At 49.5% G+C, this 115,343-nt stretch carries 100 protein-coding genes, 1 tRNA gene, 1 other RNA gene, 2 pseudogenes and 2 other annotated features (2 of these 106 only partly in view); of the genes and pseudogenes, 28 read left to right on the top strand and 76 right to left on the bottom strand.

Annotated features, from left to right (window positions below; translation table 11 throughout):
• The 17 genes from ABID13_RS05835 to ABID13_RS05755 form a co-directional block, all read right to left on the bottom strand.
• Positions 1–175, bottom strand: partial view of a hypothetical protein gene (locus tag ABID13_RS05835; RefSeq protein ID WP_048930145.1) — the beginning only. It extends 257 nt beyond the left edge of the window; the window shows 175 of its 432 coding nt (coding positions 1–175); it begins with the start codon at positions 173–175; its stop codon lies off the left edge, out of view.
• Positions 176–382: 207 nt separating this feature from the next.
• Positions 383–586 (bottom strand): DUF6783 domain-containing protein, encoded by a 204-nt coding sequence (locus tag ABID13_RS05830; RefSeq protein ID WP_082173916.1) that lies wholly within the window; start codon positions 584–586, stop codon positions 383–385.
• 26 nt (positions 587–612) lie between these two features.
• Entirely contained in the window at positions 613–2,562 is a 1,950-nt protein-coding gene (gene lysS, locus ABID13_RS05825) for a lysine--tRNA ligase (RefSeq protein WP_048930146.1), read from the bottom strand.
• 43 nt (positions 2,563–2,605) lie between these two features.
• On the bottom strand, positions 2,606–3,088 hold the full coding sequence (gene greA / locus ABID13_RS05820) for a transcription elongation factor GreA (protein WP_002574940.1): 483 nt from the start codon (positions 3,086–3,088) through the stop codon (positions 2,606–2,608).
• Positions 3,089–3,196: 108 nt separating this feature from the next.
• Entirely contained in the window at positions 3,197–4,192 is a 996-nt protein-coding gene (dusB, locus tag ABID13_RS05815) for a tRNA dihydrouridine synthase DusB (RefSeq protein WP_007858470.1), read from the bottom strand.
• The gene (locus ABID13_RS05810; RefSeq protein WP_007858471.1) at positions 4,193–4,543 is read right to left on the bottom strand and encodes a DUF6145 family protein; all 351 of its coding nucleotides are present in this window, start codon (positions 4,541–4,543) and stop codon (positions 4,193–4,195) included.
• A gap of 95 nt (positions 4,544–4,638) precedes the next feature.
• Positions 4,639–5,613, bottom strand: coding sequence for a 6-phosphofructokinase (gene pfkA, locus ABID13_RS05805; RefSeq protein ID WP_007858472.1), 975 nt, complete (start codon positions 5,611–5,613; stop codon positions 4,639–4,641).
• A 91-nt stretch (positions 5,614–5,704) separates the two neighbouring features.
• Entirely contained in the window at positions 5,705–9,190 is a 3,486-nt protein-coding gene (locus ABID13_RS05800) for a DNA polymerase III subunit alpha (protein ID WP_045092514.1), read from the bottom strand.
• 139 nt (positions 9,191–9,329) lie between these two features.
• Positions 9,330–9,587: an HPr family phosphocarrier protein gene (locus tag ABID13_RS05795; RefSeq protein ID WP_048930147.1), complete on the bottom strand. Its 258-nt coding sequence runs from the start codon at positions 9,585–9,587 to the stop codon at positions 9,330–9,332.
• 125 nt (positions 9,588–9,712) lie between these two features.
• A complete protein-coding gene (whiA, locus tag ABID13_RS05790) occupies positions 9,713–10,672 on the bottom strand; it encodes a DNA-binding protein WhiA (protein ID WP_007858476.1) in 960 nt (319 codons plus the stop codon).
• Between the two features lie 4 nt (positions 10,673–10,676).
• Positions 10,677–11,549 carry an RNase adapter RapZ gene (rapZ, locus tag ABID13_RS05785; RefSeq protein WP_007858477.1) on the bottom strand — a complete coding sequence of 291 codons (873 nt, stop codon included), beginning with the start codon at positions 11,547–11,549 and terminating at the stop codon, positions 10,677–10,679.
• 36 nt (positions 11,550–11,585) lie between these two features.
• Entirely contained in the window at positions 11,586–12,494 is a 909-nt protein-coding gene (murB, locus tag ABID13_RS05780) for a UDP-N-acetylmuramate dehydrogenase (RefSeq protein ID WP_007858481.1), read from the bottom strand.
• A 30-nt stretch (positions 12,495–12,524) separates the two neighbouring features.
• A complete protein-coding gene (gene hprK / locus ABID13_RS05775) occupies positions 12,525–13,457 on the bottom strand; it encodes an HPr(Ser) kinase/phosphatase (RefSeq protein ID WP_007858482.1) in 933 nt (310 codons plus the stop codon).
• A 102-nt stretch (positions 13,458–13,559) separates the two neighbouring features.
• On the bottom strand, positions 13,560–15,434 hold the full coding sequence (gene uvrC / locus ABID13_RS05770) for an excinuclease ABC subunit UvrC (protein ID WP_007858484.1): 1,875 nt from the start codon (positions 15,432–15,434) through the stop codon (positions 13,560–13,562).
• 59 nt (positions 15,435–15,493) lie between these two features.
• Positions 15,494–16,822: a putative glycoside hydrolase gene (locus ABID13_RS05765; protein WP_045092513.1), complete on the bottom strand. Its 1,329-nt coding sequence runs from the start codon at positions 16,820–16,822 to the stop codon at positions 15,494–15,496.
• 338 nt (positions 16,823–17,160) lie between these two features.
• Complete coding sequence (locus ABID13_RS05760; protein ID WP_045092512.1) at positions 17,161–18,783, bottom strand: mannitol dehydrogenase family protein; 1,623 nt, start codon at positions 18,781–18,783, stop codon at positions 17,161–17,163.
• Positions 18,784–19,124: 341 nt separating this feature from the next.
• Positions 19,125–19,265 (bottom strand): hypothetical protein, encoded by a 141-nt coding sequence (locus tag ABID13_RS05755; protein WP_007858493.1) that lies wholly within the window; start codon positions 19,263–19,265, stop codon positions 19,125–19,127.
• Between the two features lie 370 nt (positions 19,266–19,635).
• Here ABID13_RS05755 and ABID13_RS05750 point away from each other — a divergent pair, with 370 nt between their 5' ends.
• Entirely contained in the window at positions 19,636–19,854 is a 219-nt protein-coding gene (locus tag ABID13_RS05750; RefSeq protein WP_007858500.1) for a helix-turn-helix domain-containing protein, read from the top strand.
• On the opposite strand, the gene ABID13_RS05745 is transcribed toward ABID13_RS05750, so the two are convergent.
• The 12 genes from ABID13_RS05745 to ABID13_RS05690 form a co-directional block, all read right to left on the bottom strand.
• Positions 19,851–20,570 carry a hypothetical protein gene (locus tag ABID13_RS05745; RefSeq protein WP_052665715.1) on the bottom strand — a complete coding sequence of 240 codons (720 nt, stop codon included), beginning with the start codon at positions 20,568–20,570 and terminating at the stop codon, positions 19,851–19,853. The two genes, ABID13_RS05750 and ABID13_RS05745, sit on opposite strands and share 4 nt — an antisense overlap.
• A 175-nt stretch (positions 20,571–20,745) precedes the next feature.
• A complete protein-coding gene (locus ABID13_RS05740) occupies positions 20,746–22,209 on the bottom strand; it encodes a glycoside hydrolase family 32 protein (protein ID WP_045092510.1) in 1,464 nt (487 codons plus the stop codon).
• Between the two features lie 46 nt (positions 22,210–22,255).
• Entirely contained in the window at positions 22,256–24,163 is a 1,908-nt protein-coding gene (locus ABID13_RS05735; RefSeq protein ID WP_242849269.1) for a sucrose-specific PTS transporter subunit IIBC, read from the bottom strand.
• A 259-nt stretch (positions 24,164–24,422) separates the two neighbouring features.
• Positions 24,423–25,412: a LacI family DNA-binding transcriptional regulator gene (locus ABID13_RS05730; protein WP_048930148.1), complete on the bottom strand. Its 990-nt coding sequence runs from the start codon at positions 25,410–25,412 to the stop codon at positions 24,423–24,425.
• A 164-nt stretch (positions 25,413–25,576) separates the two neighbouring features.
• Positions 25,577–25,936 (bottom strand): YccF domain-containing protein, encoded by a 360-nt coding sequence (locus ABID13_RS05725; RefSeq protein ID WP_045092508.1) that lies wholly within the window; start codon positions 25,934–25,936, stop codon positions 25,577–25,579.
• Positions 25,936–26,394 (bottom strand): hypothetical protein, encoded by a 459-nt coding sequence (locus ABID13_RS05720; protein WP_048930149.1) that lies wholly within the window; start codon positions 26,392–26,394, stop codon positions 25,936–25,938. The genes ABID13_RS05725 and ABID13_RS05720 overlap by 1 nt, the downstream gene beginning before the upstream one ends.
• 371 nt (positions 26,395–26,765) lie before the next feature.
• Positions 26,766–27,761 (bottom strand): SPL family radical SAM protein, encoded by a 996-nt coding sequence (locus ABID13_RS05715; RefSeq protein WP_007858515.1) that lies wholly within the window; start codon positions 27,759–27,761, stop codon positions 26,766–26,768.
• 145 nt (positions 27,762–27,906) lie between these two features.
• The gene (locus ABID13_RS05710; RefSeq protein ID WP_045092507.1) at positions 27,907–28,302 is read right to left on the bottom strand and encodes an SRPBCC family protein; all 396 of its coding nucleotides are present in this window, start codon (positions 28,300–28,302) and stop codon (positions 27,907–27,909) included.
• A complete protein-coding gene (locus tag ABID13_RS05705; protein WP_048930150.1) occupies positions 28,299–29,156 on the bottom strand; it encodes an AraC family transcriptional regulator in 858 nt (285 codons plus the stop codon). Before ABID13_RS05705 ends, ABID13_RS05710 begins: the two co-directional genes overlap by 4 nt.
• A gap of 180 nt (positions 29,157–29,336) precedes the next feature.
• The gene (locus tag ABID13_RS05700) at positions 29,337–31,127 is read right to left on the bottom strand and encodes an ABC transporter ATP-binding protein (RefSeq protein WP_045092505.1); all 1,791 of its coding nucleotides are present in this window, start codon (positions 31,125–31,127) and stop codon (positions 29,337–29,339) included.
• A complete protein-coding gene (locus tag ABID13_RS05695; RefSeq protein ID WP_048930151.1) occupies positions 31,108–32,862 on the bottom strand; it encodes an ABC transporter ATP-binding protein in 1,755 nt (584 codons plus the stop codon). The genes ABID13_RS05700 and ABID13_RS05695 overlap by 20 nt, the downstream gene beginning before the upstream one ends.
• 101 nt (positions 32,863–32,963) lie before the next feature.
• Positions 32,964–34,106, bottom strand: a complete 1,143-nt coding sequence (locus tag ABID13_RS05690; protein WP_007858526.1) for an HD domain-containing protein — start codon at positions 34,104–34,106, stop codon at positions 32,964–32,966.
• A gap of 581 nt (positions 34,107–34,687) precedes the next feature.
• Here ABID13_RS05690 and ABID13_RS05685 point away from each other — a divergent pair.
• The 3 genes from ABID13_RS05685 to ABID13_RS05675 all read left to right on the top strand — a co-directional run bounded on the left by ABID13_RS05685 (position 34,688) and on the right by ABID13_RS05675 (position 37,577).
• Positions 34,688–35,020 carry a PadR family transcriptional regulator gene (locus ABID13_RS05685; RefSeq protein ID WP_007858530.1) on the top strand — a complete coding sequence of 111 codons (333 nt, stop codon included), beginning with the start codon at positions 34,688–34,690 and terminating at the stop codon, positions 35,018–35,020.
• Entirely contained in the window at positions 35,013–36,539 is a 1,527-nt protein-coding gene (locus ABID13_RS05680) for a permease prefix domain 1-containing protein (protein WP_048930152.1), read from the top strand. Before ABID13_RS05685 ends, ABID13_RS05680 begins: the two co-directional genes overlap by 8 nt.
• Before the next feature lie 213 nt (positions 36,540–36,752).
• Positions 36,753–37,577: a DUF4397 domain-containing protein gene (locus ABID13_RS05675; RefSeq protein WP_048930311.1), complete on the top strand. Its 825-nt coding sequence runs from the start codon at positions 36,753–36,755 to the stop codon at positions 37,575–37,577.
• A gap of 143 nt (positions 37,578–37,720) precedes the next feature.
• On the opposite strand, the gene ABID13_RS05670 is transcribed toward ABID13_RS05675, so the two are convergent.
• The 5 genes from ABID13_RS05670 to ABID13_RS05650 form a co-directional block, all read right to left on the bottom strand.
• The gene (locus ABID13_RS05670) at positions 37,721–38,134 is read right to left on the bottom strand and encodes a DUF3788 domain-containing protein (RefSeq protein WP_040414865.1); all 414 of its coding nucleotides are present in this window, start codon (positions 38,132–38,134) and stop codon (positions 37,721–37,723) included.
• Between the two features lie 5 nt (positions 38,135–38,139).
• Entirely contained in the window at positions 38,140–39,003 is an 864-nt protein-coding gene (locus ABID13_RS05665) for a DUF1266 domain-containing protein (protein WP_045092502.1), read from the bottom strand.
• A gap of 309 nt (positions 39,004–39,312) precedes the next feature.
• Positions 39,313–40,065, bottom strand: coding sequence for a GNAT family N-acetyltransferase (locus tag ABID13_RS05660; protein ID WP_007858547.1), 753 nt, complete (start codon positions 40,063–40,065; stop codon positions 39,313–39,315).
• Positions 40,066–40,228: 163 nt separating this feature from the next.
• Positions 40,229–40,453, bottom strand: a complete 225-nt coding sequence (locus tag ABID13_RS05655; RefSeq protein ID WP_045092500.1) for a hypothetical protein — start codon at positions 40,451–40,453, stop codon at positions 40,229–40,231.
• An 80-nt stretch (positions 40,454–40,533) separates the two neighbouring features.
• Positions 40,534–40,755 (bottom strand): hypothetical protein, encoded by a 222-nt coding sequence (locus ABID13_RS05650; RefSeq protein WP_007858557.1) that lies wholly within the window; start codon positions 40,753–40,755, stop codon positions 40,534–40,536.
• Between the two features lie 381 nt (positions 40,756–41,136).
• On the opposite strand from ABID13_RS05650, the gene ABID13_RS05645 reads away from it, so the two are divergent.
• The 5 genes and pseudogenes from ABID13_RS05645 to ABID13_RS28640 form a co-directional block, all read left to right on the top strand.
• Positions 41,137–41,496, top strand: a complete 360-nt coding sequence (locus tag ABID13_RS05645) for a Fur family transcriptional regulator (protein WP_007858561.1) — start codon at positions 41,137–41,139, stop codon at positions 41,494–41,496.
• 103 nt (positions 41,497–41,599) lie between these two features.
• Positions 41,600–42,166, top strand: a complete 567-nt coding sequence (locus ABID13_RS05640) for a 6-pyruvoyl trahydropterin synthase family protein (protein WP_048930153.1) — start codon at positions 41,600–41,602, stop codon at positions 42,164–42,166.
• Between the two features lie 329 nt (positions 42,167–42,495).
• On the top strand, positions 42,496–43,122 hold the full coding sequence (locus tag ABID13_RS05635) for a hypothetical protein (protein ID WP_048930154.1): 627 nt from the start codon (positions 42,496–42,498) through the stop codon (positions 43,120–43,122).
• 172 nt (positions 43,123–43,294) lie between these two features.
• Positions 43,295–43,741, top strand: a complete 447-nt coding sequence (locus ABID13_RS05630) for a hypothetical protein (protein WP_007858565.1) — start codon at positions 43,295–43,297, stop codon at positions 43,739–43,741.
• Positions 43,742–43,860: 119 nt separating this feature from the next.
• Positions 43,861–43,953, top strand: a pseudogene (locus ABID13_RS28640) (transposase); the annotation flags it as partial.
• Between the two features lie 166 nt (positions 43,954–44,119).
• On the opposite strand, the gene ABID13_RS05620 reads toward ABID13_RS28640, so the two are convergent.
• The 5 genes from ABID13_RS05620 to ABID13_RS05600 form a co-directional block, all read right to left on the bottom strand.
• Positions 44,120–44,192 (bottom strand) — tRNA-Ala (locus tag ABID13_RS05620).
• Positions 44,193–44,278: 86 nt separating this feature from the next.
• Entirely contained in the window at positions 44,279–44,605 is a 327-nt protein-coding gene (locus ABID13_RS05615; RefSeq protein ID WP_007858567.1) for an MmcQ/YjbR family DNA-binding protein, read from the bottom strand.
• A 129-nt stretch (positions 44,606–44,734) separates the two neighbouring features.
• The gene (locus tag ABID13_RS05610) at positions 44,735–45,898 is read right to left on the bottom strand and encodes an SAM-dependent methyltransferase (protein WP_330376713.1); all 1,164 of its coding nucleotides are present in this window, start codon (positions 45,896–45,898) and stop codon (positions 44,735–44,737) included.
• Between the two features lie 138 nt (positions 45,899–46,036).
• Positions 46,037–49,573 carry a pyruvate:ferredoxin (flavodoxin) oxidoreductase gene (nifJ, locus tag ABID13_RS05605; RefSeq protein ID WP_007858569.1) on the bottom strand — a complete coding sequence of 1,179 codons (3,537 nt, stop codon included), beginning with the start codon at positions 49,571–49,573 and terminating at the stop codon, positions 46,037–46,039.
• A gap of 552 nt (positions 49,574–50,125) precedes the next feature.
• Complete coding sequence (locus tag ABID13_RS05600; protein ID WP_048930156.1) at positions 50,126–51,961, bottom strand: VanW family protein; 1,836 nt, start codon at positions 51,959–51,961, stop codon at positions 50,126–50,128.
• A 186-nt stretch (positions 51,962–52,147) separates the two neighbouring features.
• Between ABID13_RS05600 and ABID13_RS05595 the strand changes: the two genes are divergently transcribed.
• A complete protein-coding gene (locus tag ABID13_RS05595) occupies positions 52,148–52,993 on the top strand; it encodes a PHP domain-containing protein (RefSeq protein WP_048930157.1) in 846 nt (281 codons plus the stop codon).
• Between the two features lie 118 nt (positions 52,994–53,111).
• Entirely contained in the window at positions 53,112–53,348 is a 237-nt protein-coding gene (locus ABID13_RS05590) for a hypothetical protein (protein WP_007858574.1), read from the top strand.
• Positions 53,349–53,411: 63 nt separating this feature from the next.
• Here ABID13_RS05590 and ABID13_RS05585 read toward each other — a convergent pair whose 3' ends face one another.
• The 3 genes and pseudogenes from ABID13_RS05585 to ABID13_RS05575 all read right to left on the bottom strand — a co-directional run bounded on the left by ABID13_RS05585 (position 53,412) and on the right by ABID13_RS05575 (position 56,510).
• The gene (locus ABID13_RS05585) at positions 53,412–53,894 is read right to left on the bottom strand and encodes a GNAT family N-acetyltransferase (protein WP_242849259.1); all 483 of its coding nucleotides are present in this window, start codon (positions 53,892–53,894) and stop codon (positions 53,412–53,414) included.
• A 286-nt stretch (positions 53,895–54,180) separates the two neighbouring features.
• Positions 54,181–55,299: pseudogene (locus ABID13_RS05580) on the bottom strand (AI-2E family transporter); the annotation flags it as partial.
• A gap of 17 nt (positions 55,300–55,316) precedes the next feature.
• The gene (locus ABID13_RS05575; RefSeq protein WP_045092494.1) at positions 55,317–56,510 is read right to left on the bottom strand and encodes an alanyl-tRNA editing protein; all 1,194 of its coding nucleotides are present in this window, start codon (positions 56,508–56,510) and stop codon (positions 55,317–55,319) included.
• A gap of 157 nt (positions 56,511–56,667) precedes the next feature.
• On the opposite strand from ABID13_RS05575, the gene ABID13_RS05570 reads away from it, so the two are divergent.
• On the top strand, positions 56,668–56,922 hold the full coding sequence (locus tag ABID13_RS05570; protein ID WP_007858582.1) for a hypothetical protein: 255 nt from the start codon (positions 56,668–56,670) through the stop codon (positions 56,920–56,922).
• Positions 56,923–56,992: 70 nt separating this feature from the next.
• Here the strand turns inward: ABID13_RS05570 and ABID13_RS05565 are convergent, their stop codons facing one another.
• Complete coding sequence (locus ABID13_RS05565; protein WP_007858585.1) at positions 56,993–57,145, bottom strand: hypothetical protein; 153 nt, start codon at positions 57,143–57,145, stop codon at positions 56,993–56,995.
• A 144-nt stretch (positions 57,146–57,289) separates the two neighbouring features.
• Here ABID13_RS05565 and ABID13_RS05560 point away from each other — a divergent pair, with 144 nt between their 5' ends.
• Together ABID13_RS05560 and ABID13_RS05555 are read left to right on the top strand one after the other, a co-directional pair.
• Entirely contained in the window at positions 57,290–57,706 is a 417-nt protein-coding gene (locus ABID13_RS05560; RefSeq protein WP_007858586.1) for a hypothetical protein, read from the top strand.
• Between the two features lie 33 nt (positions 57,707–57,739).
• Positions 57,740–58,021, top strand: coding sequence for a hypothetical protein (locus tag ABID13_RS05555; RefSeq protein WP_007858587.1), 282 nt, complete (start codon positions 57,740–57,742; stop codon positions 58,019–58,021).
• Positions 58,022–58,098: 77 nt separating this feature from the next.
• Here ABID13_RS05555 and ABID13_RS05550 read toward each other — a convergent pair whose 3' ends face one another.
• Positions 58,099–58,899: a L,D-transpeptidase family protein gene (locus ABID13_RS05550; RefSeq protein ID WP_082173900.1), complete on the bottom strand. Its 801-nt coding sequence runs from the start codon at positions 58,897–58,899 to the stop codon at positions 58,099–58,101.
• 242 nt (positions 58,900–59,141) lie between these two features.
• Here ABID13_RS05550 and ABID13_RS05545 point away from each other — a divergent pair, with 242 nt between their 5' ends.
• On the top strand, positions 59,142–59,462 hold the full coding sequence (locus ABID13_RS05545; protein WP_007858589.1) for a cyclic-di-AMP receptor: 321 nt from the start codon (positions 59,142–59,144) through the stop codon (positions 59,460–59,462).
• 123 nt (positions 59,463–59,585) lie between these two features.
• Here ABID13_RS05545 and leuS read toward each other — a convergent pair whose 3' ends face one another.
• Both leuS and ABID13_RS05535 read right to left on the bottom strand, forming a co-directional pair.
• Positions 59,586–62,000 carry a leucine--tRNA ligase gene (gene leuS, locus ABID13_RS05540; protein ID WP_048930160.1) on the bottom strand — a complete coding sequence of 805 codons (2,415 nt, stop codon included), beginning with the start codon at positions 61,998–62,000 and terminating at the stop codon, positions 59,586–59,588.
• A gap of 153 nt (positions 62,001–62,153) precedes the next feature.
• Positions 62,154–62,400 (bottom strand) — a binding site (T-box leader).
• A gap of 42 nt (positions 62,401–62,442) precedes the next feature.
• Positions 62,443–62,802: a 4-fold beta flower protein gene (locus ABID13_RS05535; protein WP_045092491.1), complete on the bottom strand. Its 360-nt coding sequence runs from the start codon at positions 62,800–62,802 to the stop codon at positions 62,443–62,445.
• 187 nt (positions 62,803–62,989) lie between these two features.
• Between ABID13_RS05535 and ABID13_RS05530 the strand changes: the two genes are divergently transcribed.
• Together ABID13_RS05530 and ABID13_RS05525 are read left to right on the top strand one after the other, a co-directional pair.
• Complete coding sequence (locus tag ABID13_RS05530; protein WP_048930161.1) at positions 62,990–64,528, top strand: DUF1538 domain-containing protein; 1,539 nt, start codon at positions 62,990–62,992, stop codon at positions 64,526–64,528.
• Positions 64,515–65,207, top strand: coding sequence for a P-II family nitrogen regulator (locus ABID13_RS05525; RefSeq protein ID WP_007858593.1), 693 nt, complete (start codon positions 64,515–64,517; stop codon positions 65,205–65,207). Before ABID13_RS05530 ends, ABID13_RS05525 begins: the two co-directional genes overlap by 14 nt.
• A gap of 67 nt (positions 65,208–65,274) precedes the next feature.
• On the opposite strand, the gene ABID13_RS05520 is transcribed toward ABID13_RS05525, so the two are convergent.
• Complete coding sequence (locus tag ABID13_RS05520) at positions 65,275–66,834, bottom strand: GGDEF domain-containing protein (protein ID WP_048930162.1); 1,560 nt, start codon at positions 66,832–66,834, stop codon at positions 65,275–65,277.
• A gap of 208 nt (positions 66,835–67,042) precedes the next feature.
• Here ABID13_RS05520 and ABID13_RS05515 point away from each other — a divergent pair, with 208 nt between their 5' ends.
• Complete coding sequence (locus ABID13_RS05515) at positions 67,043–70,255, top strand: UvrD-helicase domain-containing protein (protein WP_048930163.1); 3,213 nt, start codon at positions 67,043–67,045, stop codon at positions 70,253–70,255.
• 246 nt (positions 70,256–70,501) lie between these two features.
• Here ABID13_RS05515 and ABID13_RS05510 read toward each other — a convergent pair whose 3' ends face one another.
• The 3 genes from ABID13_RS05510 to ABID13_RS05500 all read right to left on the bottom strand — a co-directional run bounded on the left by ABID13_RS05510 (position 70,502) and on the right by ABID13_RS05500 (position 75,508).
• Positions 70,502–71,842 carry a citrate synthase gene (locus ABID13_RS05510; protein WP_007858602.1) on the bottom strand — a complete coding sequence of 447 codons (1,341 nt, stop codon included), beginning with the start codon at positions 71,840–71,842 and terminating at the stop codon, positions 70,502–70,504.
• Positions 71,843–71,890: 48 nt separating this feature from the next.
• Positions 71,891–74,200, bottom strand: coding sequence for a hydratase (locus ABID13_RS05505; RefSeq protein ID WP_007858604.1), 2,310 nt, complete (start codon positions 74,198–74,200; stop codon positions 71,891–71,893).
• Positions 74,201–74,488: 288 nt separating this feature from the next.
• The gene (locus ABID13_RS05500; RefSeq protein WP_007858606.1) at positions 74,489–75,508 is read right to left on the bottom strand and encodes a CPBP family intramembrane glutamic endopeptidase; all 1,020 of its coding nucleotides are present in this window, start codon (positions 75,506–75,508) and stop codon (positions 74,489–74,491) included.
• 113 nt (positions 75,509–75,621) lie between these two features.
• On the opposite strand from ABID13_RS05500, the gene ABID13_RS05495 reads away from it, so the two are divergent.
• Entirely contained in the window at positions 75,622–76,272 is a 651-nt protein-coding gene (locus tag ABID13_RS05495) for a Crp/Fnr family transcriptional regulator (protein ID WP_007858609.1), read from the top strand.
• Here ABID13_RS05495 and ABID13_RS05490 read toward each other — a convergent pair.
• The 9 genes from ABID13_RS05490 to ABID13_RS05450 form a co-directional block, all read right to left on the bottom strand.
• On the bottom strand, positions 76,261–78,825 hold the full coding sequence (locus ABID13_RS05490) for a bifunctional diguanylate cyclase/phosphodiesterase (protein ID WP_048930164.1): 2,565 nt from the start codon (positions 78,823–78,825) through the stop codon (positions 76,261–76,263). The two genes, ABID13_RS05495 and ABID13_RS05490, sit on opposite strands and share 12 nt — an antisense overlap.
• Positions 78,826–79,006: 181 nt before the next feature.
• A complete protein-coding gene (rd, locus tag ABID13_RS05485; RefSeq protein ID WP_007858625.1) occupies positions 79,007–79,171 on the bottom strand; it encodes a rubredoxin in 165 nt (54 codons plus the stop codon).
• 278 nt (positions 79,172–79,449) lie between these two features.
• Positions 79,450–81,546, bottom strand: coding sequence for an elongation factor G (locus ABID13_RS05480; RefSeq protein ID WP_007858626.1), 2,097 nt, complete (start codon positions 81,544–81,546; stop codon positions 79,450–79,452).
• Positions 81,547–81,707: 161 nt separating this feature from the next.
• Positions 81,708–81,977, bottom strand: a complete 270-nt coding sequence (locus ABID13_RS05475; RefSeq protein WP_048930165.1) for a DUF1266 domain-containing protein — start codon at positions 81,975–81,977, stop codon at positions 81,708–81,710.
• Positions 81,978–82,189: 212 nt separating this feature from the next.
• On the bottom strand, positions 82,190–84,178 hold the full coding sequence (locus tag ABID13_RS05470) for a TRAP transporter permease (protein WP_007858628.1): 1,989 nt from the start codon (positions 84,176–84,178) through the stop codon (positions 82,190–82,192).
• Positions 84,179–84,199: 21 nt separating this feature from the next.
• Positions 84,200–85,297 carry a TAXI family TRAP transporter solute-binding subunit gene (locus ABID13_RS05465; protein WP_048930166.1) on the bottom strand — a complete coding sequence of 366 codons (1,098 nt, stop codon included), beginning with the start codon at positions 85,295–85,297 and terminating at the stop codon, positions 84,200–84,202.
• A 41-nt stretch (positions 85,298–85,338) separates the two neighbouring features.
• Positions 85,339–86,157, bottom strand: coding sequence for an MTAP family purine nucleoside phosphorylase (locus ABID13_RS05460; RefSeq protein WP_007858630.1), 819 nt, complete (start codon positions 86,155–86,157; stop codon positions 85,339–85,341).
• A complete protein-coding gene (locus ABID13_RS05455) occupies positions 86,154–87,479 on the bottom strand; it encodes an amidohydrolase family protein (protein ID WP_045092485.1) in 1,326 nt (441 codons plus the stop codon). Before ABID13_RS05455 ends, ABID13_RS05460 begins: the two co-directional genes overlap by 4 nt.
• Positions 87,451–88,146: an MBL fold metallo-hydrolase gene (locus ABID13_RS05450; RefSeq protein ID WP_045092484.1), complete on the bottom strand. Its 696-nt coding sequence runs from the start codon at positions 88,144–88,146 to the stop codon at positions 87,451–87,453. The genes ABID13_RS05455 and ABID13_RS05450 overlap by 29 nt, the downstream gene beginning before the upstream one ends.
• Before the next feature lie 200 nt (positions 88,147–88,346).
• Here ABID13_RS05450 and ABID13_RS05445 point away from each other — a divergent pair, with 200 nt between their 5' ends.
• The 4 genes from ABID13_RS05445 (at position 88,347) to aroA (ending at position 92,742) form a co-directional block, all read left to right on the top strand.
• Positions 88,347–89,042 (top strand): Crp/Fnr family transcriptional regulator, encoded by a 696-nt coding sequence (locus ABID13_RS05445; protein WP_007858636.1) that lies wholly within the window; start codon positions 88,347–88,349, stop codon positions 89,040–89,042.
• Between the two features lie 160 nt (positions 89,043–89,202).
• On the top strand, positions 89,203–90,225 hold the full coding sequence (gene aroF, locus ABID13_RS05440) for a 3-deoxy-7-phosphoheptulonate synthase (RefSeq protein WP_007858638.1): 1,023 nt from the start codon (positions 89,203–89,205) through the stop codon (positions 90,223–90,225).
• A gap of 78 nt (positions 90,226–90,303) precedes the next feature.
• Positions 90,304–91,437, top strand: coding sequence for a prephenate dehydrogenase (locus ABID13_RS05435; RefSeq protein ID WP_045092483.1), 1,134 nt, complete (start codon positions 90,304–90,306; stop codon positions 91,435–91,437).
• A gap of 27 nt (positions 91,438–91,464) precedes the next feature.
• A complete protein-coding gene (gene aroA, locus ABID13_RS05430) occupies positions 91,465–92,742 on the top strand; it encodes a 3-phosphoshikimate 1-carboxyvinyltransferase (RefSeq protein WP_007858642.1) in 1,278 nt (425 codons plus the stop codon).
• A 103-nt stretch (positions 92,743–92,845) separates the two neighbouring features.
• Here aroA and ABID13_RS05425 read toward each other — a convergent pair whose 3' ends face one another.
• From ABID13_RS05425 to ABID13_RS05415, 3 genes are all read right to left on the bottom strand, one after another.
• Positions 92,846–93,619 carry a ZIP family metal transporter gene (locus tag ABID13_RS05425; protein ID WP_007858643.1) on the bottom strand — a complete coding sequence of 258 codons (774 nt, stop codon included), beginning with the start codon at positions 93,617–93,619 and terminating at the stop codon, positions 92,846–92,848.
• Between the two features lie 65 nt (positions 93,620–93,684).
• On the bottom strand, positions 93,685–94,320 hold the full coding sequence (locus tag ABID13_RS05420; protein WP_007858644.1) for a cytidylate kinase-like family protein: 636 nt from the start codon (positions 94,318–94,320) through the stop codon (positions 93,685–93,687).
• A 22-nt stretch (positions 94,321–94,342) separates the two neighbouring features.
• A complete protein-coding gene (locus tag ABID13_RS05415; protein ID WP_007858645.1) occupies positions 94,343–94,882 on the bottom strand; it encodes a cysteine hydrolase family protein in 540 nt (179 codons plus the stop codon).
• 174 nt (positions 94,883–95,056) lie between these two features.
• Positions 95,057–95,294 (top strand) — a binding site (T-box leader).
• A 217-nt stretch (positions 95,295–95,511) separates the two neighbouring features.
• Here ABID13_RS05415 and ABID13_RS05410 point away from each other — a divergent pair.
• From ABID13_RS05410 to ABID13_RS05400, 3 genes are all read left to right on the top strand, one after another.
• Positions 95,512–96,636 (top strand): ABC transporter substrate-binding protein, encoded by a 1,125-nt coding sequence (locus ABID13_RS05410; RefSeq protein WP_048930167.1) that lies wholly within the window; start codon positions 95,512–95,514, stop codon positions 96,634–96,636.
• Positions 96,637–96,711: 75 nt separating this feature from the next.
• Positions 96,712–97,638, top strand: coding sequence for an ABC transporter permease (locus ABID13_RS05405; RefSeq protein WP_007858647.1), 927 nt, complete (start codon positions 96,712–96,714; stop codon positions 97,636–97,638).
• Complete coding sequence (locus ABID13_RS05400; protein ID WP_007858648.1) at positions 97,631–98,404, top strand: ABC transporter ATP-binding protein; 774 nt, start codon at positions 97,631–97,633, stop codon at positions 98,402–98,404. The genes ABID13_RS05405 and ABID13_RS05400 overlap by 8 nt, the downstream gene beginning before the upstream one ends.
• Positions 98,405–99,138: 734 nt before the next feature.
• On the opposite strand, the gene ABID13_RS05395 is transcribed toward ABID13_RS05400, so the two are convergent.
• From ABID13_RS05395 to ABID13_RS05370, 6 genes are all read right to left on the bottom strand, one after another.
• Positions 99,139–99,864, bottom strand: coding sequence for a hypothetical protein (locus ABID13_RS05395; protein ID WP_197092190.1), 726 nt, complete (start codon positions 99,862–99,864; stop codon positions 99,139–99,141).
• Positions 99,865–100,050: 186 nt separating this feature from the next.
• Positions 100,051–101,085, bottom strand: a complete 1,035-nt coding sequence (locus ABID13_RS05390; protein WP_007858665.1) for a sugar kinase — start codon at positions 101,083–101,085, stop codon at positions 100,051–100,053.
• 178 nt (positions 101,086–101,263) lie between these two features.
• Entirely contained in the window at positions 101,264–102,295 is a 1,032-nt protein-coding gene (locus ABID13_RS05385) for a sugar kinase (protein WP_007858666.1), read from the bottom strand.
• 31 nt (positions 102,296–102,326) lie between these two features.
• Complete coding sequence (locus ABID13_RS05380; RefSeq protein ID WP_007858667.1) at positions 102,327–102,977, bottom strand: bifunctional 2-keto-4-hydroxyglutarate aldolase/2-keto-3-deoxy-6-phosphogluconate aldolase; 651 nt, start codon at positions 102,975–102,977, stop codon at positions 102,327–102,329.
• A gap of 139 nt (positions 102,978–103,116) precedes the next feature.
• Positions 103,117–103,878: an IclR family transcriptional regulator gene (locus tag ABID13_RS05375; protein ID WP_007858668.1), complete on the bottom strand. Its 762-nt coding sequence runs from the start codon at positions 103,876–103,878 to the stop codon at positions 103,117–103,119.
• 219 nt (positions 103,879–104,097) lie between these two features.
• Positions 104,098–105,579, bottom strand: coding sequence for a UxaA family hydrolase (locus tag ABID13_RS05370; protein ID WP_007858670.1), 1,482 nt, complete (start codon positions 105,577–105,579; stop codon positions 104,098–104,100).
• Between the two features lie 183 nt (positions 105,580–105,762).
• Here ABID13_RS05370 and ABID13_RS05365 point away from each other — a divergent pair, with 183 nt between their 5' ends.
• Positions 105,763–106,764 carry a LacI family DNA-binding transcriptional regulator gene (locus tag ABID13_RS05365; protein WP_007858672.1) on the top strand — a complete coding sequence of 334 codons (1,002 nt, stop codon included), beginning with the start codon at positions 105,763–105,765 and terminating at the stop codon, positions 106,762–106,764.
• Between the two features lie 22 nt (positions 106,765–106,786).
• Positions 106,787–108,202 carry a glucuronate isomerase gene (gene uxaC, locus ABID13_RS05360; RefSeq protein WP_007858674.1) on the top strand — a complete coding sequence of 472 codons (1,416 nt, stop codon included), beginning with the start codon at positions 106,787–106,789 and terminating at the stop codon, positions 108,200–108,202.
• A 90-nt stretch (positions 108,203–108,292) separates the two neighbouring features.
• Here the strand turns inward: uxaC and ABID13_RS05355 are convergent, their stop codons facing one another.
• The 8 genes from ABID13_RS05355 to ABID13_RS05320 form a co-directional block, all read right to left on the bottom strand.
• On the bottom strand, positions 108,293–108,667 hold the full coding sequence (locus ABID13_RS05355) for a hypothetical protein (protein ID WP_007858675.1): 375 nt from the start codon (positions 108,665–108,667) through the stop codon (positions 108,293–108,295).
• Positions 108,668–108,899: 232 nt separating this feature from the next.
• On the bottom strand, positions 108,900–110,303 hold the full coding sequence (locus tag ABID13_RS05350) for an FtsW/RodA/SpoVE family cell cycle protein (RefSeq protein WP_045092477.1): 1,404 nt from the start codon (positions 110,301–110,303) through the stop codon (positions 108,900–108,902).
• A complete protein-coding gene (locus ABID13_RS05345) occupies positions 110,290–110,631 on the bottom strand; it encodes a PadR family transcriptional regulator (RefSeq protein WP_007858677.1) in 342 nt (113 codons plus the stop codon). Before ABID13_RS05345 ends, ABID13_RS05350 begins: the two co-directional genes overlap by 14 nt.
• 181 nt (positions 110,632–110,812) lie before the next feature.
• On the bottom strand, positions 110,813–111,889 hold the full coding sequence (locus ABID13_RS05340) for a lysylphosphatidylglycerol synthase transmembrane domain-containing protein (protein ID WP_048930169.1): 1,077 nt from the start codon (positions 111,887–111,889) through the stop codon (positions 110,813–110,815).
• Between the two features lie 167 nt (positions 111,890–112,056).
• Positions 112,057–112,416: RNase P RNA component class A (gene rnpB / locus ABID13_RS05335), an RNA gene on the bottom strand.
• A 45-nt stretch (positions 112,417–112,461) separates the two neighbouring features.
• Positions 112,462–114,114 carry a nucleoside kinase gene (locus tag ABID13_RS05330; RefSeq protein WP_007858681.1) on the bottom strand — a complete coding sequence of 551 codons (1,653 nt, stop codon included), beginning with the start codon at positions 114,112–114,114 and terminating at the stop codon, positions 112,462–112,464.
• Between the two features lie 85 nt (positions 114,115–114,199).
• Complete coding sequence (locus ABID13_RS05325; RefSeq protein WP_007858683.1) at positions 114,200–115,009, bottom strand: Nif3-like dinuclear metal center hexameric protein; 810 nt, start codon at positions 115,007–115,009, stop codon at positions 114,200–114,202.
• Positions 114,996–115,343, bottom strand: the 3' end of a protein-coding gene (locus ABID13_RS05320; protein WP_045092658.1) for a tRNA (adenine(22)-N(1))-methyltransferase. Its footprint extends 414 nt past the window's final position; 348 of the gene's 762 nt are visible here — the last part of the coding sequence; the start codon falls outside the window, past its right edge; it ends in the stop codon at positions 114,996–114,998. Before ABID13_RS05320 ends, ABID13_RS05325 begins: the two co-directional genes overlap by 14 nt.

The following is a 115,343-nucleotide window of genomic DNA, read 5'->3' as shown; positions in this document are numbered from 1 at the left end:
CCCACATCAGAAGAAACAAAAGATAACAGAAGGTATACCCAAAAAATGAGCGGAACATCTGTCCGCCTACATAATCCTTTTTAAAATAGCGGTTAATGGGAAATATCTTTTTGCCCACCCTTTTTTCAAATATGGCCAGCTGCGTCATATATCTGACCTTCTCTTCATTCAGCATACAGGCACTCCTTATGAATCTCATAACATATCAATTTAGTATACCACAAGTTCTTCTGTTTTGCGACACCTTAAATGAATTTTTATGATTTTGTAAATAATAAGATGATTTTTTTTATTTTAGCATACGCAAAAACAGGCATCTGATGGACCGTCCGTCCTCCTTCATCAGATACCTGTTTTCTATATTCTTACGTCTAGTGCTTCATCAGACCGGAAACCATGGAGCACTAGAGTGTGTTTGAAAATTGCTTTCTGACAGCTGTACGTTATACTTTGTGGGAGATTTGGCCCCGATGAAGGAGGCGTAGTGGGCTACGCTGACTGAATTGGGGCCAAGTATGCCGCGAAGCGGGGCGTGCTTTGTCCTAAGGGGTACCGGGCAGAGCCTGGGGGATTCCTTAGGGCAGATGGCGGGAATGAATTTTCAAACACGCTCTAGTACAGCTTTGCGCCTGCGGGTATCCGGTCATCCACCATCAGCAGATTCAGACCCTCATGTCCGTCTTCCTCATGCACTGCGGAAATGAGCATACCGCAGGAATCAATTCCCATCATCTTCCTGGGAGGAAGATTTACAATGGCGATGGCTGTCTTTCCGATCAGCTGTTCCGGCTCATAGTACTCACGGATGCCGCTTAAGATCGTGCGGTCTGTTCCGCTTCCGTCATCCAATGTAAACTGAAGAAGCTTTTTGCTCTTAGGCACTGCAACACAGTCTTTGATCTTTACAGCGCGGTAATCGGACTTTGCAAAGGTTTCAAAATCCACCATCTCCTCAAACAGAGGCTCAATTTTAACCTTGGAAAAATCAATGGGCGCAGCTGTTTCCCCTGTCTTTGCAGACAGTTCTGCAATGGCATCGGTTTTTTCAGCCTTCTTGGAAGGCTCCCCGTTGCCGATGGTCTTCATGGTTGGGAACAGCAGCACATCCCTGATCGCCGGTGAATCGGTGAGCAGCATGACCATACGGTCAATACCGAATCCGATTCCTCCCGTAGGCGGCATACCCACTTCCAGGGCGTTCAGGAAGTCCTCGTCCGTATGGTTTGCCTCCTCGTCTCCCTGTGCCAGAAGCTCCTCCTGGGCTTTAAAGCGCTCCCTCTGGTCAATGGGATCATTAATCTCTGAGTAGGCGTTAGCCATCTCCCAGCCGTTCATAAAGAACTCAAAACGCTCCACATAATCGGGATTGCCCGGTTTTTTCTTGGTCAGAGGGGATATCTCCACCGGATGATCCAGCACAAAAGTAGGCTGTACCAGATGTTCCTCCGCAAACTCCTCAAAGAACAGGTTTAAGATATCGCCCTTCTTATGGCGGGCTTCAAACTCAACGCCCTTTTCCTTGGCAATGGCCCTTGCTTCTTCCAGGGTGTGGATCTCATCAAAGTCCACGCCCGCATACTTCTTAACAGCTTCCACCATAGTGATACGCGCAAAGGGCCGGCCCAGATCCATCTCCACACCCTTATAGGTAATGGTTGTGGTGCCCAGGACTGCCTGGGCCACATGGCGGTACAGGTTCTCCGTCAGCTCCATCATACCGTTATAGTCCGTATATGCCTGGTACAGCTCCATCAGGGTAAACTCAGGATTATGGCGGGTATCCAGCCCTTCGTTGCGGAATACGCGGCCGATCTCGTACACTCTCTCAAGTCCGCCCACGATCAGTCTCTTTAGGTAAAGCTCCAGGGAAATGCGCATCTTCAGATCCTCATCCAGCGCATTAAAGTGGGTTTCAAAGGGCCTGGCCGCAGCGCCGCCTGCATTGGCAACCAGCATGGGGGTCTCCACCTCCATAAAGCCCTGGCCGCTTAAATAGGTGCGGATCGCAGAAATGATCCTGGAACGCTTGATAAAGGTATCCTTTACCTCCGCATTCATGATCAGATCCACGTATCTCTGGCGGTAACGGGTATCCGTGTCGGTCAGTCCGTGGAACTTTTCCGGAAGCACCTGAAGGCTTTTGGTGAGAAGGGTCACCTCGGCGGCATGAATGGAGATCTCACCTGTCTTGGTTGTGAACACAGTTCCTTTAACGCCCACGATATCACCGATATCCATCTTCTTAAAATCTTTATAAGGTTCCTCGCCTATGCTGTCCCTGGCAACATAGACCTGGATGGTTCCCTGCAAGTCCTGTACATTGCAGAAAGAAGCTTTGCCCATCACACGCTTGAACATCATACGTCCTGCGATGACTGCTTCCTTTCCTTCCCACTGCTGGTAATTATCTTTCACATCCATACTGTGGACAGTCACATCATATTTTGTAATCTGGAAAGGATCCTTTCCAGCTGCCTGAAGTTCGGCCAGTTTCTCCCGGCGCGCTTTCAGCACATGATTCAAATCCTGTTCCGTCTGGTTAACCTTCTGCTGCTCTCCCACGTTTCGCACTCCTTTGTGTTCGTCTATTCTTAAACCGTGTCCTCTATGACACTCTCTGGATCTCCAGTACCTTGTACTGGATATCTCCTGCCTGTGTCTCCACGTCAACGCAGTCTCCCACTACCTTGCCTATAAGGGCACGGCCCACCGGAGACTCATTGCTGATCTTATTCTGCAGGCTGTTGGCTTCTGTGGAACCTACAATATAGAATTCCATCTCCTCGTCATACTCCACGTCCAGAAGCTTTACCTTGCAGCCAATGTTGATCTTATCAAGGTCGATCTCGTCCTCAACCACAACCTCCGCATTCTTAAGCAGCTTTTCCAGCTCCTCGATACGAAGCTCGATATCCCTCTGCTCATCCTTAGCCGCATCATACTCAGCATTCTCGGACAGGTCGCCCTGTTCCCTTGCTTCCTTGATCTTCTGCGCAACTTCTTTTCTCTTTACAACTTTCAGATTCTGCAGCTCATCCTCATACTGTTTGAGTCCGGCATAGGTTAATATGTGTTTCTTATCCGCCATCTTACCTGCTTCCTTCCTTTACTTCATATAATTTATGTTTGATTTCACTTAAGTATCTCTCTCAATGTCCACACATTCTGTGTATTATATAAGAAAATATGATGATTGTCAAGAATGGTTTCCATCTTTTCCCCCTGTATTTACCGGGATCCTCTGATTCAGCAGTTCGGCAAGCCCTTCCAGGGTTTCCACCTGGTTGATCTCATTTCTCAGGGCCGCGGAGTGAGGCATCCCTTTGGTGTACCATGCCATGTGTCCCCGCATCTCACGCATGGCGGTGGACTCCCCCTTATACTCCACCAGCATACGGCCATGGCGCAGGACCATTTCGCGTATCTCTTCTATAGAAGGTTCAGGCAGAAGTTCCCCTGTATCCAGGTAGTGGTTGATCCGTCTGAATATCCATGGGTTGCCCTTGGCTCCCCTGGCCACCATCAGGCCATCGCAGCCTGTTTCCTCCATCATGCGCTTGGCGTCCTGGGGAGTGAAAATGTCCCCGTTTCCGATTACAGGGATCTTCACCGCCTCCTTCACCCGGCGGATGATATCCCAGTCGGCCCTGCCTGAATAGTACTGCTCCCTGGTCCGCCCGTGGACAGCCACTGCAGCCACCCCGCAGCTCTCAGCCATCCTGGCAAACTCCACCCCGTTGACGCAGCTGTCGTTAAACCCTTTCCGGAATTTCACCGTCACCGGCTTTTTCACTGCCCTGACCATGGCTGTAAGGATCTCACCCGCCTTCTTGGGGTCCTTCATCAAGGCGGAGCCCTCCCCATTATTTACGATCTTCGGCACAGGGCATCCCATGTTCACGTCAATAAAATCATAGGGCCCGTCCTCGATCCTGGCAGCGATCTCCCCCATGATCTCCGGGTCGGAGCCAAACAGCTGTACGGCTGCCGGACGTTCCTGGGGATGGATCTGCAGCAGTTCCTTTGTATTCCTGTTATTGTAAAGGATAGCTTTGGCGCTGACCATCTCAGTCACAACACAGCCGGCTCCCTGCTCACGGCAGAGCAAACGAAATGGCAGGTCCGTCACTCCTGCCATGGGCGCCAGTATTACATTATTCTCAAGAAGGGTGTTTCCAATTCTTAATTTCATCTATTCTTCCCCATCTTCATCCGGCGTGATCTCTTCTCCCAGGAAAAATGTCCTGTAATACAGTTCCAGAGCCTTAAGCAGCTCCCTTTTTTCTTCCTGATACTGCTTGATCTTAAGGACACTTCCGATCTCGTCAAAGAGGTAGTCCTCCTCAGGAGCCGTCACCTTGAATTCCAGGCTGCCGCTGTCGTCAAACTCCATGGTCAGGATCCCGCCCACATCCTCTGTGTACAGGACGCACATGATGTGCAGCTCGTCCTGTATGGACTGTGGAAGGGAGGAGAAATCCTGGTTGAAATAATATTTCTGCTCATAGGAATTGGCTCCGCAGAGCACCTTTGTATCCATCATCTTATCTCTCCACAAAAGTCCGCTGCCCCCATAATCATTTCAGAGGCGCGGACCTTCCATTCTCAATTATTCGGTTTTTCTCATCATCATACAGACTATCTAACAAGCATCTTGGCGATCTCATACTGCTCTTCCGGGATATCCTTTGACATGTTCAGGGCTTCCTGAATGTCGTAGTCCACAAACTCACCGTGCTTATATGCCACCAGACGGTTGCTCTTGCCCTCTGCCAGAAGTTCTGCCGCCTTGGCGCCCATGATGGACGCATAGACTCTGTCCTTACAGGTGGGTGTGCCGCCGCGCTGCATGTGTCCCAGGATCGTTGCCCTGGTCTCAATGCCGGTAGCTGCCTCAATGCGCTTTGCCATGGAACCGGAATGGCCGATCCCCTCCGCATTGATAATGATATTATGTTTCTTGCCCCGCCTGCGGTTGTCAATGATCCTGTTGATCAGGGCCTGCTCATCCCCGTCATAGCGTTCCGGAAGCAGAATGTCCTCAGCTCCGTTGGCAATACCGCACCACAGGGCGATATAGCCCGCGTTCCTTCCCATAACCTCCACGATACTGCACCGCTCATGGGATGTGGAAGTATCACGGATCTTATCAATGGCCTCCATGGCAGTGTTCACAGCCGTGTCAAAGCCAATGGTGTAATCTGTACACGCAATGTCCAGGTCGATGGTTCCCGGAAGCCCGATGGTATTGATCCCAAGGGAGGAAAGCTTTCCCGCGCCCCGGAAGGAACCGTCTCCGCCGATCACAACCATACCGTCAATCCCATGCTTGCGGCAGATCTCAGCACCCTTTTGCTGACCTTCCGGTGTGGTAAATTCCTTGCATCTGGCTGTGTAAAGGATGGTACCGCCGCGGTTGATGGTATCAGATACACTTGTGGATTCCATGTCCACGATCTCTTCTTCCAGGAGTCCTGCATAACCGCGCATGATCCCCTTTACTTTAAGTCCCTTGTTGATTGCCACACGAACCACTGCGCGGATCGCCGCGTTCATACCCGGCGCATCTCCGCCGCTTGTGAGTACTCCAATGGTTTTCACTGCCTTTGCCATAGCAATTTACCTCCTTGTATTAAGCACATGCTCTCATCTGCCTGTGCAATGTCACTCTTATTCATTCTCTCATGTTATGCCCAACGCTATTCTAATGCATTTTTCCCAGCTTTTCAAGACCTTTTTCTACCACTTTGACATTTTTTTCACCAAGTTCGGTTTTAAGTTCAGCTACGAGCCGGTCCGTGACCTGGACGCTCCAGGCGGCCGGAAGCATCTTTTTCGCCCTCTCTTTTTGAAGGTAAATGATGACCCGGTCCTTTCCCTCGCTGGTCTTAAGCACATTCAAAAGCCTGGGTTCACTGGCCTGATATCCTTCCTTGTCCTCATACTGAAGCCAAAGCTCCTTGGGCGTATGTTCAAAGGGCACAACCTGTTCACACACCAGCTTTCCCACCGGGTCATCCCCGATGGATACACGGCCCCGGATAAAGAGCTTGGCATCCTCTGTGAACAGCTCCCGGTTGGCTTCGTAATCCTTGGGGAACACAATGACCTCCACCGAGCCCATGAGATCCTCCAGGGTAATGAAGGCCATCAGCTGGTTGGTCCTGGTGGTCTTCACCGTCTTTCCGGCCACCAGTCCTCCTATGACAGCCCGGGTGCCGTCCTCCACCCCGGCTTTCTCCGTCTCCTCGTCCACGATAAAATCAGCCGAGGTTGCCGATATGTTCTTACGCCACGCCTCCTCATAATCGTCCAGGGGATGACCGCTGATGTACACGCCCAGGATCTCCTTTTCAAATGCAAGAAGTTCTTCCTTTGAGTATTCCCCCACATCGGGAAAGGTAATCTGGTATTCGCTCCTGTCCTCCTCGCCCGCTATGTCAAACAGGCTCAGCTGGCCCTCAAACATGGACTTGCGCTCCCTGGCCTTTTCATCCAGCATGGTGGGCGCCACCGCCATCTTCTGGCGCCTTGTTCCCGGCAGGGTGTCCAGCGCTCCCGACTTGATAAAGTTCTCCAGTGTCCGCTTGTTCACCTCTTTCATGGTCATCCGGCCCACAAAATCCTCCATAGAGCGGAAGGGACCATCCTTCTCCCGCTCCGCCAGGATGGCATCCACCACCGGCTTTCCCACGCTCTTGATGGCGGACAGGCCGTATCGTATGGCGTCCCCGGACACGGAAAAACCGCTCTCTCCCTCATTGATATCCGGCGGAAGCACCGGGATATTCATCATCCTGCGGCAGGTGAGGATATATTCGGAGAATTTCCCCACATTGTCCATGACCGATGTCATCAATGCCGCCATGAACTCCCGCGGATAATAATACTTAAGGTAGGCCGTCTGGTAGGAAACCACCGCATAGGCCGCTGCGTGGGACTTGTTAAATGCGTACTTGGCAAAGTCGATCATCTCGTCATAGATGTGATTGGCCGTCTTCTCGTCAATGCCGTTGTTCACGCATCCCTTTACGCCCTCCTCCTCATTGCCGTACACAAAGTTGTGGCGTTCCTTTTCCATGACCGATGTTTTCTTTTTACTCATGGCGCGGCGGACCAGGTCGCTCCGCCCCATGGTATATCCCGCCAGGTCACGCACGATCTGCATTACCTGCTCCTGGTACACGATACAGCCGTAGGTGGGGCTCAGTATATGTTCCAGCTGGGGGCACTCATAGGTGATGCTGGCCTTATCGTTCTTGCCCTTTAAGTATCTTGGGATAAAGTCCATGGGACCCGGACGGTACAGGGAGATGCCTGCAATAATATCCTCCAGGTTCTCGGCCTTAAGCTCCTTCATGAAGCTCTTCATCCCCCCGCTTTCCAGCTGGAACACGCCCTCCGTCCTGCCTGTGCCGATGGATTCCAATACCTGCCTGTCATTAAAATCAATTTGGTCAATATCTATGGAAATTCCGTAATCCTTTTCCGCCAGCCTGACCGCGTTCTGGATCACGGTCAGGGTGCGCAGGCCCAGGAAATCCATTTTAAGAAGCCCCAGCTCCTCTATGGTGGTCATGGTAAACTGGGTGGTGATGGTACCGTCCGCCGCCCTGGAAAGGGGTACGAACTCATCAATGGACCTGCTGCCGATCACCACGCCGGCCGCATGCATGGAGGTATGCCTTGGCAGCCCCTCCAGACGCTTGGACATATCGATCAGATAGCGGACCTGCTGGTCCTCATTGTACGCCTTTTTAAGGTCCGGATTCATGGTCAGGGCTTTTTCCAGTGTCATACCCAGATCATTGGGGATCATCTTGGCGATGGTGTCGCACAGGGCATACGGAAGGCCCAGGACCCTTCCCACGTCCCTGACCACACCCTTGGCAGCCAGGGTACCAAAGGTGACGATCTGCACCACCTGGTCCTTGCCGTACTTGCGCACAACATAGTCAATGACTTCCTGGCGTCTCTCGTAACAGAAGTCAATATCAATATCAGGCATGGATACCCTCTCCGGGTTAAGGAAACGCTCAAACAGAAGGCTGTAGCGCATGGGGTCGATGTTTGTAATGCCCAGTGTATATGACACCACGCTGCCGGCAGCTGAACCGCGGCCGGGCCCCACCATGATATCCTGCGAACGGGCGTAGTTGATAAAATCCCAGACGATCAGGAAATAATCCACATACCCCATGGTACGGATCACATCCAGCTCATAATCCAGGCGCTGGCTCAGGGTCCCGTCATCATCCGGGTACCTGGTCTTAAACCCCTCCCGGCACAGATGATTTAGGTATCCCCAGGAATCAAAGCCCTCAGGGACCTCATACTTGGGGAGCTTTGTTACCCCGAACTCAATGTCCACATTACAGCGCCGGGCAATCTTATGGGTATTGTCCAGGGCCTCGGGAGCGTAGGGGAACAGGGCCCGCATCTCTTCCTCGGATTTGCAGTAGAACTGCCCGCCCTCATAGCGCATCCGATCCTCATCCTCCACCTTTTTGCCGGTCTGGATGCACAGCAAAATATCATGGGCCTTCTCATCCTCGGCAAAGGTGTAATGGATATCATTGGTAGCCACCAGTTCCAGGCCTGTCTCCTTGCTCATACGCATCAAGCCCTGGTTGACCAGCCTTTGGTCCGGCAGGCCGTGGTCCTGGAGTTCCAGGAAAAAGTTATCCTTTCCAAATATCTCCACATAACGGCCGGCGGCCCGCACCGCTTCCTCATACATCCCTCTTGCAAGGTTGCGCTGCACCTCCCCTGCAAGGCAGGCGCTGAGAGCGATCACGCCTTCATGGTAGGTTGTCAGCACCTCATAGTCCACCCTGGGCTTATAGTAGAATCCATCCACAAACCCCTTGGACACGATCTTCATCAGGTTTTCATATCCTTTGTTGTTCTCAGCCAGAAGCACCAGGTGGTAATAGCGGTCCTCGCCGCTGACCGTCTCCCTGTCAAACCGGGAGCTGGGAGCCACATAGACCTCGCACCCCAAAATGGGTTTGATCCCCGCTTCCTTTGCTGCTTTATAAAAATCAATCACACCATACATCACGCCGTGGTCCGTGACAGCCATGCTGTCCATGCCCAGCTCCTTTGCCCTGGCGGTCAGCTCCTTGATCTTACAGGAGCCATCCAACAGGCTGTATTCCGTATGGACGTGTAAGTGGGTAAATGCCATCTGCCATCTTCTCCTTATCCGTAATACATGTCATATGTGTTATAGTTTAGCATAGAATCCGCCAAATGAAAAGAACCAGGCAAAAGTGATGCGCCTGGTCCTGCTGTTATCTATGATTATACTCTGTACAAAGGGATGGTCATTCCTGGTTTTTTAAATACTTCTCAATCTCAGAAACCGCCAGCTCCTCATCCGCACCCTCAGCCTCTACCATAATGGCCTTGCCTGCAGTCAGGCACAGCGTCATCATACCCATGATGCTCTTGGCGTTCACACGCTTAGCCTCGGCTTCCAGATAAATCTTGCTCTCATACTGGCTTGCCACCTGCACCAGCATTGCTGCCGGCCTTGCTTCCAGTCCTGATGACAATTCAACTGTGATCAATTTCTTTACCATAATTATCCTCCTCATTCCTTTGAATGGTACACAGCCGGCCGGAACCATGCTACGGTTCCCACAGCTGCCATTCCGGTGCCCATACTGAATTGTACTTAATGATACATTAATGAATACACGCCGTACTACTTCCCCGGCAACTGCTGCCGCATATCATCTGCGATCTGGCTCAGTTTCCTCAGCCGGTGATTGACCCCCGACTTGCCCACGGGCGGCTCCAAAGCCTCCCCCAGCTCCTTCAGGGTCGCTTCCGGACGTTCCAGCCTTATACGGGCCATATCCTGAAGTCCTTCGGGAAGCCCCTCAAGACCTATGGTGTCCTGGATATAGCGGATATCCTCCATCTGCTTTACCGCGGCAGACACCGTCTTATTGATATTGGCAGTCTCACAGTTCACCTGACGGTTCACGTTCCCCCGCATCTCCCTGAGAATACGGATATTCTCAAACTCCATCAGTGACACAGGTGCTTCCATCACATTAAGGATGTCCACAATCTGGTTCCCCTCTTTGATATAAACCACATAGTACTTTTTCCTCAGCACGATCTTTGGTTCCATATCAAAAGCGGCTATGATGCCTTTAAGCTGCTCAGCCTTTGCCATGGAAGAGCATGTGATCTCAAAATGGTAAAATTTCTCCGGGTCGCTGATGGACCCTGACGCGAGAAATGCTCCTCTGATAAACGCCCTTCTGCAACAGGCATTCTGAACCACCACATTGCGCACCAGTGAAAGGTTCTCCCGAATCTCCCCCTGGTCATCAATGAGCTTGGCCGCCTGAAGTACCTTAAGTGCATCATCATGTTCCCTGACTGCTACAATATATGTCCGGTTTCGCGAAAGATTCCCACCTCTGCGAATTGAAACATCAGTACTTATATTAAATGTTTTTTTCAATAATGTAAAGTACTTTCTTGCAACTGCCACATTTTCCGTATGGATTTCAATGGTAAAATGGTCGGATGCCGATATTTTCACACGCCCGCAAAGGCTTAAAATTGCGGCTGTCTCAGCGATCTGGCAGTGTCTCGCTGCCGGAACCTGTCTGGAAAGCTCATCTTTTACTCTGGAAGAAAACGACATTCTATCACTGCTTCCTTTTATTGTCTTTGTCAATGTCTCTGTGTTCTATTTTGATCCCATACTCCCCAAACGCAGCAAGGTGCCCGTAAAGGGCATTGGCCATGGCAACGGAACGGTGTTTGCCCCCGGTACACCCCACCGCGATCACCAGCTGGTTCTTCCCCTCGCCAATATAATTGGGCAGCAGAAAATCCACCATATCGTACAGCTTGTCCAGAAACGCCTGTCCGGTCCCGCCCTGCATCACATAATCACGGATGACCTGGTCCTCCCCGGTAAGGGGGCGCAGTTCCTCCACATAGTAGGGATTTGGAAGGAAACGCACATCAAACACCAGATCCGCATCCTCGGGTATCCCGTACTTGAAGCCAAAGGACAGGACCGTGACAAACATGTTGCTGTACTCCCTGTCCTGAAGAAAAATCTTCTCCAGCTCCTGCCTCAGTTCCCTGGTAAGGAGTTTGCTGGTGTCAATGATAAAGTCCGCGTCCTTTTTCAGGAAAGCCAGCTTGACCCGTTCCTTCTCAATCCCCTTATCCAGCCGTCCCGTGCCTGCCAGCGGATGGCTGCGGCGGGTCTCCTTATAGCGTTTGATCAGCGTTGCGTCATTGGCGTCCAGAAACAGGACCTGGAAGTCCAGGCCCGTGTTTTTCCATCCCCGCAGGATCTCGTCCAGATGGTTCAGCTCCTCGCCGCTTCTGATATCGATCCCAAGGGCGGCCTGGGCGATATCTCCGCCCCCTGACACAAGCTGGGCAAATTTATCCACCAGGGATATGGGAAGGTTATCCACGCAGTAAAATCCCATATCCTCCAGCATCTTTAAAGCAATTGTCTTGCCTGCCCCGGACATTCCCGTTACAATCACAAGCTTCATCTTTCTACCTCAGTCATCTCATTACACTCCGGATCGTCAAAATTCACCCCAGCGCTTTACTTCCATTTCCAGCTCCACACCGGATATCTCCTTCACGGTCTTCCTGATATGGCTGCAAAGTTCCATCACATGGCCGGCTGTGGCATGATCCTTGTTGATCACAAACCCGCAGTGCTTTTCAGACACCTGGGCTCCCCCCACCTGATATCCCCTGAGTCCTGCATCCTCTATGAGCTTTCCGGCAAAATACCCCTGGGGCCGTTTAAAGGTGCTGCCAGCGCTGGGGTATTCCAGGGGCTGCTTTTCTCTTCGCCTGGCTGCCAGTTCCCTCATCCGTTCTTCAATGGCGCCCCTGTCCCCGGGCCTTAGTTCATAGACAGCTTCCAGCACAATATATCCGCGGGAAGGAATGCAGCTGGTACGGTATCCCAGTTCCAGATCCCCGGCGGGCAGGTCAAGTATACGGCCCTCACCGGTCATCACTCTGGCCGACTTCAGTATATCCTTCATCTCTGAACCATATGCCCCCGCGTTCATCACCAATGCGCCGCCTGCGCTTCCCGGTATCCCTGCGGCAAACTCCATTCCGGTCAGGGAATGCTCCAGGGCCAGATGGGCCGCCCGTCCCAGGAGCTGCCCCGCTCCTGCCCGCAGCAGATTCCCATTTACCCCAAGTCCGCTCAATTGCTCCGTGGAGATGACCACACCTTCACAGCCCTTGTCACTGACCAGAAGATTACTGCCATTTCCCAGGATCCTCCATAAGACCCGGCTCTCCCTGCATATACGCAGGACTTCAGCCAGATCCTCCTCCACGGCAGGGCACACAAACAACTCGGCCGGTCCCCCAATCCGAAAAGAGGTGTGCCTGCTCATGGGTTCCATGGGCATGCACACGGATTGTTTTGACACAAATGCGTCTTTTATTATTTGTTCCAAATTCAAATTCCAGTCCTCGCTAAACATTCATATTAATTAGTCTTCGCTGGCCTTGCCAAGATTGGCCTGCACTCTCTTGTACAGTTCCTGGGCAGCATTATAGCCCATCTTCTTCTGACGGTAGTTGACAGCCGCAGACTCCACGATAATAGCCAGGTTGCGTCCCGGACGGATCGGTATGGTATGGCACACCACCTGGTTGCCCAGGAATTCCGTATAGTTGTCTTCCAGACCCAGCCGGTCATACTCTTTATCCTTGCTCCAGTCCTCCAGCTTAATGACCATATCAATGTTCTGGGTATCCTTAACGCTCTCCACACCAAACAATGTCTTCACATCAATGATGCCGATACCGCGCAGTTCAATAAAATGCTTTGTGATATCAGGCGCGCTTCCCACCAGAGTGTCATCGCTGACCTTGCGGATCTCCACCACGTCATCTGTCACAAGGCGATGGCCTCTTTTGATCAGCTCCAGGGCAGCCTCACTCTTGCCAATGCCGCTCTCGCCCATGATCAGCACGCCTTCACCAAATACATCGATCAGCACGCCGTGAATGCTGATGCAGGGAGCCAGCTTAACATTCAGCCAGCGGATGATCTCCGCCATCAGGGCCGAAGTCGTCTTATCGGACACAAGACAGGGCACGCCGTAGTAGTTGCAGTATTCCAGCAGGTCCTCATCCGGCTCCTGGCTGCGGCTGAACACCAGACAAGGGATCTGGCTGGATGTCAGCTTATCATACATCCTGCGCTTCTGCTCCCGGTCCATAGTATTAATATATGCTTCCTCCACATATCCAATGATCTGAACCCGTTCTCTGTCAAAATGATCAAAGAATCCTGTCAGCTGCAGGGCCGGACGGTTAACATCCGGATGGGTCAGTACGATCTTGTCCGTATCAATATCCGGAGTGGTGTTGCGCAGCTTCATCTTTTCAATTAATTCCGTTATGGTTACTCCATGCATGGTAATACCCCCTTAGGCTGGTTCTATTTCTATCATACTATCACAAATTGACCTGGTTGTCATGTGTTTTCTCTCCTGCACATTTCCATATTCTGGATATTTCTATTCATCAGCAGGTTTGTGAAAAAAGTCATACACGGCCTGGGCAGAGCGCCGGTTCATCTGGGGAGCCTGCTCCAGCTCCTCCACCCCTGCCCCGCGGACAGACTCAATATCCTTAAAATGGCGCATCAATGCTTTTCTTCTGGCCGGGCCGATTCCGGGAATGTCGTCCAGGATGGATCTCACCTGCCCCTTTCCTCTCAGGCTTCTGTGGTATTCAATGGCAAACCGGTGAGCCTCATCCTGTATTCTTGTGATCAGGCGGAACCCCTCGCTGTGCCTGTCAATGGGAACTTCTATATTATTGAAATAAAGCCCTCTGGTCCTGTGGTTATCGTCCTTGACCATACCGCACACGGGAATGGAAAGACCCAGCTTGTCAAGGACCTCCAGGGCAATGTTTACCTGTCCTCTTCCGCCGTCCATCATGATCAGGTCCGGGAACCGGGTAAAGCTTCCCATACTGAGGTCGCCGCCTTTGTCCTCCAGCTCCCTGACCTCCCGCATCCCGTGGGAAAAGCGCCTGGTGAGCACCTCCTCCATGGAAGCATAATCATTGGGTCCCTGAACGGTCTTGATCTTAAATTTCCTGTAATCGCTGCGCTTTGGCTTTCCATCCTCATACACCACCATGGAACCCACGGACTCCACTCCGCTGGTGTTGGAGATATCAAACGCCTCCATACGCCGGATTCCCCCAATGCCGATCAGCTCGCCGATCTGGTTCATGGCGCCGATGGTGCGCAGCTCCTCCTTCTTGATCCGCTCCTTATCCTGGGACAATACAAGCTCCGCATTCCTTGCAGCCAGTTCCACCAGGCGCTCCTTCTCCCCCTTTTTCGGCACCACAATACGCACCTTCTGGCCCCGTCTGGCAGTTAGCCACTGGCTGATCACCTCCTCATCAGCCAAAGGATGCTGAAGCCACAGCTCCCTGGGAATAAAAGGCGTCCCTGCGTAAAACTGCTTGACAAAGCTGTCCAGGATCTCCCCCTCGTTCTCCGCCATGGTGGCTGATACATGGAAATGGTCCCTGCCGATGAGTTTGCCTTCCCTGATAAAGAACACCTGTACCACCGCATCCTTTTCGTCCTTTGCCATTGCCACAATATCCCGGTCTTCCATACTGCTGCTGGTGATCTTCTGCTTCTGGGCCACCTGCTTCACGCTGCTAAGGAGCTCCCTGTACTCAATGGCCCTCTCAAAATCCAGGTTTTCCGATGCATTCTGCATCTTTTCCTCCAGGGTTTTGATCAGGGGATCATATTTTCCGTTAAGGAAATCCAGGGCCAGGCTGAAGTTGGCCTGGTAATCTTCCCTGGAAATATAGCCCTGGCATGGGGCATCGCACTGCTTGATATGGTAGTTGAGGCAGGGCCTGTCCTTTCCGATATCTTTGGGCAGGCTTCTGCTGCAGGTGCGGATGCGGTACAGCTTGTGGATCAGGTCCAGGGTGTCCTTCACTGCGCCGGCACTTGTATAAGGCCCAAAGTATTTGCTTCTGGAATCCTTTTTCATATCCCTGGCAAATAAAAGGCGCGGATAGTCCTCCCCTGTGGTGGCCTTGATATAAGGATAACTCTTGTCATCCTTTAGCATGGTGTTGTACCTGGGCCGGTGCTCCTTGATCAGGTTGCACTCCAGCACCAGGGCCTCCAGCTCCGAGTCCGTGAGTATATATTCAAACCATGCGATATGGGAAACCATCTGTTCGATCTTGGCTGTTTTGTTGCGGCTGCTCTGGAAATACTGGCGCACCCTGTTCTTCAGGCTGATCGCCTTTCCAATATAGATGATCTCATCCCTGTCATTATGCATAAGATAAACTCCCGGGCTGGCCGGGAGTTTCTTCAGTTCTTCTTCTAAATCAAACAATGCTGTCCTTCCTCCATCTGAATCTTTTCAAAACGGTACCGCTGCCCTGTCTTCTGTTTTTACCGGGCCGCGGGATCCTGTGACGGTCCGCTTTCCGGCCCCTGTGTCTCCGTATCCGGCAAACCGGCGTTCTCCGGCGCCTTAGATGCCCTGGACTCCTCTATGGCCTGCTCCTCTGCCGCTGCCTCCTCCGGGGTCAAAAGGCCTCCGTAGTGATAGGAAACGCCTGCATCCCACAGGATCCACTCATCATATCCGGAATCATAGACTGCCTGTATCTGCTGACGCACCTCTTGATCCCCATAGTTCATATAATCCTTAAGATAGGATGCGGTAAAATCCTGGAGCCACGGGCGTACAACCGCCTGTTTCTTATGTTCCTGTCTGGATTCTGCCAGAAGCTCGATGGAATCCTTAAGCGCATGCCTGATCGTATCATACGGCTGTTTGTCCGGATTTTCAATACCAAAATTTCCCGGCCCGTAATGGGAGGGATAGATCATAGGACAGATATAATCCAAATGTTCCGCCATATCCCCATACTCCTGCCCCACAGCCGCGGCATCCTCCTCGCTTCTCATGATGGTTCCAAACACATCCGCAGACACAAAAAGTCCCTCTTTGGCCAGCTCGTCATATGCGTAGCTGACAAATTCCGTGATCGCCTGCGTCTTGTCCCGTCCCCTGGTATCCGCCTCGTCAAACACCACATCCTTCATAGTCCTGTCCACGGCAAAACGGATATAGTCAAACTGGATTTCCTTAAATCCCATTTCCCCGGCTTTTTTGCCTACCTCTACCAGGTAATCCCACACTTCCTGTTTATATGGGTTTACCCACGCAAGGCCCTTGTTATCCCGGTAAATGCTTCCATCCTCCACATGCAGGCTCCACTCAGGCTTCTGTTCAGCCAAATACGGATCCCGGAATGCAACCACCCTTGCAATGGGATAGATGTCATGTTCGTTCAGCTTCCGGACCAGCCCCGGCAGATCACCGATAAAGGGCTGACAGGCATTGATCTCATTGACCGTGGGCGAATCCATGGCAAAGGTGATCCTTCCCTGATCGTCCTTCACATCAATGACCACTGCGTTGAGCTCCGTTTTGTCGATCTCCTCAATGATCCGGTCCATCATATCGCCAGTCCCAGCCACATAAGCCGACACGTAGATGCCTTTTACCTTAACCGGATTCCTGGGAGGATAGGATGATATGGAAATCACCTCCGCCTCCGCGGGAGCCGCTTCTTCTGTGGCCTCTGTCCGTACTTCGGCTCCTGATTCCGAAGTGCTCTCCTCCACCCTTGTCATCTCTTCCGATGGTTCATATCTGGTGCACCCGGTGAGAACCAGTGCGATCATTCCTGCTGCTATCCACCTTTTCATACGTAACCTCTGTCTTTCTCTTTCCTATCTCTTTACCCCAGCTGACAAGGTGGGCTTGTGTGACCTTGTCCCCTTAGGTATCTATATGTAAAAGGCAAACGCCTGTCAATCCGGTGAAGCCGGCAAAACTTCAAGTTCGTTCCCACTATAATAGCATATCCTTTAAGTTTTGTACATAAAATATGACATTTTTGTTACGTTTTGATTAATTTCTCCCACTTTCTGTAAAAATATGAGACTAAAAATCCCGGCGGGAAGTGATCATCACTCCGGTCTGCCGGGATTTCTTTCTGGACCCTTCTATGAGCCGTTCTATGGGACATTCTCTGTCTTATTATCTATCGAACCTCTGCCAAATGCTTTTTAAGGGCTGCCCTTACGGCTCCTTTTCCTGCGATCAGTTCAGTGAATATGCTCTCCACATATTCTCCCAGGCCGGCCTCATACAGATCCACGCCGAATATTTTGGCATCGCTTAAAATGGGCTGCAGGACCATGTGCACATCGCACGCTTCTCCGATCCTGACACTGCTAAGCTTTGACGCCAGACCTTCATACATAGGATCCGGGCTTACGGTAAAGGCATTTCCTTCATCATCCACGCCCAAAAGATAGCGGCACCATCCGGCCTGCACCATGGGGATGAATTTGAGGGATCTGACATCCAGCTCAGGTCTTGCCATATATTCCTTAATGGTTTCCCCAAATCGGATGGAAAGCTTCTGTGAGGTGTCGCAGGCAATCCTCTGTGGCGTGTCAGGCATGAATGGGTTCGGCACACGGATCATCAGAACCTCATCAATAAACTTCTCAGGTGAAAGGATGCCCGGGTCTGTGACCACGGGAAGGCCCTCCTTGTATCCGATGATCTTCACCAGCTTTACCAGATCCTCGTCTTTCATTTCCTCGCTGATTTTGGTGTAGCCAAGAAGGCATCCGTACACAGCCAGGGTGGTATGCAGCGGGTTCAGGCAGGTACATACCTTCATACGCTCCACCTTTTCAACCGTATCCCTTGTGGTGAACATGACTCCGGCCTGCTCCAGAACAGGGCGTCCGTTTGGAAAAGCATCCTCGATCACCAGATATTCTGCCTCCTCCGCATTGACAAAAGGAGCCACGTATGTATTTTTGCTTGTGATAATGCTCTCCGTATCTGTAAATCCAGCTTCCTCCAGCATTTTCTTAACGCTGTCATCAGGACGAGGAGTGATCTTATCAATCATGCTCCATGGGAACGATACCTTTGCAGGATTCTCAATATATGCCAGAAATCCTTCTGCCGCCAGTCCCTTCTCATCCCATGCCTTGGCATAGGCATCCACTGCTGCCAGCAGTTTGTCGCCGTTATGGGAGCAGTTGTCCATGCTAACCAGGGCCAGGGGTGCCCCGCCGTGGGTGTATCTCCAGTGGCACAGGGATACCAGCTTGCCGATATAGCTGTCCGCCTTGTCAGGACCTGCTTCAAAATCAGACAATACATCCTGGCGGAAGGATCCATCGGCGGCAGTGATGCTGTAACCCTTTTCCGTAATAGTAAAGCTGACCATCTGGAGTGTGGGACTGGCAAAAATGTCCTTTAAACGGCTCCAGTCCGCCTCGTCCTGGCGGTCCACTGTCAGGGATTCGGCCAGACTGCCGATCACGGTCTTTTCAATGGTTCCGTTAGCCTTCAGGGTCACCAGCAGGCTTAAGTCATCCTGGGGCCTGTATGCCTTTTTAATGATCTCATAATCATATCCTTCAGCCACAATGATACCTGTCTTTTCAACGCCCTTATTCAATAGCTTCTGCTGCAGAGCTGCCGGAAATGCGCGGAAAATATTCCCCGCTCCAAAATGGATCCACTGAGGGCACTCCCTGGTTGCTGCTTTCATGGCTTCCCTGTCAAACTCCGGCAGTTGAATGCCGGCAGCTTCCCACTGTGCCCCGTTCTTCAGTTCACTGTCTAATAAATGCATGATCTTTCCCTCCTGAATGAATGATATTGCCCACTGTTGTATTGCCCACTGTTGACTTTTTAAACCTTTTTGTATTTCATGACCCTATCTTATCACCCAAAAAGCCAATAATCCATGTCCCTTTTTGCCGACTACATTGCAAAACTTGCTGTCACCGGGATAATGTCCGCTGCCCCATCCCGTGAATACCCACGATCACCTTATCAAGTATAAAAGAGACACCGCCCTCTTGACTTTCCTGAACATAAAAGGAGACCGTGGCGTTATGACCGGTCTCCTTTTACTATGTTGCCTTTATTATGTTGTTTTTCTTGTGTTACTTTTCCTTTTGTTGCTTTCCTTCACTTAATCACTGATGAAACACTGGAATGTTCCTTCTGGTCAAACATACCCTCAGAACTGGCCGCTGCCGCATTCACCATGATCAATAGTGCCGCCAGCAATACCCATGCAAAACTGCCCAGAACCTTTCTGATCTTCATCTTACTCCGCCTCCTGGATTCGATTCATAAGCTGCATCTTCCACGCTGCTTAGTCTCAGTCCGTTATCTTATTATACAAACTTTTCGGAAAAATGCAAGTCCTATTCCTCTTACTCTGTCTTACATTTTCCTTAAAAGAGAAGATGTTTTTTTATCCATACTCAAGGGGAATCCCCATTATTTCTCCGTTCTCTATATAGAAGCTTATGAAATAAGGCTTTTTTCACCTTTTTTTGCGGTAAATTCCGCACCCTTTGAGCCAGAGGACTATTTTATACGTTAAACTTGATTATAGTTTTTTAAGCGACTATGGTCATATTTTTAGCCGTATTTTATTCTATAAATATATCACAAGAAGAGAGGATACACCGTGATTACATATGAACCTTTTTGGAACACTTTAAAACATTCTGAGGAATCTACCTACACTCTGATTTATAATCATAATCTATCAAGCTCCACCATTGACCGGCTGCGCAAGAACAAACCTCTGAGCACAACCACCATCAATGACCTGTGCCGGATTCTGGACTGTGATATCAATGACATTATTTCCTATCAGCGGTCGGAAAACGATCAGGTGCTTTAGACAGCACTTCTTTCTGCTATCTCAACCGCCATCTTTGCCGCTGAATCCACCGCATCTTTGGCATCATCCTCCCAAAGTGCATATCGGATCCCGCCATGCTCCCATGTGGCCAGAACGCCATGTATATCAGAATTTTCTATGGTAACCTCCAGGGTGATCTCAATCCTTGCCCCATCTTTTGCCGTAGCCATCCAAGTCTGCTTCTTTTGCTCATCAAACATATAATAAAAGACCGATGGATCTCCATCCTCTGTCCTGCATGCCCGGACAATGACATCTGATCTTGAAAACTCATCATAGAACATGACCTGGCGGACGCCGCCCTCCTCCGTGCTGTACACCGGATCACTGTACCAGTTTTCATTCATCGGCAGCCCAATCTTTATCTCCTGCATTTCATGAGAGGAAAGAGCCCCACTGTCATCCGCACCTGGCGCTTCGCCGGACTGTCCTGACGCTTCTTTTGGCAGATCCCATAAATCGCCGGCGGATTCCGGCTGTTTTGAGCCTGACTGGTTGGCAGACGTCTCCTCTGATGGCAAAGCAGTCTCCTCCGTTGGCAAAGCAGTCTCCTCCATTGGCATATTCCTCTCCTCCGTTGTCACCGCTGCCGGCTGCGCAGACTCGGTCTTTCCCGTCCCTGACTGGCAGGCAGTGAGCATTAAACCTGTACACAGTGCAGCGGACAGGATCCTCGTTTTTATCCGAATTTTCATTAATACCTCCTCTTTTTCCGTTTCCCGGGACCACATTATGATTCATATTTTAGCATATAGCCCGGTTAATTGCAAAAGAAAGGATATGGCCCAAAGCCATATCCCCGGAATACCTCTGCTTATAATACCTCTGCTTATAATTCTTCTGCTTGTAATACCTCAGCCCATCGCGTCTCTACTCATATATAAATCCGGATAGATCATACAGATCAACGCATCCTGAACATGCTCCATCTGCCCGGATGCTTCCCTCCATCCCATATACTCTGGTGGTAAAGACTTCCTCCCCTCCGTTGACAAACACTTCCAGGGATGAAGTGTCGGAAAACACCTGAAGTTCCCTCAGATCATCAACCATTACGCTCCTGTTTGTCCTCCCGCTGCCCTTCCCCCCCATATCCAGGGTCAGCAGACGGTTTTCATAGTTCAGGGTAACTCCGGCGCGGAGGGTCAGGGTCACCCGGTCACATGCGCCAAACTGAAAGCATGCCTCGTAGACGATCTCTTTTTCCCCGGCCTCATTCAATTGTCCCAGATCATATGTCCTCCCATGGCAGCGCATGTGTTTCAACTCCTCCACCGGGGTCTGGATCAGGCGTCCCCCGGCCCAGTGAAGGACACGGGGAATGGTCAGGGCATGCTGCCAGCCGGCCTGTGTGGTGGGGTTGGTATAATCCGCATCCGGTATCCCCATCCATCCAATGAGGATGCGTCTCCCCGTTTCATCCTCAAAGGTTTGGGGAGCATAGAAATCAAAGCCCCTGTCCACCATGGATATTTTTTCTTGGTTGTCCTCCAAGCGATTCATACGATAAGTATTTGCCCCAAAATCATAATCCAGCCCCATAACCGTACACTGGTGCACATTCCAGAAGTCCACGCCTCTAGGAGCTACTCCCTGGGGGCAGCAGATCAGGCACAGCTGGCCGTCCAGCCAAAAGAGGTCCGGGCATTCCCACATATAACCAAAGGGCGCCTCTGTGGTGATCCTGTTATAATATTCCCAGTCCTTCAGGTTCTCCGACCGGTAAAGGAGGACCATCCCTTTGCTTTCCTTATCCCTGGCTCCAAGAGCCATATAGTAAGCGGATCCGTGATAAAAAACCTTAGGGTCGCGTATATGACAGCTCATATCCGCAGGATAGTCACGGTTGGTCATCAGGACCATTTTTTCCGAAAATTCGTATCCGTCCCTGCTGCTAAAATAGATGGTATTGCTCTCCCGTCCGCTCATAATATAATCATGATCATCCCTGTCAAAGCATTTCACATTACCTGTGTAAAAATAGTGGATAGTGCCGTCCTCCACAAAGGCAGAGCCGGAATAAACTCCATGGGCATCAAAATCATGGTCAGGAAATAGTACCGGTTCCTCGCTGGTATAACGGACAAAATCCTTTGTGGTATAATGCCCCCACAGCTTGATCTCGCCGGTGGGTTCAAAGGGGGTATATTGATAATAAATATGGTACAGGCCATGGAGCTGGCACAGCCCGTTGGGATCATTGAGCCAGCCGGTCTCCGGCATCAGATGGTATGCCAGACGGTTCGGGTCAGACTTTACCCGGTCCCTGTATGCCTGATGTTCCCCATACCATTTTTCATAATCTTCTTTGTTAACCTTATGATACTTTTTCAAAGCAAACTCCTCCTGGCGCCTGTGCTCCGACTGTCTGCAGTCATTTTTATTTATATACGGCGACCGCCCTGGTATCTTTGTCTACCTGTGAATCAGCGGATCGCCGGATCCTCAGACCTGCTCCCTCAGGTAATATCATCATGGTCTGTGGATTCAGCCCTTTTTCCCGGATGAGATCCAGGTCTGCCAATATCAGCGGATCCCCCTGCTTTACAGTGTCTCCCTGAGCCACATAGGCTTCAAAGCCCTGGCCGTCCAGCTGTACGGTGTTGATCCCTATGTGAATGAGGACCTCCACACCTGATTCTGTCCTGATACCCACGGCATGCCTGGTGGGGAACAAAAGTGTGACCGTTCCGTCACAGGGAGCATACACCATGCCGTCCTCCGGGTTGATCGCCACTCCATCTCCCAGTGCCTTTGAGGCAAACACCTCATCTTCGGACCGTTCAACGGGAATCATCTCCCCTTTCATGGGCGCATAGAGTACGGCTGTCTGGGTATCCGGTGTCTCAGGTGCCGGTAGCCCTGATACAGGCGCAGCCTTTGTGCTGTCCTGTTTCTCAAGCCCAACCTTTTTCCAGAATACAATGGTCAATGCAAAGGATACTCCCATGGAGAGAATGATCCCGATGGCAAAGTTCATATAATGATCCGGTTTCATGGAAATGAATCCGGGAAGGCCGGCTGCTCCCAGTGCCTGTGCCAAGGTCTTGGTCGCCGCCAGATAGGCGCTTCCCACTGCGGAACCTGCCATGGCCGCATAGAATGGATATTTTAACTTAAGGGTCACACCAAACATGGCCGGCTCCGTGATCCCCAGAAGTGCGGATATGCCGGAGGCGGAACAGATGGATTTGATCTTGTCATTCTTTGTCATCAGAAGTACGGCCAGCACAGCCGCGCCCTGAGCCACATTGTTCATGCTGGCCGTGGAGAAGATGAAACTGCCCCCGGTATGAACGCTGTCGGCAAGAAGCTGTGTCTCGATGGCAATAAAACTGTGGTGCATTCCCGTCATGGTAATGGGTGCATAGGCAAAACCGAATAAGGCTCCGCCCACAGGCCCCAAGGTATTATAAAGCCATGTGATCCCGGCCGCCAGCAGATTGCCCGCCTCCCTCAGGACCGGTCCCACGAAAATGAACGTAAGAAAGGAGGTAACAAGGATGGATAGCAGCGGCGTGGTCAGGTTATCCAGCCAGGACGGCGTCACCCTGCGCAGTCTCTTTTCAATATTTGCCAGGATCCATGAAACTGCAAGTACGGGAAGCACGGTTCCCTGGTATCCGATGGCCGCTATCTGAAATCCGAATATATTCCACATGGGAGGATCCGCGATTCCGATCTGGTAAGCGTTCAGCAGATCCGGATGGACCATGATCATTCCCATGGCGGCTCCCAGAAACGGGTTTCCCCCAAATTTCTTTGTGGCGCTGAAGCCTATGAGTACGGGCAGGAATACAAAGGGTGCATTGGCAAACGTATTAATGGCAGTGGCCAGTCCCTGCCACTGGGGAAACAGGGCAATGACCGCCTGGCCGTGGATCAGAGGTGATGTCAAAAGGTTGTTAAGGCCCATCAGCAGACCGCCTGCAACAATGGCCGGAATAATGGGTACAAAGATATCACTGAGCATTTTAATAAATCTTTGAACCGGATTTCCCTTTTCCTCATTCTTATCCTCCGGCTTTTCCTCCATGACACCCAGCTGCTTCTGTACTTCTGCGCAGACCAGGTTTACGGTGCCTGAACCGAAAATGATCTGAAACTGTGACTGTGTGAGGAATACTCCCTTCACCCCTTCAATATCACTGATGGCCTCCTCGTTGCGCAGTCCGTTATCTCTCAGCTGAAATCGCAGCCTTGTAGCGCAGTGGGCAACTGATCTGATGTTCTCTTTACCGCCTACATACTGAATTACCAGACCTGCTATTTTTGCGTAATCCATAATCTTTCCCCTTCCTTTACATTCAATCGTCCTTGGCGGATCTGCGCGGGCGTCCGCCATGCGTCCATGACAGGATTCCCCTGAGGCGTTCTGCCCATCCTCCGAAGGTTTTTGGTATCGGTTCCATACTTAAATATTAATACCTTTTGCCCTATATGTCAATTAAAATTTGGCACCGGTTCCATTTTTATGTGTAAAAAAACGCAGGGCTTTTTTGTGCACATTGTACAGTCATCAATGATACGCAAAAAAGTCCCTGCACTCATTTCCTTTTTTTTACACTCCCCCCCTCGATCATATGGTAATCTACGATCTGTTTTTTCGGCACCGGTTCCTCCTTTATAATCTTAAGAAGGGTCTCCGCACCCAGGTATCCCAGACCGTAAGAGTCAAATTTCAGGGTTGTAAGTTCCGGCTTTAAAAGGGTACTTTCATCATAACCGCCAAAGCCCACCACGGATACATCCTCCGGCACCCTGAGCCCGCGCTGGGCCAGCACCCTGTACGCGCCAAAAGCCAGACGGTCCGTGGCGCATATCAAGGCGTCAAGGGGACCCTGATCCAAAAGCTCCTCAGTCATCCTGATTCCGCTCTCATAGCTGTAATCCCCCGACACTGCCGATACATTGTCCACGTTCCACTCTCTCAGGCCGTCCAGCACTCCTCTCTTCCTGGTAATGCCCACGGCCTCATCAGACTCATACACCCCCAGATATCCCACACGCACAGGATGTTCTCTTCCGATATAGGAGCCCATGGCCTTCCCTGCCCCATAATCATCATAGACAACACAATTTCCCTGGTCATAATCCTGGGCCAGCACCACCACCGGTATGGGACTGTTCCTGATCAGTTCCCTGTGTTCCTCTGTAATGGTAATTGCGCTGAGCAGAATGCCATCCACCTTCAGGGTGATAAGGCGCTGTATGTTCTTTAATTCCAGTTCCACACTGTGATCCGAATCTTTGATCAGCGCCTCATATCCCTGCTCCCTTAGAAAGCGGCCGATGCTTGTGACCACCCTGCTCGTGATCTTGGAGTTCAGGGTGGGGAGCACCACGCCTATTACATTGCTTTCCCTTGCCTTCAGCCTTGCAAACGCATTGGGCTCATACTTGTACTCCTCTATGATCTCCTGGATCTTTACCCTGGTGGACTCTTTTACGCTTCCTCCGTTAAAATACCTGGATACCGTACTTTTGGTGACACCTGCCATGGAGGCGATATCATCCATGGTAATCTTCCCCGGCATATCCAACACCCTCTTCCTGTCAATCTCCTGTCAATAAAGCCGGGCGGTGTGCTGCCCGGCTCCCTTCTATGTGCTAGTATAGCAGAAATGCATCTGAATGTCCTCTGTTTTTTGCCGGAAACAAATACCGGAAGCAAATACCGGAAGCAAAAATCATCAGTCCTTTATACGACCCGGCTACCAAAGGGCATCAGCGCCAGCTTTGCCAGCTTAAACTGCTGCAGCCCGAATGGGATCCCCACAATGGTCATGCACAGCAGTGCTCCGATGATGGCTGATTCAATGGCCAGGGGCAGACCCGATACCACCAGCCAGATAATATTAAGCAGCAGAGAACCCGCCCCTCCTCCGTATACGACTTCTTTTCCAAAGGGAAAGAAGCTTAATCCCGCGAACTTAAAGCATTGCATACCCACCGGTATTCCTATGATGCTTATGCACCACAAACACCCTGTGAGGAGCCAGCTGAGACCGCTGATGCAGCCTCCGAATATAAACCATAACACATTTCCCAGACAACCCATTATTCATCCTCTCCTTTCTGTGGATCAGCCAACGATGACTGAAGATCATACAGCTGGCCGCGTATACGTGTTACCCTGTCCACAGCCTCACGTACCTGGTCTGATGCCTCGTAGATCTTGGACTGTACCATCCAGTCAGCCACGATTCCGTCAAAGAAATAGTCTGCGAATGTCAGAAAATTCCCCACATCCAGTTTAAATTCCCCCGGAAGGTCCACATCCAGCAGTTCCCGCTTCAGCCTGCGCAGCTGCAGCCTGGCGGACTCCATGGACTGCCTTGCCTCATCCATTCTGGAATGCTTCATAAAGGTGCCAAACAATCCTCCGCCCAGCATATCCCATATGCCCCAGCCAGCTGCCTTTGACAGGGACTGCCTTGCCTCCTCCAGGCTTGCCAGCGCCCTGTTGGCCGCCGCGATCGCCTCCGGTATTTCCTTGTACATGTTCTTTTTCTCCATAACAATCTCCTTTCTGTCATCTGACACTTAAAACATGTGCGCGGCAGATGGTGTTAGGATTCGTTTACGATATTTAAAAAGACTTCTATCGTGGTCGGCATCTGCCACAATAAAAGTCTTGCACATTTCATTTTATACGGGTGCTTCTCAGCACCAAGAAGACGATTTAAAATCCACCTGTGAACATCTGCTTCCAACTGGTCATACAAAGGTGGTTCGCTACTCCCTTTTATTAGAATGTATTATAACATTGCTTTCATACGGTGTCAAATACAAAACTTTGAATATTATATTAACATTTTGTGACAGTTCAGGACAGCTTTTCCCATTGGTGGTTGGTCCGGCCGTCCACGGCAGCCCCCGCTCTCCCGTCAGCTTATATAGAGGATGGGGACCGGGCCCAGAATCCGGTTGATCTCAGCCCTTAGAAACAGTTCCGCATCCGCCCTTGCCTCATTGCGGTAACAGTACCTGCCTCTGCCGCGCCCTGTCATCATGCCGCTGTCATACAGGTCCGGGGCATTGGGAAATGCCTCGCTGTTTATGGCTCTGTGCACATAGGAGTAGGTCATCAGGATAACTTCCAGGAACATCTGCTTTTTCATGCGTTCTGTCAGCCCGGCCTCCAGTTCCTCCAGCAGGCCGGTATAAAGTTCTCTCCAGTTTTCCGTAAGGATGACCGGCGCGATCAGAAGTCCGCAGGGATACCCATGGTCACACATGCGGTTGACAGCCTCTATGCGCTGGGCCAGGCTGGATGTGCCTAGCTCGATCCGGCTGATGACGGACTGAGGATTCACGCTCATGCGAAAGATCACCTTTTCCCTGTGATCCAGATCCAGGATCGGATCCACCATATGAAACTTCGTGGGAAATGTAAGCTTACCTGCGCCCTCCAGTGCAAAACGGGAAATGGTATACTGCAGATTGCCCGTAATGGTATTTTCCAGCACCAGGTCGCTGTTGCTCCCTATCTCAAAGGTAAGGGGCTGCTCGCTGGTCCTGGCCCGTTTAAGGATACGGTCAAGCATCTGCTCTCTGTTTACGAACAGGCGCAGATAGGCACATTTGTTGTAATTGCACACCAGGTAGCAATACAGGCACATGGCCGTACAGCCGGAGGAAGTGTATGGCACAAGATAATCCGACACCTTGTGATTCTCCACATATTTGTGTGTCTTTCTTATACCGATTATCAGGTTGCGCTTCATATGGCCAAACTCTGCATTTGGTTTTTCCTGCATTTCTTTAATGGAATTATGGCTCTGGATGGGGATCCAGGGCAGGTCCCCAAAATCATCCTTTAACTTCTGTCCCAAAGGGTAGGAAAGACTGTCCGGTTCATAATACACTGCGTCAAATTTCATGATCTCACCTTTCATCGCATGGATTTATCCCTGTTAGTATGCTCCGGATGAATCATGATTATCTTATCTGTCGGCGATTTTATTTAAAAACCTCCGGATTCCCTTCCCATCCCCGACTGTGCGGATATCAGCCGTCCGCATGTCGTCATTTTCCCAACTCCTTTTTCAGATCCCTGATATATGCGCTCTGCTGCTTTTTCAGATACATTTTTGCAAAAGGTTTCATGACTGCCTTTTTAACAGTCACCTGTTCCGTGAAATCAACAGTTGTCTGCCCGCTGTTTTCTGAGAATATGCCTATCCAGTGCCCGCTTATGTTATCATTTTCCATATCAAATTCCCATCGCTCCATGGGTATGCATGCGGTCACTGTAAAGACAGTGGAATACCCGCTTTTTGTATGCTCTATAAAAGTCTTATCATCCTGTATCTCTATCCTGTCCAGATCTCCTCTCCATTCATAATGGTCCAGGGAGGTCACAGTGTCCCAGACCCTTTTTATATCCCGGGGCAGCACTGCTTTTATAGTTGACTCCGTCATATCGGTCGCTCCTTTCCAACTGTCACCGGCAGCCAATATTCATATTGGGCATGGTCAGGATCAGCATGTATGTAAAGTTCCACATCCGGGGCTGTTCCGTATTCATAACCGGAATTCGGAAGCCATTCCGTTACCACACGGCGCTCCAGATCCTGTAATGTGCGGTTGGTACCCTCCCCCGGAAATATGGCCCACATGGAGGAGGGGACCGTGTATTCCTCAAATCCATGGCCCGTCCGTGTGGTGGGAACCGCAATATAGTATTTCCATACCTCGCGGCTGCCGCAGGCTGTCAGCCCCAGCAATCCTCCCGGTTCCCGGTCCATGATTGAAAGCATCCTGTCAATGGTACCGTCCATTACTGCCCGGTCCCACATATCCGGCACGGTCTTAAAGTTCTCCTCCATATCTCTAGCCAGCACTCTGGATATACCGGCAACCCTAAAGCAATCCCTGCGCTCGATCCTGTAATTCAGTTCCTCCGTCCCCTTTACCACCAGTTTAAAACTCAGGGGCGGATATGTCTTTAACATCACCCCCTCCTGTTTTGCCCGGGAGGGTGCCATGCCATGGACCGTACAGAAGGCGCGGGTAAAGGCCGTGGGGGAGGAATAACCGTACTTCAGGGCAATGTCAATGATCCTTCGTCCCCTCTGCAGATCCACTGCTGCCAGGGACATTTTCCTGCGGCGGATATATTCAGATAAGGGGATATCGCTCATAAACACAAACATTCGCTGGAATTGATAGGCGGAACAGCACACGATTCTTCCAAGGGCCTCGTAGTCAGTCTCTTCTGTAATATGTTCCTCAATATACTCCATCGCCTGGTTAAACCTGCCCACCCATTCCATAAATATCCCGCTCCTCTATCATACGAAATTTTAGTTCCTTTATCCTCTCATTTCATGCACAAAATTGAGAGGCGCCCTTACCTTTGGTAACAGCCGCCTCTTAAATCATGCTCTTCTATTATAATGCATTAGATCCAAAGGGGCAAGCCGCTTTGGTATCCTGGCAAATATCCATGGATTTTAACCGTTTTCATTTGCAAACTGGCTGTTATACAGCTTTGCATAAAGACCATCCCGGGCTATCAGATCCCCATGGGTCCCCACCTCCTTAATATCCCCTTCCTGCATGTATAAGATCATGTCCGCATCCTTGATGGTGGAAAGCCTGTGGGCGATCACAAAACTGGTCCGCCCCTTCATCAGGACTGCCATGGCTTCCTGGATCAGTACTTCCGTGCGTGTATCCACGGAGCTGGTCGCCTCATCCAGAATCATGATGGGACTGTCTGACAAAATAGCCCTGGCAATGGTCAGAAGCTGCCGTTCACCCTGGGCCAGGTTCGCAGCTCCCTCCTGCAGTACAAACTGATACCCGTCCGGCAGGGTATGGATAAAGGTGTCCGCCCTGGCCGCCCTGGCCGCTTCCATCACCTCTTCATCCCCCGCATCCAGTCTGCCATAACGGATATTTTCCATGATGCTGCCTGTAAACAGCCACGTATCCTGGAGGACCAGGCCAAAAACAGCCCGAAGATCCATACGCCGCATCTTTTTGATCGGAATGCCGCTTACAAGGATCTCTCCGTCATTCACATCATAGAAACGCAGCAGCAGATTAATCAGCGTGGTTTTGCCCGCGCCGGTGGGCCCCACAATAGCGACCTTGCTTCCTGGTTCCACCCTAAGGCTCACATCATGCATCAGGGTGTGATATGGCAGATATCCGAATTTTACATGCTTAAATTCCACGGAGCCGTCCACTGATTCCAAAACCACGGGGTGTTCAGGATCCGCGACTTCCTCGGTCTCATCCATAAATTCAAACACCCTGGCCGCTGCCGCTGCCGTGGACTGGAGGACATTGGCGATCTGCACCGTCTGGTTAATGGGCTGTGAAAACTGTCTCAGGTATTGGATAAATGACTGGATCATACCGATCGTCATTCTGCCGTCAATTGCAAAGGCACCTCCCACGATTACCACAAACACATACCCAAGGTTTGCCATTCCCTGGGTAACCGGCATCATGGTGCTGGACATAAACTGGGATCTCCAGCCGCTGTCATACAAGGTCCTGTTAGTTTCCTCAAATTCATCAATGGTCTCTTCCTCCGTGCCGTAGGCGCTGACAATGGTATGACCTGTGTACATTTCCTCCACATACCCGTTCAGTTCCCCCAAGGTCTCCTGCTGGTTCTTAAAATATTTCTGTGAAGCCCCTGCTATCTTCATGGAAAAGACAAGGGCAAGGGGTACGGTCACAATACCGATCAACGTCAGGATCGGGCTGATAAAGAGCATCATGGCCAGAATACATAGGACGGACGTCACAGCTGTGACGATCTGCTCCAGACTCTGCTGCAAACTGTTGGATATGGTATCCACATCATTGGTGATGCGGCTGAGCACATCCCCGTAGGTATTTGTATCAAAATAGTTCAGGGGAAGCTTTACAAACTTCCGGTCAATGCCGTTCCTCAGATCGCGGATGGTCTTCTGGGAAACCCTCACCAGGATGACCGTGCTGATATATTTAAAAACAGCGTAGAGAATATAAATGGAAGCCAGAAGGATCAGTATAACAGCAAACCTGCGTATCTCACCGTAGACCGGCTCCCCTCCTGTTACAAGTCCTGCCAGGGCATCCGTTGCCATTCCCAGCACAAATGGGCCGAAACTGTTAAAAAGGGATGAGAGGATGATAAAGACAACCGAGACGGCCAGACCTTTGCGATAGGGTCCCATAAAACGAAGAAGGCGCCTGAAAACAGCATTGGGATCCGGCTTTTTATTATGGCTGCTTGGTTTCATTTTTCCCTGCCTCCTCCTGGGTGAGCTGGGAATACACAATCTCCCGGTATACCTCGCAGCTCTTCATCAGTTCCTCATGCCTGCCCTGGCCAACACACCGGCCATCCTCCAGCACCAGGATCCTGTCCGCATTTTTAATGGTACTGACCCGCTGCGCCACCAAAATCACAGTGGCGTCACCGGCTTCTGTCAACAGAGCCGCTCTCAGGGCCGCGTCTGTCTTATAATCCAGCGCTGAAAAGCTGTCATCAAACAGATAGATCTCCGGTTTTCTGGCAATGGCCCTTGCAATGGCCAGACGCTGCCGCTGTCCGCCTGATACATTGGAACCGCCCTGGGATATGGGTGCCTCAAACCCGCCCTCCTTGGCAGTGACAAAATCATAGGACTGCGCAATGGATACCGCGTGCTCCACATCCCTCTGATCCGGATGTTCCAGGCCGTATCCCACATTTTCAGCAATGGTTCCCTTGAAAAGAAATGCCTTTTGGGGCACCAGACCGATCTTACCGCGAAGTGTCCTAAGCTCCATATCCTTTACATTCACCCCGTCTACCAGCACCTCTCCCTGCTGCACATCATAAAATCTGGGAATCAGGTTCACCAGAGTGGATTTGCCGCTTCCTGTGGAACCTATGATTGCCGTAACCTCCCCGGGCGCTGAATCAAATGATATGTGCTCAATGGCCGGAGCCTCTGCGTGGGGGAAGGTGAACGTCACATCCCGAAAGGATACATATCCCCTTCTGTCCGTTTCTGTCACCCCATCATCACGTCCGGACACGGCGGGCAAGGTTTCTAACACTTCATTGATCCTGCCCGCAGAAACCGCTGCCCTGGGATACATGACAAATATCATGGACAGCATCATCACCGACATCATAATCTGCATCACATACTGGATCACAGCAATGATGTCCCCAATGGGAATCGCTGTATGAATATTGATGATCTGGTATCCCCCAAAGGCAATGAGGGCAACCATGGTCGCGTACAGGATCAGGCTCAGCCCGGGTATCATAATCCCCATGATACTGTTCATGCGGATGGTATTGAGCATAAATTCATCATTGACCCTGTGGAATCTCTGTTCCTCAAACTGTTCCGTCCCAAAGGCTCTGGCAACACGGATCCCTGTCAGCTTCTCCCTGGTGACAAGGTTGATCTCATCCAGCTTTTCCTGCATCTTTCTGGACAAAGGCGATGCAAGTCGGGCTATGATCAGGACAAAGGCGATCATGACAGGCAGGGAAATGATCAGGATCATGGACATGGTCGCACTTTTTGCCAGGGCCAGCACCACCCCGCCAATACACATGATGGGAGCCATCAGGCAAACCTTAAGAAGCATATTCATGAAAGTCTGGACCTGGACAACGTCATTGTTGGTTCTTGTGATCAGGGATGAGGTGGAAAAACCGTCAAATTCTGTCTGGGAATAGAACTGTACCTTTCGGAATATCTTACTCCGCACAATCTTCCCAAAGCCAACGGATGCAAGGGAAGCAAAAAAACCGGTTCCCACACTGCACACAACCCCCAGCAGCACAAACAACAGCATGGCTCCTCCAATTGATACCACCTGTACCTTATCCCCATTCGGAATCGCGGTATTGATTACCTCCGAGAGATACATGGGCAGGGCAAGATTGGCGGCCACGGAACCGACCACGGTGATAAAAAGCAGCAGAAGAGCCCATTTAAACAAAAACAATTCCTTATACATATGTTTCATGCCAGACCTCCAGTATATATCTGGTCACATTATGCGCTGTTTGCCTATGATCAATACCTTTTTTGCCGTGGACAAGAAAAAAGCCGCCTTTTTTGGCAGCTTCAGAAATCTTTGATGGTAAATCCCCGGTCCCGGATCAACACCTCATCCAGAATTGCCCTGATCCTCTCCACCTTCTCCACTCTCTCGGCAATGTACCTGGGGTTCTGGCCCGTCACATCGCAGCGGCGGACCTCAAGAAGCCTGCGAAACTGATCCTCTCCCATTCTCTTAAGCCAGGTCCGCACACTTTTCCTGTTTTCATGCAAGTCCACATCATGATACCTGACCAATTCCACGATCCTGTCCCTTAAAGTTCGGTCAAACTGCAGCCTGCCCAACACCTCATCCGTGATACGGGCAGAAACAGATCCATGTCCATAGAAATGTCCCACCCCCTTCTCATCCTCTGTATAGCAATGGGGTTTTCCAATATCATGAAACAGGACCACCAGCCTGACGATCAGATCACCGTTTGCCACGGACAGGGCCTCCAGCGTATGCCGCCATACGTCATAGGCATGGTATGGGTTGTTCTGTTTAAATCCCACCATGGGCTTAAGCTCCGGTAGGACCTCCATGAAAATAGGCTGGGCACATCTGATTTGATACACCAGGTCACTTATATTACCGGAGAACATCTTTATGATCTCATCCCCGACCCATGGTCCGGGAACTTTTATCAGCCTGTCCTTGTGGGCAACGGCTGAGTCCAGGGTATCTTTATCGATCCCATACCCCAGCCGGACTGCGAGGCGGACGCAGGACAGGATCTCCTCCGCCTTCCATACATCCTCCGGCTTTCCTATACACCGGATCCTCTGGTCCGCCAGATCCTGCCTACCGTCAAAGGGATCGATCAGCCCCACCCCCAGCCCATAAGCCATGGCTTCAATGGTGAAAATGCGTTGCTCCAGCTCTCTCTTCAGATCGGTCATATCACCGGCCACATCAACCCGGTCACATGGCTGGTATCTGCAGGATCCCGGGGCTTTCCGTCTGTCCCCGGGAACCATTTTCCCCTGGGAAAATATACCGGCCAGCTGTTCCTTGGGAGCTGAGGTACAGATCTCCCAATTTTCAGGACAGATTCCCAAAAGGCTGTCCCGGACACACTCCCCCACAATATATGCTTCATACCCTTTCTGCTCCAGTTCCTGTAATATACATACAACAGATGAGGGCATATCAATTTCAATTTTCAATTTTAACCTCCGGTTTACCATTTCCATGGATTATAGAAATGTTCCAGAACACCATGCTCAGATGGTGCCCCGGAAATTTGAGTTGTGAATGTGTTCCATCAACAAAATATTAATGAGTTGGACCATTTATGTGTATGGAATCTTAATATGGACCAGGTATATATTAAAATCATACAAAAGTACGGAAAGGAGATGAATCCATATGAAAAAGGATATGATAAATGACCTGAAAAGCCTTGCTGTCATGAGCGTCATTGCAGTGACTATCATAACATTGAGATTCCTTATCTGGTTCAGATAATACGATCTGAAACAATCGGTAACCGTATTCACCTGCACACAGATGGGCCCTTTGTCTAAAACTCACCCGCTAACATAAGCATACACTGTATTTTACAAATTATCAATATGCCCGGCCGCGATTGAACGAGGATTCTCCCTTGACACACATAGATAATCCAGGTATAATGCAACATATACCTGGATTATCTATGTATGTGCCTTTTATTTTCTTTCATTGGCACACCAACGATATGAATGGGAAACGGATCATAACAGGTTACAAACAAGGAGGTCACTCTATGGACAAACGCTATATGGCTCTTGGCACTTCCATGCTGGTGCTGAGGCTTCTGGAACAGGAAAGCATGTACGGGTATCAGATCATCCGGGAGTTGGAACAGCAGAGCCGGAATGTATTTCAGCTTCAGGAGGGCACCCTCTACCCCATCCTGCACAATCTGGAGGAGCAGGGAGCTGTCAGCAGCTACCGGCAGACAGCGGACAGCGGACGGATCCGCAAATATTATGCCATTACTCCCACCGGAAGACTTTTGCTGGAAGAAAAAGCCAGAGAGTGGGAAATCTATCAGACCGCCGTCAACCAGGTGATGGGGGGTGTTGTCTTTGGATAAGAACTCCTCCCCTTCCCCTACTTCCCACTTTCTTAAAGAAGTAACTGAACAGATCTCCTACAAGCCCCTTCGGCCCTCCATCCGTCAGGAACTGGAATCACATATTCAGGACCGCATGGAGGACTACGAATCCCAGGGGCTTTCCCCCAAGGAAGCAGAAGCTCAGGCCCTGCGCTGTATGGGTGATGCAGCCGCCATCGGAACCAGACTGAACGAAGTCCACAAGCTTCAGAAAGCCCCGCTGCTCACAGCAGCCACCGCCCTGCTGCTGCTCACAGGACTTGCATTTGCCATATTCATGCAATGGCGGCCGGTCCAGATCGGAAACCGCTTTATTTATTATATCATGGGCGTTGCACTGCTGATATTGGTTGCTTTACATGGATATCCTCTTTTGATCCGATACCGGAAGATTCTTGTATTATCCGTATGCCCCCTGTATCTGGCCGCCAGGGCAGGGATCTTCCTGCTCTCAGAATATCATGGGTATGTGATAGGAAATTCCACAATCGCTTACTGTGCCATACTGCTTTCCGCGCCGGTGATCACAGTGATTTTGTATTGTTCCCGTTTACATAAAAGGCAGTTTCTCATCACCGCTTCCCTGTGTGCCGGCATCTGGATGCTTCTGGTATATACATCCTGTCTGCAATTATATGATACAGTTCCCATTATGTCACTTCTCAGCATGCTTGCCACCCTGTGTTATATGGCCCGGAACTCGGTTTTTTCCGGAAAACGCCATGCACCTTGCATCGGCTTTCTGGCCGGGCTGGTACTGATAGGGAGCCCTGTGCTCCTCACAGGCACCGGCCGGAACAATGCTGCAGCATTTCTTTCCCCGCAGTCAGCGGTTCACAGCACATGGGATGATACTTATAACGGCATCCTGATCCAGGAACTCCTGTCAAAAACGCCGCTCACCCATGGATTGGAACTGTCTGCGGAGAAAATGATGGAATACGGCTCCGGTGCATGGTACTTTGAATCCCGGGATTTCAGGCAGGTCGGACTGGATATCACCGGTACACGGACCGTACGCCGGCAGCTGGAGCTTCATGAAGTGTCCAACGCGCTTTGGGAACAGGGATATATGCCCCGTTACCTCCAGTACCACGCAGGTAATGTAACCCTGTGGGATATCCTTCCCATACACTATTACAACAACTATATAATCGCAGTGGCCATCCTCCTCTTTGGATGGATTCCAGGCCTGTTCCTTGTGGGGGGCATCGGATTATTTTATCTGATCCTTTTCTCCTGCATCGGACGCATACGCGGACTGCTGGCTTCATCCCTTGGATTTTGCTGCAGCCAGTGCCTGCTTTGGCAGGGAGTGTTTTATGTGCTGGGGAATTTTGGATATCAATACGGCCAATTTCCTAATATGCCATTGCTTTCAGAAGGACGGTTAAGCATCATGCTCAATCTTCTTTTGTTAGGTTTGATATTCTCAGCCTACCGCTTTGATCATGTAACGGAGGAACCGGTAAACTATACTCCTGTTCCCTCCCCGTGATGTTTTCTCCCCTCTCCAAAAGTGCTGACCCTATCAATCAACCTATCAATCAAACGCCATCCGTAACCGTGTGCATCAGACATGTACGGTCACTCATTTATAACTATTGAATATACTAAATTAAAAGAACAACTAGGAAATACGATGAACCTATTTAAAACAATACCACTTACCGCTGCACAACTTACAAATGATTCGTTTGACGCCGGCTTTATGGTTGACCCAGACACTGCGGTCGATCCGGCATTTTCCGTTGACCCGGACTTTTCAGTGCCAGACTATGATGTAATGATCCCTTCGGATGATGAAGATATCGACCCGGATTTTTCAGTTATGCCACCCGTTTATCCTGACCGGCCATTTCCCGACCGGCCATTCCCCGACCGGCCTTATCCCGACCGCCCTATTTATCCTCCATTTGTTCCAACACCCATGCCCTGCCTTTTCTGCAATAACGATCAGTGGGTACGGGGCGCGATCCGTTTTCTGAATGCGGCAACGGGATATAATGCATTTACCATCTACATTGACAACCGCCCTGTTTATTCTAACCTTAATTTTCCTGAACTGACCCGTTATCAGCAGGTTTCACAGGGATACCATACCTTTGCGGTGGTGGGGAACGGATACACCTATGTACGGAAATCCATGTATATTGGGGATGGGATGGCTACCATTGCAATTATCAATTCCTCCACAGGGCTGGATCTGACCTTAATTGCAGATACCACCTGCCCTATGTCCAACGCGAACGCATGTTTTCGTGTATGTAACCTGGCCTATTACAGCGGTGCCGTCAATGTTGCCCTTGGAAATATCTACTTCAACTCTGTCCGGTTTAAACAGGCAACCAGCTTCAGTTCCATGATGAGCGGAAGTTATACGGTTCATGTTTCCCGTTCCGCCAGGCCGGAAACAACATTGCTCACCACAACCATCAGCATGAGGCCCAGACGTATCTACACCCTCTATGTATTAAACTGGAATCCATCTTCTGATGCGATCCAGACATTGATGGTGGAAGACCGGAGAAACTGACAAGAAAAACAATCCCTTGGTTTTTCTGGGATTACCTGTTATGTTTAGCATTTGACTCCGCATTCATGGGATAAAAAGAACTGCTGCCCCTGTACTTCACTTCATGGTCAGCAGTTCTTTTTGTGCCTGTTATTATGTATCTGTTATGATGAGCATTTTACAGTTAATATTGTTTGAATATCCTCATGATTCCTCTCACAGAGGACCCTGTATTGGACCCATCCTCCATCCCCGCAGGGATACCTGTTATCTATCAATTCCTGCGTATACCGGCTCACATGTCTGTATACCGACTCAAACTGTTTATTTGATAATCGGGTCATCACGGTAAACGAATTATATTCAGGAAATACATTACAGATGAGATTCTTTTTCTTCCTGTGAGCAATCCCCCAACCATATTGATTTCCATAGGGAAACACAACCTGCGGTTCTGTTTGGAAGGTTTTTTCCAACCATTCATTGAGGTAAGTAAATAATTCAGCATTTTCGCCGCAATACCCTGTCATATCAGCTACTGTGGGCTTTACCTGTTTGTTGAGCATTCTTTCATACATATTGATCACCAATACTTTACAAGTGCTTTATCCCATGGAATCCATTTATCTTCATCATTCTGGTCCATAACTTTTTTGATTTGTTCATAGGCGGCTTCTCTTTCTTTGCTCTCCCCATGTCCAACCGAACTGTCCCACTGACGGTATGCTGTCATATAGTGATCAAAAAAATCTTCCCACGAAGAAAACGACTGCTGGATCGTTGGAGCCATGGCGTACTGCATGGTCCTATACTCAACCATATCCATCCATCTGGCGCCTCTCATGGAACTGCACAGCATCATGGCCCTGCTGAAATCCCATGCTTTCACTGCTTTGTCATCCGTTGCCACCCCTTCACTAAAAAGATGGTTGACCATGGAAATCCCACCCTCTTTGTCTGTTATTCCCCAGTCCCGGGCCATAAGCGTCTCATCCGATGGCAGCTGAGTAAAATGCAGATCCGCCCACACCTCTTTTTCATCCTTATATTTTGTGTGGATTCCATAGGTCTGATCCATCCACTGCACACAGGTAGATCCGAAAAGCGCATCCTCCTGATCCATGGCAGCCAAGACTCCCCGTCCATCTGTTGTTATCACCTTATGGTCTCTCCATACGTCCGTGCCCGTGTATTTAAAAAGCTTTCCATCCGACATAAAGCTGTAAAGATACCCATCGATCAGATGATTTCCGGTGAGCATTCTTCCATCCGGGCCAAGATAATAGGTGTCACCATTTGCATTGATCCATTGATCAGCCAGCCTTTGTTCATTCTGATAATAGTACCAGCCGCCCTCCTGCTGCCGCCATCCATCCATGGCATAGGACGCAAAGGCTACCGACAGTGTCAAAGTCAGCGTTACAAAAGCCATCAACACATTTCTCATCACAAATCCTCCTTCTCCATTCATTCCCTGCGGTTCCTAACCTGACGTTTTTTGGCGCCTATGGGAATATGTTCTATATGATCAATGATATCATTTAGATGGTTTTATGGCAATCGATGGTTTGGCGTTTCCTCCCTCCGCCTCACGGATTTGCGGATCTGCTCCTGACTGCTGAAAATAAAGATAGCGCTTGGCAGCATTAACTGTAAGTATTATAGCTGCAATATGGAGTGCATTCTCACGGCATAGGATCATCCTCTTGACAGGGTTGCCGATCCGCGAAACCCTTGGCAGGATGGCAGCCATATCTTATTTTTTAAGTATTCTCTTTAAACCGGCAATATCCAATAATAAATTCACGGTCTCAAATTTACCCTTGTAAAATACTGCCCAATTATTAAAAACACAAGGCAATTCTTTTGCTTTTTGCAGCGTATCCACATAAATAAATGATACCGGAATATCATTCTGTTCACAATACTGTTCTATGATCTCTATGTTTTGACGGATATAGGGACACTGCATATCATAATAAATCGTAAGCTCTTTGTTTTCAATTTCCTGGCTTTTTACATTCTGGGCAAACCGGGGTTTTGTTCCATCCAAGGACAGTGCCAGTAATTCATATCCTTGATCCGTGGTATCAACAACCTCAAAGCCATACTTTTTGGCAAATGCCTGGTCCGAAAGCCAATGCTTTTGCTTTTTTGCTCCCAGCATACAGATACCGGATTTCCCTTTTGCTTTGGCGTCATCCAGACAATACTCCATCAGAGATTTCCCATACCCCTTTCCTTTGCAGTTGCCGGAAACCCACAGGCAGTACAGATAATAATAGTTGTCACCGATTACGGGAACCCAGGCTGTTTCAAGCGGCGCATATTCAATAAAAACAGTAGCCTTCGCGTTTAGCTTTCTAAAAACATGGCCTTCCTTTAGACGGTCTGAAAGCCACTGCCGCTTTGCGTCAATACCGGGATGCGGCTTTTTGCTGCGGATAATACAGCACAAATGCTCATGGGCAAGGTTTTCTGCTGTTAAATTTATAAACTCAGTATCCATACGTACCTCCCTTTACAGGTCAATTCCCCTTGTTAAATAGGGCAGTCTATTCCTTTCCAGACTGACATAAATCATATGTATAGTCTAATCGCGATCCGGCTTAATGTCAAACAGCTGATGGGATCTTTATATACTGTCCCCTGAGGACGTCATCAATATGTCATCAAAAATGGAATGAATAGCCGCATCCGCATTCTATATCGCCCTTATTATACAATTCACCCTTCATTCTCCTGATATGAGCCATGCCGCCGCAAATGGGGCATATAAAATCCGCCTCGCCAAAACCATCTGTAACTTGCAGGGCCAGCAGGGAAGCCCTGATAAAATTATATAGGTTCTCTATGGATATATCCTCCTTATCTTTTGTTAAACTACCGTCATTCATTCTCATCCCTCCTGACTAATACCTGCAGGTGAATAGATTCCAATCCCTTCCCCTCCGTCTCTAATCTGTTATCTATGACATTATTCGCAGATCCATCCGCTGTCATTGACAAAGGGTTCTCCCATAACATTTATCCTGCATCCTTTACATATGGCATGTATCTGACCGTTTACAGCCCTTTCAGACCGCGCCCGTCCGCCGCACACCGGACATATGAACACGGCTTCATCTGATGCCTTCACTGCCATCACCGCAGCTTTCATAAATTTACGAAATCCTTCTATCTCCGCGTCCTCATCCATATACTTGTCCCCATATCAATCTGACCGATCCAATCACCCTGCCTATATCTCAGAGCGGTACGCTATTATTAGAACCATGGCCTTAACCGCAAATACAAACATACGTTCTATTTATATGATAGCACGAACATTTGTTTGTGTCAATGATAAAAAGTATGATCCTGCCGTCCCTGGCAGATAACCCGTCCAATCCCTAAAAACAAGATATTTCATGGAATTTATTTCTAATAATAGCTTGACAACCATATAAGAAAGTTTTATAGTGAAATTAGAATTATTCTAATTTTAATTTTATCTTCTAGGAAGATGAAAATTGCAAGGCAGAACTTGATGCAGTCTTCCTTAAAGATCTTCAATTATTAAAAAAACGAGGGATATAACATGACTCGCTATGGACAGAGTATATTGGAAATCGTTAATTGTACAGATGAACACATGACCGCGGAACAGATATTTTTTACACTGAAGAAGAAATTTCCCGCCGTGGTCATGGCAACCGTTTATAATAATCTGAACAGTCTTTACCAGAAGGGAATGATCCGCAAGATCAGCGTGGAAGGCCAGCCGGACCGGTATGATAAAAACACCAGGCATGACCATTTAGTCTGCCGCCGCTGCGGAAAACTGGCTGATCTAAACCTCTCAGATATGACTGCTGAACTGGAAAAGCAAGTGGGTTTCAAGATCGACATCTATGACCTGAAGATATACTATCTCTGCCCCGAATGCCGTAAAGCATAACATTCTACTGCAGATGTATTGACTGTCCGGAAGAACCATTTATCAGATGCAAGCGTATGCGGGCGCGTAACCCCGTAAATATAAATACAAAGGAGAAAATATCATGAGGAGTATTACAACATTGGATCTGCAGTACGCTCATAGGTTCTACGGTTTTAAGGGCGAGGCGCAGTATCTGCACGGACATACGGGTATTTTAACAATCGAGGTGGAGGATTCAGTGGAGCCTGGTGTTAACATGGTTTTCCCATGTAATGAAATTCAAAAAACAGCCTGGGCGCTGTTGAAGAATTTTGACCATGCCCTGATCTTAAGAGAAGACGACCCACTGCTACCCGCAATCCTTGGCGTGTATGAGGCACAGGGTATCCGCGATGGCGCTCCCAACAACCAGATGAAGGGACCGGCATTCAAGACAGAGCTTGCAACCGCATATCCGGAATGTCGGTTAGTGGTTACAAAAGAGACTATGACAGTTGAAGGAATGATCAAGATCATCTATGATCTTCTGAAGGACAAGCTGAATATTGCAAAGATCACCTTTAGCAGCGGCGTCAATGCTGCGTCAGAGGAATTTAAACCCACCCTTAAGGTGGACCGCTGCCCGCTGTGCGGCATTGCCCTGAACGAGAACGGCGTATGTCCCAAGTGTGGATATAAGAAGAGCTGATATTGATTCGATTGCAAATAAGACGGATGCCATACAGTTGTATGGTGTCCGTCTTATTTCGTTTCGTTCGATTGACTATTTACAGGATCAGCTTATTATCATGTTGTTGACAGCCTTACCCATTACTCTGTTTGATATAACTGAACAGATCTTTATTTACACTCACTTGCCATGGTGATATACTGAATCTGCAAGACTAATATATCAATCGCCAGACCTCTCCGTCTCCTAAAGTACCACTATAGCTGCAATAAAACGGCCTGGGTAAAATACCTTCATTATATCAAGACACAACCAGTGTTATATTTTTAGAATGAGGAGAAGATAAGTTGAAAACAAATTTCGTTGTACCTTTTATAATTGCTATTTTTATTTCTGGTTGTGCTGAAGCACAATCAGGAATCAGAGGACAAAATGTTAATGATTACACAGAAGAAAAATCGGTTGTGATAGAAACAAGTGATCAAGAATTAAATGTTAATTTACCAAATGGAGATGAGAGAGTGTTTATAGATTTATCTTATTTAGAAGGTGTATATAATATAAGTTACACAATGCGTTACACTGCACTTGATCTACATCCGGATGAAGAATTTACATGGTGGAATTACTATACAGTTGATGAATTCTTATCATCAGAATACTACGATGACCGTTTTTCTGCTGAATTAGATAGGGAAAAAAATGATATAATCATTTCTTTTGGACGTAAGTTAAAATACCTTTATTATTATGAAAAAGATTATTTGTCAGATACTAGATGGCAATTAAAAGGGTATCGCGCCAGACCTGTTTTTGAGAGCGACTATCTGCATAAAAGTGCTTATATATATTTAATTAACAAAACCCATTTAACAGATAGTGAGCTTGCAAGTGATGACATGAATACCTTTTTAGAAGGAAACATCCCTTTTGAGCTTCCACCCATAGAGGAGGAAATAAGAGAATCAGAATAATTTATATACAATCCTCGATTTATTATGAGTAGTTGGAATAAAAGTAATGGGGCTTAATTATTGGGAGTCTTCTAAACTAATCTAGAGGGAAATCAGAAATTATATAATAGGTCTCCCCTAGAAGTAATAAATATAATTAATGTTTCACCGTCAAGAAAGGACGAAATTAAATATGATTAAATGCAATAAGAAAATAGGTATTATTATCGGAATTGTAATCATTGCATTGCTGATGTTTATTCATCCTCTTTTATTCAAGAAAAATTATATTGAGAAAATTGCAAAAATAGATCTTCCCAAATCAGCAAATCTGATAGATTCTAAGTTTTATGTAGACTTATATGGTGTTCAATTAACGTATGCAAAGGTAGAGATAGATGACAATACATATAATTCAATGAATGTGTCTGTTGCATCATCTTTATTTGATTCTCTTCAAAATTATGTTGATAAGTCCAATTATAATTCACTAAATCTAAATAATGCAGATGAACTGAAATGTAGTGAGATAATGGATAGCAAATATTCACTAGTTGCAGGTGCTACAACAAGGGTAACATATTGTATTGCCGTAAAAGAGAATAATGAAAAATATTACATTTACATTTTATCATACTAATTATGCAGCTCAACACCCAGAAGTTTAAACCAATCATTGAATGTGCATTAACAAAAAAGGTAGATTGACTTTTCTATCTCTTTCATTGTTTTCAAGCAGTTCTCATACTGTACACTCACTTTATCAAACGCCTGATTGTGCATATCCCAGACAAGCATTTTAAAATGGTCCGATACCATGGCATTTATACAAAGCACCATAAACAGGAAAGAATCTCCAAAAAATTGCCGATTTGCGAAGTTTTCTATAAAACAAAAAAGCAGCCTTAAACGGCTGCTTAAAATCAAAATAGTTACAGTTGGGTAGCTATGGGTAATTTTTCATCAAATACAGATTGATGATATACAGAAGCCCCTCCTATTTACGTACTTTCTTTAATGGAGCATACGGGATTCGAACCCGTGACCTCCACACTGCCAGTGTGGCGCGCTCCCAGCTGCGCTAATGCCCCGACCAGAAGAATATATCATAAATACACTCTAAAATCAAGTATTTTTTACTATTTATACCTTTTTTCTTTCATTTTCTTATTTTGCCTCATTTTGTCAGGTCGTAACTCTCACCGATCATCCGCTTAATGTCCTTGTCAGGCACCGTGCCGTCCAGCACCACCGTGTTCCAGTATTTCTTATTCAGATGATATCCCGGCCTCACTGCAGTAAATGCATTGCGCCAGAATTCGATCCACTCCGGGGCGCATTTCAGGTTAATGCATACCTCATCATTTCTGCGGTAGATCCAGGCAAACACCTTTTTATTCTTCCTGTGGCGTATCACCGCCCACTCGTGGTCACGGAACGGATAATCCTCATAAACGTCCTTGTACGTCAGGCAATATTGGATCAGATCCTGCTTTGTCTCCATCCGTACCCTCCTCCTCCGTATATTCGTGTACTCCTGGAATCCCAGCTGCAAAGATAGGGGCCGAGGAGACTCCGGGAGTACAACATTATTCATTCTTTTAAACTATATCTGCCGCTGTCCGCTGAAGCCCTAATACCACCTCACCATAGGCAGGCTGTTGTTCACGCCCTTACTCACCAGCACCTGATGCAGGTCGATCACCCCATTATGAAAGGTAGCCGCACAGGAGCACAGATACAGGTCCCACATGCGCACAAACTCCTCGTCAAACATTTCCCTTATCTCATCCTGGTGTTCTTTAAAATTCTTCTCCCAGCACAGCAATGTCCTGTTATAGTGATTCCTCAGGTTTTCCACATCCAGGATGTGGAAATCATGCTCTGCCATCAGGGAAATAATCTCTCTCAGGCTGGGAATAACGCCTCCGGGAAATATATACTTTTTGATCCACGGATCACCTGCATGTTCCTTCTGGCTGCTGATAAAGTGAAGGAGAAAGACACCTCCCGGCTTCAGGACCTTATCCATACAGTCCAGAAATCTTCCGTAGTTTTCCCGCCCCACATGTTCCACCATGCCTACGCTGACTATACGGTCAAACTTCATGCCGCTTGAAGGAAGATCCCTGTAATCCATCAGCTTTACGGTTAACAGTTCTTCCAGCCCTTCCTCCTTAATGCGGTTTGTAAAACCTTCATACTGTTCCCTGCTCAGGGTAATACCGGTTCCATGGATGCCATATTCCTTGGCTGCACGGATCAAAAGAAAGCCCCATCCGCATCCCACGTCCAAAAGACTCATTCCTTTTTCCAGTGACAGCTTCTTCAAAATGTAATCAGTCTTGTTCACCTGTGCCTGGTACAATGTATCTTTTTCCGTCTTGAAATAGGCGCAGGAATAATTCATGGTTTCGTCCAGCCACAGCCTGTAGAAATCATTTCCAATATCATAATGGGATGAAACCTCCGCCTGCTGGTTCTTCTTGGAATTGGAGGGATGGAGCAGCTTTTTCAGCCGAGTCTGGTTGACTGAAAATTTATCCATCTGTCCCAGAAAATGGTCCAGCGCCTCATACAGGTCGCCTTCCACCTCCAGCCTCCCTTTCATATAAGCCTCCCCCAGTGCCAGGGACGTACTGTCCGTCAATTCCTTTACCGGAATATTGTCCCGGATATTAACTGCAAATATAGGGTTTCCATGACCGATCCGGTCCTCGTGTCCTTCCCATTTCAATAAAAAGGGATAATCGGTAAAACGGTTTAGAAAATGAACCATGGCTCTCTCTTCTAACATACTGGTATGACACATCCTCTCTGTCAATCTTTATTTCTTCCAGTATTATCCCCTTTTGGAAACAGAATATACAAAACCCCAGAGAGCAATATGCTCTCCGGGGCCCTGTTTTATAGAATTAACTATTCACTATCAGGATTAGTCATTACCATATAATGTAACCAGCTTCTCTAAGTAAGCGTAACGCTCCTTAGCCTCTGCCTCGTTACGTGCGAACAGCTCAGCTGCTCTCTCAGGATTCTTCATGGTCAGGGACAGGTAACGAACCTCACCCTTCAGGAATTCCTGATAATTGTCCATCTTAGGTGGCTTGGAATCCAGGGAGAATTTCTTCTCAGCTGCTGGGTTGTAACGGAAGTTATTCCAGTAACCGCACTCTACAGCCAGCTTCTCCTCTGTCTGAGCCTTGTCCATACCCTTCTTAATACCATGGTTGATACATGGAGCATAAGCAATGATCAGGGATGGTCCCGGATAAGCCTCTGCCTCGGCAATTGCCTTAACAGTCTGAGCCATATCAGCGCCCATACAGATCTGTGCAACGTATACATAACCGTAGCTCATGGCAATACCAGCCAGATCCTTCTTCTTGGTGTCCTTACCGCCGGCAGCGAACTGTGCAACAGCACCTGTCTTGGTTGCCTTGGAGGACTGACCGCCTGTATTGGAGTAAACCTCAGTATCATAAACCATGATGTTGATGTCCTTACCGGATGCCAGCACGTGGTCTACACCGCCGAAGCCGATATCGTAAGCCCATCCGTCACCACCGAATACCCACTGGGACTTCTTAGCCAGGAAATCTTTATTCTTTACAATGTCTTTGCAGGTTGGGCAGTCAATGCCGTCCAGAGCTGCAACCAGCTTGTCAGAAGCAGAGCCGTTGAGAGCACCAATACCAAATGTATCCAGGTATTCCTTGCATGCAGCCTTAACTTCATCAGAAGCCTGCTCACTTGCCATTACTTCCTCAACCTTAGCCTTTAAGCCGTCTCTGATCGCGTTCTGAGCCAGTAACATACCGTAACCAAACTCAGCGTTATCCTCGAACAGGGAGTTGTCCCATGCAGGACCCTGGCCTCTGGAGTTAACAGTGTAAGGAGTAGATGGTGAGGAGTTGCCCCAGATAGAGGAGCATCCTGTTGCGTTGGCAATGTACATTCTGTCACCGAACAGCTGGGTGATCAGTTTTGCATAAGGAGTCTCGCCACATCCTGCACAAGCACCTGAGAATTCAAGCAGAGGCTGCTTAAACTGGCTGCCCTTAACAGTGTTCTCTTTGAACTTGGCAAGAACTTCTTCCTTAACCGGCAGGGACTGACCAAAGTCAAATGCTGCTGCCTCACCCAGGTTCTCTTCCAGGCTCTTCATCTCCAGAGCCTTGTTGCCCTTCATACCAGGACACACATTAGCACAGGAACCGCAACCGGTACAGTCTAACGGAGAGATGGTCATGGCAAACTTGTAGCCTGGCATACCAGTCATATCCTTCATCTTCATATCTGCAGGAGCCTTAGCTGCTTCATCAGCAGTCATGGCAACCGGACGGATTACTGCATGAGGACATACATAGGAACAGAAGTTACACTGGATACAGTTCTCAGGAACCCATGTAGGAACCTTAACTGCAATACCGCGCTTCTCATATGCAGAAGAACCGGATGGTGTGGAACCATCTGAATAATCTACAAATGCGGATACAGGCAGGTTGTTGCCTTCCTGAGCGTTAACCTTGGACTGGATATTGTTAACGAAATCAACTACATCCTTTCTTCCATGGCTTACAACTGCATAGTCAAGACCTTCGTCTTCACAATTCTTCCAGCTCTCCGGAACCTCTACCTTGTGAACGCCCTTAGCGCCTGCATCGATAGCTGCCCAGTTCTTCATAACCACATCTTCGCCCTTACGTCCGTAGGTTGCCTTTGCAGCAGCCTTCATCAGCTCGTTTGCCTTCTCTGCAGGAATGATACCTGTCAGTTCAAAGAATGCGGACTGAAGAATGGTGTTGATACGTGTTGGTCCCATGCCTGTCTCAATACCGATCTTAACACCATCGATGGTGTAGAAGTTGATGTTGTGATCAGCAATGAACTTCTTAACCTGGCCTGGCAGATGCTTCTCAAGGCCTTCCTTATCCCATGGGCAGTTCAAAAGGAATGTACCGCCGTCAACCAGCTCCTGAACCATGTTGTACTTGCGTACATAGGCAGGATTGTGGCAGGCAACGAAGTCAGCCTTGCGGATCAGGTAGGTAGACTTAATAGGAGTATGTCCAAAACGCAGGTGGGACATGGTTACGCCGCCTGACTTCTTGGAGTCATAGTCAAAGTATGCCTGTGCATACATGTCTGTATTATCACCAATGATCTTGATGGAGTTCTTGTTTGCACCTACGGTACCGTCAGCACCCAGACCCCAGAACTTACAGTTGGTGGTTCCTTCCGGAGTGGTTACAAGAGGTGCGCCCAGTTCCAGTGACAGATTGGTCACATCATCCACAATACCAACGGTAAATGGAGACTTGGTGGTGTTCTCATATACGGCAACGATCTGAGCAGGTGTGGTATCCTTGGAACCTAAGCCGTAACGGCCTGTAAGGATCTTAACCTGATCAAACTTAGTTCCCTTAAGAGCAGCAACAACATCCAGGTACAGAGGCTCGCCTAAAGCGCCTGGCTCTTTTGTTCTGTCTAATACGGAGATAACCTTAACGGTATCAGGGATTGCATCGATCAGTGCCTGTGCACAGAATGGCCTGTACAGACGAACCTTAACAACGCCGACTTTCTGTCCCTGCTTAGCCATGTAATCAATGGTCTCTTCAATGGTATCATTAACAGAACCCATGGAGATGATCACACGCTCAGCATCCGGAGCGCCATAGTAGTTGAACAGCTTATAGTCTGTACCGATCTTAGCATTAACCTTGTCCATGTACTCCTGAACGATTGCAGGTAATGCATCATAATATGGGTTGCAGGCCTCTCTTGCCTGGAAGAAGATGTCGGGGTTCTGGGCAGATCCTCTCTGGCAGGGATGGTTTGGATTCAGGGCATTCTTACGGAACTCGTCAATGGCATCCATATCAACCATATCCTTCAGTTCATCATAATCCCAGGTCTCGATCTTCTGGATCTCGTGGGATGTACGGAAACCGTCAAAGAAGTTGATAAAAGGAACTTTGCCCTTGATAGCTGCCATATGGGCTACTACAGTCAGGTCCATAACTTCCTGTACACTGGACTCGCACAGCATAGCACAGCCTGTCTGACGACATGCGTAAACATCGGAGTGGTCACCGAAAATAGATAATGCATGGGTTGCAAGTGCACGGGCGGAAACCTGAATCACGCCTGGAAGCTGCTCACCAGCAATTTTGTAAAGGTTTGGTATCATCAACAACAGACCCTGTGACGCTGTGTAGGTAGTTGTCAGCGCACCTGCTGCCAGAGCGCCATGTACAGAACCTGCTGCACCAGCCTCAGACTGCATCTCTGTAATCTGCACTTCACGACCGAAGATATTGGTTCTTCCGTCTGTGGCCCATTCATCTGTGGCTTCTGCCATAGGTGAGGATGGGGTAATTGGGAAAATAGCCGCAACATCGGTAAATGCATAGGAAGCATGAGCCGCTGCGTGGTTACCATCCATGGTTTTCATTTTTCTTGCCATTTTGATTTCCTCCTACAAATAGTGAATATGTATATGTAATGGTATACATGTGAGTCCGCCTCCGGGGCATAAAACCCTATGCAGACTGACCTGTCTACTATTATAGCAATTATTTAACAAATTGCAAATGCTTAATCGCAATTACTCCAAAAAATACAATATATATCATTAAAAAATTATAAACTCCCACAAAAAGAAAGGGCTGCTGTTTGCGTGTCAATACTCGGCATGATCCTTCTATAAGCTGTCTTAATGACAGCTGGGGGGAGGAATAAATCAGGCTTTCCAACAGGCTGAAGGCGGCCCCGTCCTTCTCATCCGGGTTCTCGGGCCCCTCCATCTCTGATTTCCGAACAGGAGATGTTCTTCTTGCGGATCCGTTCTAATGGCTTCGAGCCCGTGCTCAAGGATTGGGGAATCACTTTCTTTTGATTTCATTTTCTTTTTCATAAATTGTTTATTCCCCTCCACTTATTTGGGCGCCGAACCAAAGAAAAAGGAACCAAAAATACGGTTCCTCTTTCTCATAGACACTATTTGTTAAATTTTAAATTATTCCTGTTTCAGGGGAGCAACGATCACCGCATTGTCGCCTCCCGGTCCGGCGGAACCGCTGCTCTCTGTCCCTGGCGCGGATGGTGCCGGGGATGAGGGTGCTGTGGTTGGCGCCGCCGTAGGTGCCGCGGTGGGATCCACTCCCGGTCCGTTCTCCTGCGGCGTGCTCTCAGCGGGCGGTACAACAGCATTGTCGCCTGGAACATATCCGTCAGGCATTCCGTCCACGGTTGGGATCGCTGTATCTGCCGGCGGAGTGGTCTCCTCAGGTGCAAGCACCACGCCGGTGGTGTTGCGCAGGATAACGGGAGCATGGCCTTTGTATGTGGTCTTGTGGTCCAGTTCCCTGGACACTTCCTTGCCGTCCTTGTAGATCACCTTGTACGTCTCCCAGCGGCTGCCCATGGTACCGGCGCTCTTTTGAACCTCCACCCCCGGCTGGAGCGTCTGGTCCTCCTGGTAGGTGGGAGCCGGCGGATCCAGGTCCTCCACTTTTTTGGACTCCAGGTCCAGCTTCATTCCATCCTCCAGAATGGGGATGCCGTAAATGGAAACCGTCATCTTCTGGTCCCCATAGCTGGCCCTGATGCCAATGGATGTGCTGGTGGTGTTCTTAAACCGGAAATCCGGCTGTTCCCAGCTCACGGTTGCATCCTGCCCCGGTGTAATGTAGTTGGGTTCAAAGGTATGGGAGCGCCTGAAGGAAATGCTCTCCTCCCCAAGTCCGGAGCGGTATACCGCATTGTACAGTGTGGTGGAAACCTGGCACACGCCGCCGCCGATCTCCTGGACTACTTCCCCGTTATTATAGGCAGCGGCCCCTTTATAGCCCTTTGCCTCTGTTCTTTGTCCCACTGCGCTGTTAAATGAAAACTCCTCCCCCGGATGGACTACGGTCCCGTTCAGGGCTTCCGCCGCCAGCCTGATGTTGGTGTTGCGGTTCTTATTGGCCGTTGTCTTAGTGGTAAATGTACTAATGGTCTTATATTTTTCCTTTGCCGCAGCGGCACTGATATCAGGTGTGGTCTCACTCCCCGTGGCCTTGATGGCAGCATCAAACTTCTTATCCTTCATTGCCTGGACAATATCCTGTGCCAGCTGTTCCTGGTTAATGGAGAATCCGTTCTCCTCTCCCTTAAACACAAATTCGCCTTTTTCCTTGTCAAAGGAATCAATGGAGCCGTTCTTTGCTTTCTTATCCCACTTGGCTGCGCAGGCGGCTGCTTCCTTGGCGGCTGCCTCTTCCATCCCATCCATATCAAGGGTATAGCTTTCCTCCGGCTCCCCGCCATATATCTCTTCCAGAAGTGCGTCTACTTTTTCAGCCACCAGGTCTGTCACATCATAGGTGCTGTCACCGTATGTAACCGTCATGCTCCATGCATATTCTTTTAAGATCGCATTTCTCGCCTGGTTCCTGGACATGCCGGTGATGGTAATGCCGTCCACCTTTACTTCCTTCGTGATCTCGGTTTCCGTAGGAGCCGCCGTGCTGGTCTCATCCGGATTTCCCATCCTGCCCTTTGCCTTCAGCACCAGGGCTATACATGTGATGAGAACAAGGAGCACCACTCCAATGGCTGCTATCTTCTTATAATCAGGTCCCTTCTTTCTTCTGTGGGCACTGTTTCTCCTGGCATTCTGAGCCGCGTTCATCCTGCCGGCCTGTCCTGAGCGGTAGGAGGATGAACCGCGGGAACTTCCGCCCCCTGAACTGCTCCTGCCTGTATTTCTAGCGGAGTGTCCTCCGGTACTTCTATTATTATTAACCTTTCCCCGGCTTCTGCCAGGGTTGGAGGTTCTGCGTTCTCGGTTATTCTCTAATTGATTCATCTTATTCACCTGTCATTTCCGTCCATCAAAATATTCACAGATTGTAGTATAACATACTTTATGTAAAATGGAACCGTCTTTTTTGTTTTTTTTCCGCCAATTTTACTTATTGTGAAATTCATGTTACTATATATAAAGCAAGTATTATCAAGATGTTAAAAATTGGTTACATTTGGAGGTTTTACCATGGGATTTGTGGATCTGCACGTTCATTCAAACGCATCTGACGGCACCTTCTCACCGTCTGAGGTGGTCAGGCTGGCTGCCCGGACCGGACTGGACGCAATTGCGCTGACCGATCACGACACCACCGCCGGAATTGCCGAAGCATCCCGGGCCGGCGTCCAATATGGTGTGGAGGTCGTCCCCGGCATCGAGGTATCCAGTTCCTACCAGGGACGTGAGATCCATATCCTCGGATTCTTTGTCCATCCGGAAGATCCCGCACTGGAACACGTCCTGGAACAGTTCCGCGAACGCAGGGATGAACGGAACAGGGAAATGCTCCGGCGTTTTGCTGCGGACGGCATCATTCTTACCAATGAGGAACTGTGCGCCGGCAACCCCAACACGGTCATAACCAGGGCACATGTGGCCAGAGCGCTTCTGGCCCGGGGACTTGCCTCCTCCATGGACCAGGTATTTAAAAAATACCTTCAGTATGACGGGCGGTATTGTCCTCCCAAAGCTTATTTGTCTCCCGGCGAGGTTATGGATGCACTGCTGTCGGGAGGAGCATTTGTGGCCCTGGCCCATCCCTTCCAGTACAAACTGGGAGACAAGGGTACGCAGGAGTTGACCGCGTTCCTGGCCGGTATGGGCATGAAGGGGCTGGAAGTATACCACTCCTCCCACAACCGCCTGGAAAGCATGAAACTTCAGGCCATGGCTTCCGCTTACGGGCTGCTTTCCACAGGAGGCTCGGACTTTCACGGCAGCAATAAGCCGGATATCTCCATCGGCTGGGGCAGAGGCGGATTAAAAGTGTCCTCCCTGCTGTTAGATGATATAAAAAAAGCCCGCCAATCCTAGTTTTTTTATCTAATATTGTAATTGTGCAGGGGTTGATATTTTGATATAATCATATATGTTAAAAGATTAACCAGGCTTTTCCAGATTTGGAAAAGTACTACAAACAGGAGGAATTGCCGTGAAGATCCAGAACATAACTGATGTAGAGAAGTTTTTTGAAGTGGTAGACCAGTGCAAGGGAACCGTGGAACTTGTGTCTCCGGAAGGCGACCGTATCAACCTGAAGTCAAAACTGGCCCAGTATCTGTCAATGGCTACAATCTTCTCCAACGGATATATCAAAGAATTAGACTTGATCGCACACGAAAAAGAGGACATCGAACGTTTAATCAAATATATGTACCAGGGAGAATAAGGTTTTGATCCAGACAGCCCGGAACTTGAGAATAGTTCCGGGCTGTCTGTCATTTATGCTGCTTTACCTGTCCCGGGGCCATGATCTTAAATTCTCACCCAAGGCATCTTTAACCATTCGATAAAATGTTCCCTTTCCAATCGGCGTTGACTGTTCAAAGGGCATTCCGTCCATTTGAAACCCTGCTTTTTCGTAACAGCGGACCGCCCGTTGGTTCCATGTCCTGACTTCTAAGCACAACGGCTTACCAGGATAGAGTGTTTGGGAAATTTCAGCGGCCAGCATAAGAATTTCCTCTCCATATCCCCGTCCGCATATCTTTGGATCAACTCCTATTCCTATGGATACTTCCTTTTCTTTCTCTAAAATGCTCGTGAATCCGATCAAACGGTCCCCGTCACAGTATGTATAGTAATTTTGTGCCCTCTCCGGATTTCCGAAAGCGGTCCTTTGTTCTTTTTGTTCCCGGTATGGCGGCATATTATATAATCCGTATTCGCCTTCGTATTTCCAATTGCTAATGATCTCTTTTTCCCTTTCATCCATCAGATGATATTTAAGCATAATGCTGCGTCCTCCTTAAACCTGCAAATGGCAGCCATCAAAACCGCCTCCGCAAATTTCGATTTCCTCCTGTAAGCCGCACAGCCCGGAACTCATGGCAAGTCCGGGCTGTTTTTGTTATTTATTTCTTCTTCCGGCTGGTTCCTGACACGTTTCCGGCTGTCCCCGTGGGTGGAGCCATCCCCTTGGCACCAGGTTTTCCCGAATCCAGGACTGACTGCGTTTCGGCCCGGGCAGTCTGAGGCCCGGCCTGTCCATACCCACGTTCCCTCTTACGTATCTCCCTCACATTCACCTCATCCCTTAACAAGGCATATAGGACGGAACACAGAGGGATGAATATGAGCATTCCCACGATCCCCATCATGCTGCCGCCCAGGGTCACTGCCACCAGCACCCAGATAGAGGGAAGCCCAACGGAATTGCCCACCACATAGGGATAGATCAGATTGCCTTCAATCTGCTGGAGCACAAAAAAGGTAATGGTAAAAATAAGGGCGTCCATGGGATCCACCATCAGCATCAGGAACACTCCCACTCCCAGCCCCACAAAGGCACCGAATATGGGGATCAGGGCTGTAAATGCAATGAGCACCCCAATCAGCAGCGCGTAGGGAAGGCGCAGCAGGCTCAGCGCGATAAAGAACATGGTTCCCAGGATCACTGCTTCCACACACTGCCCGGTCAGGAAACTGGAAAAGGTCCGCTCGGTCAGGGCAGTGATCTCCACTACCCGTTTTGTCACAGCCTCAGGCAGGAACGCGTTCAGCAATTTTTTCACCTGACGTCCCAGGGTTTCCTTTTGTAGAAGGATGTAGATGGCAAAAATGAATCCGATCAAAAAGGTGGATACCCCGCTCACAATGGAGATGGCCGCTGAAAAGGTGGTGTTCAGCATGGTGCCTGCACCGCTTTTTAAAAATGCCACCATGTCCTGCAGTATCTGCTGCCAGTCGATCTCCACATTGTTTAAATATTCCAGCATCTGCGGGTAGCTTGCAAACAGACGCTCAGCTTCGGCCTGCACCCCTGCAAAGAAAAGAGGCACGCTGCTCTGAAGGTTTAAAAATGTCTTGACCAGCTGCGGCGTCACAACAAAGGTAACCAGAAACAGGATGCCCGCCACCAGAAATATGGTCATCACCAGACTCAGCGGGCGTCTTAGTTTACTATTTTTTCCAAATATTGTCATGTGACGTTCTATGTTGCGCATGGGCACATTTAAGATAAATGCAATGGCTGCCCCCAGTATAAACGGCCATGTAATGTGAAACAGAGCTGCCGCCACATCAAACAGCCGCCTGTAATTGACCCCTGCCACCACCACGACCACGGTGAACAGGATCAGTCCTCTGATTTTTTTAATTGTATCCCGATTTAGTTCCATATTATCATCCTTTATTTTCACTGGGCGCCCGTTTCCATTAACAGGGCGCTCTCTTCCAGGAACACCTTTGTCACAGACTGCCTGTCCGCCCGAAAGGTTCCCTGGGACATGAGGGCGCTTCCGCCGCCCCGGCCGTTCAGCCGCCGGTTCATAGCCTTGCTCAGGGCACGCATATCACAGCAGCCGCTTCCCAGGGCATACTGATATTCCTCATTTCCATTGCCGGGGGAGCAGACCATTACAATGCTTCCCCTTTTCCTCTCATATAAAAGGGTGGACAGCTGGCGTATCTGCACCATATTCAGTCCCTCCTCAAATAAAGCCAAGGGCGCTTCTCTCTCCGGGTACTGCTCTGTCCTGAGGGAAAAGATCTGTCCATACAGGCGGCCCATGAGCATTTCCCTGTCCTGCAGATCGTTCTTAAGCTTTTCCACTGCCTCCGGCACCAGGTCAAGCCTGGCTGAGAGAAGGTTGGAAAGCCTGGTCTCATCCTTCAGCCTGTCCCTGTAATCCAGAAGGGCCCTGCGGCCGCAGAGCAGAAAAATGCGGACGCCGCCTTTGTAGTGGATCATGCTCCTTATCTTAATGATGCCCACTTCTCCTGTATTTTCTACATGTGTTCCGCAGCAGGCGCACATATCCGCATCCGGTATTTCCACGATCCGCACCAGTCCGGTCAGTTCCTTCTTGCTTCTGTAATCCAAGGAATCCAGTTCCTCCTTGTCAGGATACAGAACCTTTACCGGGACATTGTCATACACTGCCTGGTTGGCTTCATTCTCCAGCTGATCCAGCTGTTCCGGAGTGATGGGGCCGTTAAAATCCACGGTCACTTCCTCCGACCCCATATGGAACCCTACATTATCATATCCAAACCGCCTGTGGACCAGCCCGGACAGGATGTGCTCCCCTGTGTGCTGCTGCATGTTGTCATACCGCTTCTGCCAGTCAATGATGCCCTCTGCCAGTGTTCCCGGTTCCAGGGGCGCTGCCAGCTCATGAATGATCACATCCCCCCTTTCATGCACGGAAAGCACGGCAACCCCGTTCAGCGTTCCTGTGTCAAAGGGCTGTCCTCCTCCCTCGGGATAAAAGCCTGTCTGATTGAGAACAGCCAGCCAGGTGCCTTTCCCGCTTTTCTCACACTGTTCTATGGTACACATAAAAGACTTCACATAGGGAGTCTGGTAATATAATCTGCTCTTATCCATCTTATAAGCCCCTTTTCTTTAATGCTTTCATGATTATACTATAGATTGGCTGGTTGTACCATTTAAAATTTTATAAAAATATTTGAAAACCAGGAAACATGAGCAAGCAGGGGTTCATATGATACAGTGTAATTAAACTTTATATGGAGGAACTAACATGAGTGATGTAGCAGCAACAAACTGCGGTTGTGACTGTGGATGTGGATGTGGAACAGGAGGAAACGGGTGCAACCTGATCTGGCTCATCCTGATTCTGTGCTGCTGTGGCGGAGGCGGCGGTGGATGCTTTGACCACAACAACTGCGGAGGCGGTTGTGGATGTGGTTGCGGAAGTGGAAGCGGCTGTGATTTTATTTGGATCATCCTGCTTCTGTGCTGCTGTGGTGGCGGCGGTGGCGGCTTCTGCTGCTAATTCCCACCTCTGAGAATCCTCTACAAAAGACAAATAAAACAGGGAGTGGCTTCATCACTCCCTGTTTTTTCTATTTTTCAGAGCCTGCAGAACCAGGAGATCCATAGGCATTGCCGGTTCCCCGGTTCTTGCCTCCATATCCTTTTCTGCCCTGCTTTCTTTTCAAACATTCATCATCTATCTCATAAACCGCGTTTCCATCGATCACTAAACGGCTATACATGGATCTCACTCTCCTTCCATATTATTAATATATGCAGTGTCCAGGCTTTGGCGCATCCAATCACTTCCCAACTCAAATATGTGGCATTGTTTGCCGTCCCTTTGCATAAACTTAAGCAAAGAATGAAAAGGCCGGTGGAAAGATATGAACCCATCTGATGACTATAAACTTACTGATTTGGATTATCTCATAGGGGACCACCATCTGCAGATGATAAAGGCTGCCCTCCCCTACCTGGGCGTGCAGGAACAAAAAGCCATATCCCTTTTTGTAAAGGCGCAGGAGCTGCGAAAGACAGTTGAACTTTTTGAAACCGAGGAAGTGGCTTCCATGGGCATATGCTCCCTGGAAAGTTCGGAAGGGACCGGGTCTTTGCGGGATCTTCTGAAAGCCATACGGCCCTACGGCAATCCCATGGAACGGGATATGATCGATATGGCCCAGAATTTCATGGACGGCCAGACTCCCATGGACCAGATGCGCAGGTTCCTGACACCGGAACAGCAGTCCCGTTTCGAGACCATGGAAATGATGATGACCGCGTTCCAGGCCATGTCGTAATCACATCTTATTTAAGAAAGGATACATAACAGTATGGATGCAAACTGGAAAAAAGATCCACGCCTGAAATCCATGAGCAAGGAAAAGCTTGCCCTGCTCACAGAATTTGCGGACCGCATTGAACACACGGAAAAAAACAAGCTGATGGAGGCGTTCATGTCCATTAATCTGGAAGCCAGGCAAAAGGGGATCCAGTTTAATGACAAGGAGACAGCTCTCCTTGTAACCATCTTAAGTTCAGGCATGCCCTCTACTGAAAAGAAGAAACTGGATATGCTGAAAATGTTGTCAAAAAAAATGGCAGGGCCGCGCTGATCAGGCGCCCCCTGCCTTAGAAAATATCAAATGATCCAACTCAATGATTCGGACCCTGTGTCCGAATCATATGTTTATCATTTCAGCTGAGTTATATCAGCGGCGATCACGATCCTGGTCTTCTCCGTGGCTGTCTGCACCAATTCCTTGGCCCTGGATTCAGGAAGCCGGATGCAGCCTGCAGAACCATTATCCGCTGATGCGGTAAAACAGTGAAGGAAAATAGCCGATCCCTTTCCCGGCACACGGTCCGAATTATAGTCCAGCGCAAGGGCATAATTATAGTAGGGAGAGGCTGCCGCCAGATTCTCAGCCGAGTTCCAGGACCGGGAAGTCACGGACGTATTCACCAGCTGATTATAGTAAGAGCTGGAGGGATCATCCACCCAGTAATCCCCCTTTACCACCTTATGATAGGGAAGCATGCTGCCGGGATCCTCCTTCAGGCCAAAGGCCATGGTAAAACCATAGGTGCCGGACGGGGTCTTGCCATCCCCTTCCCCTTTATCCGAGGTGATGCCTCCCCGTCCCACAACGGATGCCTCTTTCCACACCAGTTCAAAGGAATCTTCAGACTTGGCGTAATAGTAAGTATCTGCATTGCACCCGCCGGTGCCCACCACCACGATCATCTGGTCCGCCTCCCTGGCAGCTTCCAAATTCTGGGGCTGAATCACGCCGTCCACCACGGCCGGAGCCTTTGTATCCCGGCTGATCTCCACCACCCCGGGGCCTCCTCCCTTATCAGCGCCCTGCACCCCCTGCCCCAGGACTGCTGCATACGCCGTACCGGCTGTTTGCCCTGGTGGCGCCGCTGCCGGGACTGCCGCTGCCAGGACCGCCATTGCCAGGACCGCCATTCTTCTATACCGTTTCATATGGAATCTCCTCTTCATATGGAATCTCTCTTAACATAAAATTTCTTTTCCTATTATAACCTGCACCGGTTATAATTGGTATTTCTTTTTTCTTACAATTCGCTTTGTAAGGAACCTGATTCCGACCCAAAAAATTGTTAATAAAATTTAACTTGAACATATCCTAAGACCGGCCTATAATAAATCCAACATTACATTCAAGGATCCTATTTTCAGGTGATTTCTTGAAAGGAGGCGCGCATATGCAGTTATTGATCATCATCATTCAGGAAGTTGACTACGAACGGCTTTCCAGGGAATTCATCAGGCACCGGATACTGGCTACCAAGTTCTGTACCGAGGGACTGTATCTGAACAAAAAGAACATCACACTGATGGTGTGCATTGAAAAAGAACGGGAAAAGGAAATTCTGGAATATATAAAGAACAGCTGTACGGAACGGGTGGAGGAACGCCAGGTATCCGAATATAACGGTCAGATGTTTGTGGATACATTAAAGGGCGTCAAGGTTGGAGGCGCCACTGTATTTACAGCAGACGTGGACAAGATACTGAAATTCTGATCCTGGGTTTCAGCTTCCGGTCAGGGAACCGATTGAACAGGACAGCACAAGGAATGGCATGCCGCAGACAACACGGCATGCCATTCCTTTTATCAATCTCTGTTACATAATCCGCGACCGCTTTTATTTGCAGACAATATTGATGATCTTGCCCGGTACGTAGATTTCCTTTACAATATTACCGGCCAGCTTGTCCTTAACAGCTTCCCTGCCGGCTGCCAGCGCATCCTCTTTGGAAATGTCGGCGGGCAGTTGGATCACGGAACGGGTCTTGCCATTTACCTGGACCGCCACCTCAATCTCATCATCCTTCATGGCTTCCTCGTCACATTCCGGCCACTGGGCATGGAATACGCTGTCCGTGCCGCCCAGCTGCTGCCACAGTTCTTCTCCGATATGAGGAGCAAAGGGTGCCAGGAGAATGACAAATGTCCTCAGTGTCTCCTTGTCAATGCCGCCCTCCTTCTTTGCCAGATCGATCATCTTGTTGTTGTATTCCATAAAACCGGAGATAACCGTATTCAGGCTGAACTGGTTAAAGCGGTACTCAATATCGTATACCAGTTTATGGCGCAGCTTGATCATTTCCCTGGTAGCCTCTATCTCCTTGTCTTTGTTGTCCATCACAAGGTTCCAGAATCGGTTCAGGAACCTGGAAACGCCTTCGATCCCCCTGTCGTCCCACTCTGCATCCAGTTCAGGCGGTCCCACAAACAATTCATACAGCCTTAAGGAATCACAGCCATAGTCCCTTACCAGATCGTCAGGGGATACCACGTTGCCTTTGGACTTACTCATCTTGATTCCGTTTTTGCCCGTGATCATGCCCTGGTTAAACAGCTTCTTAAAGGGTTCGTCAAAATCAATGGCCCCGATGTCACACAGGAATTTTGTGTAAAAACGTGAGTACAGCAGATGGAGCACTGCATGCTCTACACCGCCGATATACATATCAACCGGCAGGTACTTGTCTGCCTTTTCCCTGGATACAAGTTCCTCTTTATTATGGCTGTCCACATAGCGCAGGAAATACCAGGAGGAACCAGCCCACTGGGGCATGGTGTTGGTTTCACGTTTGGCAGGCGCCCCGCAAACCGGGCAGGTGGTATTCACCCACTGGTCAATGGCTGCCAGAGGTGATTCTCCTGTTCCGGTAGGCTGATAGCTCTCCACCTCGGGAAGCCTTAAGGGAAGCTCTTCCTCAGGCACAGGCACGCAGCCGCACTTGGGGCAGTGGATAATGGGGATGGGCTCTCCCCAGTAGCGCTGGCGCGAAAATACCCAGTCGCGCAGCTTATAGTTAACCGTCTTGTGGCCGAATCCCTTTTCCTCGATCATATGGGGCGCTTCCTTTTTAAGGACAGCTGACTCCATGCCATTCCAGTCACCGGAATTGATCATGATGCCGCTTGCCTCCGTGTACGCCTCGGTCATATCTTCGATCTCAACGCCGTCCTTTGCAATAACCTGTACAATGGGAAGGCCGAATTTCTTTGCAAACTCAAAGTCCCTGTCGTCATGGGCAGGCACGCACATGATGGCTCCCGTGCCGTAGTCTGAAAGTACATAGTCGGACAGCCAGATGGGTGTCTTTGCGCCGTTTAACGGGTTGATGGCATAGCTGCCTGTAAACACGCCCGTCTTATCCTTGGCCTGCATACGGTCTACATTGGAGCGCATGGAGGAATCAAAAATATACTGTTCAACCGCCTCCCTGGTCTCATCCGTGGCCAGGCTCTTGGCCAGCTCGTGCTCAGGGGCAAGCACCATAAAGGTGGCGCCGTACAGGGTGTCCGGTCTTGTGGTGTAGACCGTGATCTTCTCCTCACGTCCATCAATGGGGAAATCCACCTCTGCGCCATAGGATTTACCAATCCAGTCTGTCTGCATCTTCTTAACTTTCTCAGGCCAGTCCAGCTTGTCCAGGTCATTTAACAGGCGCTCTGCATAGGCAGTGATCTTTAACATCCACTGGCGCAGGTTCTTTTTGGTCACGGCAGTGCCGCAGCGCTCGCAGCAGCCGTTTACCACTTCCTCATTGGCAAGGCCGGTCTTACAGGAAGGACACCAGTTAATAGGGAACTCCTTCTCATAGGCCAGGCCCTTTTTGAACATCTGTACAAAGATCCACTGGGTCCACTTGTAGAAATCAGGGTCCGTGGTGTTGACCTCCATATCCCAGTCATAAATGGCGGCAATCTGTTTGATCTGCTTTTTAATATTGGAAATGTTGGCTTCCGTGGACTTAGCCGGATGAACCCCCATCTTGATCGCGTAGTTCTCAGCAGGAAGGCCGAATGCGTCCCAGCCCATGGGATGGATCACATATTTTCCCTTTAACAGCTGGTATCTGCTCCACACATCGGAGATTACATATCCCCTCCAGTGGCCCACATGAAGGCCGCTGCCTGACGGATATGGGAACATATCCAGACAATAATACTTTTCTTTCTTGCCATCATTGACATTGATGGGCTTTTCCTCCCAGTTTTCACGCCACTTTTTCTCAATCGCGCTGTGATTGTACTGTGTTGCCATAATTTCATTCCTCCATTGGTTATCTCAGGGCAGGTGAACCATATAACATTCGGGACTTCTTACCCGCAGTGCGGTTCCGGCGGAGCGTTTTTTATATCATAGGGAACTCCAGAGAAATCTCCTATGATATAAAAAAGCCCTGCATCTCTATCCTCTAGAGACGCAAAGCCAATGTCCTCGCGCGGTACCACTCTGGTTCATGCCTTCTGACGCATGCACTTGTTCCTCTTATAACGGTAAGGGTTCCGTCCTGTCCTACTGAGATCCGATCCCGATGGGACATCTCCTTTGGGCCAGGCTACTCCAGGGCCAGTTCAACAACCTTCTGTCACCGGCTCACACCAGCCGCCGGCTCTCTGTATCCATAGGGTTATCTACTATTCCCTTTCTGCGTATTTGCACTAAAGCATAATTTAGCACATTTCCATGACAGTGTCAACCTCTACAGGCGAAAAAAGTCAGCTGCTGTCATCTCTGACCAGGCCGCTTTATAAGGGGTTCTGGCGCACCGGGCTGTCCGGGCATGCCGGTGGGGCTTAGCCGCCTTAGCCCACTTGGCCGGCGTCTCATGTCTGGAAGGTTTGGCCGGACCTCCGATACGCGCCTCATCTGTGAAAAGGACGCAGTAACCTTCCAGGTCACGGATCCATCCCCTGTCAAACCAACCGTACTGTAATCCTTCAAAACTGTAAACAGCTCCTTCAACAATATAGGCCGCTGGCGTTCCGTCAAACAGGTAGATGTGCTCCCTGTCCTTATCCAGATACGCTGCCGGCATTCCTTCCTTATTATAAAATGTCATGTCCCGGTTCTCCCATTTTCTTTTTTACAATGGATTTATTATACTACGCCCTTTCCCCACATTCAATCTTTATCTTTTCTTAACATTTTTCTAACGCCCCATTCACTTGCTTTGACCGTTGTCCCTATGCTAAGCTTTATATAAGGCATATCCTAAAACAAAATAACGGACAACAGGAGGTAACTTATTGAATCAGAAACTCAAAGAAAAAATCACAGAATCCCTATCATCTGTGCTGCCCGTTACCTGTATCGTATTGATACTTGGAATCACCATTGCCCCCATTCCCCTGGACCCGCTGATGCTGTTTTTGGCAGGGGCCGCTTTCCTTATTATAGGTATGGGATTTTTCACACTGGGGGTAGATATGGCCATGATGCCCATCGGGGAAAAGGTAGGGGCACAGCTGGCCAAGGCGAAACGACTTCCAATCATCATACTGGCATGTATTATCATGGGCGCAATTGTAACCGTTGCCGAACCGGACCTTCAGGTCCTGGCAGGACAGACGCCGGCCGTACCTGACATGGTACTGATCCTCACCGTAGCCGCAGGCGTGGGTCTGTTTCTGGCCCTGGCATTCCTCCGCTCCCTTTTCGGATGGAGCCTGTCCCATATTCTTATGGTCTGCTATCTCATTCTGTTCATCATGGCCTTCTATATTCCAGGTGACTTTCTTGCAGTGGCATTTGACTCCGGAGGCGTGACCACCGGCCCCATAACAGTTCCCTTTATCATGGCTCTTGGCATGGGTCTGTCCTCCATCGGCCAGGGGAAAAATCAGGACAGTGACAGCTTCGGCCTTGTTGCCCTGTGCTCCATCGGTCCCATCCTTTCGGTTATGATCCTGGGTTTTATCTACCAGTCATCCTCAGGCACCTATGAGCCAACGGTTATTCCCTCCATCAGCAATTCCCAGGATTTATGGCTGGCCTTTCAGAATGAGCTGCCCGAATACGCCATGGAGGTATTTACCGCCCTGTTCCCCATCCTGATATTCTTTATCATTTTCCAAATCTTTTTCTTAAAAATGCGTAAAAGACAGGTTGTGAAGATCCTGGTGGGAATGTTATACTCTTATATTGGACTGACGCTGTTCCTCACAGGGGTCAACGTAGGGTTCATGCCCGCGGGCAGTTACCTGGGCAAGCAGATCGCTTCCCTTTCCTACCGGTGGGTCCTGATCCCCATCGCCATGCTCATTGGTTTTTACATTGTAAAGGCGGAACCTGCCGTGCAGGTGTTAAACAAGCAGGTTGCGGAGGTGACGGGCGGCACCATATCCGAGGCAACCATGATGAAAGGCCTGTCCGTTGGAATGGCTCTTTCCCTGGGATTATCCATGCTTCGGGTCATGACCGGACTCCCTCTTATGAGCCTGCTCTTACCCGGCTATGCTCTGGCCCTGGGGCTGTCATTTGTGGTTCCTCCTGTCTTTACTTCCATTGCATTTGACTCTGGCGGTGTTGCATCCGGTCCCATGACCGCAACCTTCCTGCTCCCCTTTGCAATGGGCGCATGCGAAGCGCTGGGCGGGAATATCCTGACAGATGCATTCGGCATTGTGGCCATGGTGGCCATGACGCCCCTTATTATCATACAATTTATCGGCTTATCCTATGAGATCAAGACGAAAAGGGCAAAAAGCGATTCACGGCTGTCCTACGTTGATATGAACAGTGAATTTATCGAATTAGAAAAGGAGGACTCCGATGAACATGAATAGTATCAGATGGATGGCCGCCATTGTGGACCGGGGCAAGGGCAACAAGGCTGCATCCATTTTCCATGAACACCACCTGGAAATCCTTCTGGCAGTCAGGGGACACGGAACTGCCAGCTCCGCCATCATGGACTGCCTGGGACTGGATGAACCGGAAAAGGATCTGGTTCTGGGAATCGCAACCGGCACCGATGCCCATCAGGCAATGGAGGCTCTAAAACACAAGATGGAGTTTGACAAGCCAGGACATGGAATTGCATTTTCCATCCCGCTTTCAGGAATCAGTATTGCTGCTTCCAATTTTCTAAAGGATTGGGATACATCCCAGACACAGATCACAGCTTGTGCTAAGGAGGATACATCTATGCCAGACAGCAAACACTACGAATTAATCGCCACAGTTATCAATACGGATCTGTCCACACCGGTCATGGAGGCTGCCAGAAAGGCCGGCTGCCACGGTGGCACCCTTGTAAAAGCCAGGGAGATCGGCACCGATGAGGGAAAGAAGCTCTTCGGCCTGACCCTTTCCCAGGAAAAGGCCATCCTCCTTATCCTTACCCCTGTTTCCGGAAAACAGCCCATACTCAAGGCGATCTGCGAGACGGTACTGCAGGAGACCGGGGAACATGCGGTCGCATTTTCCATGCCGGTGGATGAGGTGCAGGGAATCAGCGGTTAGGATCTGACAAATAGGCCGGGCGGATGATTTTGCCCGGCCCTTGTCAACTGAGGGTATGTTTTTCAATCTAATAACTTTCTTCCATATCGGAAAATATCCACAATGTTTCCTGGGAACTGCTGAAATATGAGTTGCATCTCAGAACCCTGAGTTTCAACCGGCTTCCATCCCTCTTCTGATATATAAATCCAGGTATCTCATCCCCGTCCAGCATCATCTCCAGATTCCCATAATCGCAGAACTGTTCAAATAAACGGACGTATTCCGGCTCCACCATCCGGTTGGCATACATCAGCAGGGCCTTGCTGAAACTGTCCCTGGATTCCTCCAGCATTTTCTCAAAATAGGACGGAATAAAGATCCGGCGCAGGGTATCTGTTTCCAGATTCACAAAATAAACGCCTTTAAACACAGGTGCCAGAACCCGCAGGAAACGCTCCGCATCCCTTTTTTCAGTGATTACCCGTTCCATCTGGCTGTCCAATGACCGCTGCTGGCGCTCACCCCCCTGGGCGGAGTAATATTCCTCTTTACGCATCTGCATATCTGTCTCCGCAGCCTGGATTATCTCATTGATATCCAGACCCTCCTCCCTCCATTCAAGGCCCACGGAAATAGAATAGCCCGCACGCTCCACCGCCTGTCGGACATCCTCCAAATTCTCCGTCACTGTCTGATGCAGAACATCCCTACAGAGCACTACAAACTCATCTCCCCCAATGCGGAAGACGGATTCCCTGCCAAAATTCTTTAAAAGGATCGCCGCAACTGTTTTCAGCATGACGTCTCCTGCCTTGTGCCCTAAATGGTTGTTGATCTCATGCAGTCCGTTTACATCAATATAAACACAGGCAAGTGAAAGGGTATCCGGCTGCGTTAATGTCCGTATCGCCTTTTTATAGCTGTTTCTGTTCTGGATGCCTGTCAGCGCGTCCGTTAGCGCCTCTTTGCTTAAGATCTTATTGGCAGCCTCGATCTGCTGGTACTGCCTTCGGATGGTGATCTCATCCTTCTTTGACTGGATCCTGGAATTATACAGGCTGGTGGCGATCCCAATTGCCACCAGTGAGAGAAACAGGCTGTTCATCAGGTTATTATACGTATGGTTTAACCCTGCGGGATCAGGAAAATATGGCAGAAGCAGATTAAACACCAGAACATCCGCCAGAAACAGCAGCGCCGTCTTCCACGGCTTCATCATGGACAGGATGGCCAGGATCAGGATCACATAGTTATAGACCGTCAGTCCATTCCCCCCCAGCTGGTCATTCAGCGTGACGGCGATTCCCCAAAAGCTGAAAAACACCAAATAGGCGTGTTCAATCCAGAAATAATAACGGTGGCTGTTCTCCTTCTTTCTGTCAACCCAGGCCTGCCCTGCCATCACACACAATGTGACCAGGATCAGGATGAGATACATGAGAAAATAAGCGGTGCGCCTCGGTTTCAAGAAGGGGCCGCCCGGACGCAATGAAATGGAAACCAGCATGACCAGTTCATATATAATGATAAAAAGATGAAAAAAGAAGTTCCTGTTCACCACATCCCGGTGAAGGGAACATTCAATTTCATCAAAATCCCGGAGCCCGGCGTCTATTCCTAAAAGACACTTTAGTTTCATCCACATCCACATTTCACTCCTTCATTCCCCTTTGGGACATTCATCTCAAACGCCTGATACATGCCCTCTTTTTTAAAGTATATCATACTTTAGTTCCATGGAATATGTAAATTTCAATTTTCTCCCCCCACACGCTATTTCCATACTCATCCTCTTCCATTTTCCAAGAAATCCATTATAATTATTACTATCAAAGGAAAGCAGGTGCAATTAAATGTACATAGGCGATTTACATATCCACTCCCGTTATTCCAGGGCCACCAGCAAAGAGCTGACACCGGAGCATCTGGATCTCTGGGCCCGCAAAAAAGGGATTCATATAGTTGGAACAGGGGATTTTACCCACCAGGCATGGAGGGCTGAACTGGAGCAGAAACTGGAGCCGGCCGAGTCCGGCCTTTACGTGCTCAAAAAAGAATGGGAAATACGCCATTCCTCAGCTGCCGCCGGAAATAAACCACGTTTTGTGATTACCGGGGAGATCAGCTCCATTTATAAGAAGAACGGAAAGGTGCGCAAGGTTCACAGCCTGATCCTCCTTCCCAGCCTGGAGGCTGCGGAAGTTCTCTCCCGGCGGCTGGAGGCCATTGGCAACATCCACTCCGATGGGCGTCCCATCCTTGGTCTTGACTGCCATGATCTTCTGGCGATCACACTTGATGCGTGTCCGGAGGCGATTTATGTGCCTGCGCATATCTGGACGCCTCATTTTTCCCTGTTCGGCGCATTTTCCGGTTTTGATACCATTGAAGAGTGCTATGAGGAGCTGACGCCCCAGATCCACGCCCTGGAGACAGGGCTGTCCTCGGACCCGGCCATGAACTGGCGCCTGTCCGCTCTGGATTCCTATCAGCTGATCTCCAATTCAGATGCCCATTCCCCAGCCAAATTGGGGAGGGAGGCCAATCTGCTTGATATCGCCATGTCCTATGAAGGGCTTTACGGCGCGATCCAAAGAGGCGAGGGGCTGGCCGGAACCATCGAGTTTTTCCCGGAGGAGGGTAAATACCATTTTGACGGCCACCGCAAATGCCACCTGTGCCTGAGTCCGTCCCAGGCCAGGCAGTATAACGGTATATGCCCTGTGTGCGGCAGAAAGCTGACCACAGGTGTGCTTCACAGGATCGAACAGCTGGCCGACCGCCAGGAAACCTTCCGGCTGCCGGGCGGCAGGCCTTATGAGAACCTGGTACCCCTTCCTGAAGTGATCGCCGGCTGTATGGGCACCTCCTCCGGCAGTGTCAAGGTGGCGCGGCAGTATGAGCACATGCTGGAGGAGCTGGGAGATGAATTCCACATACTCAGGAAAGCGTCCCTGGATGATATCAGCCGGATCGGAGGCCAGCTCACAGCCCAGGGCATCCGCCATCTGCGGGAAGGGCAGGTGGAATGGAGGCCCGGGTATGATGGGGAATACGGCACCATGAAGCTGTTCGGGGCAGCGGAACTGGACAGCGTGGAGGGACAGCTGTCATTTATTCTGGATGAAGAGGATACCCCATCTGATGACAGCAGTCTCCTGTCCGCGGACCTGTCTTATGCCGGGGAAAGCAAACAGCCGCAGATGCTCTCTGCCTGCACCAGTGAACCGGATCCCATTTCCTCCGCTGTTGCTGCCCCCGTCATCCTGGATCCCTCTGACAACCATCCATCCCTGGCAGGACTCAACCAGGGTCAGCGCCAGGCAGTCCAGTCCATCGCCCCTGTAACCGCTGTCATCGCCGGTCCGGGCACGGGAAAGACCAAGACCCTGGTGTCCCGCCTTGCTTATCTTCTGGGTGAACGGGGCGTAAAACCCGGTGAGATCACCGCAGTCACCTTCACCAACAAAGCTGCCGAGGAGCTGCGCCAGCGTATCCACCAGCAGCTGCCGGGCAAGGGCCGCCTCACCCAGATGCAGGTGGGGACTTTTCACTCCCTGTGCTACCGGATGCTGCTGGCGGATGGGACCGACCTGGTCCTGGCCGATGAAGGCCAGCTGGAGGAATGCGCGTCTCAGACAGTGGAACAGCTGAGCCTCTCCTGCTCTGCCCGCCAGTTTCTCGCCATGGTATCCCTGCACAAATCCGGGATCCAGACCCCTGACATGGAAGAGGCATTCCGCCTGTATGATACACTCCTGGCAGACCGTCATATCATGGACTTTGACGATCTGCTCCTGAACGTACTGGAACGGCTGGAGTCAGAGCAGTCCAGCCAGCTCCGCAAAAAACACTTTTTCTATCTTCTGGTGGATGAATTCCAGGATATCAGCCCGGTCCAGTACCGCCTGATCCGTGCCTGGTGCAAGGGAGGCAAGGAATTATTCCTGATCGGCGACCCGGATCAGTCCATCTATGGGTTCCGCGGCTCCCAGAGCAATTGTTTCGACTTTCTGAACGCGGATTTTGAACAGGTAAATACACTGCGCTTAAAACCTAACTACCGTTCCACACCGGAGATCCTGGCAGCCGCCCTTCCCCTCATCTCCCACAACCCAGGTGGGAAAAGGGAACTGGAACCAATGCTCTCCCACGGCTCCCCGGTCCGGGTGGCCGCTGCCAAAACCAGCCTGTCGGAAGCCATCTTTATTGCCAAGGAGATCGGACACATGGTGGGAGGCATCGATATGCTGGACGCCCACACAAATACCGCCCATTTCTCAGATACCCCCAGAAGTTTCGGAGATATCGCTATCCTGTACAGGACCAACCATCAGGCAAAGCTGCTGGAGGAGTGTCTGAGAAAAGAAGGGATTCCCTATGTGGTGTCCGGGCGTGAGGATTATCTGTCCGATCCATCTGTTCAGGGAACCATCTGCTTCTTTCATGGTCTGCTGCAGTATTCCCGGGATGAAAATGCTTCCCAATGGAAACAGACAAAGGCATTGTGCTGTAAACTGCTTTCATCATCCCACAACTATGAGACCTTAAAAGAGGCATATTCCGGCCGTTTAAAGCGTGAAAAGCCTTGGAAGATCCTGGAGGACTGGAGGCACGGTCTGAAGCTGTGTGACAGCAAGGCCATGGAGACTTTGGTGTGCATGTCATATTTCCACAAGACCATGGAGGATATGATCCATACCCTTACCTTTGGACAGGGAAATGATGTCACCAGAAGCGGCCAGGACTCCTGTCCATCGAGCGCGGTCACCCTGATGACCTTCCACGCCTCCAAGGGCCTGGAATTTCCCACCGTGTTCCTGTACGGACTCAAGCAAGGGCTTATGCCTCTTAAGTCAGGCAGCGGCCCTGTGGACTGGGAGGAGGAGCGGCGCCTTCTGTACGTGGCAATGACCCGTGCAAAGGAAGAACTGGTTCTGACCACCTCCGAGGAGCCATCCCCCTTCCTGTCCGAAATCCCCCAGGACGCATGCCGCACAGAGCAGGCCCATATACCGGGGGATGGGATGAAGCAGCTGAGTTTATTTGATTTTAATTTGATGTAAGCAGCGGGGAGGGAGTTCCATTCGTGAGGGGAACAGGTCGCGGGCCTGGGACAGATGGAAAGGCGGAAAATGTAAAGGGCTTTAGATAGCAAACGGCCTCGTATGGTATAAAACAGCCGGAAACAGTGCTGCGGCCCCCCTTAACCGGCGGGGTGCGGCACTGTTTCCGGTTGTCTTGATGGTGCAGAGTATGTGGAAGCTGATACCGGCGGCGCAGGTAACCTTTGCAGGAGGAAGACGGTGGCCTTACCGCTCTTCCATGGCCACATAATCCATGTTGTCACCCACATATTTGGTGGCAGGACGCATGATACGGCCGTCATACAGCTTGTTTTCGATGTTGTGCGCTACCCAGCCAACGATACGGCTGCACACAAACAGAGGGGTATACAGGTCCCTGGGGATGCGGAGCATGCCATAGGCAAAGCCGCTGTAGAAGTCCACATTGGTGGGAAGGGCTTTGCCCTTGATCTCCTCCATGACCTCCTTGGCAATGCGCTCGAAACGCATATAGTAATCCAGCTCCTTCATGTGATTCTGTTCCTTGGCAACTTCTATGCAGCAGGCCCTTAAGACTTCCGCACGCGGGTCGGATACGGTGTAAACAGCGTGGCCAAAGCCGTATACAAGGCCTGACTTGTCATAGAGGTCGCCTGACATGATCTTTCTTACGGCCTGACGGATCCTGGCATCGTCCGCATCATAGCCTCCGGTCTCCTCCAGGACTGCGTCCATCATCTCAGCCACCTTGATGTTGGCTCCGCCGTGGCGCGGTCCCTTCAGGGAACCGATGCCGCCGCATACGGTGGAATAAATATCTGTTCCGGTGGATGCGATCACTACATTGGTGAAGGTGGAGTTATTGCCGCCGCCATGGTCCGCATGAAGCATGAGTATGGTGTCTAAAAGGCTGGCCTCCTTTGTGGAGAACTTCTGATCCTTTCTCAGCAGGCTCAGGAAATTCTCGGCAATGGAATATTCCGGATTTGCATAATGGATAAAAAGGCTCTCACGGTCATAGTAGTGCACCTTGCTCTGGTAAGCGTAACAGGCAATGGACGGCAGCTTTGCCAACAGGTTCACGCCCTTGATCAGGGTCTGGTAAACATCCGTATTGTCCGGATCATCATCATAATTATACAGGGTCAGGACCGCATCCATAAGCTTGTTCATCAGGTTCTTTCCCGGCAGGCGCAGCAGGTTCATTTCCACAAACTCATCCGGGATCTCGTAGCAGCGTCTCACCACGTTGCAGAACTTTTCCAGTTCCCCCTTTTTGGGAAGATAGCCGAACAACAGCAGGAAACATACCTCCTCATAGCCGAAGTGGCTTCCCTTTTTGCCGTTCACCAGGTCCAGCACATCGATTCCTCTGTAAAGCAGACGGCCGGGTATCGCCTTGATGCCTTCCTCAGTCTCCTCATATCCCACCACATCGGCCACTCTGGTAAGTCCTACACGGACACCTGTTCCGTCTTCGTTTCTCAGGCCCTTCTTTACATTGTACTCTTTATACCACTTATTCGGAATATCTGTATAATTCTGGGATTTTCCATAAAATTGAGCAAGATAGCTTTCCTTGACCATTGTTATTACTCCTCTCTGAAATTGGTGCTGCGGGGATATCCCCTTCCATCAGTGCCTTGTGCGGTTATAATTGATCAGGCATCCGGCTTTCACGATCTTCCGTTCCTCCGCTGTCATATCCGCAATATATAAATCCAGAACTTTAACCGGTGCGTCTTCTTCCCCGCTTCCCAGCACATACGCCTTGATCTGTTTCATATCTCCGTCCAGAGCCGCTTTAATGCCCGGCACATAGATGTAATCTCCCACTTCAAACTCAGGGTCAGCCTCCATCTGGAAAGGAACCATGCCCCAGTTCATCACATTGGAGCGATAACGCTTAGTGGCGTATTCCTTACAGATATTTGCCAGTCCGCCGATCACCCTCTGACAGCTGGCCGCCTGTTCCCTGGCTGAACCGTCACCAGGCTTCACGGCGTAGATCATGCTTCCGATCTCCGTATCCTTCATGGTCACATGTTCGTTTCCTTCAATCCTGTTGATCAGCTGGAAAATAGTCCCAAGTTTCGGCTCCAGCTCCAATTCTTTTTCAGGGCCTTCCTTAACCCTTGCCTTTTCCAGCCGGTCCACTTCCTTGGTCCTGCCAACGTATTCAGGATCCCTTCTGGATAAAGTAAACTCCGCCAGCCCCAGTGGGTTGGAACGGTAGGATGATGTCTCACCGGACGGGATCAGCTCATCCGTGGTGGTTACGGGATCCATGATCTTGGAACATACCTTTAACAGGATATTGTCCGCCAGAGGACTCATCTGCGGCCAATCCTTGATGTTGGGACCATAGATCAGGCCCTTCTTCGTATCGCCCTTGCCGTATCCCATATAGACGCGGTTCTTATAGGAAATATCGTCAAACTCATATTCAGGCACATTGCCCCAGCAATCCATCTCCCATGCGGAGGTGAGGATGCCTCCATTGGCCGCTGTTGCGGCAATGGAACGTGCGTCCATGAGCGCCACTGCAGCCATCTGGCCGTTCCCCGGCTTGGAGCCCTCCCGGTTGGGGAAGTTCCTGGTGGTGTGACGGATACTGAGTCCGTTGTTGCAGGGCGTGTCTCCCGCGCCAAAGCAGGGTCCGCAGAAGGCGGTGCGGATGATCGCTCCCGCATCCATCAGATCCGACACAGCCCCTTTCTTCACCAGGTCTGCAAATACAGGCTGTGAAGAAGGATAAACTGCCAGTGAGAATTCATCACATCCGCAGTTCTTTCCCTTAAGGGCCCGGGCTGCTTCTATTACATTGCTGTAGGTTCCGCCTGCGCAGCCTGCGATCACTGCCTGCTGAACCAGAAGCTGGCCGTCCACCACCTTGTCAAGAAGGGTGAATTCCGCCTTGCCTCCGGAGATTCTGGCAGCTTCCGTTTCAACTTCCCTGAGGATATCTGTCATATCAGCTTTCAGCTGGTCAATCTCATATGTATTGCTTGGATGGAACGGCAGTGCGATCATGGGCTTAACCGTGGACAGGTCCACGTAGACGCAGCCGTCATAGTATGCCACATCCGCCGGGGACAGTTCTTTGTAATCCTCTGCCCTGTTGTGCATTGCAAGATATTTCTTTGTATCCTCATCCGTCTTCCAGATGGAGCTGAGGCAGGTGGTCTCTGTGGTCATTACATCCACCCCATTGCGGTAATCCGTTGTCATGGATGCAACACCTGGGCCTACGAATTCCATCACCTTATTCTTTACATATCCGTTCTTAAACACCGCCCCTATAATGGCAAGGGCAATATCCTGAGGACCTGTACCCGGTCTCGGCGCCCCGTCCAGGTAAACCGCCACAACGCCCGGATAAGCCACATCATATGTATCGCGAAGAAGCTGCTTCACCAGCTCGCCTCCGCCCTCGCCCACTGCCATGGTTCCCAGGGCGCCGTAACGTGTGTGGCTGTCAGAGCCCAGGATCATCCTGCCGCAGCCGGCCATCATTTCCCTCATATACTGGTGGATCACCGCAATGTGGGGCGGCACATAGATACCGCCGTATTTCTTAGCAGCGGAAAGGCCGAACATGTGGTCGTCCTCATTGATGGTCCCGCCCACTGCACAGAGAGTGTTATGGCAGTTGGTCAATACATAAGGTATGGGAAATTGTTCCATGCCCGATGCCTTGGCTGTCTGGACAATGCCTACGAACGTAATATCGTGGCTGGCCATGCTGTCAAAGCGGAGCTTCAGATGTTCCATATTGTCAGATGTGTTATGGGCTTCCAGTATGGAATAGGCAATGGTCCCTTTTCTGGCAGCCGCCTTATCCGCCTCCACACCGGTGAGGGCCTTTACTTTCCCGCTTTCTGCTTCCGGTACGATCTCTGTCCCGTTTATCAGGTAAATACCGTTTTCATACAATGATACCATTTACGTTACCTCCGGTCTTATTTATTTTGTAACTGTTCAGGACGGTTACTTTATTTTTATAAAAAGGGCGCGGCTTCTTTGAATGGCGCCTGCCCTTTTACGTTCATTGTTTAATACTATAAAGCAAAAATTTTGATTTGTCCAGTCTTTTCGCTGTAGTTTCAACAGCTTTTGCATTGTGGTTCATTTTATATCCCACATGTCCATTACTGTCGTTCATCACAGCTTTACCACTGCAAAGCATCCATCTGAGTATAACAGATGTAAGGGCCGCAGCGCAATACCATGTTACCAATTCAATACAAATAATCCTATACATATAAGAAAATAGATGATCATTCCCGGATTCAAAAACACGGTCCTGAATCTCTTTCCCCTCTGGATGGGCCATATTCCAGGCGCAAAACGGATCTCTTTCCGATACAGGATTAAAATTGTGATGCCACCGATCAGGCATGCCACCATAAACAGAAGGTATCCGGTGATCAGAAGCCCTGACAGGGCTGATATGATCCCGCTAAAGTCAAGATCTAACAGATGCTCCATTTTCCGCAGAAACCACGGCAGATCCATAAGACCCTTTGCCCCTTTTGACAGTTCCACTGATATGGCCCCGCCCAGAAAATTAAAGATCATATGAAGGGCGATGGTATAACTTACCTTCCCCGTCTTGGCATACACATATGCCCACAGCAAGCCGATCCCAAATGCATAGAAAAACTGCGAGAAATTCCCGTGGGCCATTCCAAACATCAGGCCCGACACCAGTATCGCCGGTCCTTCCCCAAATCCCAGCAGCCGGTCCATGAGCAGTTTTCTGAAAAGCAGTTCCTCTATGACCGGCGCGGCAACCACTGTAAATAAAACAGTCATCCATATTCCTGAATTCATCAGGATACGGTCCAACTCACCATCTCCCAGACCTGAGGGCTTAAACCATTCCACCAGCTGTCCCAGCAGGTTGCCGGCCAGCCCCATACCCACTGTGATCACAAGGCAGGCCGTAAACTTTCCCATTCCCCAGCGCTGCCTCTGGGAACCGCCGCACTTGGGGACCAGCTGGATCAGAGCCACCGATACCGGAAATGCAACCAGGTACATGGGTATGGCTGATATAAGGACAAGACCACGCCCGCTGAAAAGATCCATCACTCCCCCAAGCAACATGTTGACCATTCCCACAAAAAACATCATCACGACCTGGGCCAGAACTGTTACCAGCATAAAGGAGGCGGCCACCAACCCCACGTGTGAAAACTGCCTTCTCTGCCATCTCCCGAGCGCCTGTTCGTTCTCTTCCTGTATCATATGCAAATGTCTGTTCTCCCTAAAAGTTTTTGTCATATTAATGTTGCATTTGCAACAGAAAAGTATTATGATATTGAATATCATAACACAAAACAAGGCAGGGTAAAAGAGAGATGACAGAATATTTTCAGAAAAACTTATTTAAAGACATTTCCATGGAAGAATACAAACGCCTGCTTACCTGCCTGGACGGAAGGTCGAAACAGTTCCGGGCCGGCGAGACCATCTGCGATTACGACCAGGGCTTTAATGACATCGGTATCATTGGAAAAGGCACCGCCTCCGTGGTGCGCTATGAATTCAACGGGGCCAGGACCATATTGGAACGGCTGGGTCCCCAGGACATCTTTGGCCATCTGCTGTCCTATGAGGGCAGCGAGAATGCCGGCATCAGCGTGGTCAGCGACAGTGCCTGTGATGTGCTTTTTATCCACTATGCCACCATCAGTTCCCCCTGTACAAAAGCCTGTACCTACCACCATCAGCTGACCCAGAACCTTCTGGATATGATCTCCGAGCGCGCCCTGAACTTAAGCCGCAGGGTGGAGGTCCTTTCCCAGCGCACCATCCGCGAAAAACTGATGTGTTATTTTCTCCAGCTGGCCGCACAGGCAAAAAGTTCCTCCTTCCGCCTTCCCTTTACCATGGTGGATCTGGCCGATTATCTCTCCATCGACCGCAGCGCCATGACCCGGGAACTGAAGCGTATGAAGGAGGAACGTATCATTGAAATGGACAAGCGCAGTGTCCGTTTATATATTTAATCCGTATTTCTGTTCAAATTCCACAGGTCCTGCAGGGCGTCCAAAATAAAAGCCCTGTATGGACTCCATTCCAAGCTCCCTCACCGCCAGGTATTCCTCCTCGGTCTCCACGCCCTCCAAACACACCTGCTTGCCAACATCATGGCACAGCGCTGTGATGGAACGGATAAATGTGGCGTTGAATATATCTGTGGTGACCCCTTTCACAAACCCTCTGTCTATTTTAACAATATCCACCGGAATGTTCTTCAGGGAAAACAGTGAGGAATAGCCCACTCCAAAATCATCCATGGCAACCTGTATGCCAATGGCCTTCATGTCCCTTAGCATCTGCAGGATGCGGTCATCCGCCTTGGCCAGATAGGTTTCTGTCAGTTCCATGACCACATGGGATGCCTCCAGATCAAGCTCCTTTAAGGTATCGCCAATATACGGTATGATATCCCCCTCTGTCAGCTGGACATAGGAGAGATTGATGCTCATGCGGAAATCAGGCTTAAAACCGCACCATTCCCTGCACTGGGCAGCCGCATGGCAAAAGATCCACCGCCCCAGCTGGATAATCAGTCCGTTCTGCTCCAGAAGGGGAATGAACTCTCCCGGGGAAATGTCCCCGTACTTGCTGCAGTGCCATCTGGCCAGCGCCTCCGCTCCCTGCAGCACACCTGTCCTGGTATCCACCTGAGGCTGATAATGAATGGTAAATCCCGCAAATCCCCGCTCAATGCTTTCCCTGAGAAGCTCCAGCAGTTCCAGCCGCCGCTCCCGTCCGGCAAGGATGTCCTTGGAAAATACAGTCATCCTGTTCCTGCCGGTCAGCTTAGAGTGCTCCAGGGAATAGTTGGCACATTTAAGAAGTTCCAGATAATTGTCCCCGTCCCTGGGGTAAATGGTGAAGCCCGCTGAACATGTACAGTAGTACTTCCTCCCGTTATACTCCTGCTGCTTATGGAAATTCTGCTGTATCTTATGGAAAATATCCTGTCCATCTTCCTCATTGCTGCCAAGGCAGAGGACGCCGAACTCATCCCCATCCAGGCGGTACAGCTTGGCATTGGCCGGAAGCATGGACGACACCTTTTGCGCCGTGATCCGCAGGACCTCATCCCCAAAGGACCGGTCATAGAGATCGTTGATATTCTTGAACGAATCCAGGTCCAGGATCATAAGCCCAATCATATCCACTTCCTTGTGGTCCACTAGATATTTTTTTATATCCCCCTCAAACTCATACTTATTATAAAGGCCGGTCATATGGTCAATCTGATTCCTCTTTCCCAGATTGCTGATCATGCCTGCAAAGAGTTCCGGCCTTCCCTCCTCATCCCGGACCATCTTGCCCCGGCAGCGCAGCCATATCCACTCTCCCTTTACATTCCTGGCCCTGTATTCAATGTTGTGGTAGTCTTCCCTGCCGTCCGCTATATTCTGGTTGCTCTCCAGAAAATACGCCTCATCATGGGGATGGATCAGGCCGCCCCAGAATGCAGCCGCATTCATAACCACCTGACCGGGCAGTCCAAACTCCTCCACCATGGCCTGAGGATAGCGGAACACACCGGTTTTCATATTGCCCACAAATATATAGTCCTCGGTGCTGGATGTCAATGCATTATAAAACGTTTCATTGTCATATTTAAAAAGATCGGCGCTTGTGCTCTGTCCGTTTTCACTGAGTTTCTTTTTTGCCCGGATGATATGATAAGCCCTTTTCTGTATATACATCTGCTCATCCGCCCTGGCGATCATATCATCCATGGAGCTGTTATCCCCCGGATATATCTCGGTCATCCCGTAGCTGAAAGGCACGCCGTAGTCAATGCCTACCCGCTCCCGGTCCTGCCTTGCCCTCTGAAGGACCCGTTTCATGCTTTCTTCCACCTCAGCCCGGCTGCGCCCATAAAAAAGCATGACAAACTCATCTCCGCTTAAACGGAACATAAAGTCCATCCTGCCCAGGCATTCCCTGGTGATGGATGCAACATAGCGCAGCAGGCTGTCTCCGGCGCTGTGGCCGTACTTGTCATTCACCTGCTTCAGTTCATTGATATCATACAGTACCAGGGTGAGGATCTGATTCTCCCGCGCCGCCTGTTCAATGGCCTGGGCCAGGCGTTCATTGCCGCCGCGGCGGTTGAGCATCTGGGTCAGCTCATCGGTGCGGGCTGAATTCGACATCCTGTCATATTCCGTCACATCAATGGAGTTCTGGATATGATAGGTCCTCCCGTTCCACTTGATCAGACTGTCATAATTGTGATAGACGCGCCCTGTTAGGGTATTGTTTTCCTGCCATACCCATCCCTTTTCAGACTTCTTTTCCATCAAACGGTCAATGGGACAGAATTCACAGCGCCTGGATATTCCGCGCTGCAGGACCTGCCAGCAGACTTTCCCTTCCGGATCCTCAAGCCCAAAAGCATGTTTCATATTCTCATTCATGTACAGAATTTCATCTGTCTCCAAATCCGTTATATAGATATGGGTATCCATCCGGTCAAGCACGCTTGAAAGGAATGTATCCTCAAACAGCTTTCTCTGCTCCTCAGTCATAAATAAGATTTCCCTTTCCCCCTATTGTTAACCGATCTTACCGTTAACCGTTTTCTATCCTTAACTTCTTCCTCTATTGTAAACTCTTCCCAGTTTATACTCAAGGACAATTTCCAAAAAAGCACCTCTTTTCGGTTAAAATAGCCGAAAAGAGGTGCTTTGTTTTCCGTATGAACGTATCTTATTCTTCGATCTCAGAGAACATATCCTTGCCAACTCCGCACAGAGGACATACCCAGTCATCCGGAATATCCTCAAATGCTGTTCCAGGTGCAATACCGCCGTCAGGATCGCCAACCTCCGGGTCATATATCCATCCACATGGATCACATACATATTTTTTCATTGTTATTTCCTCCTTGAATTTATGTTATAAATTTTGTTTTTCCTTTTAATGACATTAATATATCATACTCGTTCCTGTTTTTCTGTGACATTTGCAACAGTTTGAAGTATTTTATATTGCTTTGTTTATGATATGCAGCTACATGCAATTGAATCCATTTAATCCGATCAAACTGCATCCAATCTGAGGCAAAACAACTGCCCGCAGATAACGCGGGCAGTCTTGCACCTTTGTTCAGTGACTTTGCTACATCTATAATCGGCTGTCCATCAGGCGGATCACTCAGAATCCTTAGCTGCGGCCCTTGCCTCTACCTCACGCTTTTGTACATCGCCGGGAGCCTGCTCATAACGGGTAAACTCATAGCTGTAAAGACCGATGCCGCCTGTCATGGAACGCAGATCTGTGTTATAGCCAAAAAGCTCAGACATCGGAATATCCGCCTCTATCACCTGTTTGCCGTTGTGGTCTGAGTTCATTCCCAGAACACGGCCTCTCCTGCGGTTTAAATCGCCCATAACATCACCGGTGAACTTATCAGGAACCGTCACCTTAAGGGATGCGATCGGCTCCAGAAGCACTGGATTGGCATCCATAAAGCCCTGTTTAAAGGCCAGGATTGTTGCCATCTTAAATGCCATTTCAGAGGAGTCCACAGGATGATAGGAACCATCTAAGAGGGTTGCCTTTAATCCAACCACCGGATATCCTGCAAGAGGTCCTTTCACAACGCATTCCTGAAGTCCCTTTTCCACTGCCGGGAAGTAGTTTCTCGGAACAGAACCGCCAAATACCTTTTCCTCAAATACAAACGGTGTCTCAAGATCGCCGGATGGCTCAAATTCCATAATAACATCACCATACTGGCCGTGGCCGCCGGACTGTTTCTTATGTTTACCCTGAACCTTAACCTTCTTGCGCAGGGTCTCACGGAATGCAAATTTAGGCTTGGACAGGATAATGTCCACCTTGTAACGGCTCTGAAGCTTGCTTACAACAACATCCAGCTGCTGGTCGCCGATGCCGTAGAGCAGTGACTGGCGGTTTTCAGCATCATTGACCACCTTCAGGGTCAGGTCTTCTTCCATCATACGTGCCAAAGCGGTGGATACCTTGTCATCCTCGCCCTTGTTGGCTGCCTTGTAAGCCATATAGGTATACGGTGTGGAGGTCTGCGGCTTATGGTACACAATGGGAGCTGTGCGCACCGCCATGGTATCGCCTGTCTGGGTAACGGTAAGCTTTGCAACAGCGCCGATATCGCCTGCCCTTAACTCCTGTACCTCGATCTGCTCCTTGCCGCGGAGTATATAAAGCTTTCCAATCTTCTCTTCCGCATCCTTATTAACATTATATACCATGGTGTCCCCTTTCAGGGTACCGGTACAGATCTTCATCAGTGAATATTTGCCGATAAAGGGATCCACAATGGTCTTAAATACCCTTGCGGACAGGGATACATCATCATTGTACTTGGCAGTAAAGCGCTCGCCTGTGGATACGTCCACGCCAATGCACTCAAAATGGTCAGGTGACGGGAAATACTTGTCAATGGCCTGAAGCAGTACCTTAAAGCCCTGGCAGTTGATGCCGGATCCCATCATAACAGGTACAATGTCGCCTTCGATCACATGCTCGCGCAGAGCGGTGGAAATCTCCTCCTGAGTAAATTCTTCGCCCAGGAAATAGCGCTCCATATATTCTTCATTAGTCTCGGCAACAGCCTCGATCAGAGCATCTCTTGCAATGGTCAGGTTCTTCTGAACATAATCAGGGATCTCGCACTCTTCATAATCGCTCAGCTTAGTAAAACGGCGGCCGGCCATCTTAACCACGTTGACGAAACCTACAAATTTTTCATTCTCACGGATCGGCAGCTGGAACGGCGCGATCTTACGTCCAAAACGGGTCTCCATCTTCACTACCAGTTCACGGTAGCTGGCATGGTCATCATCCATGTTGGTAACAAAGATCAGCCTGGGCAGGTTGTACTTTTCACACATCTCCCATGCCTTCTCTGTTCCCGGTTCAATGCCTGCCTTACAGTTTACTACGATAATGGCTGCATCAGCAACGCTGATCGCCTCCTCTACTTCTCCTACAAAATCAAAAAATCCCGGCGTATCCAGAAGGTTAATCTTAATTGGTCCGTCCTCGCCTGCATATTCCAGCGGGATCAGCGTGGTGGAAATAGAAAACTGTCTCTTGATCTCTTCTTTGTCATAATCGCTGATGGTATTGCCGTCAGGCACCTTTCCCATGCGGGTCGTCATGCCTGTGATCAGCGCCAGTGCTTCCGCAACAGTCGTCTTACCTGCGCCTCCATGTCCAAGTAATACAACGTTGCGGATTTGTTCAGTCCCATATACGTTCATATATTTCCCTCCTGTACATAATATTTAAGCCCATGCGTATATTTTACTAAATTTTTCAGAATTTTTCAAGCTTTTTATATCATTTGCACAACATTCTTATATGAACAATCTGAAAACCCTTGAAAGCCTTGTAAATGCTAATAGAATCAATAACCATCCATCTACCAGCTCTTCTCCAGCGGCATATTCCAGTCCAGGCTAAACGGATTGAAAGCGCTTGTCTTCAACTGTTCATAGATATATCTGCGGTCAGAAGCATCGGTTCCTGACCAAGACGCATACCCTGCCAGGTAACTTTCCACAAACTCATCCCAGGAACTGAATTTTGTCTGAATAATTTTTGCTGTCTCAAGGGATTTATCCAAGGTTTCCTCAATGGTATAGTATCCTGCGATATAATAAAATCCCAGGTTTGACATGGATTGCCACATAAAATCCTAGCCTCTTCATAAGAAAACCCCCTTTATGTAATTGCCTTATTCTATCTTATTATACTATTTCTGAAATACAAAAGCCACCGGAATTTATCCAGTGGCCTATGTGTACAATCTTATCTTTTTCCCGCCGGAATTGTATGAATAGCATTGGGGAATCCGGCAAAGGGGAATAGCAGAATGGATACCATTCTTCTATCCCCGCTTTATTAACCTTGCTTCTGCCGTATCAACAGTCTATTCTGGGATAGTCCTGTCACTACCATCACCGTTACACCGATCACATCTGTCAACGTAGTTGGTATTACCATCAAAATGGCGGCCACTGCAACAACGGCCCTTTGCCATCTCTGCATTTTTGTAAGCATCCATCCCTCTACCGCCGTGCTAAGCAGCATAACTCCTATCACCGCAGTAACGATCTTTTCAATAACCCAAATAGTGACTAGGCCATCGCAAAACAGAAGGTCAGGTGAATTAATGAATATCATGGGAACCAGAAAGCCGCCCAACGCTAATTTAAATGCCTGCCATCCTGTCTTTCCCGGATCAGCATTTGCTAATCCGGCCGCCGCATAAGCTGGTATTGCCACTGGCGGAGTCACATTAGCCAATAAACCAAAATAAAAAACAAACATATGCGCTGCCAAAACCGGCACATTAAATCCACTGATAAGAGCAGGGGCAGCTACGGTTGAAAGCAGCATATAGACAGATATGGTAGGCAGTCCCATCCCCATGACAATACAGATAACTGCGATAAGTATGCAGGAAATCGTGAAGTTTCCCCCAGCCAATTTCAATATGACGTTACTCAGTGTCTGAGTAATACCCGTCAAATTACAGACTGCCGTGATCATATTGATACCACAGCACATTGCCGCTACGCTCACCAACCGTTTGCCGGACAATTGCAGGCACTGCCATATATCTTTTAAACCCAAACGCGTCTTTTTCTTACACGCAGCTATGAGGACACAAAGTGGTATGGCACGAACTCCCACCCAGGTAACCGTGTAGCCAACGCACAGCATAACTACAACAAATATAAACGGCAGGAATAGATATCCATCTTCTTTGAGAACCAAAAGCAGCTTCGGGCAATCCTCTTTTGCAAGCCCCCTAAGGCCCAGTTTACAGGCTCTAAGATGTACCATTGCAAAGCAGCCCGTATAATATAATAAGACGGGTACAATGGCTGCCAGACATATCTTGCTGTAAGCGATTCCTGTGATATCCGCCATAATAAAAGCACTGGCTCCCATAATAGGAGGCATAAGCTGACCGGCTGTGGATGACACTGCTTCCACAGCTCCTGCGAATTCCGGTTCGTAACCTGTCTTTTTCATTAACGGAATGGTAAATGCGCCTGTAGTTACCACATTGCTAACTGCATTGCCGCTAATTGTGCCAAACAATGCGCTGGTTACTACGGAAACTTTTGCCGGGCCTCCGGCAGACTTTCCGGCAATGGAAAGGGCAAAATCATTGATAAACTGCCCTGTTCCCGTTTTTTCCATAAATGTTGCAAAAATAAGGAACAGACTAAGCACCCCGGCCACCGTACCCACATTAGATCCAAACAGTCCCTCACTGGTCAATAAAAGCTGGGAAGCGATCCGCTTTATGCTAAGGCCTGAATGCTTGAGCGCTCCCGGAGCGTATTTTCCAAAATAGGCATATGCCAAAAATATTGCGATAATGATCACAATACTGGTTCCTCCAGATCTGCGTATTGCTTCCATAACTGTCAGTACCAGCAGTATGCAAAGAAATATTTCCAATTTAGAAGCAATACCGCTTCCCGTTGTAATTGAGCGGTGATTTGAGATCACATAGCCACATACAACCAGGACCGTTGCTATCATTATAAAATCATACCATCTTGGCAGCCTTCCTGTATCCTGTTTGCGCAATGCATACAGCAGAAAGATCATAGTAAGACAAAAGCACATAAATATGGCTCTGTGCATGAGCGCTTCAGGGGCGCCCACCGCACAGGTAATGTAGACATACAGGCAGAGTATTCCCCCCATAATATCCGATACCTTATATCTCCAGTCCTTACTTTCCTTCTCTACCGCAGAATCCCGATCATATTTATCCAGTAATTCCTGCTGAGTATCTGCATCCACTGTTTCAACAGAACTTAAGGAAACCGTATCCTGCCCTAAAGTTTTATTACCAGCATCTGCCATGATATCCCCCTTCACCATAGATTATTCCGTAACCCAACCTATTTCTTTAAAATACCGGACAGCACCGGGATGCATTTCCACATATGGGTCATTGTAAGTCAGTTCAAATACATCTTTGGCCGTAGTGCCGGCAAACAGACTGTGCATCCCTTCAAGTTCCTCCCAATGCTCTACAATCAGGCGTGTGATCCAATACACCTCTTCTTCATTGCAGGAAGCCTTGCATGCCAAACCTGCCACGCTGACTACGCTGGACAGATCCTCTTTTATCTCCCCCTCATAGGAGCCTGCCGGTATGACTGCTTTTGAATATCCGATTTCAGCGTTAACAATTGCTTCAACCTGCTCCTCTGTAAAATCGATCAGATAAATATCTTTTGTGGCAAACAGCTGTGAATAATTAGTCATAGGGACTGTCCCTGTCATAATCATGGCATCTGCCTGGCCATTTTGAATAAGCTCAACGCCATCTGCCGGGCTGGAATATTCAGCTTTAAACTTATAGCCGTCTGCTTCCGTATAAAAACCGCAGATTCCCATAAGATCATGGCACATATTTTCATTTCCGCTGCCCGCGGTGCCTACCACCACCTTTTTCCCAACCAGGTCATCCAAACTGTTAATTTCAGAACCTTTACGGCACGCAATCTGAACAATGCTGGAAGAATACATCATAACCAGCTTTGCATCCAGGTCAACCGGTGCATCCTTGTAGCTCCCTATACCGTTTTTGGCGCAATATAAATAGTAACTCACATTAAATCCATAGTCTCCGTCCCCGGCTTCCATTAAGTAAGGATTTTGGGCTGAACCGGCTGTAACCTGGGCTGTACAGGTAGAATCCGTATATTCAGAAATAATTTGGGCAATCGCACTCATGCTGAGCTGTGCATTCCCTCCTGAGGAAGCTCCCAACATTGTTATAAAGTCCGGCCAGTCATAACTGTCCGTTGTTTTGTTTAGTTCCTCATTTGAGGGTTCCGTGGCTTTATCTGTTGCTGCCACACTGGTTTCAGGGACTTTGGATGAAGCAATCGGCTGACCTGTACCGGAATTGCCGCAAGCTGTCATTGAAATCATGGTTACTAACGCCAATCCCATCCTGAATATTTTTTTCATTTTTATCCTCCTTTGGGTTCTTTCCCCTAACAACATTTGTATTAAAAATACCACTCCGGCCTTATGCCAAAAAATCCTTTTTCAGGCAAACCGGCGCACAAACAATCCGTTCCTTCCGGCAGCCTGCCGGCCAGATTTTTTAAAACGCGCTCTACCTTGTCTTCCATACCGTTCTTCTCATAGGCTGTCATCAGCCCCTCATCACCGCTTTGATAAATGGCAGGGCCCATCCCTGTACACATATTAATTACCATTGAAAGAGATGCATAACACATTCCAGCTTCCTTGGCAAGGACCAGTTCAGGAAACATGGGGGTTCCTATTATATCCCCTCCTATGGAATTATAATATCGAACCTCCGCAGGTGTCTCAAACCTGGGACCTTCAGTACAGATAAATGTGCCAGTGGAACAGACCGGTATCCGTTCATCAGCGCAGGCTTCAAGGAGGTATCCGCGCAGATTCCCACAGAAGGGCTCACTCATGTCCACTCTAACCCAGCAGGCATGATCTTCAAAAAAACTGAGTACCCGCTTTTTCGTAAAATCCATGGCATCATCCGGCACCACAAAATCTCCCGGACGGATATGAGGATTACAGGAACCGATTGCATTTTGGGAAATAATCTGTTTTACTCCCAATTTTTTCAATCCCCATATGTTGGATCGAAAATTTACCAAGTGGGACGCCATATCTGCATGATCTCCATAGCGCAGTATCACAGCTGTATTTACTCCATTTACCAGGCCTGTATACACCTTTGCCTCTCCCCATGGCGTAGAAACCATTTGAGACTGTCTGTTTTCCAAAAATCCTTCGGACATATGGCTTGTTATAATGCCGAACTTACAATAACTCATAACACTTTCCTCCTGTAGTGGTCCATGATGGCTTTTTTCATCAACGTTTCGTCTTCCTTGATCACCTTACCTTCCGTATACACCAGATTCCCATCAATAAAAATTGAATCAACAGATGATCGGTCCATATAAAATACAACATCAGAAAGAAAACGTTCTTTATTATATCCCAAAGGGTGCCATGGCTTAACTAAAAGAACATCTGCTGCAGCCCCCTGCTCCAGCACTCCAATGTTACCCATTCCCAACACTTTGGCACATTCTGAAGTAGCCATCTTTACAAGTTTTTCATTTGATAATGCCTGATCTTTGCCTTTCAGACGACTGGCTAACGCCGCCATTTTGATTTCCTGGAACATGTCCAGCGTATTATTGCTCAGCATACTGTCAGTGCCCAGCCCTACATTAATCCCATTTTCCAGCATCTTCTTAACAGGAGAAATACCATTTCCCAGTTTCGCGTTGCTGACCGGACAGTGGATAACATTGCTGCCGGTACGCCTGAGTATGGCTATATCTTCATCGTTCATTTGTACACAATGTATGAGTACTGTGCGTGGAGATAATACTCCCAGATCAGCCAGCCATTGGATAGGACGCATTCCCGTACGCGCTTTTATAGTCATCTCTTCATCCAGCGTTTCTGCAGCGTGGATTATGAACCGTTTCCCGATCATCTTTGACTTTTCATAGGTCTGCTTGATCATCCGTTCCGTGCAGCTATAGGTTGCATGGGCGCCTAAAAAGAATTGGATCCTATTATCTTTCTGATATTTTTCCTTGTACAGCCGGGTACTGTCTACAATGGAATCATAATTAGGCTTTCCATTTTTTCTGTATTCCGGAGAATTAGCCATTCCGCCTGCCAGACACCGCATCCCTGCCCGGGAACACGCATCTGCCATCAGGCCTGCTTCATATCTGGTGCAGTCACAAATACAGGTAGTCCCCCCCTTCAGCATCTCAAATACAGACATCTCGTTATTCTTTTCAATATCTTCCTGTGTAAGGGTGGATGTATAGGGAGCCAATTCCTCTGCCCACTGGGTAAAGTCTTCCGCATCGCTGATGGCGCGGTAACTATTCAGGTTACTGTGTCCATGACCATTGATCAGCCCAGGCATAGCGATCCGGTCCGATGCATCATATTCCATATAACCATCTCTCAGCAGCTCCTGTGGTGCATCCCTTCGCTCCCCAACCCAGTCGATCTTGCCTTCTGACATGAACAGCACTGCATCCGTATAAAAATGCCCTTTTTTATCTGCAGTATATAAATGTTTACAGATGATCTTATACTTTGTATTTACCATTTGTTCCATAATTGCATACCTCCAAAGGCGCATTTGTCTTAATCCAATGTGCGGTGTTAATGTTGTCGGCAAATGGGGTTCCATCTGGAAGCAGCGGACAGTCATGCCCCGGTATTATATAATCTACAATGCCAACCATCCGGCCCAATGACGATAAATAAAAGGGTGTACCCCAAATATCCTCCCTGCTTTTTATCGCATCTGCACACAGTAAGATCCTTTTTTTGTCATATACCGCTAACAAAGAGCATGAACCCTTTGTATGTCCGGGCGTATGTATCATTTCTATGCCTGACATGATCCCCATCCTGGGTTTGCGGACTACGATCAGATTAGGTTGACGCAGTATCCATAATCGGTAGGGCTCCGGTACAGGATCGTCTGGTTTTCCGCTCTCTTCTATTTCTTCCTGATGTATGTACCACTTCGCCTTTTTAAAAAGATCAATATTCCCTATATGGTCAAAATGAAGATGGCTGATTATTACGGAATCAATGTCATCGGGACTCAGATGATGATCAGCCAGTTTCATCAAAAGTCCCGGACGGTCATTAAACGCGCCTGTATCAAACAACAGATTGCGTCCGTTATCCTGAATCAGCACGACCGTACTCCATCCCAGCCATCCTCTCTCGCTGCTTCCCCCAATCCCATAAAAAAGTCCTGTGACCCTCAAACCAATTCACCCCCTTCCCGCCCCTGCCAAATAGCATCCTATGGACCAAATAGATTATAGCATGATGCAGGCGGATTCCTTTGACGCATACGAGCCATAAAGATGATTTTAAATGTAAATTACCTGCCTTTTTCAATTGTCATTAGGTAAAAATAATAGTATAATGGCCTCAATCTGAAAGGACATGCAGGTAATTACAAATGAGTTATAACTATTTCTGGCGAAATGGATATTTTGAATCATATCGTGATCAGATTTTGGAGGCCGGCGGACAATTTAAAACCTTCCCTGAAGGCATGGACATAGGTCCTTATATGAAATCTCACCGAATGGCTATTTATATTGATTGCGGACGTGTAAATATACGTGTTGTGCGAAATGACGGCAGTATCCACAATGTGATGAGTTATGGCAAGGGTAATATAATACCGATCGCCAACAGGCATGAAGAATTTATCTTAGCTCCCTATTGGCGCACGGAACCCGCTTACGGAGATATGAAAGCCATCGTATTTTCAAAAACTTTATTATGGGATTTAATGCGCTCAAATCAGGATTTTTCAGAACGTGCAGATAAAGAAATTGCCGGACGTTTGGCCTATCTCACCTTTGTACCAGTATTATACCAGGATGGTGAATGTATCAGCCGCGTATGTAATTATCTGATACATTTGGATATTTGTAAAAATATGGATAATACCATACCTAATACCACCCAGGAAGAGCTGGCCGATGCCGTGGGTAAATCCCGAAGCCAGGTTGTACGCGCCTTATCTCAGCTGCGAACTGCCGGTGCCATAAAAACACAGAGAAAAGACATTATCATTAAGGACCGCAGGATATTGATGCGGTATGCTACAGATATCATAAAAGATCTGGAGGACCAGGTATTTTAATTTGATCCTTGTTTTATCTCCCTTTTTACTAATATACATAAAAGCGTAAAAGTTTAACGTGATAAAGTATTGACATTTAAGCCCACATGGCTTACACTGGAACGTGTTTGAAAAAGGCGGGAAGTATTTCCCTGTATGACATAATAAGGAGTAATATAATATGATTATCATCATGAAACCAAACGCTTCCGAGGAAGCAGTGAGAAAGGTCACACATATCATTGAATCCAAAGGGCTTCAGGTTCATCTGTCCAAGGGTTCACAGGTTACAATTGTAGGCGTTGTGGGCGATAAGACCAGGCTTCAGGGCAGCAACATTGAAATCAGCGAGGGAGTGGACAAAGTGGTGGCTGTCACCGAGTCCTACAAGCTGGTCAACAAGAAATTCCATCCCGAGGATTCCATTGTTCCCGTGGGCAACACCCATATCGGGCCTGGAACCATGACGGTGATGGCCGGTCCCTGCGCCATTGAGTCCAAGGAACAGCTGATGGAAACCGCATTTGCAGTTAAAAAAGCAGGCGCCACCTTCCTGCGGGGAGGCGCATACAAGCCCCGCACCTCTCCTTACTCCTTCCAGGGTCTGGAAGAAGAAGGACTCAAGTATATGAAGGAAGCCAGGGAAGCCACAGGTCTTAATGTGATCTGTGAGGTCACCAGCCTTCATGCAATTGAGGCTGCCTCCCGGTACGTTGACATGCTCCAGATCGGCGCCAGGAACATGCAGAACTTTGAACTTTTAAAGGAAGCCGGCAAATCCGGTATCCCTGTATTGTTAAAACGTGGTTTGTGTGCTACCATAGACGAATGGCTGAATGCTGCTGAATACATCATTTCCGAAGGGAACCCAAATATCGTACTGTGCGAAAGAGGTATCCGTACCTACGAAACCTCCACCAGAAACACTCTGGATATCAGCGCGGTTCCCGTGATCCGGCAAAAGAGCCATCTGCCCATTATTGTGGACCCCAGCCATGCAACCGGCGTAAGGGCCTATGTGGAGCCGCTGGCCAAAGCATCCATTGCAGTGGGCGCAGACGGACTGATGATCGAAGTACATCCCTGCCCTTCCAAGGCACTGTCTGACGGACCTCAGTCCCTGACATTCCCGGCCTTTGAACAGCTGATGGCTGATCTGAAACCGTATGCGGATCTGGCCGGACGTACCTTTGAAGCAAAATAGACCAGATTGGAGCACTCCGGAACCTGAGAGTGCTCTTGTGTACTCTAGCGTACACGCTTCTTTAACGGAGGATACCGTATGGACAAATTATCAATGACCGATTCCACCATAGGATTTATTGGCCTGGGGCTCATTGGAGGTTCCATTGCCAAAGGCATTAAGCGTTCCCGGCCGAACATCAAGATCATGGCCTATATGCGATCCCGCTCCCGCCTGGAGCAGGCCAAAAGGGAGGGCATTGTGGATGTGATCCTGGACGGGATCGATGAACATCTGCGGGAATGCGATCTTATTTTCCTGTGTACGCCTGTGGAGTATAATGCGGGCTATCTGTCCGCCATCCGTCCGTTTCTCAAGCAGGGGGCCCTGATCACGGACGTGGGAAGCACCAAGCAGGGAATCCACCAGGAGATCATCCGCCAGGAACTGACCCACTGTTTTGTAGGCGGTCATCCCATGGCCGGTTCTGAGAAAACCGGATACGAAAATTCCACGGACCATCTTTTGGAAAATGCCTACTATATAGTCACTCCCCCCAGGGGCTGCGATTCTTCAGGCAGCACCTCCCTCAGTGAAAATGACCGGCGGATCATCGCCGTTGCCCACACCATCGGAGCCATACCTTTGGTGCTGGATTACCGGGAACACGACAAGGTGGTGGCTGCCATCAGCCATCTCCCCCATCTCATTGCCTCCAGCCTGGTCAATCTGGTAAAGGATAACGATACCTCCGATGGTATTATGAAGCAGGTGGCTGCCGGCGGTTTTAAGGACATAACAAGGATTGCTTCCTCCTCCCCTGAGATGTGGGAACAGATCTGCATGACCAATGTGGATCCCATAGCGGATATACTTGAGAAATATATCGCCTCCCTGAACCAGGTCCTGGACCAGATAAAACATCACAGCGGCCAATCAATTTACCAGCTGTTTGAGACCTCCAGGGATTACCGCAATTCCATTACGGAAAAGGCGAAGGGTTCTGTGGAGCCATCCTATGAGTTCACAGTGGATGTGGCGGACGAGATCGGTGCAATCTCCACGATCTCCGTTATTCTGGCTGCCAAAGGCATCAGTATCAAGAACATCGGCATCAACAACAACCGCGAGCGGGGTGAGGGCGCTTTGAAGATCGCTTTTTATGATGAAGCATCCATGGAAGCTGCCTGGCAGCGGCTGGATCAGTATAAATATGAAATGTTCCGTATGTAATCTTTTGAAAGGGCATGGTATCTGTTTATGGAATTTACTAAATCACATGGATTGCGCGGGGAGATCACTGTCCCGGGTGATAAATCCATCTCCCACCGGGCAGTGATGTTCGGTTCCATTGCAAAGGGACTGACTGAAATTCATAACTTTCTCCAGGGCGCGGACTGCCTTTCCACCATTGCGTGTTTTGAAAAAATGGGGATTTCCATCGAAAACAGGGGCGACCGGGTCCTGGTCCAGGGAAATGGACTCCACGGCCTGAAAAAGCCTGACTGTGTTCTGGACTGCGGCAACAGCGGCACCACCACACGTCTTATCTCAGGCATTCTCTGCGCCCAGGATTTCACTGTGACACTGACCGGGGATGAATCCATTCAGAAGCGCCCCATGAAACGCATCATGGACCCCTTGTCCCTGATGGGGGCGGATATCACAAGTTTACAGGGTAACGGCTGCGCTCCCCTGCTGATCAAGGGCGGTCCCGTACATGGAATCCATTACCCGTCTAAAGTGGCTTCCGCCCAGGTAAAATCCGCTATCCTCCTGGCCGGATTATACGCGGACAGCCCCACCAGCGTGACTGAGCCCTATGTTTCCAGAAACCATTCGGAGATCATGCTGGATCTCTTTGGGGCACAGGTCTCCGCTGAGGACACAACAGCCACGATCCAGCCCGCCTCTGAGCTCAACGGCGCCAAGGTCATGGTGCCGGGCGATATCTCCTCAGCCGCCTATTTTATCGCGGCCGGCCTTATGGTTCCCGGCTCCCAGGTGCTGATCAGGAATGTGGGAATTAATCCAACCAGGGATGGAATCCTTCGGGTATGCCAGGATATGGGGGCTGACCTTCAGCTCCTGAACCGAAGCGAAGGCGCAGGGGAACCCACTGCAGATATCCTGGTGCGCTGGGGCGCCCTTCACGGAACAGAGATCGGCGGAGCCATTATCCCAACCCTGATCGATGAGCTGCCCATGATCGCGGCCATGGCCTGCCTGGCTGAAGGACGGACTGTGATCCGTGATGCAGCTGAGCTTAAAGTGAAGGAATCCAACCGCATTGCCGTCATGGTGGAAAGCCTGAGGTCCATGGGCGCGGATGTGACTGAGACAGAGGACGGCATGATCATCCAGGGCGGCAGGCCTCTTCACGGAGCTTCCATTGACAGCCGCGGGGATCACAGGATCGCCATGACATTTGCAGTCACCGCCCTTTGCGCGGACGGGGCTACGGACATCAGGGGAGCCGACTGTGTGACCATCTCATATCCACGGTTTTATGAGGATCTCCAGGGGCTGATGGTTTAATGGTCTGTACGATAAGTAAAAAAGCTGCATCCTCAATTGCGCGGATGCAGCTTTTATGTTTCATATCAGAAGACCGCAGCGGTCTTGCCTAATGGCGCAGCTCCTATCCCAGAGCCACATCCAGTATCATCATCACCACAAACCCTGCGGCAAACCCAATGGTCGCCACATTGGAGTGTTCTCCCTGGGCCGATTCCGGGATCAGTTCCTCCACCACCACATAGATCATGGCTCCTGCGGCAAATGACAGGAAATACGGCAGCGCAGGCCCCAGGACCTCGGACAGCGCCAGCATAAGGAAGGCTCCAATGGGCTCCACAATACCGGACAGCATACCGTACACAAAGGCCTTTTTCTTACCCACCGCCTCCTTTAGGGGGAGGGAAATGATCGCGCCTTCGGGAAAATTCTGAATGGCAATGCCAACTGACAGCGCCAGTGCCCCTGCCATGGTGATGGAGCTGTTTTCTGACAGGAGTCCTGCAAAGGCCACGCCCACAGCCATGCCTTCCGGTATGTTGTGGAGGGTCACTGCCAGCACCAGCATGGTACTCTTTTTCCAGTTGCCCTTGGGCCCCTCTGGTTCATCCGTGTCAATGTGCAGATGGGGGATCACCTCATCCAGCAAAAGCAGAAAACCAATACCCAGCAAAAAGCCCGCTGAGGCCGGAACAAACGCCATCTTGCCAAGATGCTCACTCATGTTCATGGAAGGGATCAGCAGCGACCACACGGACGCGGCCACCATGACCCCTGACGCAAAGCCCAGAAATGCCTTCTGCACCCTTGGCTTTAATGCATTTTTCAGGAAAAACACGCAGGCAGCGCCTGCTGTGGTTCCGATAAAGGGAATCATAATTCCCGCAAATATATTCATATCTTATCCCTCGATTCTATCTAAAACATGGGGATCCTCAGACAGAACCCCCATGTTCCATAAACTTATAGAAATCCCCGCAGCTTCAGATAATCCTTGATCAGCTGGATCATCTGGTCATAGTCAATACGGCTGGCGTTAATGGGAAGGTCATAGTTCTCCATGTCCATCCATTCCCTGCCTGTAAAATAGCGGTGATACTCCGTCCTTTCCTTGTCGATCCTTCTCATACGGCGCAGCGCCTCGGCCTCATCCACCTTATCCACGTCCATGACCCTGCGGATCCTTGTAACCGTGTCCCCATAGACAAAGATGCGGATCACATTTTCCATCTGGTCCTGCAGTACATAGTTTCCGCAGCGTCCCACGATGATACATGTTTCCGAAGCTGCAAGGCTGCGGATCACAGAAGACTGGAAGCGGAACAGGTTCTCCGGTGATGTGATATGATGTCCGTCCCTGTCCGGCTCTGTCAGTTCCGGCTTCATACTGGTTACAATGCGGTACAGCAGATTGTTGCCCGCCTTTTCATCTGCCAGCCGGAAATACTGCTCTCCGATCGCGCTTGTCTCCGATGTCATCTTAAGTATTTCCTCATCATAAAAATGGATTCCCAGCTCCTCAGCCAGCCTTTTGCCCGTAAGCCTGCCGCCGCTGCCGTACTGGCGTTCAATCGTAATTACAAAATGCCTGTCATTCATAATAAAACCCCCTTGCTTATGTTTATCCCAAATCCTGTGATCCATTTCCATCTACAATATTAATATGGCACATCTTCATGGCGTTCAGCGCGTTCTCATGGCTCTTTGGCGTTACTCCCGCACAACAGGACCCATCCACCTGAATGGTCATTTCCGGGACAGCTGCCTTGATCACCATGGCGTTGGAGATCACGCAGATATCCGTGCACAGTCCCACCAGTTCCACAGTGTCATAGGATCCTTTTTCCACATACGCCGCCAGTTCCATGCTGCCAAAGGTGTGTTTCTCAAATTTCTTTCCGGTGAATGCTTTGAGTTCACCGGCAAGTTCCCATCCGGGAGTTCCCTTGACGCAATGGACTACAGGAAGTTTCTTGCCTTCCATGGTATCCAGATAATTGTCAAAATGTGTGTCCAGGGTAAATACCACCTCCTGGCCATCTGCCTCGTATTCCTTTATCTTACGGATCACATAAGGGACAATGGCCTGGGCTTCCTTGGTTCCCAAGGCTCCGTCCACGAAATCCTTCTGCATATCCACTACTATAAGTAAACGTCTCATGCAGTTTTCCTCCTTGTTATGGGCACCCATTATCTGTGGTCCAGAAGCTGTGTGCACTATATTTCTTACCATCTACAGTCTACCACATTTTGACAACCAATTAAAGTAATTTTCACAAAATTTAAAAAACCTATTGACAAATGCACTCCATTGTATTAAGATACGGGTTAATAAAATAAACCGTAGAGAAAGAGGAGTAAGCTTCCAAAGCATTAACACAGAGAGCCGCAGGTGGTGGGATTGCGGTATAAGGCTGGCAGCTGAATGGACTTTTGAGGGCGGTCCTGAAAGATTTTTCCGTATGGACCGACGGATTCCGCAACCGTTATGCATGCGGCACATATGATAGTATGTGTAAAGTGGACTTTTTAGTCAATTTGAGTGGCACCGCGGATTTAATTTCGTCTCAATTATGGTCAATACCATAGTTGGGGCGTTTTTTTATGCAGTAAACAGGTTGTCATACATGGCAGCTGCAGTTTTTTGCCAACCTATGCCCCACTGACACCCGGTAATTTCAGGCAGCGCGCACCTGGGGTTCCAGGAAAAAGCCTTCTCCAACGGAATTTTATTGATGAATCAACTGAGAAACGATCAAACATTTTAGTATATTCAGGAGGATATTTATTATGAAAAAGACAATTGCAATGCTTTTAACCGCAGCCGTAAGCGCATCCCTGTTAGCCGGATGCGGATCATCTTCACAATCATCTTCACAAAATACAACCACTGCCCAGGCAGGTGCGGAGACCAATTCAGCGGCAGACACCCAATCCGGGAATTCCGCCAAGGAGACTCCGGAGTCTTCATCCGAAGCCGCTGACAAGGCAGAAAGCAATGCTTCCTATACCATCGGCATTGGCCAGTTTGCAGAGCACGGTTCCCTGGACAACTGCCGCGAGGGCTTTTTGGCCGGTCTGGCCGAGTCCGGCATCCAGGAGGGAAAAAACCTGACCATCCTCTATGAAAACTCCCAGGCAGACGGCGGAACCGCAAGCCAGATCGCAACCAACTTCGCCGGTAAGGAAGTGGACCTGATGTGCGGCATTGCAACCCCTATGGCACAGGCGGAATACGGCGTGGCCAAGAAGTCAAGTACCCCGGTCATCTTCACAGCTGTAACAGACCCGGTTGCCGCAGAGCTGGCCAATGCGGACGGAACCCCCATGGGTGAGATCACAGGAACCAGCGATAAGCTTCCAGTGAAACAGCAGCTTAAAATGATCCGCGCCATCCTTCCCGATGCAAAGAAGATCGGAATCATGTACACCACCAGCGAGGTAAATTCCGAATCAGCCATTGCCGAATACAAAGAGCTTGCACCAAACTATGGATTTGAGATCGTGGACACCGGTGTCTCCTCCTCAGCCGACATTTCCCTGGCTGCCGATACATTGATCAATAAAGTGGACTGTATCACAAACCTTACAGACAATACCGTTGTTGCATCCCTTCCTGTGATCCTTGACAAGGCCGCCGCCAAGAATATTCCCGTATTTGGAAGCGAAATAGAGCAGGTAAAGATCGGCTGCCTGGCTGCCATGGGACTGGATTACATTGAACTTGGAAAACAGACCGGAAAGATGGCTGCACAGGTTTTAAAGGGCGAGAAAAAGGCCAGCGAACTGAATTACGAAACCATTAAGGAGGCTGCATTCTACGGCAATACCAAGGTGGCTGAAAACCTGGGCATCACCCTGCCGGAGGATCTGACAACAGGCGCAGCAGAGCTCTTCTCAGAAATCACACAATAGATATAATTTAAGAAGCGCTCATACGTGTATTCCGGGAATCTCCCGGAGTACACATAACGGATTGGGAGGAACATCATGACAACGATTATTTTTGGTATCTTTGAAGAAGGCCTGGTTTATGCCATCATGGCTCTGGGCGTATACATCACCTATAAGATTCTGGATTTTCCGGATCTTTCCGTGGATGGAACATTTCCCCTGGGCGCCGCCCTCACTGCCATCGGCATTGCAAACGGCTTCCTGCATCCATTTGCCGCCCTTATCCTGTCCTTTGCGGCAGGAGCTGCGGCAGGATGCATCACAGGATTGATCCACGTGAAGCTGAAGGTCCGGGACCTGCTTTCGGGGATCATTGTCATGACCGCTCTCTATTCCATCAACCTGCGGATCGCGGGCAAGTCTAATCTTCCCATTTTCAGCAAGGACACCATTTTCAGCAACTCATTCCTGTCTGAACATGTGCCTGCTGCCATGTCCCCCTATGTTGTGACCATCATCCTGCTTGTCATTGTCCTGGTCTGCAAACTGCTCCTGGACGCCTATCTGAAAACCAGGTCCGGTTATCTGTTAAGGGCCGTGGGCGACAATGATGTGCTGGTCACCTCTCTGGCCAAGGACAAGGGAATGGTAAAGATCGTGGGCCTGGCCATTGCCAACGGCTTTGCCGCCCTGGCAGGCAGCGTATACTGCCAGCAGAAAGGATTCTTTGATATCTCCATCGGCACAGGGACCATTGTCATCGGCCTGGCCAATGTAATTATCGGAACCCAGCTGTTTAAGCGGTTTGGATTTGTCAAGTCCACCACGGCTGTCATCATCGGCTCCATCATCTACAAGGCCTGTGTATCCCTGGCCCTTTTGCTGAACGATATCAAAATAGGAAGCCTGACCATCTCCATCCCGGTAACAGCCTCGGACCTGAAGCTGATCACCTCCATCCTGTTCCTGATCATCCTGGTGTTAAGCACCTCCAGGGGAAAGAAGGTAAAGAGCCATGCTTGAGTTAAAACATATCAATAAATATTACAATGCCGGCACCGTCAACGAAATGTGCCTGTTTGAGGATTTTAACCTCACCATCAAGGATCATCAGTTTGTGTCCGTGGTGGGCAGCAATGGTTCGGGAAAGACCTCCATGCTCAACATTATCTGCGGAAGCATTCCCCTGGACCAGGGCCGCATCATCATAGGCGGCCAGGACATCACCAGAATGCCTGAATACAGGCGCCAGCGCCGCATAGGCCGCGTATACCAGAACCCAGCCATGGGCACCTGCCCTTCCATGACCATCTTAGAGAACATGTCCCTGGCTGACAATAAAGGCAAAGCGTTCAACCTTTGCCCCGGAACCAATAAACAGCGCGTGGAGGCTTACCGCGAAGCCCTACACTCCCTGGGATTAGGGCTGGAGGATAAAATGGACGTAAAGGTAGGAGTCCTCTCCGGCGGCCAGCGCCAGGCCATGGCACTGCTCATGTCCACCATGACCCCCATCGAATTCCTGATCCTGGATGAACACACCGCTGCTCTGGATCCCAAAACAGCTGAGACCATCATGGAACTCACCGGCAAAATCGTAAAAGAAAAACAACTGACCACCATCATGGTAACACACAACCTGCGCTATGCCGTGGAATACGGGGACCGTCTTCTCATGATGCATCAGGGACACGCCATTATAGACAAGGAAGGCAGTGAAAAGCAGTCCATGTGCATTGAGGATATTTTGGCGCGGTTTAATGAGATCAGCATTGAGTGCGGGAATTGAGTAAAGAGTAATGGGGATTAGTAGAGGGAATTGAGCGGGGGCTGGGTGTTTTAGACAGCAAGAGGCTGACTGCTTCAATTCGTAGTCAGCCTCTTATTCTTAAATGGATCTTTCATGACATGTAATATTTCAATACCGCAACATAAAATAAAGATTAACAGCAATCATCACCCCTGCAAAAACAATAAATAGCCCATTAATCACCTTAAGCCCCTTAGAGGAGGTCCGCTTCATGGAGTAAAACAGATAAGCGATCCACACAATACAGGCAATAAATATGATCCCTTGATTGCTGATTATCAAAGACAAAAGAAAAAGAAAATTAACAATTGTCATTGCTTTCTCTGAATTCAAAATCTTTTTTAATCGTTCTACCATACCGGCACCTCTAACTAACGATTGCATATTGATTGTATAATTATCACACAATGGTTAATTGCTGGCAAGAGATCAGTGCGTTGCAGGTGAAGGGAACGGGGATGGGGATGCGGATGCATCCACAGGGTCGCAGGTCTTAGGCCGTAAAAACCGGCGTTAAGAGGCTGACGCCCTTTGTCTGAACTCTATATCTAAAGCCGGGAAGAGGCTGACCGCGAGTTTTAGACGGCCAGCCTCTTGTTCTTAGACGGTTTTCAGAGTCTTAGAGCTGCTAGACCCGCAGCCTCCGCTGCCCCATCCCCATTTCCTGAACGGACGGATGCACCTTCTCCCCTTCTCACCTATTAAATCTGAATCTACTCCGCAAACACCATGATCTTCACTGCTGCATTGTCATCATCTGACCATACCACGCATTTTCTTCCCTGGGTCAGGTCGTCCAGTGTGACAATATTTCTTGTAAGATATGGGAATATGTTGCAGTCCGGAGCCAGTGTGTATTCGGTGCCGTCCACTGCCGTCAATACGGACTTGGAGGTTGCGGCATCTGTGATCATGGACTTGACCTCCACAAAATCCGGTACCTTTGCGTCTGCCGGTATGTTGGCAAAGATCACTTCCGCATTGGTCATAGGCGGAAGGCTCATGGTCATGGCCGGGCCGATGTATGCGTAGATAGTCTCCCCGTCCTTAATATCCTCCGCCTTAATAGGAAGCCCGGTAACTGCATCCAGTATGTATGTGGCGTCTGAGGATACATTGAGGATGATCTCCCCGCTGCTGCTCATGCCGGACTGATTATCAATGGACAGCCTGCCGTCTTCCATCTTTGTAACCGGTCCGTAAATGCGGATGGACTGAAGCGCTTCCGCCTGGCTCTCCTCCATACTCTCAATAGCGCCTGTCACTGACTCAACCACGGTGGTGTCTTCCACTGTTGTCTCCTCTTTGGATGCCTCCTGGCTCTCCTGTGTGGCTGCTGTGGTTCCGGATGAAGCATTGACATTCGATGCACATCCTCCAATTCCAAGTACCACGGCTGCACAAACTCCTGCTGCATATAATCGATATTTTCTCAATATTATCTTCTCCTTTTCATGGGTAATGCCCTGATGACCGTTTGTGGTGCACAGAGCATTATTAATGTTTGTATGAGAAGTATATATCATTTATCGTCCATATCCAATAAAGGATTTCTTAATAATTCTGAATTATGGATTAACGTTGTGACAAATATTTCAAAGTTTTTACAATTTAGCAACAATTTCCTACCGGGCCATCTCAGACTGGGGACCTGTCTGGTTGTGAGCCTTGATAATGGTTTCAATTTCCTCCAGGTTGGACGAAGGCAGGTCCCCTGGAATGGTGTTCTTCACAGCAGCTGTGGCATTGCCGTAAGCAATGGCCTTGGAACAGTCACCGCCGCTGCTTAGCAGTCCGTACAGGGCGCCGGAGATATAAGCGTCCCCGCTTCCGATCCGGTCCACCACTTCAATATCCCGGTAAGGCTCTTCCTCATAATATTCATCCCTGGCAGCATCATAAATAACGGATCCAAATGTATGGCGTTTGGGACTGTGGACAATCCTCTGCGTAGAGGCCACAATGGAGATGGGAAATTCCTGGGAAAAGCTCTTCATCATCTCCTTGGCTGTTCCTGTCTTCAGGAAGGTCAGCCTTGCCGTATCCTCGGAACAGAAAAAGATATCTACATAGGGAAGGATGCGCAGGATGCATTCCCTTGCCTCATCCCCGGTCCACAGGTTGCCTCTGAAGTTCACATCAAAGGACACCAGAGTCCCGGCCGCCTTAAACCGCTTGATCATCTCAATGGTGGTCTCGCGGATCTTCTCATTCAGCGCCAGGGTGATCCCTGTTGTATGGAAACACTTGGAAGCCGTATACACCTCCTCGGGTATCTCATCAATGTTCAGTGAAAAAAAGGAACTGTTATTGCGGTCATAGATGACCTTTGGCTTTCTGGGATATGCGCCGTTCTCATAATAGTAAATGCCCACACGGGCTGAGGAAGACTGGTCGTACATAAAGAAATCATCGCTGACCCCAAAGGAACGGATCTTGCCTTTCATGAAACTGCCTATGTCATGGGCAGGCAGCTTGGATATAACGCCTGTATGAAGGCCTAAAAGAGCCGCGCCCACCGCCACGTTCAGTTCCGCCCCGCCAACCTGCTTCACAAATGTATCACCTCTGGACAGACGCTCATTGTCAGGCGGTGAAAGCCTTAAAAGCAGCTGTCCCAGGGTCAGTAGATCAAAATCCCTGCTGTTTTTTATTCCCATTATAACTCTCCTTTTATTCATATTGATCCTTCGGACACCCGTACTATTATAAGAAACGGCTAATTCCTGTACAGGATTAGCCGCTTCCAATTGTATGATTGTCACTTGTTCCGGTCACTTGTTCCGGTCACTTCTTCCGATCATTACCCGATCCGATCATCTCTGTCTTCTGATCTGATTATCTCTGAACACGGCCTGAACCGTCACCGCCGGCCAGGTTATCCACGTCAGCACGTGACACCAGGTTAAAGTCGCCAGGGATCGTGTGCTTTAATGCAGATGCCGCTACGGCAAATTCCAGGGCTGCCTTCATATCCTTGCCGTCTGCCAGACCGCAGATCAGACCGCCTGCAAAGGAGTCTCCGCCGCCTACACGGTCCACAATAGGTGTAACCCTGTACTTTCTGGAGTGGTAGAATTCACGTGTCTTGCCATCCATGATGCATGCGGACCAGCCGTTGTCAGATGCGCTGTAGCTTTCGCGCAAGGAACTGATGATATACTTAAAGCCGAACTTATCAGCCATCTGGTTAAAAATGTCAACATAGCCAGCCAGTTCCAGCTCACCGGAGGTAACATCTGTGTTACCCGGCTTGAAGCCCAGAACCTTCTCAGCATCCTCTTCATTTCCAATGCACACGTCCACATACTGCATCAGGTTGGTCATAACCTTCTGTGCCTTCTCGGAAGACCACAGTTTCTTACGGAAGTTTAAGTCAACGGACACGGTTACGCCGTGAGCCTTTGCCGCCTTTAAAGCAGCCTCAGTCAGAGCGATGGCCGCATCGCTGACAGCTGGTGTGATACCTGTAAAATGGAACCAGTCAGCATCAGCAAAGATTTCATCAAAGTTGAACTCATCAGGAGTTGCTGTTGCAATGGCGCTGTTTGCACGGTCATAAACAACATTGGAAGCCCTCATTGCAGAACCGGTCTCCAGGAAGTAGATTCCCAGTCTCTCGCCGCTGCGTGCAATGTGCTTTGTTCCTACATTATATTTTCTCAGTGCCGCCACTGCACAGTCACCGATTGGATTCTTGGGGATAGCTGTCACAAACTGAACATCATGTCCGTAGTTGGCCAGAGATACAGCCACATTGGCCTCTCCGCCGCCGTAGTTGATATCAAACTCGTCTGCCTGGATGAATTTTTCATTGTTGGGGGTAGATAATCTTAACATGATTTCGCCCATGGTAACTATTTTTGCCATTGTATGATTCTCCTTTTTTTGAATGAATAGATTATGCTCTGGCTGCCGCCACTGCTGCAACAAATTCCTGAGCCTTTGCTGTCACTGCTGCGAAATCGCCTGTCTTAGCGCCCTTGGTCAGGCTGGAACCTGTGCCCACTGCATATGCGCCTGCCTTGATCCACTTGTCAACGTTGTCAACATCAACGCCGCCGGATGGCATGAACTCGCCCTGGGGAAGGGGTCCCTTAAAGGAGCTGATCGCTGCCGGTCCCACAATGTTGCCTGGGAATACCTTGATGATATCGCATCCGGCTTCCAACGCTGTGATCGCCTCGGTTGGAGTCATGACGCCCGGAAGCATAGGCACTCTGTAACGGTTGCAAAGCTTAATGGTATCTACGTTAAGACCAGGGCTTACAATATAGTTAGCGCCTGCCAGGATGCATGCCCTTGCGGTCTCAGGATCCAGTACAGTACCTGCGCCGATCACGATCTTGTCATTGTTTTTATACTTATTAGCCATCATCTTGATGAATTCAACAGGGTCGCCCTCATCCATGGTCATGGTCAGCTCAATAAAGTTAATGCCGCCCTCAATGATAGCGTCAACTACTTTCTCACCCTGCTCGTAGTTCTTTGCACGAACAACAGCAACCAGACAATCCTCTTTCATTCTTGCTAAAACGTGTTCTTTTTTCATTTCGCTTCTCCTTCTCTCTGAAAATTCGCATATACGAATCAGTTTCATATTTGCGATTTCTATAGTTAAATTTTAATCGTTACCGCATCATTTGTCAACAGCAAAAGAGGTAAAAAAACAAGTTTTTCTATGCCGGAATTCAGCATTTCCCCAAAAATCCCAGGAGCCTTGAAATCTCCGCTGCCTTTGCCTGCACCTGCCGTCCCAGGGCATCATAATCCTCTGTGGGTTTATAAAGGCTGGACACGCTGATCGCACCCATTACATTACCATCCTGCCCAAATACCGGCGCTCCCACACATTCCATGTGTTCCTCCAGTTCCCTGGCGTCAAAGGCATATCCCTTTTTTCGCACCCGTTCCAGCTCCTTCTCAAACTCTTCCCTGGTTCCAAGGGTCCGCCCCGTATGTTTTTTAAAGGTTATGCGCTCCAGCACCCGCCTCACTTCCTCCTCCTCTGTAAATGCCATAATGGCTTTTCCCAGGGACGTGCAGTAAATGGGATTCTTAGTGCCTACGGTTGCTGTGGTAATAATGGGGTTCTCAGGTTCAAACTTGCAGATGTACACAATGGCATCGTCCGTGCGTGTGCCAAAGAATACGGTCTTTCCCACCTCCCTTGAAAATGCCTTCAGCACCGGGTCAATGGTGCTGATAAAATCCAGGTTATTGGTATAATTGATACCGATCCTGTATGCCGTGAGGCCGATGGTGTAGCGCTGCTTCTGCTCCCTGGCCACATGTATCATCCCGGTCTGCACCAGGGTTGTCACTATGTCATAGCCGCTTGTCTTGGGCATATCAAGTTTTTCACATATCTCATCCAGCGTGATCCCATCCGGCTTTTTTGATACCAGTTTTAATATCTCCACGGTACGCAGTGTGGTTCTGTTCAGTTTCATGGACACCTCCCGCTTTATTGATATTCGCATATACATTATATATCCGTATATACGAAATTCATCTGATTTCAGTATACATCAACCCGTACCCTGATGCAAGTGGAAGTTACATGAAATCCTGCTTTTTAAGCGCGGCATCCCAGCGGACAAGGAAACACAGAGCCCAGGCGTCAGAGTGTGTTTCCCCCGCACTCCTGCCCAGGCTCCTTATATTATTCCCTACAGGGTCACTCCCTGCTTGAAAATAGCCATATCATGGAAGCCTGCTTCCTCTGACTTCACCTTTTTCCCGGAAGCCACTGCCAGCACATAGTCCAGCAGCTCCTGTGCAAGTTCTTCCTTTGTCATATCCTCCACCATGCGGCCCGCATTAAAATCGATCCAGTTGTCCTTATGCCCGGCCAGCTTGGAGTTGCTGGAGATCTTTACCGTGGGTACCGGGGAGGCAAAGGGCGTTCCCCTTCCTGTGGTAAAGAGCACCATGTGGGCGCCGGACACTGCCAGGGCCGTGGAGGCCACCAGATCGTTGCCCGGGGCGCTGAGCAGGTTAAGCCCCTTTACCTTCACCGGCTCCCCATATTCCAGAACACCTCTTACAAGCGCACTTCCCGACTTCTGGGTACAGCCCAGGGACTTGTCCTCCAGGGTTGAGATACCCCCCTTTTTGTTGCCCGGGGACGGATTCTCATAGATGGTCTGGTTATGGCTGGTAAAGTAATTCTTAAACCCATTGATCAGATCCACGGTCTTACCAAATAGTTCCGGTGTGGCGCAGCGGTTCATGAGGATGGTCTCGGCCCCGAACATCTCAGGCACTTCCGTAAGGATCGTAGTCCCACCCTTGCTCACCAGCAGGTCTGAAAATGCTCCCACAACCGGATTGGCCGTAATGCCGGAAAGCCCATCGGAACCTCCGCACTTCATGCCGATGACCAGTTCGCTGGCATCTATCTTCTCCCTGGAAAATGCACCTGCATATGCGGCAAGTTCTTCCAGCATACCCATGGCCGTCTCCATCTCATCCTCCACATCCTGGCACTGGAGGAACTTCACCCGGTCCTTGTCATACTCGCCAATATAATCCATAAGCACAGGAATATTGCTGTTTTCACATCCCAGGCCAAGCACAAGCACTCCTCCGGCATTGGGGTGATGGATCATGTCAGCCAGCACCTTTCTTGTATTCTCCTGGTCATCTCCCATCTGGGAGCATCCATAGGGATGTGGAAATGCGATCACATCCTCCACCGTTCCCCCCGCCAGCTTCCCGGCCTGGGCTTCCAGCGCCTTTGCAATGGAATTGACACAGCCCACTGTGGGAATGATCCAGATCTCATTGCGGATGCCAACCTTGCCGTCCGCCCGGCGGTAGCCGTCAAAGAAAACATGGTCCGTGGGCTCCACATCCCTTCCGTCCGGTATATAATCATAGGTAAGAACATCTCCCAGCGCAGTCTTTACATTGTGCACATGAACCCAGCTGCCTGCCTTTATATCCTCTTTTGCGTATCCGATCCGGAAGCCGTATTTGACCACTTCCTCCCCTGACCTGATATCCCTTAAGGCAAACTTGTGGCCCTGGGGGATGTCCTCAGTGACGGCAACATCCGTTCCCTCCACGCATATGGTCTCTCCCATGGAAACCGGGCGCAGTGCAACGGCAACATTATCATTCCTGTTGATTTTAACAATATCCTGCATGGTCTTCACATTCTCCTATCATTTTATTTGAAATCCTGTGTCATATTTTTGTAAGTACTTACAATTATTCTACCCATTTTCGGGGAATAAGTCAATAAAAAAATAGAAAAGTATTGCAATACTGACGAGGAATATGTATAATAAACTTAGCTTGTAAGCGCTTACAGAATGTGAGGTTTTTTTATGAATATATATGATGTTTCCGAACATGCGGGAGTATCCATAGCCACTGTGTCCAGGGTTTTAAACGGCAATGCCAATGTCAGTGAAAAGACCAGGGAAAAGGTCTTGAAAGTTATGGATGATTTGGGGTATACTCCTAATGTGTTTGCCAGAGGGCTTGGCCTGAACACCATGCAGACCATTGGGATCATGTGCTCCGACTCCTCGGATCCCTACCTGGCAGGTGCTATTTATTACCTTGAGCGGGGACTCAGGTCCCACAATTATGACGCTATTTTGTGCTGTACCGGATATGATCTGGATGCCAAACAGAAGTATTTTGAGCTTCTGCGCTCCAAACGTGTGGACGCCATCATATTGGCAGGCTCCAAGTTTGTGGAGATGCGCTCCAAGGATAACGCCTATATAACCGAAGCCGCCGCCGACCTTCCCATCATGCTGGTAAACGGCTACCTGGAAGGGGATAATATCTACAGTACGGTATGCGATGACCACGCCGCCATGTTCGGTGCGGCCACACAGCTGCTCCAGGCAGGCAGGAGACGCATCCTCTACCTTTATACCAGCTATTCCTACAGCGGTGTCAACAAGTTAGAGGGATACAAGGACGCATTAAAAGCATTCGGCGTGGAGCCAAAGGATGAACTGATCCATCAGTGTCCCAAGGACATAGGCGCTTCCAAGGAACTGCTATTATCCCTCAGGGAACAGGGGCTTTCCTTTGATGCGGTCATGACTTCCGATGACTCCCTTGCGGTGGGCACTGTCAAGTATGCCCATGAAGCGGGCATTTCCATACCTGAAGAGCTGAATATCATTGGATATAATAACTCCATCCTGTCACGGTGCACGGATCCGGAGATTACATCCATTGACAGCAAGGTGGAGGCACTGTGCACCACCACCATCAACACTCTTATGGGGGTTTTCAGCGGCGTAAATGTGCCCAGCCGGACCACGATCGCCTCTGATCTTATAAAAAGAAAAACCACAAATTTTTAATTCTTAAGGAGGACCATCAAACATGAAAGCATTTTTGGACAAGGATTTCTTATTATCCAGCGACATGGCAAAGACACTGTATCACGATTTCGCAGCAAATATGCCGATTCTTGACTATCACTGCCACATCAACCCACAGGAAATTTATGAAGACCGGAAATTTGACACCATTACCCAGGTATGGCTGGGAGGCGACCACTACAAGTGGCGTCAGATGCGCTCCAACGGCATAGATGAAAAGTATGTGACCGGGGACAGCACAGACTGGGAGAAGTTCAAAGCCTGGGCTGAGACCATGCCTAAGCTGATCGGCAATCCTCTGTATCACTGGAGCCATCTGGAGCTTAGAAGATATTTTGGATATGAAGGCTATTTAAACGGCGACACTGCCAAGGAAGTATGGGATCTGTGCAATGCAAAGCTTCAGGAAAGCTCCATGACGGTCCGCAACCTGATCAAGCAGTCCCATGTAACATTGATCTGCACCACTGATGACCCGGTCGACTCCCTGGAATGGCATAAGAAGATTGCTGAGGATCCTTCCTTTGACGTACAGGTACTGCCCGCATGGAGACCGGACAAGGCCATGAACGTTGAAAAGCCTACTTTCCCTGCTTATATGGCACGTCTCTCCGAGGTGAGCGGCATTCAGGTAACGGATTTCGCATCCCTAAAGAAAGCCCTTCAGGTCCGTATGGATTTCTTCACCTCCATGGGCTGCTGTGTATCCGACCATGCACTGGAGTACGTGATGTATGTACCTTCCACAGAAGCTGAGGTTGACGCCATCCTTGCAAAGGGATTAAAGGGCGAGGCAGTCTCTAAGGAAGAGGAACTGAAATTCAAGACAGCATTTATGCTCTTTGCTGCACGTGAATACAACAGAATGGGATGGATCATGCAGATCCATTACGGCTGCAAGCGCGACAACAACGCCTACATGTTTGAGCAGCTGGGGCCCGATACCGGATTTGACTGCATCAACAATTATGCCCCCAGCGCACAGATGGCTGACTTCTTAAATGCGCTGAGCACAGGCAATGAGATTCCAAAGACCATCCTTTACTCACTGAACCCCAATGACAATGTTTCCATCGGCACCATCATCGGCTGTTTCCAGGACAAGTTCCCCGGAAAGATCCAGCACGGTTCCGCCTGGTGGTTCAATGATCACAAGGTAGGCATGACAGAGCAGATGGTATCTCTGGCCAACCAGGGCTGCCTGGGCAACTTTATCGGCATGCTGACAGATTCCAGAAGCTTCCTGTCCTACACAAGGCATGAGTATTTCCGCCGCGTTCTCTGCGAACTTCTGGGCGGATGGGTTGAAAACGGCGAGTATCCTGCTGACATGAAGGCTCTTGAGGAGATCGTCAGGGGAATCTGCTACAACAATGCCGTCAATTACTTTGGCTTTGAATTAGACACCGTTAAATAATATGTTTAAGCAGCATAATACAGCCTGCCCGGATCTCCTTTCCGGGCAGGCTGCCTTTATCTCATGGGATGTCTGATAGGTAACTATGTATTATTTCAGCCGGACAACATGCTGACAGTAAATGTACAGATTCTTTATCTTCTTTGCCTGCTGTCCATCCTCGCCCAATACAATGGGCTGGGTTCCGGAGGGCGTGATATACAGCTTAAACGCAATTGCATCCTGTCCCACGTGCATCTCCTTTACCGGCGTATAGGCAAAGTCCTGTTTTTCAATATCCAGATATTCAAACATGATGTGTTCCAGTTCCGGATTGGCAAACACCCTTACAATATCCGGTGTTCCTTTCATCTCCATAATCGCCTTGGCTTCTTCAAACTCAATGTTGGTAAAACGGTAATCTCCATTACCCAGAATATAAGCCAGCGTGCTGTTGTCCAACAGCAACAAAGGATCTTTAGCCATAACGTAACCTCCTTTTTCCCATCCATATGATTGTTTCACTTTAATCATATATCCTTTTCCGAAAATTGTCAATATTGTTAGAAAATAATCAATATTGTCCGAATTTTATCAAACATATCATACAGGTTAGGGGAATTAGTCTGGTATAACTTAAGAATTCTCACACAATTTACTGTTATTTCTTATTTCCCTATTTACACCCTTATTTCCCTATTTACACTCCCATTCTCCTTTATACATCCGTTCTTTCAATCCGGATCCGGTACTTTCCCAGGTATGCCAGGATCCCCTTTTCCCTGTTTTTCTCCTCTGCCCCCGGTTCCCAGACCAGGTCCTGGTATCTGTAAATACTGAATAGGATTCCCAGCAGCCCATAGACGGCAACCGTATGGTACAGGCCAAAGGTAAAAAAAGGCAGACCTGCTGAAGACAGGTAGAGTATGCCAAGATTATTAAGCAGGTGGGTGGCCGTCTCTATCACAAGGATCAGGACACACCCATACCCGATCATCTGCCCCAGCTGATTCTTCTGCCGCTTTACCATAAAGAACAAGCCGGAAAGGAACAGGATCAGCAGCGCAGCCAGTCCAAAGGCCGCCAGGGTTCCCCACATGGAAGCTGCCTGAAGGATCACAAAATCGCTTTGGCCCCACGGCAGTACATGGGCCGGGGTCTCTGATAGACCATATCCCCTTCCCTGCATTCCCCCTATGGGTTTTAACTGGGATATCATCTCTCTCACCTTAAGGGTGACAAAGCTGCCCTCCTTTGCATAAGCCCGGGGATTCAGGTATGCCATAATCCTCCGATACTGATAAGGTGCCATGTTTACAAACGATAGTACGCCCAAAAGCAGGGACATGATGCCCAGACCTGAGAGGGGCAGCCACCTGTGCTTTACCTGATACCAGTTTTTGATCAGAGCTGCTGTAAACATCAGGCAGCAAACAAACATCACATCCAATGTAATGCTGATGCCGCCTCCGATCACTCCAAAACCGACCCATGCAGCCGCAAACAGCCATAGCAGGGAACCGGCGATGCACGCATACCCCCTTCCCCTGTACCGGTACAGGATTCCGCCGTAAACAGGGATGAACAGGTACATGATGGGCTTCAGGTAGGAATGGCCGCCGTTGGCTTTTCTGGCAAAGCCCAGGATACAGGCAAGAGCGATTGCTGCAAGGAATAAAAATCCGATCCCTCCGCCGTATCTGCTAAACATGCTGTAATCAAAGAAATACAGAAGGGCCATTCCCGCAAGGCCCAGGAAAGTATACAGGCATTGTCTCATAAATGCATGGCCCCCTCCGGTCCCGGCAAGCTGGTCACCTCCAAACCGGTAGATACATAAGTACTGCACCAGCAGGCCCACCAGGCTCAGCACAGCCATTGCCCCAAGCAGCTTCCAGTTATTCCTGGGGCGGTGGATCCGGTCCATATCGATCCCCACCTCCACAGGATTTCCCATCTGGCGCACTGCTTCTGCCAGGGCCTCCTCCTGCCCCATCCCCTGTTCCATATAGACCTGGGCCTGGTCTTCCATATGGCTTTTGATCTCCTTTGCCACAGATGCCCCTGCTTTCTTATTCCTGATCTGCCCGGTTAAAAGATCCAGATATTCATGCATTTCCATACAGGGCACCTCCTATCACATGTTCCACTGCCTTGGAATAAGTGTTCCAATCCTCCTTCTTCTTAGCCAGGACACCCCTGCCCTCTTTGGTGATGGAATAGTATCTGCGCACCTTTCCCTGGGCCTCCTTTTCATATGATACCAGGAGCCGTTTGGCTTCCATGGTGTGGAGAAGAGGATACATAGTACCCGCTTTTAGGTTAAATACAAATTCCGACCGCTTCTGAAGGGTTTCAATCATCTCATAACCATACATATCCCTCTCAGACAGCAGCTGCAGCAGCAGCATGGATGTGTTGCCTGATGAAACGTTCTTGTCTTCTGCCATAATTCTTCCTCCTGTTCTTACAGGTGTACGCTCGGAGTCCCCGAGAGTACACACGAATCCAAACAAAACCTGATCCATGGATGATATATAGATTACCTATATATCAAGGGCTAAAACCCGGTAATCCACATAAGCATATATAGATTACCGATCTATCATCCATAGTCCCATTATATATAGGTCATCTATCTATGTCAACCCCTATGACCTGTTGTTTTCCCTCGCCTGCCGCCCTAAGGCGTGGCCTGAACTGCAGATACGCGGTCACCAGGCCGCTGATCACAAGAAATCCATAGAAACTGATGCCTCTGCTGAGCATCATAATGGAAAATGTCTGACCGGCCCCAAATAAAGGGCCGTATAAGGCCATGAAACCGCCTTCCGATGCTCCCACGGAGCCGGGAAGAGGCACTGCCGTTACAGCCAGGCTTAAAATGGCCTGCATGGCCAGGAAGCTTCCCGGTTCAGCACCTATTCCCAGGGCCAGACAGGCAAAATAGGGCACCAGGAACAGAGCGGTGAGCTGGACCATGGAGCGCAGGAACATCCTTAGGATCACCAGCGGATACTCCCTCAGATACGCACCGCCCCTGCTGTACTCCATAATAAGCCCTTCCATCCTGCGCTGCGCCTTCTTTTTGTTCCTGATGACCCCTATCCGGGCCAGAAAGCCTATGATGCACATGCCGGCCCGCTCAGCCAGCAGTCCGTTTAGGATAATAAGAAGGATGGCGCAGGAGCAGATCCCGTTTACCAGGATCCCGAATATTAAAAGCCAGCGGATCACCCCGGACTGGGCCATCACAAAGGGAAACCTGACGATCACCACGGCTGTTCCGTACAGGAGCACGCTCATCTGGTACACGGCCGCCACTGTCAAAAGGGTAAAGGAGCTCTGGGCAAACCCAAAACCGTCCCTTGTCATATAGTAAAGCTGCATGGGCTGCCCGCCTGTGGCCGAGGGCGTGATGGCGCTGAAATAGAATCCCGCGCAGGCATAGGACAGGGAACGCCTAAAGGGCACTGTTCTCCGGAAGGTTCTCATAAGCAGTCTTATGTTGGCCGCTTCGCAGTTAATGAATACCGCCATGCACAGGCATCCCATCAGCACATACCGGATATCCGCCCTCCGAAATGCCTCCTGAAGGATCTCCATGGAATGTTTCTTAAACAGGATACGGAATGTAAACCAGGCCAGTGCCGTGACCAGGCCCAGTCCTATGACCGTTTCCCTCATGTTCATCTTCTTTTCTTTCAATCCATGGCTCCTTTCCTGCAAACCGTTTTCCGCCGGCAAGCTTTTTCTGAAGTCTATTATACTAGCAAATTCTTAAAATCCTATTAGGATTTTCTGAATGTTTCCATTTCAAACAACAAAAAAGCCTAAGAAGGATATCTTAGACTCTTTTATTACGGATGCTGTTGTATGTGAGCAGGACGATAAGCCGGGTTATGTCGTTGGATGGCCATCTATCTAGGACTGCCGTCACCGGCAGCCTCAAGCAACCTACCCGGGAGCTGACGGGCCGCCATATGCTCCCTGTTCGGTCTTGCTTCAAGTGGGGTTTACATGTGCCCCGCCTGTTACCAGACGGGCGGTAGTCTCTTACACTGCCCTTCCACCCTTACCTCTTCCAGCCAAAGCTGCAATAGGCGGTATATTTCTGTTGCACTGTCCCTGGAGTCGCCTCCGCCAGACGTTATCTGGCACCTTGCCCTGTGAAGCCCGGACTTTCCTCTCCTGCGCCCTTGCGGTCTCGCAGCAGCGGCCACCTGTCCTACTCACAACTGTATTAGTCTAGCACAGAATCCGAGGTTTGTCCAGTCCCATCAGACATTGAGGCAGCTTCCCCCGATAAACTCCCTGAGGATGGAATTTTTAGGTATGTCCTCACTGCTGACCCCGATAAAATAATCCAGGAACTTTAAAAGCCGTTTGGCTTCCAGGTACTCCTCCGAATCCTTTGGAATACTGAACAGCAAAGGCTCCGCATACTGCTTTAACACTGCAAATTCATAGACCAGGGCGGAATTGAACATGGCATCCGCTTCCTCCTGGAAGGGAAAGATATTCTCCTCCTCCCCCTTGCGCACCGAAGGCCACATGCGGATGGTATCCTGGGCCGATGACCCCCTGGTCCTGGCATCCCGCACCATTCTGCGTATAAGACGTCCGTCCGTGGTGGGGATCCGGTTGTGTTCGTCAATATTAAGCTGTGTCAGGGCGCTGATATAGATTTTAAACTTGCTCTCCTTGGGCAGAGAGTGGGACAGCCTGTCATTGAGGCAGTGGATGCCCTCGATCACCAGGATATCCTCTGCTCCCAGCTGCAGGAAATTCCCTTTATACTCCCGCACACCCTTCTTAAAATTATAATAGGGCAGTTCTACACGTTTGCCTGCCAGAAGATCCGTCATGTTCCGGTTAAACAGTTCAATGTCCAGACATTCCAGCACCTCGTAATTATAGTTTCCCTGTTCGTCCCTTGGGCTGTCCGCCCGGTTGACAAAGTAATTGTCAACCGCAATGGGATGGGGCTTAAGCCCTATGGCCTCCAGCTGAACCGACAGCCTGTGGGAAAATGTGGTCTTTCCAGAGGAGGAGGGGCCTGCGATCATCACAAACTTGGCATTTCTCCTGGAGGCGATCTGTGCCGCTATCTCAGCAATCTTTTTTTCCTGAAGTGCTTCCTGGATCAGGATTAAATGGGACATCTCCCCCTGGGCGATCTTGTCATTGAGGGCGCCTACCGTCTCCAGATCCAGGCGCCTTCCCCATTCCGTGGACTCTGACAGGGTTGCAAACAGCTTATCCTTTGGCTCAAATTCCCGGATGGTCCTGGGTTCTTCCTTGGAGGGCATCACCAAAATGAATCCATAGTGGTAAGGGACCAGATCAAAATATTTGATATATCCCGTATTCTGCACCATGTACCCGTAGTAGTAGTCCTCAAACCCGTCAATGCTGTAAATATTGACCCGGGATACCCGGCGGTAATGGAACAGGCGCTCCTTATCATACATCCGGTGCCTGTGGAACAGCTCGACAGCGTCATCAGTGGACACACTGCGCTTCATGATGGGGATCTCCTGGGCCACATACTCCGCCATCTTATTTTTCACCCGCAGGAGAAGGGTCTCGTCCAGCACAAAGTTCCCCCGCGCCTCCACAAAGAAACCTCTTCCCAGGGAAAAGTCAATCACGATCTTATCAATGTTCTCCGCTCCCACCACTGCGTAGAATGCTTTCAGCATGATCAGGGAGGCGCTTCTTTGATAGGTCGTCATACCCGGCTTATCCCGGGCCGTGATAAATTTGAGTTCGCCGTCCTTCACATGCTTATGAAGTTCCTGAAGCTTGCCGTTGATCCGCACCAGAAGGATGTCGTCCTCGTACCTGTACTGATATTCATTTGCAACTTCCAGCCAGGTGGTCCCCTCCGGGTAATCCCGTACAAAACCATCTACTTTAACCTGTACCAAATGTTTTACCTCCCTTATTATTGAGTGTACTCCCGCAAATCCGAGTGCCTGGGCAACTCCGAGAATGCACCTAGTCCTGCCGCCCCTACACGATCACCGCGGGCCACGCGGGCGGGGCCTGGATGATCTCCAGTTCACCGCCCAGACGAGCCTCCAGATATTCCGCCATGTAGGGGATAAAGATATGCTCCAATCCGTAATGGCCTGCATCAATGACAGCCATCTGCCTTGCAGCCGCGTCAATTCCCTGATGGTGGCTGATATCACCGGTCACAAGCACCTGTGAACCGCAGGATACGGCCCCCTCGATCTCACTTCCCCCCGCCCCCGGACACAGGGAGATCCTGGTCACTTCCATGTCCATCAGCTCCTGGCCGTAGACCAGTGCAAAGGGAAGGTCAAATGCTTCCTTTACGCGCTTTGCCACCTGCCTTACGGTCATGGCCTTCCTTAGGATGCCTGTCTTTCCGATGCCGTAGGGAACCGGCCCCTGGCCCGCGTCCATCTCTCCCAGGAGTTCCAGAGGCACGCATTCCTCAAGCCCCAGCCTCCTGGCTGCCAGGTCCGCCATACAGCCCGGGGCAGCATCAAAGTTGGTGTGCATGGCGTAATAGGAAATATCCGACTGGATCAGCTTAACCAGTCTTCTGGTAATAAAGTTCTGGTCATTCACCTGTTTGATGGCCTTAAAGATCAGGGGATGATGGGTCAGGAGCATATGGGCCCCCGCTTCTATGGCTGCCTCCACCACCTGGTCCGTGGCATCCAGGGCAATGTATACTTTTTTTACTTCCTTATCGCTTCTGCCTGCCAGAAGTCCCGGGTTATCCCACTCACAGGCACAATCCTCGGGCGCCAGCCCTTTCAGCACCTCTATCAGTTCACTGCATTTCATTTTGCGCCTCCTTGATCTGGTCCAGTTCCTCCCTGAGGGAGCCCATGGCTTTTCTCTGTCCCTCCGTCATACCGCCGATGTCCTCTCTCCCAAGGGAATCCACAATTACCTGTACCCTGTGCTTTTCTTTTTCCAGATATTCCTTCAGGATATTGTCTTTCCTGTCCATCAGGATCTTCCCGTATTTATACCATACCGGACGCCCATATTCCATGGTTCCCCGGACAACACTCATAACCGTATAATATTTTCCCTCGTCCTGCACCATTGTCTCGTCCTCAATAAAAAATCCATGCATCTCCAGATAAGCCCTGACCTTGTACTGCTCGGACTG

The sequence above is a fragment of the Enterocloster citroniae genome, from assembly GCF_040545455.1.
Taxonomy (GTDB): domain Bacteria; phylum Bacillota; class Clostridia; order Lachnospirales; family Lachnospiraceae; genus Enterocloster; species Enterocloster citroniae.
This window is presented reverse-complemented; position numbering and strand designations above follow the sequence as displayed.

Excerpts from the sequence above, each read along its gene's own strand:
- greA (WP_002574940.1), bottom strand. The coding sequence starts at position 3,088 with ATGGCGGATAAGAAACACATATTAACCTATGCCGGACTCAAACAGTAT.
- dusB (WP_007858470.1), bottom strand. The coding sequence starts at position 4,192 with ATGAAATTAAGAATTGGAAACACCCTTCTTGAGAATAATGTAATACTG.
- ABID13_RS05810 (WP_007858471.1), bottom strand. The coding sequence starts at position 4,543 with ATGATGGATACAAAGGTGCTCTGCGGAGCCAATTCCTATGAGCAGAAA.
- pfkA (WP_007858472.1), bottom strand. The coding sequence starts at position 5,613 with ATGGCAAAGGCAGTGAAAACCATTGGAGTACTCACAAGCGGCGGAGAT.
- ABID13_RS05800 (WP_045092514.1), bottom strand. The coding sequence starts at position 9,190 with ATGGCATTTACCCACTTACACGTCCATACGGAATACAGCCTGTTGGAT.
- ABID13_RS05795 (WP_048930147.1), bottom strand. The coding sequence starts at position 9,587 with ATGGTAAAGAAATTGATCACAGTTGAATTGTCATCAGGACTGGAAGCA.
- whiA (WP_007858476.1), bottom strand. The coding sequence starts at position 10,672 with ATGTCGTTTTCTTCCAGAGTAAAAGATGAGCTTTCCAGACAGGTTCCG.
- rapZ (WP_007858477.1), bottom strand. The coding sequence starts at position 11,549 with ATGAAGCTTGTGATTGTAACGGGAATGTCCGGGGCAGGCAAGACAATT.
- hprK (WP_007858482.1), bottom strand. The coding sequence starts at position 13,457 with ATGCATGGAGTAACCATAACGGAATTAATTGAAAAGATGAAGCTGCGC.
- ABID13_RS05765 (WP_045092513.1), bottom strand. The coding sequence starts at position 16,822 with ATGAAAAGGTGGATAGCAGCAGGAATGATCGCACTGGTTCTCACCGGG.
- ABID13_RS05760 (WP_045092512.1), bottom strand. The coding sequence starts at position 18,783 with ATGCATTTATTAGACAGTGAACTGAAGAACGGGGCACAGTGGGAAGCT.
- ABID13_RS05755 (WP_007858493.1), bottom strand. The coding sequence starts at position 19,265 with ATGAAGATCAGAAAGGTTCTGGGCAGTTTTGCATGGGTATTGCTGGCG.
- ABID13_RS05745 (WP_052665715.1), bottom strand. The coding sequence starts at position 20,570 with ATGAAAATTCGGATAAAAACGAGGATCCTGTCCGCTGCACTGTGTACA.
- ABID13_RS05730 (WP_048930148.1), bottom strand. The coding sequence starts at position 25,412 with ATGCCGGGGAAGATTACCATGGATGATATCGCCTCCATGGCAGGTGTC.
- ABID13_RS05725 (WP_045092508.1), bottom strand. The coding sequence starts at position 25,936 with ATGGGTTGTCTGGGAAATGTGTTATGGTTTATATTCGGAGGCTGCATC.
- ABID13_RS05720 (WP_048930149.1), bottom strand. The coding sequence starts at position 26,394 with ATGGAGAAAAAGAACATGTACAAGGAAATACCGGAGGCGATCGCGGCG.
- ABID13_RS05715 (WP_007858515.1), bottom strand. The coding sequence starts at position 27,761 with ATGAAATTTGACGCAGTGTATTATGAACCGGACAGTCTTTCCTACCCT.
- ABID13_RS05710 (WP_045092507.1), bottom strand. The coding sequence starts at position 28,302 with ATGACGGAGTCAACTATAAAAGCAGTGCTGCCCCGGGATATAAAAAGG.
- ABID13_RS05705 (WP_048930150.1), bottom strand. The coding sequence starts at position 29,156 with ATGGAATGGGTGGGCAGGTTTAACCAGGCGATGGAGTATATTGAGGAA.
- ABID13_RS05700 (WP_045092505.1), bottom strand. The coding sequence starts at position 31,127 with ATGAAACCAAGCAGCCATAATAAAAAGCCGGATCCCAATGCTGTTTTC.
- ABID13_RS05695 (WP_048930151.1), bottom strand. The coding sequence starts at position 32,862 with ATGAAACATATGTATAAGGAATTGTTTTTGTTTAAATGGGCTCTTCTG.
- ABID13_RS05685 (WP_007858530.1), top strand. The coding sequence starts at position 34,688 with ATGGACAAACGCTATATGGCTCTTGGCACTTCCATGCTGGTGCTGAGG.
- ABID13_RS05675 (WP_048930311.1), top strand. The coding sequence starts at position 36,753 with ATGGTTGACCCAGACACTGCGGTCGATCCGGCATTTTCCGTTGACCCG.
- ABID13_RS05670 (WP_040414865.1), bottom strand. The coding sequence starts at position 38,134 with ATGTATGAAAGAATGCTCAACAAACAGGTAAAGCCCACAGTAGCTGAT.
- ABID13_RS05665 (WP_045092502.1), bottom strand. The coding sequence starts at position 39,003 with ATGAGAAATGTGTTGATGGCTTTTGTAACGCTGACTTTGACACTGTCG.
- ABID13_RS05660 (WP_007858547.1), bottom strand. The coding sequence starts at position 40,065 with ATGGATACTGAGTTTATAAATTTAACAGCAGAAAACCTTGCCCATGAG.
- ABID13_RS05655 (WP_045092500.1), bottom strand. The coding sequence starts at position 40,453 with ATGAATGACGGTAGTTTAACAAAAGATAAGGAGGATATATCCATAGAG.
- ABID13_RS05650 (WP_007858557.1), bottom strand. The coding sequence starts at position 40,755 with ATGGATGAGGACGCGGAGATAGAAGGATTTCGTAAATTTATGAAAGCT.
- ABID13_RS05645 (WP_007858561.1), top strand. The coding sequence starts at position 41,137 with ATGACTCGCTATGGACAGAGTATATTGGAAATCGTTAATTGTACAGAT.
- ABID13_RS05640 (WP_048930153.1), top strand. The coding sequence starts at position 41,600 with ATGAGGAGTATTACAACATTGGATCTGCAGTACGCTCATAGGTTCTAC.
- ABID13_RS05630 (WP_007858565.1), top strand. The coding sequence starts at position 43,295 with ATGATTAAATGCAATAAGAAAATAGGTATTATTATCGGAATTGTAATC.
- ABID13_RS05615 (WP_007858567.1), bottom strand. The coding sequence starts at position 44,605 with ATGGAGACAAAGCAGGATCTGATCCAATATTGCCTGACGTACAAGGAC.
- ABID13_RS05610 (WP_330376713.1), bottom strand. The coding sequence starts at position 45,898 with ATGTTAGAAGAGAGAGCCATGGTTCATTTTCTAAACCGTTTTACCGAT.
- nifJ (WP_007858569.1), bottom strand. The coding sequence starts at position 49,573 with ATGGCAAGAAAAATGAAAACCATGGATGGTAACCACGCAGCGGCTCAT.
- ABID13_RS05600 (WP_048930156.1), bottom strand. The coding sequence starts at position 51,961 with ATGAATCAATTAGAGAATAACCGAGAACGCAGAACCTCCAACCCTGGC.
- ABID13_RS05595 (WP_048930157.1), top strand. The coding sequence starts at position 52,148 with ATGGGATTTGTGGATCTGCACGTTCATTCAAACGCATCTGACGGCACC.
- ABID13_RS05585 (WP_242849259.1), bottom strand. The coding sequence starts at position 53,894 with ATGGATGAAAGGGAAAAAGAGATCATTAGCAATTGGAAATACGAAGGC.
- ABID13_RS05575 (WP_045092494.1), bottom strand. The coding sequence starts at position 56,510 with ATGGATAAGAGCAGATTATATTACCAGACTCCCTATGTGAAGTCTTTT.
- ABID13_RS05570 (WP_007858582.1), top strand. The coding sequence starts at position 56,668 with ATGAGTGATGTAGCAGCAACAAACTGCGGTTGTGACTGTGGATGTGGA.
- ABID13_RS05565 (WP_007858585.1), bottom strand. The coding sequence starts at position 57,145 with ATGTATAGCCGTTTAGTGATCGATGGAAACGCGGTTTATGAGATAGAT.
- ABID13_RS05560 (WP_007858586.1), top strand. The coding sequence starts at position 57,290 with ATGAACCCATCTGATGACTATAAACTTACTGATTTGGATTATCTCATA.
- ABID13_RS05555 (WP_007858587.1), top strand. The coding sequence starts at position 57,740 with ATGGATGCAAACTGGAAAAAAGATCCACGCCTGAAATCCATGAGCAAG.
- ABID13_RS05550 (WP_082173900.1), bottom strand. The coding sequence starts at position 58,899 with ATGAAACGGTATAGAAGAATGGCGGTCCTGGCAATGGCGGTCCTGGCA.
- ABID13_RS05545 (WP_007858589.1), top strand. The coding sequence starts at position 59,142 with ATGCAGTTATTGATCATCATCATTCAGGAAGTTGACTACGAACGGCTT.
- leuS (WP_048930160.1), bottom strand. The coding sequence starts at position 62,000 with ATGGCAACACAGTACAATCACAGCGCGATTGAGAAAAAGTGGCGTGAA.
- ABID13_RS05535 (WP_045092491.1), bottom strand. The coding sequence starts at position 62,802 with ATGACATTTTATAATAAGGAAGGAATGCCGGCAGCGTATCTGGATAAG.
- ABID13_RS05525 (WP_007858593.1), top strand. The coding sequence starts at position 64,515 with ATGAACATGAATAGTATCAGATGGATGGCCGCCATTGTGGACCGGGGC.
- ABID13_RS05520 (WP_048930162.1), bottom strand. The coding sequence starts at position 66,834 with ATGTGGATGAAACTAAAGTGTCTTTTAGGAATAGACGCCGGGCTCCGG.
- ABID13_RS05515 (WP_048930163.1), top strand. The coding sequence starts at position 67,043 with ATGTACATAGGCGATTTACATATCCACTCCCGTTATTCCAGGGCCACC.
- ABID13_RS05510 (WP_007858602.1), bottom strand. The coding sequence starts at position 71,842 with ATGGTCAAGGAAAGCTATCTTGCTCAATTTTATGGAAAATCCCAGAAT.
- ABID13_RS05505 (WP_007858604.1), bottom strand. The coding sequence starts at position 74,200 with ATGGTATCATTGTATGAAAACGGTATTTACCTGATAAACGGGACAGAG.
- ABID13_RS05500 (WP_007858606.1), bottom strand. The coding sequence starts at position 75,508 with ATGATACAGGAAGAGAACGAACAGGCGCTCGGGAGATGGCAGAGAAGG.
- ABID13_RS05495 (WP_007858609.1), top strand. The coding sequence starts at position 75,622 with ATGACAGAATATTTTCAGAAAAACTTATTTAAAGACATTTCCATGGAA.
- ABID13_RS05490 (WP_048930164.1), bottom strand. The coding sequence starts at position 78,825 with ATGACTGAGGAGCAGAGAAAGCTGTTTGAGGATACATTCCTTTCAAGC.
- rd (WP_007858625.1), bottom strand. The coding sequence starts at position 79,171 with ATGAAAAAATATGTATGTGATCCATGTGGATGGATATATGACCCGGAG.
- ABID13_RS05480 (WP_007858626.1), bottom strand. The coding sequence starts at position 81,546 with ATGAACGTATATGGGACTGAACAAATCCGCAACGTTGTATTACTTGGA.
- ABID13_RS05475 (WP_048930165.1), bottom strand. The coding sequence starts at position 81,977 with ATGTGGCAATCCATGTCAAACCTGGGATTTTATTATATCGCAGGATAC.
- ABID13_RS05470 (WP_007858628.1), bottom strand. The coding sequence starts at position 84,178 with ATGGCAGATGCTGGTAATAAAACTTTAGGGCAGGATACGGTTTCCTTA.
- ABID13_RS05465 (WP_048930166.1), bottom strand. The coding sequence starts at position 85,297 with ATGAAAAAAATATTCAGGATGGGATTGGCGTTAGTAACCATGATTTCA.
- ABID13_RS05460 (WP_007858630.1), bottom strand. The coding sequence starts at position 86,157 with ATGAGTTATTGTAAGTTCGGCATTATAACAAGCCATATGTCCGAAGGA.
- ABID13_RS05455 (WP_045092485.1), bottom strand. The coding sequence starts at position 87,479 with ATGGAACAAATGGTAAATACAAAGTATAAGATCATCTGTAAACATTTA.
- ABID13_RS05445 (WP_007858636.1), top strand. The coding sequence starts at position 88,347 with ATGAGTTATAACTATTTCTGGCGAAATGGATATTTTGAATCATATCGT.
- aroF (WP_007858638.1), top strand. The coding sequence starts at position 89,203 with ATGATTATCATCATGAAACCAAACGCTTCCGAGGAAGCAGTGAGAAAG.
- ABID13_RS05435 (WP_045092483.1), top strand. The coding sequence starts at position 90,304 with ATGGACAAATTATCAATGACCGATTCCACCATAGGATTTATTGGCCTG.
- aroA (WP_007858642.1), top strand. The coding sequence starts at position 91,465 with ATGGAATTTACTAAATCACATGGATTGCGCGGGGAGATCACTGTCCCG.
- ABID13_RS05425 (WP_007858643.1), bottom strand. The coding sequence starts at position 93,619 with ATGAATATATTTGCGGGAATTATGATTCCCTTTATCGGAACCACAGCA.
- ABID13_RS05420 (WP_007858644.1), bottom strand. The coding sequence starts at position 94,320 with ATGAATGACAGGCATTTTGTAATTACGATTGAACGCCAGTACGGCAGC.
- ABID13_RS05415 (WP_007858645.1), bottom strand. The coding sequence starts at position 94,882 with ATGAGACGTTTACTTATAGTAGTGGATATGCAGAAGGATTTCGTGGAC.
- ABID13_RS05410 (WP_048930167.1), top strand. The coding sequence starts at position 95,512 with ATGAAAAAGACAATTGCAATGCTTTTAACCGCAGCCGTAAGCGCATCC.
- ABID13_RS05405 (WP_007858647.1), top strand. The coding sequence starts at position 96,712 with ATGACAACGATTATTTTTGGTATCTTTGAAGAAGGCCTGGTTTATGCC.
- ABID13_RS05400 (WP_007858648.1), top strand. The coding sequence starts at position 97,631 with ATGCTTGAGTTAAAACATATCAATAAATATTACAATGCCGGCACCGTC.
- ABID13_RS05390 (WP_007858665.1), bottom strand. The coding sequence starts at position 101,085 with ATGGGAATAAAAAACAGCAGGGATTTTGATCTACTGACCCTGGGACAG.
- ABID13_RS05385 (WP_007858666.1), bottom strand. The coding sequence starts at position 102,295 with ATGGCAAAAATAGTTACCATGGGCGAAATCATGTTAAGATTATCTACC.
- ABID13_RS05380 (WP_007858667.1), bottom strand. The coding sequence starts at position 102,977 with ATGAAAAAAGAACACGTTTTAGCAAGAATGAAAGAGGATTGTCTGGTT.
- ABID13_RS05375 (WP_007858668.1), bottom strand. The coding sequence starts at position 103,878 with ATGAAACTGAACAGAACCACACTGCGTACCGTGGAGATATTAAAACTG.
- ABID13_RS05370 (WP_007858670.1), bottom strand. The coding sequence starts at position 105,579 with ATGCAGGATATTGTTAAAATCAACAGGAATGATAATGTTGCCGTTGCA.
- ABID13_RS05365 (WP_007858672.1), top strand. The coding sequence starts at position 105,763 with ATGAATATATATGATGTTTCCGAACATGCGGGAGTATCCATAGCCACT.
- uxaC (WP_007858674.1), top strand. The coding sequence starts at position 106,787 with ATGAAAGCATTTTTGGACAAGGATTTCTTATTATCCAGCGACATGGCA.
- ABID13_RS05355 (WP_007858675.1), bottom strand. The coding sequence starts at position 108,667 with ATGGCTAAAGATCCTTTGTTGCTGTTGGACAACAGCACGCTGGCTTAT.
- ABID13_RS05350 (WP_045092477.1), bottom strand. The coding sequence starts at position 110,303 with ATGGAAATGCATGAATATCTGGATCTTTTAACCGGGCAGATCAGGAAT.
- ABID13_RS05345 (WP_007858677.1), bottom strand. The coding sequence starts at position 110,631 with ATGGCAGAAGACAAGAACGTTTCATCAGGCAACACATCCATGCTGCTG.
- ABID13_RS05325 (WP_007858683.1), bottom strand. The coding sequence starts at position 115,009 with ATGAAATGCAGTGAACTGATAGAGGTGCTGAAAGGGCTGGCGCCCGAG.